This is a genomic window from Salinicola sp. 4072 (genome assembly GCF_036663415.1).
GTDB classification, from domain to species: Bacteria; Pseudomonadota; Gammaproteobacteria; order Pseudomonadales; family Halomonadaceae; genus Salinicola; species Salinicola salarius_A.
Genome location: NZ_JAXOVV010000001.1, coordinates 451,262 through 535,040, shown reverse-complemented (window position 1 = coordinate 535,040; position 83,779 = coordinate 451,262). Strand labels below are relative to the sequence as shown.

Genomic DNA, 83,779 nt, shown 5'->3' with positions numbered 1-83,779 from the left:
AGGTGGATAGGCTTTCACCCATAGCGGATGGCTCTCTTGGTTCAGATTCTTGGCGGAACACACTGAATTTTCAAGAGAATACCATCCGCTATCTTCGTTTTCGGGCCGGCCTCATGAATAAGCCGGGATTATGCAAGCCGCGAAGCGCTGCTGTCGCATCCCGATATTCGCGCCTTTGCCGAGTGGCTGGCAACCAAGCCGGACGGCTTCGTTCCCAAGCGCCAGGCCAGGCGTCGTCGTTCCTGAAGCCTGCCTCAAACTTGTGCAATCGGTCAGGTTTTGAGAGAGATCTGAGTTGAAACAGTGCGTTATGAAAACGCCTCGATATACCGGCGTCTATGTTTCGTCGCGCGTCCATTGTTTTGTACACAAAAATAGTCGACTGGCACGCCTTTTGCTCCTTCTGGTTCCGGGTCTTCAGGATCTCGAGTTCAAGCGCCAGAGAGCGACCCATGACATAGGAGCAGGGTGGGATGAAAGGTTTGAGACAGAGCACGGTCGCCATCGGCGTGATTGCAGGAGCGGCCCTCGGTGTGGCTGGCGAGGCAGCGGCCGCTAGTCCGATTCTGTGGCAGGGCAATAGCCTGACCTACTTGTACGGGCAGAATTTCGAAGTCGATCCGTCGACGCAGCAGACGGTAACTTTCGAGCATGCCAGTAGCTGGACGGTAGGGGATCTGTTCATTTTCGTCGACAAGATTTTCTACAACGGCGAAGAATCCGCCACCAATGGCAGCAATACTCTTTACGGCGAGTTCACGCCCCGGTTTTCGTTCAACAAGATCTTCGACCAGTCCTTCAAGCTGGGGCCGATCAGCGACGTGCTGCTGGCAGGCACCCGCGAGTTTGGCGAAGGAGATGTGGAAACGACGTTACTGGGCATGGGGGTCGACCTGGCGATCCCCGGTTTCGACTACGCTCAGATCAATGTCTATCACCGCGACCCGGATGGAGATCGTGATGGCGATACCTGGCAGATCACGCCGGTATGGTCGGTGACGATCCCGGCGGGAGAGTCGGACTTCCTGATCGATGGCTATATCGACTGGGTAGTAGATAACGACGATAGCTATCACGCCAACCTGCATGTCAATCCACAGATCAAGTACGATCTCGGCAAGGCCATGCAGTGGGGGGAGAAGAAACTCTACGTCGGCTTCGAGTACGACTACTGGAGCAACAAGTACGGCATCGAGAACAGCACGGCTTTCGATACCGATCAAAATACCGCGAGTCTTCTCGTCAAGTACAACCTCTGATCCTCCGCCTGCTCGTGTCAGCGTGCGCTGCGGCCTGACACAGGCTGGTACGCAAACGGCTCGGGCCTTGGCATGGCTCGCGCCGGACGGGTCAGACCAGGCGCAGCCCACGATAGTCGTGCCACGCTTCGGCCAGCGGTGCCGCGAGGCGCTCGCGCAAGTGATCGGGCAGCGCGTCGCGCGCCGTCTCGAAGGCGTCGAAGTCTCGATTGTGCAGCCAGCAGTAAGCCCAGGCGCACGCCTCGTCGTCATCGCGGGGCAGGGGCCTGGCCGGCATCTGCACCAGCAGGAACAGCGCCGTTCTGGCGGCCCAGCGCGGTGGCGTAGCGTCACCGCTCCAGTGGGTCAGCGTGGCGCCGTCCGGTGTCGACTCCGGCTCTCCCAGTTTGGCGATGCGCGCCGTATCGGCCAGAATCAGGGCCAGACGGTCGGGATCGGCCTGCCCCAGCATCAGCCAGTGGCCGACCAGTTTCGAATTGCCGGCCAGCACCCGAGCGTAGAACGGTCGGGGAGAAGCGTTGTCAGGCACGTCAGGTCGCTCGCACATATTTGTCCATCCATTTCGATGATGAGATCACTATCGTGAACTTCGATTTTGCCACGCGTATCGATCGCCGCCAGCACGCCACCAAGAAGTGGCTGCAGTACGACGAGGACGTCCTACCCCTCTGGGTCGCCGATATGGATTTTCGCTCGCCGCCGGCGGTCATATCGGCGCTCGAGTCACGCGTCGCGCACGGTGTCTTCGGCTACGGTGACGTGTCCGCGGCACTGAAGCAAACCCTTTGCGACTGGAGCCGTGACCACTACGACTGGCAGATCGAGAAAGCGTGGCAGCTATGGGTGCCCGGCGTAGTGCCGGCGCTCAATCTGGCGGCGATGGCACTCAGCGAACCGGGGCAGGGCGTGCTCACCGCGACCCCGATCTATCCGCCGTTTCTGAGTATCGCCAGGAATATCGGACGTGAAGCACAGACGTTCGCGCTGGCCGACCCCGTTGCGCCTGGCGAACCCTGGCGGCTCGATCTCGAGGCGCTGGAAGCGGCGATCCAGCCCAACACGCGCGTATTGCTGTGGTGCCACCCGCACAACCCCACCGGGCGCGTGTGGAACGCCGAGGAGATGAAGGGGCTGGCCGAGCTGGCGGTGCGTCACGATCTGATCGTGGTTTCCGACGAGCTGCATTGCGATCTGATTCTCGATCCTTCAGTCTCTCATCGGCCGCTGGGTCAGCTGTGTCCGGAACTGAAGGATCGTCTGATCACGCTGTGGGCGCCCTCCAAGACGTTCAACATCGCGGGGCTCTCCTCCGCCTGCGCCATCATCGCCGACGATGATCTGCGCCAGAGATTCCAGTCTGCGGCTGCCGGCTTGCTGCCGAGCGTCAACGTGCTCGGCCTGAGCGCGTCGCAAGCCGCCTACGCCGAGTGCGAGGAGTGGCGCCAGGCGCTGCTGAGTGAGCTGCGGGACAATCTGGCCCTGGTGGAAGCGCATGTCTCGCGCTGGCCGAACGTGGCCATGACAGCACCGGAAGCGACCTACCTGGCCTGGCTGGATCTACGCCATAGCGCGTTGGCCGAGTCGCCGCAGCAGCGCTTGTTGGAAGAAGCACGCGTGGCGCTCTCCGATGGCGCCGACTTCGGCTGGCCCGGTTTCGTCAGGCTCAACTTCGGCATGCCGCGAAGCTGGCTCGAAGAGGCGCTGATGCGTCTGGATCGTGTGCTGTCCGAATGATCCCCAGGAAAACGCCCGGCACGAGCTTTCGCTCGGGCCGGGCGTTCGTGGCATCACGCGGATCGACGTCGATCAGTAGAGCATGGCGAACAGGCGACGGCGGTAGGTGACGGTCAGCGGGTGTTCGGCGCCCAGCGCATCGAAAACGCGCAGCAGCGTCTTGCGTGCCGCGTCCTCGCCGTAGGCGCGATCCCGTTTCATGACAGCCAGTAGCGCTTCGAGTCCGGCTTCGTACTGGCCGTCGGCGATCTGGCGCATGGCACGCTGATACTGCGCCTCGCTGTCGTCACGCTCGCCCAGGGCGTCGATATCGGCCTGGCTCAAGGCTTCCTCGCCGAACTCGATGCGTGCCCGCACGCCGCGAGCCTTGGCCGCATCGCGGTGTTCCGGCGGCAGATTGTCGAGGATCTGCTTGGCGTCAGCGGTGCGACCGGCGGCGACCTGCACCCCGGCCAGCTCGATCTGGTAATCGTAGTGCTCCGGATACTGCTGGATCAGTTCCTGATAGATCGCTTCGGCCGTCTCGGTGTCTCCGGAGGCAAGTGCCGTCTCGGCCATCTCTTCCGGGCTCTGCGAGGCGTTCGCCGGTGCCTCGAGATACTTGCCCAGCCACTCGCGAACCTGCTTTTCCGGTAGCGCGCCCTGGAACTGGTCGTAGAGCTGGCCCTGGGAAATCAGCTTGACGTCCGGCACCGAGCGTACCCCGAGCTGGGAGGCGATCTGCGGGAAGGCTTCGATGTCGAGCCGCGCCAGCACGAAGGCGCCAGCGTATTCCTGCGCCAGCTTCTCCAGCACCGGTTTCAAGTTCTTGCACGGCTCGCACCAGGATGCCCAGCTCTGCAGCAGCACCGGATGCTGCATCGAGCCCTCGAGCACGACCTGCTGGAAGTTCTCCAGCGTGACGTCGACGATGACGTCCTCCGGAGCAACGTTGTTGCCGGCGCCATTCTGGCCGCTTTCTTCCGGGCCGGTCAGCGGTTGTCCGGTGCGAGGATCGACGATAGCCATGTAAAAACCCTTGATGTTCGATTCGAGATTGATGAGTGTTATGTGGGCCATCGTACGCCGATTCAACCCGTCCCCCGACCCGAACGCCGGAATTCTCTGCCGATGAACCTGTCCCGGATGCTGACTCGCACGTTCAAGTTCGTGCTGGCTGCCGTCACGCTGATTATCGTACTGCTGCTGGGGCCGGCTTATATGCTCGCTTCCCAGCAGGTGCCGATGTCCGCCAACTGGCAGGATGCGGATCGTTCTTCCAGTGGGCTGGCGCCGGATCCGGCGGAGGTGCGCGAGGCCGTCGTTCAGGTCTACGCGGCGCGAACCTTCGAGTGGCGCGGGGCGTTCGGCGTGCATACCTGGATCGCAACCAAGGCCGAAGATGCCAGCCGTTATCGCGTCTATCAGGTGATGAGCTGGCGTCGGCCCACGGTGGAGACCGGCTTTGCGCCGCCGGATCGCCAGTGGTATGGCAATTCGCCGACGCTACTGGCCGAACTCCGGGGCGACAAGGCGGCGCGGGCGATCGACGAGATCGAGCGCGTCGTGCCCGACTACCCGTTTCCCGACCAATACCGGATCTGGCCCGGTCCCAACAGCAATACGTTCATTGCCTGGGTGGTGCGACAGGTGCCGGAACTCTCGGTGGACTTCCCGCCCAATGCGATCGGCAAGAACTACCTGCCGGGAGAGTTCGTCGCCAGGACACCGACGCAGACCGGCTATCAACTGTCGCTGGGCGGCCTGTTCGGCGTCATGCTGGCCTGGGACGAAGGATTCGAACTCGACGTGCTGGGATTGACGGTCGGAGTCGACTGGCAGTCTCCCGCGCTCAAGCTGCCCGGCATCGGCCGAGTCGGCATGGCGCAACCGACCGGTAGCCACGGGGAAAGAGAGGTGGAGCAGGAAATTCCTTGAGGATCTGGCGATAAAACGAAACAGGACCCAGAGACCTGGGATAGCCCACATGCATAACGTGGCGGAACCGGTATCTGCCCGAGGGTAATGAATGGGGCAAAATGGATAACGCAAAAACGGGTCGTGAGAGAAGCGGATAGAGCAAAAGGGAAAGAGGAAAGGCGGATAGCGTTTGACGGAAAAATAGAGGCCAAAAAAAACCGGCGCCTGGGGAAGGCACCGGTCAAATAATTTGGTAGCGGGGACCGGATTTGAACCGATGACCTTCGGGTTATGAGCCCGACGAGCTACCAGACTGCTCCACCCCGCATCAACTTGTGGCGTATTATACGTACGGATTAGATGAAGTCAATGCCTTCATCGCTGTGATGATGTCCTGATCGGCTCAAATGCGCCATTACGCTATCGAAAGCGGGCTCGTAGCGCTCCCAGGTCTCGGCCGAAAGCGGGGCAATCGACAACAGCCTTAGCAGCGTCTGGTGCAGTTCCTCGGGCGGGGTGGGCGGCCGGCCCAGCCCGTCGTTGAGCCGCGCGACCTGAACCTCGAGGCGCAGCGGTTCCAGCGCTTCAGGGATGGCGTCGCCGGCCAGCAGCGCCAGTTGGACCAGGCAGCGTTGCAAATTCTCTTCGGCTTGCTGCGGCGACGACGTTTGGCGCTGAGTCTCGCGGGCTTCGAGCGCTCGTCGTACATCGCTGTCGAGCCGGGCCGTGTCGAGCGCTTCGCCGTCGGCCTGACGCATCCATGCCCGATAGTCGGGCCACTGCTTGGCTTCTTCCACCAGCGCAAGCCGATCCAGTGTGACTTCCCGCGCGTGAACGATGCCTTGCCAGCGCTTTTCCATACCGTCGCTGCGACGGCTGCGGGGCAGAGGCACCAGGCGTTGTGCTTCCGTCAGCGCCGAGTCGAGTACATGGCGCTCCCTGGCGGATGCAGGTTGCCAGGCGTCCAGGCGGTCGATCAGTGCCTGCATGTCATCGAAGCGCTGCTGCTGCCGTGCCTGCTGTTCGCCACGCACGGTGTCGCGGGCTGCGAAAATGGTGTCGCAGTGGTTGCGGAACTGGCGCCACAGCGTCTGTTCGATGCCTTTCGGCGCCCGGCCCAGCTCGCGCCAGCGCTGTTGCAGCGACTTGGCCTGCTCGGCACGCTGCGCGGCGGGCGCGGTATCTTCCGCCAGTTGTCGGGCCTGTTCGACCAGTTCGCGCTTGTGGTCCGCGACATCACCGGCGCGTTCGTCGATCAGCGATTGCAACTGACGACGCAGGCGGGCGTAATGCCGGCCGGTCGAGGCGGCCTGCCGCCGCGGAACCGGCCAGTGTCGATCCCACTGTTCCTGGGCGGCATCGCGAATCCGGCGCAGGCCGTCCGGGTCGGCATCCTCGGAAGGGTGGGCCAGCAGCGCTTCGAGCTGTTCGCAGAGTGCCTGCCGGGCTGCGAGGTTGTCCTGCTCCCGCGATTCGAGCTCGGTCTCCCACTCGGCCAGCTGCTCATGCAGAGCGTCGGAGGCGGCGCGGAAGCGCTGGGCCAGCTCGCGGGTCGCCGCGGCGTCGCCGAGCTGGCGCCAGTCGCGAATCAGCTGCTGATGCCGGCGATGACGCTCTGCATCCGGCTGCTCGCGGGCCTCGACCAGCGCTTCGATGTTCGCCAGCAGGGCTTCGCGCTTGGGCGCGGCGGCGAAACCGCGCCAGTCCTTCAATTCGGCCAGGCGGGCGGTCTGCTGCTTGTAGGCCTGCTCCTGGGCCGGCGACAACGACTGCCCGCTGGAATCCAGATGCTGGCGCAGACGGCGATGCAACTGCGAGGCGGGGCGGTAACGGCCCTGGTCGAGCTCCTCGGACAGAGCCTCGAGCTGTGCGCCGATCTCTTCGTCCGACCAATGGTTTTCGGTCTTGGCGGCGGCTGCCGTGTCTTGTTGGCGCCTGCTGGCTGCTGCCTGGCGCTGGGCATCGAGCACCAGCTCGGTCGGCGGCAGCGTGCGCGGCCATGCCAGGCGATCAAGGACCGGCGCCAGCGGCTCGTCCTTCTCGAGCGCTTCGCGCAGGGCGGGGGCTTCGGCCTGCAGTCGCTCCCAGGCCTGCCAGATGGTCTGGGCCTGCTGGTCGAGCGCCGCGTACCGCTGCTGGAAGGACTCGCTGACCCCGTAGCGATCCGAGACCTCCTGCCAGCGCTCTTCCTGCAGCCGCCACTTGCCTTGCAGCGCCTGCATGACCTCCGGGGTCAGTCGTTCGGTTTCAGCGACGATGTTCAGTGCCTGGTCCAGGGCATCGAGGATGCCTTCGCGCGTCGATTGCGCCTCGGACTTTTCGCGCTGGATGCGTTCGAGCTCGCGATGCTGATGCTCGTGTTCGGCGATGCGCTGGCGGCAGCGAGTCACTGCGGCATCGAAGCGGGCGTGCTGGGTTGGGTCTGCGTTGCTGGTCAACGCGTCCCATTGTTTGACCCAGTGCTTCAGGCGCGCCTCGAAGGTCGGCTCCCAGGGGCGGTTGGCCTGGGCTTCCAGGGTTGCCAGCAGCTGCTCGCGCTCCGCTGCTTCGCGGCTCTGCTGTTCGGCGTCGGCACGCAGGCGCGCCAGTCGTTCACGCGCCAGGCGGGCGACCTGCTTGTCTCGGCGCGCCTGCTTGGCCAGTTGCGCCAGGCCGTCGGGGGAGGTGACACGCTCCGCGGCGGCGTGGCGCACGGCAGTGATGCCGTTTTCGCTGGCGTGGTGAATCAGGCGCTCTTCGTCGTCGATGCGAGCTAGCGCGGCCAGACGCAGGGACTGGTTGTCACTCTGGCCGATCAGCGCGTCGACCAGTACCAGATCCTCGAGCTGCTCGATCTTTGCCAGCCGCGTATTGAGATCGGGGCTGGGCGAAACGCGCCCGCCGAGAAGGTCGACGAGACGCTGGAACGACTCTTCGCTCGGCGACTGGCGATGCCACTGGAGCAGCGAATCGAGATCCTGTACCCGCGCCAGTGCCGCCTGGCGGACCTGGGGGGAATCGTCCTGGGCGAGCTGACGAAGCGTGTCGAGCTCGTCCGAGCTCAGTTGAGAGGCGGCTTGGGCGCGGACAGCGGGATCCTTGTGCCGCCAGCGAGGGGAAAACAGACGTTGAAAGAGTCCTGGCATGGCCGGTGTGGCATCCTGAAAACGACGGGGCTGGCAGAGATCGACCCCGCAAATTCGCGGCGCCGACGGCAACTGTCTATCTAACCATTTGAAGGCCGGCGGTAAAAGCCCGATTCGCGGGTTGCGTCGGTTCGTGGCGACACCTGACAAAAGGTCTGAGGGGCCTTATGATCGGTTGCAGCGATGTCCGCCCTCGCCTAGCTTAACCCCATTCCCCCGCTGCGGAGTTCGGTCATGAGTCTCAACAGGGATCGGGCAGATACTGCCTTTACATTCAAAGGTGGCATGCTGCCGATGACAGTCATGGAGTTGGCCAGTGGCGACCCCGAGCGTATCCGTGCACAACTGGCCGGCAAGGTGAGCCAGGCCCCGGCATTCTTTCAGCATACGCCGGTGGTGCTGAGTGTCGAGCAGGTCGACGAGCCACACCTTGCCCTCGAGCGGATCTGTGCGGTGTGTCGGGCACACAAGCTGCTGCCGGTGGCCGTGCGCGGCGGTTCGGACCCGGTCAAGCAGTCAGCATGGGCGCTGGGGCTGGGGTGGTTCCCGCCGCAGGAGAACCGTCCGCGAGCGGTCGAGAGCCGGCCCGTCGAGACGCCGGTCGAAGCGGAGCTGCCGGTACCGCCACCGGAGGTGTCGATACAGGCCGGCGGACGTATTCATCGGGGGACGGTGCGTTCGGGCCAGCAGGTTTCCGCCTCGGAAGGCGACCTGGTGGTGATCGGCGCCGTCAATCCCGGCGCCGAGGTGCTGGCAGCGGGCAGCGTGCATGTCTACGGGCCACTACGCGGGCGGGCGCTGGCTGGTATCCACGGTGATCGCGAAGCCGGTATCTTCTGTCACGATCTGAAGGCCGAATTGCTTTCCGTGGCAGGGACCTACAAGCGTCTTGAGGATATCGACCCCAAGATGCTGGGATGTTCGGTGCAAGTGCAGCTCAAGGAAGACCAGTTAAGGATCTCGGCGCTGACCTGAATGGCGCGAGAGTGATCAACAGTTATCGGGTAACAGGAAGTTCATCTTGGCCAAGATCATCGTTGTAACATCCGGTAAAGGTGGCGTCGGCAAGACGACCAGCGCGGCAGCCATTGCCACGGGATTGGCCCTTCGCGGCAACAAGACCGTCGTCATCGACTTCGACGTGGGTCTGCGGAATCTGGACTTGATCATGGGGTGTGAACGCCGGGTCGTTTACGACCTGGTCAACGTCATCCAGGGCGAGGCCGGGCTCAAGCAGGCCATGATCCGCGACAAGCGCTCGGAGAACCTGCATATCCTTCCCGCGTCCCAGACGCGCGACAAGGATGCGCTGACGCTGGAAGGCGTCGAGAAGGTCCTGATGGATCTCTCCGAGGAGTTCGATTACATCATCTGCGACTCTCCCGCCGGTATCGAACGTGGCGCCCAGCTGGCTCTCTACTTCGCCGACGAGGCCATCGTCGTGACCAACCCCGAGGTCTCCTCGGTGCGGGATTCGGACCGTATCCTCGGGCTGTTGTCGTCCAAGTCGCGTCGCGCGGAACAGAACCGTGACCCGATCAAGGAACACCTGCTGGTGACCCGCTACAACCCGAGCCGGGTCGACGACGGCGATATGCTCAACCTGGAAGACATTCGGGAGATACTGGCGATCGATCTGGTCGGCCTGATCCCTGAATCGGAAGCCGTGCTGCGTGCCTCCAACCAGGGGGTGCCGGTCATCCATGACGACAAGAGCGACGCTGGACAAGCGTATGTCGACACCGTGTCGCGCCTGATGGGCGAAGACGTGCCGCTGCGTTTTCAATCGGTGCAGAAGCGCGGCTTGATCGCACGCATGTTCGGAGGAGGAGGTCGCCGGTGAGGCTACTCGATTTTCTCAAGGGTGAACGCAAGAAGTCCGCATCCGTCGCCAAGGAACGGTTGCAGATCATCGTTGCCCATCAACGCGGCTATCGGGGCCAGCCCGACTACATGCCGATGCTGGAGCAGGAGCTGCTCGAGGTCATTCGGCGGTACGTCAAGGTCGACCAGGATGCCATCAATATCAGCCTCGACAGCGACAACGACTGCTCGGTGCTCGAACTCAACGTGACGCTGCCCAACGAAGGCGAAGCGGCCAAGACCTGAGAAGCGGCCAAGACCTGAGAAGCGGCCAAGACCTGAGAAGCGCCAGGATCTGAGAAACACCGGGACCTGAGAAGCGCCAAGGCCTGAGATGCGGTCAAGACCTGAGCAGTGACCAGTGACACATGAGTCGTACTGCCGGCTATGCTAGGCTTGGCCTTTTGCGCAGGCGGAGAGCGGAATGGCCACGAGTGGAAGGGGCAATGGCAAGGCAGTCCATAGCAAGAAGGCCCGGTCCCAGGCAGAGCTCACATTTCTCTGGCACGACTATGAAACCTTCGGTGCCGATCCGCGTCGGCACCGGGCTTCCCAGTTCGCCGCGATTCGTACCGATGCCGAATTCAACGAAATCGGCGAGCCGCTGACCCTGTATGCCCGCCCGGCGGACGACGACCTGCCCAACCCCCACGCTTGTCTGATTACCGGCATCACGCCCCAGGCCGCGCTGCGTCGTGGCGTGCCGGAGGCGGAGTTCGCCGCGCGCATCCAGGCGGAGATGAGCGTACCGGGCACCTGTTCGCTGGGCTACAACAGCCTGCGCTTCGACGATGAAGTCAGCCGCCATCTGTTCTACCGCAACCTGTTCGACCCTTATGCCCGGGAATGGCAGAACGGCAATTCCCGCTGGGACCTGATCGATGCCGTACGCGCCTTCTACGCCGTGCGCCCCGAGGGTATCGAATGGCCGAAGCGAGAAGATGGCGCCCCGAGCTTCAAGCTCGAGCACCTGACGGCAGCCAATGGTATCCCGCATGAAGGAGCCCACGACGCACTGGCGGACGTGCGTGCCACGATCGGCATGGCTCGGCTGCTGCGCGCCCGGAATGCCAAGTTCTTCGATTACCTGCTGTCGTTGCGCCAGAAGCGGCGAGTGGCCGAGCTGCTCGATGTCGATGCCCGCAAGCCGATGCTGCATATCTCGCGGCGTTATCCCGCCAGTCGCGGCTGCAGCGCCCTGGTCGTACCGCTGGCCGCGCATCCTTCGAACCCCAACGGGATCATCGTCTACGACCTGGCCGTCGACCCGGCGCCATTGTTCTCGCTGACGCCCGAGGAGATCCGGGCGCGCATTTTCGTCAGCGAAAGCGAGCTGGCCGAGGGCGAAACGCGGATTCCGCTGAAAGTGGTCCATCTCAATCGAAGTCCGGTATTGCTGCCGATCGCCACGGCCGATGATGCCGTCGCCAAGCGCCTGGGGCTCGACCGTGCCTTGTGCGAGCGACACTGGCAGGCGCTGGTGCAGAACCCGGAGTCCGCCAGCAAGGCGGCACTGGCCTTTGCCGACTCACCGGCCGATCCGCCGCAGGATCCCGACCTGATGCTCTATTCCGGCGGCTTCTTCTCGCCGCACGACCGTCAGGCGATGGAACGCGTGCATGCGACACCGCCCGACGAGCTGGGCACGACAGGGTTTGCCTTCCAGGATCCGCGGCTCGAGGAAATGCTGTTCCGGATGCGCGCGCGCAGCTACCCCGATACGCTCGACAGCGAGGAAAAGGCGCAGTGGGACGCCTTCCGCTGGGCGCGCATGAACGACGCCAACAGTGGCAGCATGACGCTCAAGGATTTTGCCCGCGAAATCGAACGTCTCAACCAGACGCCGCTGGAGGATCGCGAGCGTCAGGTGCTCGAGGAGCTGGTGATGTATGTCGAATCGATCATGCCGGAGCAGGCGTTCGACGCTTATTGAGCCACGAGCCACGAGCCACGAGCCACGAGCCACGAGCCACGAGCCACGAGCCACGAGCCACGAGCCACGAGCCACGAGCTACGAGCTACGAGTCATGAGCTAAGAGCGACGGGCGGGTGACGAAGGGCAGGTGACGAAAACCGACTTCCCGAACCAGAATGCCAGAAAGCAGACAGCCGCCCCGGACGATGCGTCCGGGGCGGCTTGCGTTGGTGGGTAAGGTCTTCGGGTGCGCCGCTGTCGTTATTGCGCCAGCGTCGCGTAGTCGCGAGTCAAGGCGTCGACATCGCTGGGCTGGTCGCCGGCATCGGAGGTGACACTAAGCGTCGGGCTCTGGCGCAGCGTCTGCCAGGCGCTGCGGACATCCGCTGCGCTCAGTTCGTCGACCTGGGCTGCCAGTTGTTGGCGACGATCGAAGTCGGCCTGGGGATAGGCCAGCGTCTGCCACAGCCGATCGGCACGCGCCGAGAGTGACTGATCGCGCTGCAGCAGTTGCTGGCGCACGGCCTGACGATAGGGCGCCAGGTCGGCGTCGCTCAGGGCGCCTATGCGCTGATCGAACGTCTCCAGGAAGGCGTTCATGCGCTGCCCGATGGTCTCGCTGGAGACGCTTGGCGACTGTACCAACATCATCAAGCCCGGGGCGTTCATGAAGGGCGCGTAACCGGCGCTGACGATATAGCCTAGCTGCTCGTCGGTGCGCAGTTTGGCAAAGAACGGCGGGCCGATCAGTTGGCCGATCACGGCCAGGCTGGCCTGGTTCTGCAGCGCGCGATCGGGGCCCTGGAGATAGCGCAGGACCGCGGCGTCGTCGCGGGTCGTTGCCGGATGCAGGGCCGGCGCATCTGCCGGGACGTCGAGCACGCTCAACGGCGGAATGTCGCTGGCGTGAAGCCTGGGCGACAGGGCGTTGGCGACCAGCAGCCCCTCGCGCCTGGCCAGGTTGGCATCGAGATTGCCCACCGCCAGAGCCTGCACGTAGAGCTCGTCGAGGAATTGTCGGCGATAGTCGCGCACGTCCTGGGCATCGATGTCACCGATCGCCGCCAGCATGTTGGGGGTGCTGATCTGCGGCCGCATCAGAGCTTCGCCCAGGGTGCGCTGCATCTGCTGATAGAGCGCGTCCTGTGGCGCGTTCTCCCAACTGCGTTCCAGCCCCTGCTTGACTCGGGCGATGCTGGCATCGGTGATCTCGCCTTGCCGCAGTTGCTCGACGACCGTCTGCATCAGGCGATCCTGATGATCGCGCCAGCCGGAGAAGGCCAGCGTGATGCCGCGACCGTGGGCGTAGGCAGTGAAGCTCTGGCCGGCCAGCGAGGCGGGGTAGAAGCGCTCGTTGAGTCCATCGTTCAACCAGCCGGCCAGCAGCCGTGTCAGTACCGCATGGCGGGCATCCCGCGTGGCATCGGGGTTCTGCAGGCTGAAGCGCCATTCGACGCGCGGGGCGCCAAAGTCGCTGTCGGCCTGATGCCAGATCTCGACGCTGGGGGAGTCGACGAGGCGCGCCGGTTCGGCGCTATCGAACGGCTGTACGCTCAGGTCTTCGGCGATGTAGGGGTTGGCCTCGGGAAGCGCCAGACCGTCGAGGGGCGTCCCGCGAGGCCAGTCGTCGCGGCGCGTCAGGGTGTAGGGTGTCGAGAAGTACTCGGTCGTCTTTTCCCCCGCGACGTCCGGGCCGCTGTAGACCCGCAGCAGGTTGTCGGGGGTCAGCCGTTCGAGGATGTCATCGATCGCCGCCGCGTCGAACTGGTCCATGCGGTAGGGCGCGTACTGCACATCCTTGAGCGGATAATGGGCGAGACTCATCGCCATGCCGCTGACGGTATCGATCGGCTCGCTGCGCTGCTGAAAGCGGAAGCTCTGCTCGGCCAGTCTGGCTTGCTCCTCATAACGCCAGGCGTTGACGCCGTGATCGCGGATCCGCCGGATCTGCTCGAACAGGCTCGCCTGGATGTCGTCGAGGTGGTTTTCACCCTCGGGAGTCAGGCTGATGGAAATATCGAACAGCGCGTGGCGGCCGTCGCCATGGCTCGTGCCGGCGGACAGACCGTCGGCCCAGCCGGCCTGGCGCAGGGCGGCCAGCAGACTGCCTTCGCCTTCGTGGCCGAGCAGGTTGGCGAGATAATCGTCGGGCTTGTTGGCGTACTCGAGGATCGGGTCGTCGACGGGAAACAGGAACTCCAGCTGGCGCCGGGCTTCGTTGGTCTGGATGCGCAGCGAGGCCGGCAGGTCGCCGTCTCTCGCCAGCGGTTGCTCGACGATCGGCTTTTTCAGGTCGCGATCGGGCACGGCGTCGAAGCGCTGGCGTACCTGTTGCTCGATGGCGTCCAGGGGTTCCGGCGCGAGCACGGCAAGTTGCATCACGTTGGCGCCGTAATGGCGATGATAGAAATCGAGAAGCGCCTGGCGCAGCGGACGTTTGTCGCTGTTGAGCGTGTCCAGACTGCCGACGGAGAAGTGGTTGATCGGATGATCGGGATTGAGCGCCTTGCCCAGCGCTTCGTTGATACGACGGGCGTCGTCTTCGCGCCGTGCCTGATACTCGGAGTTCACCGCATGGCGTTCGCGGTCGACGTACTCCGGGTTGAACTGCGGGGAGACGAAGAACTGCGAGAAACGGTCCAGTGCTTCGGGAAAGGCCTCGGGATCGACATCGAAGAAGTAGTTGGTGTCCTGGTCCGCGGTGAAGGCGTTATGAGACCCGCCGTTGCGGTTGATGAAGCGCTGGTAGCCGTCGGGATCGGGATAGCCCTCGGTGCCCAGAAACAGCATGTGTTCGAGGAAATGCGCCAGCCCGGGCATGTCCGACGGGTCGTTGTCGCTGCCAACCGAGACATCCATGGCCGCTGCAGCCTTGTCGGCATCGGGGTCGCTGACCAGTAGCGCCTGCAGGCCGTTATCCAGCGTGATGGCACGATACTGGCGGTCGTCATTAGGGCTTTGTATCAGAGGGCTTTGGATCAGAGGGCTTTGGGCCGGAGAGCCCTGGATCGGCTGGACGGGATCCGGCGAGACAGGTTTGGCGGCGGCGATGGCTTCGCTGGGGAGCGAGCTGAATGCCAGTGCCAGACCGAGGGTCAGGTAGCCGGCGGCGAACCAGGCACGAAGCCCGAAACGCCTGGACATCGCGATGCCGGTGGGATGAGCGCGATGCGATGAAGCTCGTGAATGGGGTTCCTGCATACGGATTCTCTCGGTGATGATGAATCGGCTTGGTAATGAATCGACTTGGTAATGAATCGGCTCGAGGATGAACGGAGCTCGACGATGAACAGGGCTTGATCGTGAATGCCGGGACAGAACGTGGTTCGGCTCTCAGGCCGTCCATACCCGCATGGGCCCGACCGGATAGCCACAGGCCCACTCCTGGTGCGCGGGATCGTTCACCTGTCTTGATACCGGAAAAGCGCCCAACAGTTCCCTGTCGGCTGGTCCGATGAGGTCATGAGCGGCTGTCGGCGAGGTCTTCGAAGAGAGCCAATCCTCGATCCGGGAGGGCGCGATGACAGCGGGCAGGCGATCGCTCATGGGGGCGATGACTTCCGTGGTCGGCACCGTGATCAGCGCGAACGAGTCACGCGAGGTTCCGATATCCGGGGCGTAGCGGCTCCAGATGCCGGCCAGCATCAGCGGCGAGCGATCGGTATGCGTGACCAGAAATGGCTGCTTGCCGCGTAGCCCGGCCTGCCAGACGTAGATACCGGTCACGGGGACCAGGCAACGGCGCTCGGCCAGCGCTTCGCGAAACATCGGTCGCTCGTCGAGGGACTCGGCGCGGGCACAGTGAGGCGCCTGGTCGAGGACCTTCAGCCAGGTGGGCGTGAGCCCCCAGAAGGCGTCGCGCAGCACGATGTCGTTGGCTTCCTGGCGCAGGATCGACAGCCAGCGGCGAGGCGCCAGGTTGGGCCCGAACACTGGCGGGTCGATGCCACGAAAGGCAGGGCTTCGTGGATGGCGCGTCCAGTCGTCGACGTGCAGTCGACCAGCCATGGTCTCTCCTCGTGGGCATTCTGATGGCAGGGGCCACAGCCTATGCCACCGGAAAGGCAGGGCCAAGATGTTATTGTATCGAAAACGGACGCGACCGCTCCATCGACGATGGCAGCCGGTCGGCGTAAAACTCTCACGAAATCGTTACGTTAATGCCCCAGGTGCTTGCGTTTGCGCGGTATGGCGATATGCTGAGAAACGCTGTTCGATTTTAAGTCGACAACAAGATTTTCCGGCCCCCGGACCATCGACAGCGATTCGACACTATTCCGAGCGAGGAACTTCATGGCTCGACCGCGACAGCACGCTCCCGAGGCGCTCCATGCTCAGGTCATGGCGGCCTGTGATGCCTGGCTGCGAGACAATCCCGTGCACACGCTGTCGCTGCGCTCCCTGGCTCGCGATGTGGGCTGCGCACCGAGTACGCTGCTCAAGCTCTACGGCAGCTTCAGCAACCTGCTGCAGTACGTCAATATCGAGACGCTCGACCGCATGGGGGCCGCGGTCTCCTGGCTCGAGGATGCCGACCCGGAGCCGCAGCTCAAGGCGCTGGCGAACGCATACTGGCAGTTTGCCCAGCATGAACCCTACCGTTGGCAGATGCTGTTCGAATATCCGCTGGCGGACGAGGGGGAGCTGGACGAGCGCCAGAGCCATATCATCGAAGCGCTGTTCCTTCGTGTCGAAAGTGCGCTCAAGGCGCATCAGCCGGCGCTCGACGATGCCGGCGCCCGCCGCATGGCGAGAACCCTCTGGGGTAGCGTCCACGGTCTGGTCCAACTGGGGCTGAACGATCGTCTCGGCTATTGGCAGGAGCAGCCGATGGAAGTCGGCGACCTGCTCGATCAGTTGCTGACGATGACCCTGAATGGCCTGCGTTACCAGCCGGACGCCACGTGATCTCGGGATTGCTGACTCAACGCCGTTTTGCCCCGTTCTTCTGGACTCAGGCGTTGGGGGCGTTCAACGATAACCTGTTCAAGAACATTCTACTGCTGCTGCTGACCTTCGTCGCCGTGCCTCGCTACGGCTGGGATACGGGACTGCTCAACAATCTGGCAGCGGGACTGTTCATCCTGCCTTTCTTTCTGTTCTCCGCCTGGGGCGGCACGCTTGCCGACCACCTCGACAAGCAGCGGCTGGTGCGCCGCCTCAAGCTGCTGGAGCTGGTGACGATGATCGCGGCGGCGGTGGCGGTCTGGTTCGAGCTCTTTGGCCTGCTGCTGGCGCTGCTGTTCATGATGGGCACGCAGTCGGCGCTGTTCGGGCCGGTCAAGTACGCCATCCTGCCGCAACATCTCGCCGCCACCGAGCTGGTCAAGGGCAATGCCTGGGTCAATCTGGGCACCTTCGTGTCGATCCTGCTGGGAACGCTGCTGGCCGGCGTGCTGGCTTCGCTGGACGGCGCCCTGGAGCGGGCGGCGATCGCGGCCAGCCTGATCCTCATCGCGCTGATCGGCGTCGTTGCCAGCCTGGGTATTCCCGAGGCGCCGCCGAGCGTGGCTGGCCGTGTGCCGTGGCGTCCGTTTTCGGGCACATGGCGGGTGATGCGGGATGGCCTGAGTGAAAAGCGCGTGCGTCCCGCGCTGATCGGCATCAGCTTCTTCTGGTTTCTCGGGGCCTGTTATCTCACCCAGTTGCCCGCCTGGGTGCGTGACGTGGTCCACGGCAGCGAAGGAGCGGTCAGCTTTCTGCTGGGGGCTTTCGCGGTCGGCGTCGGGCTCGGCGCGCTGCTCTGCTCGCGGCTGTCGGCAGGCCGCCTGGAGCTGGGGCTGGTGCCGCTCGGGGCGCTGGTCATCGGGGTCTCGGGTATCGAACTGGCATCGCAATCGGGCTTTGCCGGTGAACAGCTGACGCTGGGTGAACTGCTGACGATGACCGGCTTCTGGCAGATGAGCACGCTGCTGGCGCTGGTGGGGCTGGGCGGCGGTCTCTATAGCGTGCCGCTTTATACCCTGATGCAGCTGGCCAGCCGCGAAGAGCGCAGGGCGCGCATGATCGCCGCCAACAATATCCTCAACGCGCTGTTCATGGTGCTGTCCGCCGTGGTCGGTATCCTGGTGCTCAGCGTGATGAAGCTGTCGCTTTTCGTGCTGTTCGCCTGTCTCGGATGGGCCGCTTTGCTGGTCGGCGTCGCGCTGCTGATACGCAACCCGAGACCGGCGCTGCGGCTGTTGATCTTCGCTCTGGTTCAGGTGCTCTATCGGCTTCGCTGTCGCGGTCGTCATCATGTGCCGGCCACTGGCCCGGCGCTGGTAGTCTGCAACCATGTCAGCTTCATGGATGCGCTGGTACTCGGCGGCGCCTGCCCTCGTCCGCTGCGTTTCATGATGGATCGGCCGATCTACGAAAATCCCTGGATCAACTGGTTCTTCCGGATTGCCGGGGCGATTCCGGTGGACTCCGATCGCCGCGATCCGGGCGGCGTGCGTCGTGCGCTGGAAGAGGTCAGCCGGGCACTGCGCAACGGCGAGGTAGTGATGATCTTTCCGGAAGGGCGGCTGACGCCGGATGGCGAGGTACAGGCCTTCCGGCGAGGGCTGGACCTGGTGCTGGCGCGAGATCCGGTGCCGGTGGTGCCGGCGGCGCTGTCGGGTCTGTGGGGATCCTGGACTTCCAACAAGGATGGCAAGGCACTGACCAAGTGGCCGCGCCGTTTGCGGGCGCGGGTTCTTCTGGTCTTCGGCGAGCCGATACCGGCGGGTTATTCGCCGCGCCGAACCCTGGAGCGGCGGGTTCGCGGGCTCAAGCGCGCTGCCGATCAGAGCCTGGCCAGGAGGCTGGGCGGCCCGATCTAGCGTAGCGAATCACTCCCTGGCGGGTCATCGGCCGCCAGCTCCACGAGGGAAGTCGGCGCGCCTTGAGCCCCGGTCTATTCGGGTCTATTCGGGGCTATTCGGTAGCACGGCGCCGGACGCCTTGCTGCCAGCAGCGTGCCGAGGTGATCAGGTTGTCGCCGATCTCCAGAATCTCCAGGCGGCTCGTGCCGATCTGCAGGCAGACCTGAGCGTCGGGAAAGGATTCCAGCTCCTCGAGGATCAGGCCGTTCAAGGTCTTGGGGCCATCCGTCGGCAGCTGCCAGCCCAGTGCCTTGTTGACTTCGCGGATATTGGCCGTACCTTCGATCACGTAGCTGCCGTCGGGCTGCGGGTGGATGTCCCGATAAGTGCCGGCGACATCGGTGGTGAACTCGCCCACGATCTCTTCCAGAATGTCCTCCAGCGTCGCCAATCCTTGCACGTCTCCGTACTCGTCAACCACCACCCCGATCCGACGCTTCTGCTGCTGGAAATTGAGCAGTTGCGTATGCAGCGGGGTCGACTCCGGAATGAAATAGGGTTCACGGGCTTCCTGTACGATCGCGGCTTTCTGAAGATCCGGTTTGGAGAGAAACCGCGAAGCGTTGCGCAGGTGCAGAATGCCGATGATGTTGTTGATGTCGCCCTTGAAGATCGGCAGGCGGGTGTGCTGACTCTGGCGAATCTGGGCCAGCAGCGTTTCCAGATCGTCGTCGAGATTGAGACCGACGATCTCGTGACGCGGGACCATGATGTCGTTGACGGTGACATTTTCCAGATCGAGGATCGACAGCAGCATCGCCTGGTGACGGCTGGGGATCATCGGCCCCGCCTCGTGAACCACGCTGCGAAGCTCGTCACGGGTGAGGCTGTCGGCACCGGCGTCCAGGTGACGAACGCCGATGAGGCGCAGAAGCCCGTTGGAGATGACGTTGACCAGCCAGACCACGGGATAGAAAAGTCTCAGCAATGGCGCAAGGATCAGCGAGGCGGGTAGGGCGATGCGGTCGGGCTTGATGGCGGCATAGGTCTTGGGGGTCACTTCGCCGAAAATCAGCACCACGATCGTCAATGCCAGCGTGGCGATGGCGGGCCCCGACACATCGCCGAAGAAATGGATGGCGACGATAGTGGCGATCGAGGCGGCGAGATTGTTGACCAGATTGTTGCCGATCAGTATCACGCCCAGCAGGCGATCGGGGCGCTTGAGCAGCTCGACGACACGCTTGGCCGAGCGGGATCCGGCATTGGCCTGATGATTCAACCGGTAGCGGTTGATCGACATCATGCCGGTTTCGGAACTGGAGAAGAAGGCTGACAGGCAAACCAGAATGAACAGCAGGCCCAGCATGAGGCCCAAGGGTATGTCATCGCTCAAGGCGGGGAATTCCTCAGGAGTTGTCAGGTTGTTGTAGGGCGTTAGCCGAACCCTGTCAACGCCGCCGACAGCCGCACCCGGCACGGCTGTCGACTCGGGGCACGTCTCAGGCGTTGTAGTGGAAGACGTATTCCAGCACGAACTTGGTGCCGAAGAAGGCCAGTATCAGCACGCCGACGCCGGTCAGCGTCCAGCGTACCGCCTTCTGGCCACGCCAGCCCAGATAGTGGTGCCCGGCCAGCAGGCCGGCGAAGATCAGCCATGCCAGCAGCGACAGGATGGTCTTGTGGGCCAGGTGCTGGGCGAACAGGTTGTCCACGAACAGGAAGCCGCTGATGATGGCGAGCGTCAGCAGCAGCATGCCGCACCAGATCAGTTCGAACAGCAGCTGTTCCATGCGGGTCAGCGGTGGCAGCACCTGAACGATGCCACCCGTCTGGCGGCGTTTGAGAGCGTGATGCTGGAAGCCCAGCAGCGCTGCTTGAACGGCGGCAATGGCCAGGAAGGAGAAGGCGGCGACCGAACTCAGAATGTGGAAGTAGAGCCCCGGCGATACTCCGGACTCGATCATCCGGCTGGGCATGCCAACGACACCAACAACGGTGATGGCGGCCAGCGGAAAGACGCAGACACCCGCGTTGAGCACGGGCTTGAACAGACTGGCGATCAGCAGTAGTGCCACGACCAGCCAGCCCACCAGCGCCGCGCTCTGGGTCAGTCCCAGGTGCAGTCCGTGGGGGCCGACGATCGCCAGCGCGACGATGAGGGTATGGCATACCAGGGCGATCAGCCCAGCGCCGCGAACCCAGTTTGGACGTTCGCCGACGCGTCGGGCGAGGCTCAGGCTTTGCCACAGCCCGGCGGCGAGATAGCAGACAATAGCGACAAGGGCGAAAGGAAGCGCCGGCATCGGTGTTTTGGCCTCGTGAGCGGTGACTGACGACCGCCATGACGATGAAAAGAGTACGGGATGCGGATGTGCTAGATGATAGGCAATCGCGTTTCGCGGTTACTATACCCAATCACTGCCAACTCGCCCAGCCATAGCCGCATGCAGCCGAACTGTGTGAATCAGGCCGCATGGAGCCAAGCCCTATCCATGCGTATAATGCTGGCCACATTCCTTCTAGCGGCGCCGCGAGCTTGAGTTCGAGCATCGGTGGCGCCAGGCATCGTTGCCCGGAGCGTTTCATGTTCGAAAGCCTCTCCAATCGCCTGTCGCAGACGCTCAAGTCGATTACCGGCCAGGCGCGTCTGACCGAAGACAACATCAAGGATACCCTGCGTGAAGTGCGCCGGGCCTTGCTCGAAGCCGACGTTGCCTTGCCCGTGGTCAAGGACTTCGTCGATCGCGTACGCGAGCGTGCCGTGGGCCAGGAGGTCTCCAAGAGCCTCTCGCCAGGGCAGCAGTTCGTCAAGATCGTCCAGCAGGAGCTGGAGGCGATCATGGGGCAGGCCAACGAAGCGCTGACGCTCAAGGGCTCGCCCGCGGTCGTGCTCATGGCCGGCCTGCAGGGCGCGGGCAAGACCACCTCCGTGGCCAAGCTGGCGAAGTTCCTGCGCGAACGCGAGAACAAGAAGGTGCTGGTGGTTTCCGCCGACATCTACCGCCCGGCGGCCATCGATCAGCTCGAGACCCTGGCCCGGGAAGTCGAGGTCGACTTCTTCCCGTCGACCAGCGCCCAGCAGCCGGTGGCGATCGCCGAAGCAGCGATCAAGCACGCCAAGATCCAGTTCCATGACGTGGTGATCGTCGATACCGCCGGCCGGCTGGCGGTGGACGAAGCGATGATGGCGGAGATCCAGGCGCTGAACCAGGCGATTCAGCCGCAGGAGACGCTGTTCGTCGTCGATGCCATGACCGGCCAGGATGCCGCCAACACCGCCAAGGCGTTCCATGACGCGCTGCCGCTGACCGGCGTCATCTTGACCAAGGCCGATGGTGACGCGCGCGGCGGTGCGGCGCTTTCTGTGCGTCACATCACCGGCAAGCCGATCAAGTTCATGGGGATGGGCGAAAAGGTCGATGCCCTGGAACCGTTCCACCCCGATCGCGTGGCGTCGCGCATTCTCGGCATGGGCGACGTGCTGTCGCTGATCGAGGAGGCGGAGCGCAATGTCGACAAGGGCAAGGCCGAGCGACTCGCCAAGAAGGTCAAGAAAGGGCAGGGCTTCGATCTCGAGGATTTTCGCGACCAGCTCCAGCAGCTCAAGAAGATGGGCGGTATGGGCGGGCTGATGTCCAAGCTGCCGGGCATGGGGCAGATGGCGGAAATGGCCCAGAACAAGGGAGCCGAGCAGGAATTCGGCAAGCTCGAGTCGCTGATCAACTCGATGACGCCCCAGGAGCGACGCAAGCCCGAAATCATCAACGGCTCGCGCAAGCGCCGCATTGCCGCCGGTGCCGGTCTGCAGGTGCCGGATCTCAATCGTCTGCTCAAGCAGCACAAGCAGATGCAGAAGATGATGAAAAAGGCCGGCCAGAAGGGCGGCATGCAGAAGATGATGCGCGGCATGTCCGGCATGATGGGCGGCGGAGGCCCTGGCGGCCCTGGTGGTCCCGGTGGCATGGGCGGTATGGGGGGAATGGGCGGCGGCTTTCCCCGGCGCTGATTCGCCCGTGCGTCGCAACAAAAGGTTCCCAAGACAGGGTGTTTTCCGTAGAATGCTGCATCTTCGTCTCGGGCGAGTGTCCGAGAAGACTCGAATCCGTGGCGTAACGATTAACTTAACCGAAGGATTATCAACGCAATGGTAACCATTCGTCTGGCACGTGGTGGCGCCAAGAAGCGTCCCTTCTATCACCTGACCGTTAGCGATTCTCGCGTTTCCCGCGATGGCCGCTTCATCGAGCGCGTCGGCTTCTTCAACCCGGTCGCTCGCGGCCAGGAAGAACGCCTGCGTGTCGATCTGGACCGCATCACCCACTGGCAGTCCCAGGGTGCGCAGGTTTCCGATCGCGTGGCCGAGCTGGTCAAAGAAGCTCGCAAAGCTCAGGCCTGAGTTCGATCATCATGCCGCAAGCGGCTCGCGAAACGCTGTCGGGTGACCCCTTGCCGAAAGCCGAGCAGGACAAGCCCATGCAGAATGACGAGACGCAGCACGTGGTGCTGGGGCGTCTGACCAGCCCGCACGGTGTGAAGGGTTGGCTCAAGGTCTATTCGTACACCAGTCCGGCCCAGGGCATCTTCGACTACCCGGTCTGGGTGTTGTCGATGCAGGGGCAGCGCCAGTCGCGACGTCTGCTCGACGCGCGGCCGCAAGGCAAGAGTCTGGTGGTACGACTGGAAGGTATCGACACGCGGGAGCTGGCAGAGCAGTGGGCCGGTGCCGAGGTGTCGATCGAGAAAACGGCGCTACCCGAACTGGATAGCGGCGAATATTACTGGCATCAGCTGGAAGGGCTCGAGGTCGAGACTCGCGATGGCGTCAAGCTGGGTCGAGTCGGCCATCTCTTCGAGACGGGTGCCAACGATGTGCTGGTGGTCAAGCCCTCCGAGGGTAGTCTCGACGATCGCGAGCGATTGCTGCCGTTTCTGCCTGACGACGTGATCGTTCAGGTCGATCTGGCCGGACGATTCATGATCGTCGACTGGGACCCCGCTTTCTGAAACGCTGCACGTCGACATGACGCGGCGATTTCGGGAAACGGCGAACGGCCGATAGTCGGCGGCGGGAAGGAGAAGCGTACCGTGTGGATTGGTGTCGTCTCCCTGTTCCCGGAGATGTTCGAGGCCATTACCCGGCATGGCGTTACCGGTCGCGCCGTCGAGCGTCGCTTGCTGGAAATGGCTTTCTGGAATCCCCGGGATTACGCCACGGACAGACATCGCACGGTCGACGATCGTCCTTACGGGGGCGGCCCCGGCATGCTGATGAAGGTCGATACCTTGCGCGGCGCATTGACGGATGCGCGTGCCGGGGCGGAAGCTGCAGGCCATCGTCCCAGCGTGATCTACCTGTCGCCTCAGGGGCGCAGGCTGGATCAGGCCGGAGCTCGCGAGTTGGCTTCGCGTGATGGCCTGATCGTCGTGGCGGGCCGCTATGAAGGCATCGACGAGCGCGTGGTCGAAGCCGACATCGATGAAGAGTGGTCGATCGGCGACTACGTCCTCAGCGGTGGCGAGCTGCCCGCGATGGTGATGATCGATGCGCTGGCGCGCGAAGTGCCCGGTGTGCTGGGGCACAGTGATTCGGCCAGCGAGGATTCGTTTGCCGATGGCCTGCTGGACTGCCCGCACTATACGCGGCCCGAAGTGATCGACGGCCACCGGGTACCGGACGTCCTGCTCAGCGGCAATCACGAATTGATCCGCCGCTGGCGACTGAAGCAATCCCTCGGGCGCACCTGGCTCAGGCGCCCGGATCTGCTGGAGAGCCGAACGTTGGATCGTGAACAGCGCAAGCTGCTCGACGAATTCATCGACGAACACGTCGCGGGAAGCACATCTTCCGGCGACGGCGGTGCATGAGGCGACAGACCTTCGAACAGACCTGCGAATAGCGTGATGTTCGAATGCAATAGTCGTCGACATGCGTCATCCACGAGTCCGATTCCGCCCCGACCGCTTGTCGGACGGGCGTCGGGATCACGAAACGTCTTTCGAAGACGTTTCTTCAACGAGGAGCAAGACATGAGCAGCAAGAGTAAAGTGATCCAGGCGCTCGAAGACGAGCAGATGAGCAAGGAAGTCCCGGCGTTCGCGCCCGGTGACACCATCGTCGTCCAGGTCAAGGTCGTGGAAGGCAGCCGCGAGCGTCTCCAGGCTTTCGAAGGCGTCGTCATCGGCAAGCGTAACCGCGGTCTGAACTCCGCTTTCACCGTGCGCAAGATCTCTCACGGTGTCGGCGTCGAGCGTACCTTCCAGACCTACAGCCCGCTGGTGGCCGGTATCGAAGTCAAGCGTCGCGGTGACGTGCGTCAGGCCAAGCTCTACTACCTCCGCGAGCGCAGCGGCAAGTCTGCCCGCATCAAGGAAAAGCTGGGCTGAGTCGGCGCAAGCCGCTGACTTACACGCCCCCGGTCATCCTCGGGAGCGTGCCCGGCAGGAGCAACGGAAACCCCGCGAGTCGTTCGGCTCGCGGGGTTTCCGCGTTATGATGGAACTCTTTCTTTCCACAGCCGTTTTCGTCTCGGAGCTGCATGAACGATCACGACCGACGCGATGCCTTTCTCGATGCGCTATGGCTGGAGCGGGGCGTCAGCGAGCATACGCTGAGCGCCTACCGCCGCGATCTGACGGCGTGGATCGTCTATCTCGAGGCACAGGACGAGCGGCTGCTGGCGCCCGGCGAGACTACCCTGGCCGATTTCGTCGAGTCCTGTCGTGAGCGCTATCACACCCGTTCCATCGCACGGCAGCTCTCCTGCCTGCGACGCTTCTACCGCTGGGCGCTGGCCGAAGGGCTGATGAGTCACGACCCGCTGGCGGAGGTTCACTCGCCGCGAGTGCGGCCCGGGTTGCCCTCGACCCTCGAGGAGCACGACGTGGATCGGCTGCTGATGGCGCCGGACGTGGAGACCGCGCTGGGCCTGCGCGATCGCGCCATGCTGGAAGTGCTCTACGCCTGCGGTCTGCGCGTCTCCGAGCTGGTGGGATTGACCGTATCGGCGGTCAATCTGCGCCAGGGCGTGGTGCTGATCCGCGGCAAGGGTGACAAGGAACGACTCGTGCCGCTGGGCGAAGAAGCCATGGCCTGGGTCGAGCGTTATCTGCGCCAGGGCCGCAACGAGCTGATGAACGACATCCGCCAGCCGCCGCTGTTTCCCGGGCGCCGTGATGGCTTCATGACTCGCCAGACCTTCTGGCACCGGCTCAAGCACTATGCGCAGCTCGCGGCCATCGACAAGCCGCTGTCGCCGCATACCCTTCGCCATGCCTTTGCGACCCATCTATTGAATCATGGGGCCAATTTGCGTGTCGTACAGATGCTGCTGGGTCACAGCGACCTGTCGACCACGCAGATCTACACCCACGTGGCCCAGGCGCGTCTGGAAGCGCTGCACGCTCAACACCACCCGAGAGGTTGAACATGAGAAGTCGTCTACTGTTGTCCACCGTCGCCTTGCTGGCTGCCGTTCTGGCACCGGCCGTATCGGCCGAGCCGCCGGCCGATCTTGCCGACAAGCTCAACGCGCACGGGGGGCAGCCTCTGCCGATCGAAGCCATCGACGACTCTCCGGTACCCGGGCTCTATGAAGTCCGCCTGCGTGGCGGCAACACGCTCTACTCGGATGCCGAAGGCCAGTATCTGATCGTCGGCGATCTTTACCAGAATGCCGAGGACGGCATGGTCAACCTGACCGAACAGGCGGCCAACCAGCGACGCAAGGCCCTGGTCGACGCCGTGCCCGAGGAGCAGCGAGTGATCTACAAGCCGGCCGGCGAGGTCAAGGCCAGGCTCACGGTGTTCACCGATCCCACCTGCCCGTACTGCCACAAGCTGCACGCCGAGATGTCCCAGCTCAACGACATGGGCATTCAGGTCGACTATCTGGCCTTCCCCCGGATGGGGCCTAGTTCGGATGCGGCGCGACAGCTCGCCGAGGTGTGGTGTGCCGACAATCGCTCGGAAGCGATGAGCGCGGCATTCCGCGGTGACAGCGTGGAAGCGTCGAAAAGTTGCCAGGCTCCCATCGCGTCGCAGTATCAACTGGGCGTCGAATCGGGAATTCAGGGCACGCCCGCGATCATTTTCCCCGATGGCAAGATGGTGCCGGGATACCTGCCGGCGAAGCGGTTGGCGGCCATGCTCGGCATCGATGCCAGCGGCGATAGCTGATACCCGGCAGGATACCCGCGAGTCCGCTTGACAAGGGGGGCTGGGCTTTCTACCGTGACCGCCCTTCAGGGCGCTTTGTGCCGGGAATCCGTACAGCAAAGAATGGAAAGCCGTGACAGCGGCTTCCGCTCCGGAGGGCGATGCGGCGAGTCAATATCAGCAGGGGAGAGCGACATCTTGGATCCGGTGAGAGTGGGTATCTGCGGGCTGGGCACCGTGGGCGGTGGCACCTTCGACGTTCTGACGCGCAACGCCGACGAGATCGCTCGTCGGGCGGGTCGCCCCATCGTCATCGAGCAGGTGGGTGCGCGGCGCGACAATCCTGACTGCGACACTTCCGGGGTCAAGGTGACACGCGACATTTTCGAAGTCGCGCGCAATCCCGACATCGACGTGCTGGTCGAGCTGATCGGCGGCTACGACGTCGCTCGCGAGCTGGTCATGACCGCGATCGAACATGGCAAGCACGTCGTGACCGCCAACAAGGCGCTGATCGCCGTTCACGGCAACGAAATCTTCCAGGCAGCCCACAAGAAGGGCGTCATCGTCGCCTTCGAGGCTGCCGTGGCCGGTGGCATCCCGGTGATCAAGTCGCTGCGCGAAGGCCTCGGCGCCAATCGCATCCAGTGGCTGGCCGGCATCATCAACGGCACCGGCAACTACATCCTGACCCACATGCGCGACGAGGGCCGGGCGTTCGAGGACGTCCTCGCCGAAGCCCAGGCGCTGGGCTATGCCGAGGCCGACCCGACCTTCGACGTCGAGGGCATCGATGCCGCCCACAAGCTGACGATTCTGGCCTCCATCGCCTATGGCGTCCCGCTGCAGTTCGATCGCGCCTATACCGAGGGTATCGCGCGGATCACTGCCGAGGACGTCGAGCAGGCCGATAACCTGGGCTACACCATCAAGCATCTGGGCATTACCCGGCGGGGCGACAACGGCGTCGAGCTGCGCGTCCACCCGACCCTGATTCCGAAGGAACGGCTGCTGGCCAACGTGCATGGCGTCAAGAATGCCATTGCCGTGATGGGCGACGCCGTCGGCCCGACGCTCTACTATGGTGCCGGTGCCGGCGCTGAACCCACGGCCTCGGCAGTGGTCGCCGACCTGCTGGACGTCGCGCGCAACATTGCCACCGCGCATCGTTACCGTGTGCCCTATCTTGCTTTCAGCGGCATCAACGACGAAGCCAACGCGCTGCCGATCCTGCCGATGGAAGAGATCGTCACGGCCTACTACCTGCGCCTGCTGGCGGTGGACCGCCCTGGCGTGCTGGCGCGAGTCGCGACGATCCTGTCCGAGCAGACCATCTCGATCGAGGCGATCATCCAGAAGGAAGCCACCGAAGGCGAGCTGGTGCCGATCATCCTGCTGACGCATCGCACCCGCGAGCAGCACATGAACGATGCGATTCGCCAGCTGGAATCGCTGGCCGATATCGCCGGGCCGGTCACGCGGATTCGTGTCGAGTCGCTGGACGAGCAGTAATAACTTCAGTTCCGAGCCGTAAGCCGCGAGCCGCGAGCGGGTTGTGCTCGAAGCCCGCAGCTCGAAGCTCGTCACTCACGGAGTGAAATATGCGTTATATCAGTACGCGCGGCCAGGCGCCGGCGCTGAATTTCGAGGAAGTGGTACTGACCGGCATGGCGGTCGACGGTGGCCTCTACGTGCCGGAGACGATGCCGCAGCTGTCGCGGGAGGAGCTCGCCTCGATGGCGGGGCTCTCCTACGCCGACATCGCTTTTCGGGTGATGAAGCCCTTCGTCGGCGGCGAGATCGACGACGAGACGTTCCGTGGGCTGGTGCATGATGCCTACGCGACCTTCAGCCACGATGCCGTCGTCCCGCTCAACCAGCTCGATGCCAACCACTTCCTGCTCGAGCTGTTCCACGGCCCGACGCTGGCATTCAAGGATGTCGCGCTACAGCTGCTGGGGCGCATTCTCGATCATTTCCTCGCCAAGCGCGGCGAGCGAGCGGTGATCATGGGCGCCACCTCCGGTGACACCGGCTCGGCGGCGATCGAAGGCTGCCGCCACTGCGATCATCTGGATATCTTCATCCTCCATCCGCACAACCGGGTTTCCGAAGTGCAGCGGCGCCAGATGACCACAGTGCTGGCGGACAATGTCTTCAACATCGCCATCGAGGGCAACTTCGACGATGCCCAGGCGATGGTCAAGGCGAGCTTCGCCGACCAGGCGTTCCTCGAGGGCGCACGGCTGGTGGCGGTCAACTCGATCAACTGGGCGCGCATCATGGCCCAGATCGTCTACTACGTCGCTGCCGGCGTGGCGCTGGGCGCGCCGCATCGCGAAGTCAGCTTCTGCGTGCCGTCGGCCAACTTCGGTAACCTCTTCGCGGGCTACATGGCCTACAAGATGGGCCTGCCGGTCAAGCAGTTCATCATCGCCACCAACGCCAACGACATCCTGCACCGCACGCTGGCCGACAACGACTTCTCCAAGCGCGACCTGGCGGCAACGCTGGCCCCCTCGATGGACATCGTCGTGTCGTCGAACTTCGAGCGGTTGCTGTTCGACGCCTACGACCGCGACGGCGATGCAGTTCGCGAGCTGCTCGAGCGCTTCCAGCAGGAGCCGGCCGTGCTGGCCGAGGCGCCGCTCGCCAGGCTGCGCGAGAAGTTCTCCAGTTTCAGCGTCGACGACGATGCCATCCTCGAGACCATTCGCGACGCGCATCATCGCACCAAGGAGCTGCTCGACCCGCATACCGCCACCGGTTACCGGGCGGCGGAGCAGGCGCGCGCCGATACGGTGACGCCGATGATCACGCTGGCGACGGCGCATCCGGCCAAGTTTGCCGAAGCCGTGGTCAGGGCCGGCTTCTCCGGCGTGCCGCTGCCGCCCCACATGGACGATCTGCTCGAGCGCGAAGAGCGCTACAGCGTGCTGCCCGCCGAGTTGAAAGCGGTCCAGGCATTCGTCGCCGATAACCGTCGCTGAGACGGGATCGCGCATTGCTGCGTTAACGGGAGAGACGCCATGTTGAAAGTACTGGGAAGAGACAACTCGAACAACGTCAAGAAAGTGCTTTGGTGCGCGGCCGAACTGGAGCTCGAGTTCGAACGTGTCGATTACGGCGGCGTGCATGGTGGTCTGGATAGCGACGAGTATCGCAAGCTCAATCCCAACGGCCTCATTCCGTGTCTGATCGACGGGGAAAGAAGCGTGTGGGAGTCCAACGCCATCGTTCGCTACCTGGTCGCTGCCTATGGCAATGGTGCGCTGCAGAGCGGCTCTCCCCTCCAGCGAGCCATATGCGATCAATGGATGGACTGGGTGCTGTCGATGCTGGCCGCGCCCTTCCGCGACTTGTTCTTCAACCGCGTGCGTGCCACCCCCGAGCAGTTCGACGCGGACGCGATGGCACGAGGCCAGTTGCTCGTGGCCGAACGGTTGGCAATCGTCGACAGGGCGCTTGCAAGCCAGGCATGGTTGTCGGGAGACGCCTTCGGCATGGGTGACATCCCCATGGGATGTTTCGTCCATACCTGGTTCGCGATGGACATCGAGCGCCCCACGCTGCCACACCTGGCCGACTGGCATGCACGGCTCGAGACGCGTCCGGCATTCCGCCAGCACGTCATGACCCCGCTCACTTGAGTTCTGGATGTCTACTGTTCCCGCTACGACCTTGGCCGACCAGACTTCCCACGATTACGCCCGCTGTCGCATCCAGCCACGCCCGCGCGACGAGAACGTCTATCGGCGCGGACTGGCCGCCGGGCTGAGCGAGCTGCAGGCACGGATTCTCGCCGGGCGGCTGCCGGGACACGACGGCCCGCTGGAAGCGTTGACCGCGCCGGCACTGCGCTATCTCAGCCACCCCGAGCAGCTGTGCGATGCCCGCCGTGGCGCCGAGCGCATCGCGCGGGCGGTGAGCGAGGGCGAGCATATCGGCATCCTGACCGACTACGATGTCGACGGCATCACCTCGCATGTGGTGATGCTGCGCTCGATGACCGAGCTGTTCGGCGTGCCGTCCGCGAAGCTGCACAGCCTGATCGGTCACCGTATCAACGACGGCTACGGCATCAGCCTGCCGCTGGTCGAGCGCACGCTGGCGCTGAAGCCGCGCCCCAGCCTGGTGATCACCGCCGATTGCGGCTCCTCCGACGAACCGCGGATCGCGCGCCTGCGCGAAGCGGGGATCGACGTCGTCGTCACCGATCACCATGCGTTGCCGATCGAAGGGCCGCCGGCTTCCGCCTACGCCACGATCAATCCCACGCGCTCGGACTGCGGGTATCCGGACAAGACCATCGCCGGTTGCATGGTGGCGTGGCTGATGATGTCGCTGACCCGCTCGGTCCTGATCGAGCAGGGCGTGCTGTCGTCGTCGACGCCCAAGCTTTCGCCCTGGCTCTCCTACGTGGCCTTGGGGACGGTGGCGGACTGCGTGTCGCTGGGGGCGAGCGCCGCCAATCGCGCGGTCGTGACCTACGGCCTGCGGCTGATCAATCGGATGGAGGCCGCCTGCTGGCGGGTCATGGCGGAGCGCCTGGGTGCCGACAGCATGCCGTTCGACGCCGAGACGCTGGCCTTCCAGATGGGGCCGCGAATCAATGCCCGCTCGCGGCTGGACGACCCCTACGCTGCGCTGCACTACATGCTGGCTGCGGAGGATGGTGTCGCCCGCCAGCATCTCCAGGTGCTGGATGATGACAATCAGGCCCGCAAGGCGCTCGAGGCCGACATGGTCGAAAGCGCCCGCGCGCTGGCCAAGCCGCAGCTGGCGGACGACCTGCCGGCGCTGGTGATCCATCTGCCCGAGGGGCACGCCGGGGTGCAGGGCATCGTCGCTTCCCGGCTGGTCCAGTCCTACGGGCGCCCGGCACTGGTGTTGACGCCCGCTACCGCGCCGGACATGTTGACCGGCTCCGGGCGCTCCATCGAGGCATTGCATCTGCGCGATGCGCTGCAGCGGGCCCACGAGCTGTCGCCGTCGAGCCTGCCGCGTTTCGGGGGGCACCGGGGGGCGGCCGGCGTCGGCGTGCCGCTCGCCGAGCTGGAGTCGTTCCGCCATGCTTTCCTGCAGGCCGTGCGGGAACAGCTCGGCGAACGGGAGCTGTTCCCGATCGTATGGACCGATGGCAGCCTGAGTGCATCGCAATTGACCCTGGCGACGCTGGACGAGCTCGAAGCGCTGGCGCCCTATGGCCGCGAATTCGACGCGCCGCTGTTCGAAGCCGAGTTCTTCGTCGAGCAACTGCGCCCGGTCGGTGCCGAGGGCAATCACCTGATGCTCGAGCTCTCCTGCGACGCGGTGGTCAGCCGGGCGATCTGGTTCCGCGCGCTCAATCCGGGCGAGGCCGCGCCGGTTTCACTTGGCGACCGGATACGATGCGCCTTCAAGCTTTCCCGCAATCGCTGGAAAGGGCGCGAGTCCCTGCAGTTGATGGTCGAGCACGCCGAGCGCCTGACGGCCTGACGTTTCCCGCCTCATTTCCCCATCCTTTCACACGCTTCATTGGCTGCCACGACACCTGCCGCCACGACGCCTGTCGTCCCGAACTGTCGGAATCGGGCGGGTTCGGGGTCGCCTCGAGCGGACGTCTTGACGATATAATCGCCGGATCGCCGGTGGCCCCGTTCTCGGGGCGTGACCGGACAGGCGCCAAAAGCGCCGACTCATTGACCCACTGCCTACCCGGCAGAGACAAGACAACAAGGATTGCTCGATGGAAACGACGTACCGTCACCGTTCCTATGAAGACGTGCTGGCCATTCTGCTGGGGTCTTCCTGCGCGGCGCTAGGGTTGGCGCTCTATCACCATGCCGAGATCCTGATCGGCAGCACAGCGGGCCTGGCGCTGTTGGTGACCTACGTGACCGGCTGGAGTTTCGGACTCGTCTTCTTCGTCATCAACCTGCCGTTCTACTGGCTGGCCTGGCGGCGGATCGGCCATCAGTTCACCTTCAAGACCTTCGGGGCGGTAGCGCTGCTGTCGTGGATCTCCTGGATGCTGCCGAGCTGGCTGGAGATCGGCGAGGTCGATCCGCTGTTCGCGGCGCTGGCGGGGGGAAGTCTGATCGGCCTGGGCGTGCTGTTTCTGCTACGCCACCGTGGCAGCCTCGGCGGGTTCAACATTCTCGCGGTCTATCTGCAGGACCGTTACGGTTGGCCGGCGGGCAAGGTGCAGATGGGACTGGATGGCCTGATCATGCTGGCTGCGTTCTTCGTGCTGCCGGTGACCAACGTGCTCTATTCAATCGTCGGCACCGTGGTACTGGGCGCGATTCTCACCATCAATCACCGCCCGGGGCTCTACGCCGGCATCAGCCAGAGTTGAAGAGCTGAGGCTGAGGCTAAGTCTGGATCGGCCCAGCGCTGCCGTTCAATAGTTGGGCCACAGCCCCGGCGTGACCAGCTCGAGCAGGTGGTCGTCCGGGTCGCGAAAATAGAGGCTCTCGCTCCCTTTCGGCCAGCGGGTCCGGCCTTCGATCTCGATGCCCTGATCGGCGAGATGCGCCTCCCAGTCGTCGAGACTTTCGGCCGGAATCGCCAGCGCCAGGTGCTGGCGACCCTCGCCGTCGTGGGGCGGGATGGTCCCCATGTCAGCCGGCAGGTGGACCGTCTCGTCGGTCTGGCCCTGCTGGAACACCAGCAGCATGGTGTTGCCGGTGGGGTAGGCGGTGAAGCGCTCGTCCTCGAGATGAGGTTCGAGCCCGAGCACGCGCGTGAAGAAGTCCCGAGCCTGCTGCATGTCGGCCGTGTAGAGAACGCTTTCGATGACGCCGCCCAGCGGTGGGGCGTGGTGTGGTGAAGTCATCGTTTTCTCCTTGCTGGCTTCGTCCCTTTGCTAGCTGCGTCCCTGGCTGGCTGCGATCAGCCTCGCAGCCAGAACCACCAGACGATGAACAGAATCACGGCGATGCCCAGGGTATTGAGCAGAAGTGTCATGCCGTCGCTTCCTTTGCGTTTGCGTTGGTCTGGGTTGTCGAACCTTGGCCGCCATCGGGCCGGAACAGCCGTAGCCGGTTGGCATTGCTGACTACCGTGACCGAGGAGAGCGACATCGCCAGGGCCGCGATCATCGGCGACAGCAGCATGCCGGTGAAAGGGTAGAGTATACCGGCGGCAATCGGGATGCCCAACGCGTTGTAGCCGAAGGCGCCCCACAGGTTCTGCTTGATGTTGGAGAGCGTGGCGCGGCTGATGGCGATGGCGTCACCGACGCCGTGCAGCGAGTTTCGCATCAGCGTCATGCCGGCGCTCTCGATGGCGATATCGGTGCCCTGGCCGATGGCGAAGCCGACCTCGGCCTGTGCCAGCGCCGGGGCATCGTTGATGCCGTCACCGACCATGCCGACGCGTTCACCGCGTTGCTGCAGCTCGACAATGGCCTGTTGCTTGTCGCCGGGCATCAGTTCGGCGCGAACCTCGTCGATGCCCGCTTCCCGGGCGATGGCCTCGGCCGTGGCGCGATTGTCTCCGCTCAGCATCACCACTGTCAGACCCTCGGCCTTCAGGCGCGAGATCGCGGCGCGGCTGTCCGCCCTCAGCGCATCGCGAATACCATAAAGGGCTGCCAGTTCGCCGCCGATGGCGAGGTAGATCACGCTGGTCGCCTGTGCCTGCCACTTCTCGGCATCGGAGGCGGCAGTGGCCACATCGATGCCGTGCTCCTTCATCAGCGCGGCGTTGCCCAGGAACACCTGACTGCCGTCATCCAGAGCCGCGCTGACGCCCCGGCCGGTCAGGCTCTGGAAATCACGGATCGCCACCTCGTCCGCCGTATCGCCGACGTGTCTCAGCAAGGCGTCGGCCAGCGGATGCTCCGAGCCACGCTCCAGGGCGGCCACTACGGCATCGACGCGCGCTTGCTCCAGCCAGTAGCGACTGTCGGTGACCCGCGGCTTGCCCTCGGTCAGGGTGCCGGTCTTGTCGACCACCAGGGTGGTCAACTGGCTCGCGGTCTGTAGCGCTTCGCCGTCGCGAATCAGGATGCCGTACTCGGCGGCCTTGCCGATGCCGATCATGGTCGAGATCGGTGTCGCGAGGCCCAGGGCGCAGGGGCAGGCGATGATCAGAACGGTTGTCGCTGCCACCAGCATGTGCACCAGCTGCGGCGCCGGACCGAAGTCGAACCAGAGCAGCGCGGTGACGACGGCGGCGATCATCACGCTGGGCACGAAGATCGCCGAGACCTTGTCCGCCAGCGCGCCGATCGGCGGCCGAGACTCCTGGGCGCGGGAGACCTGGTCGACGATACGTCCCAGCCGGGTGTCGTCGCCGACATGGCTCGTACGATAGACGAGGGTTCCCTTGCCGTTGACGGTACCGGCGCTGACCCGGTCTCCGGTCGCCTTGCGTACCGGTTCCGGTTCGCCGGTGAGCATCGACTCGTCGATGAAGCTCTCTCCCTCCTCGACGTCGCCATCGACCGGCAGGCGTTCGCCCGGGCGCACCCGGATTCGATCGTTCACCTGAACCTGCTCGATCTCGATATCGCGCTCTTGTCCGTCGCGAATCACCCGCGCCGTCTTGCTCTGCAGGTCGAGCAGGCGGGACAGCGCCTGGCTGGTGCGGCCCCGAGCCTTGAGTTCCAGCGTCTGGCCGATGCCGATCAGACCGATGATCATCAACGACGCCTCGAAATAGAGATGCCGGGATCCCTCGGGAATCACCGTCGGGAACAGCACCACGGCCATCGAATAGAGCCAGGCGGCGGCACTGCCCAGGGCGATCAGGGTATCCATGTTGGCCTGATGATGACGGAACGCTTTCCAGGCGCCGTCGAAGAAGCGACGACCCGCGGTGGCCAGCACGCCCAGCGTGGCCAGCCCCAGGAGCAGCCAGATCCAGCGCTCGCCGCCCTCGAGCTGCGGCATATGGAAGAACATCGCCAGCATCATCGGTACGCCCAGCGTCAGGCTGACCGCCGATTCGATCGCATGGCGACGGGCCTGCCGGGCGGCGTTCTGCTGGCGCTTGGCGGATGCCTCGCGCAGATCCTCGATCGGCGAGGCGCCATAGCCGACGTTCTCGACCGCCGCGATCAGATCGGCGATGCTGGCCTGGCCGCTGACCTGGGCCGTCTCGCTGGCGAAGTTGACCTGGGCATGCTGGACGCCGGGGGTTTTCGAGAGCGCTTTCTGCACCGCGTTGACGCAACCGGCGCAGGTCATGCCGCTGATTGATAGTCGTTGCAGCTCGCCGGCCTCCGTCGGCTCTTCCGCCCGGCTATCGGATGGAGCGGCGTCGTTGGATGGCCGGGTATCGTCGGCCCGGTCGGGCTCGCTCTCACGCGACTCGGTCTCACGCACCTCGGCCTCACGCGATTCGGCCTCGGCAGCCGCCTCGTCTTCGGGCGGATAGCCGGCCTCGGTCAGCAGTCGGGCGATCCGATCCCGTGGCAGCGTGCTGTCGACTTGAAGTCGATGATCGGCCGGTTCGCCGCTGACTTCGGCCTGGGCGTCCTCGGCCTGAACGGCTTCGCGCATGCGCTTGACGCAGCCCTGGCAGCTCATCGCCGGGATGGTGAAATCGCAGGACTCATGCTCGGCGGCCGGGGGATAGCCGGCCTCGGTCAGTAGCTGAGCGATCCGATCCCGTGGCAGCGCGCTATCGACCTGAAGTCGATGATCGGCTGGTTCGCCGCTGACTTCGGCCTGGGCGTCCTCGGCCTGAATGGCCTCGCGCATGCGCTTCACGCAGCCCTGGCAATGCATGGCATCGACGCGATATTGGTAGCGGTTCATGCGTTCCTCCTTGCCGGAGCGCAGCACTCATCGGGAGTATCGGGCGTCTGCTCGATCAATCGGCAGATGCTGTGGCCATCGGGCGTGCCATCCGGCAGTCGTGACCAGTCGTTCATCGCTCGCTCCATGCGATCCGCCAGCGCCTGGAGTTCGCGGATCCGGGCATGGATCTGCGGCAGGCGAGCGGCCAGCAGGTCGCGGACCAGCGGGCAGGGTGAGTCGCCCTGATCGGCCTGCTCGAGAATGTCGGCGATCTCCTTGAGGCTGAAGCCCAATGTTCTCGCTCGCTGGATAAAGCGTAGCCGGTCGAGATCCTGCTGATCGAACAACTGATAGCCGTTGTCGGGGTCACGGCGCGGCTTCAAAAGCGCCTGGCGCGTATAGTGGCGCACCGTCTCGGCCGTGACGCCGGCAGTTCGGGCCAGTTCGGTTACCTTCATCGGATGTCCTCGCTGAACCATGGATAACGTCAGTCTAAAACCTAGGTGTAGCCCAAGGGTCAAGCGCTGCCATCACGTAGCCCGACGCTGCAAATCGGTGCTTTAGCGGTTGGTCTTACGACTAAAGAAATCTCTAAAAAGCGATTAAAACGACCGTTTGCACATTGACGCTAAACTGCCATTCCGTCAAAACGGATATCGAAAAGTCGGGCCTTTTCAAATCGAAAATGGCTCAGAGAACAATGGAATCGCCGGCCGCACTTAAAAGGCTCGCAAGACGCCGCGGCGGCTTCCCGGGTTCAGGGGAACCAATCATGATCATTCGTTATCGCCGTCTGTCGTTGGCCTTTACCCTGGCGAGCGCCGCAGTATCAGGGCAAGCCTTGGCGGGCGCATTTCAGTTGCAGGAACAGAGCGTCAGCGGTCAGGGCACGTCCTGGGCGGGACGGGCATCCAATGTCCAGGATGCCACCATCGTTTTCGGCAACCCGGCGGGGATGTCCTTTCTGGACAGGGCACAGTTGACTGCGGGCACCCATTACATTGATGCCAGTTCCGATATCCATGACGAAAGTGGCAACCAGCCGATGGTGACCGGCGTCGATGGCAACGGTACGCCGATCATTGGATCGGTCGCTACTGGGGGCGGCTCTGACGGCGACATGATTCCCCAAAAGGCCATTCCTTTCGGCTATTACGTTCAGCCAATCAATGACCGTTGGAGCTTTGGTCTCGGTGTTTACGCCCCCTTCGGGTTGATTACCGACTATAACGACGACTTCAAGGGACGCTACTTCGGCAACTACAGCGATCTGGAAGTCATCACCGCCCAGCCCACGCTGTCGTACCGCTTCAACGACAAGTTCGCCATCGGCTTCGGCGTGACCTACAACCACATCAAGGGCGAGTTGGAGAGCAAGTCGCCCAACCCGCTCAACCCGACAGCTGCCGGTGACGGTACCGTCAACGTCAAGGGCGATGACGACGCCTGGGGCTACAACATCGGCTTGATCTACCGGCCGGTGGAGTCGACTACCTTGGGGCTGACCTACCGCTCCAAGGTCGATTACACCCTGGACGGTGATATCCACGCGGACAATGTCTTCGGCTACCCTGACCAGAATGCCAGAGGCGATGCCTCGCTCGATATCACGTTGCCGGAAACCATCGACTTCTCGGTCACGCATCAGCTCGACGATCGCTGGACCGTCATGGCGGGAGCGACGTACATTCGCTGGAGTCGCTTCGACGAGCTCGTGGTCGATAACAACCTGAACATCCCCGTCGAAGAGCAGCAGGATTACGAGGACGCCTGGCAGTACTCCGCCGGCCTTTCCTATCAACCCAATCCGCAATGGGTCTTTCGTGGCGGCATCGCGTATGACGAGTCGCCCATCAAGGACAGCGTGCGTACCGTGCGCGTGCCGTCTGCCGACCGCACGCTGGTTTCTATCGGCGCAGGCTGGACACCGATTCCCGACCTGACCATCGATGCCGCCTACAGCTACATCTGGGAAGATCGCGCCGACGTCGATCTGCAGGACGAAAACGGTAACTCCTATCAGGCCGAATACGACAACTCGCTCAATCTGTTCGGCGTGCAGGCAACCTATCGTTTTTAACACCACTTTCGCATCACTGGAGTTAAATCAACCCCGGCTCAGGCCGGGGTTTCATTTGGTGGAGGATGTATCGGGCATTATCCCACCAAGGACATCTCCGTTTGCGGCGGTGGCACCTTGAGCGTCAGGCCGCCTCGGATTCGATAAAGGCCGCCTTGAGCAGTGCCTGGGTATACGCCTCGCGCGGGTGGTTGAAGATGGCATCCACCGAGCCGTGTTCGATGACGCGGCCTTCCTTCATCACCATCACGTCGTCGGAGAGCGCGCGCACCACCGATAGATCGTGGCTGATGAAGAGATACGTCAGGCCGTGCTTCTTCTGCAGGTCGCGGAGCAGGTCGATGACACGAACCTGGACCGAGCGGTCGAGCGCCGAGGTCGGTTCGTCGAGCAGCAGCAGTTCCGGCTTGAGAATCAGCGCACGGGCGATGGCGATACGCTGGCGCTGGCCGCCGGAAAATTCATGCGGATAGCGGTTGCGCATGGCGGGATCGAGGGCGACCTCTTCCAGCGCGGCGATGACTTCCGCCTCGCGCTGGCGTCGGTTCATTTCCGGATGATGTACCTTGAGACCTTCGCTGATAATGTCGCCCACCGTCATGCGCGGGGAGAGCGAACCGAAAGGATCCTGGAACACGACCTGCAGACGCGAGCGCAGCGGACGCATTCCCGATTTGTCGAGCCCGGAAATGTCGGCGTCTTCGAAGCGGATGTCGCCTTCGGACTTCAGCAGCCGCAGCAGGGCGCGGCCGAGGGTCGACTTGCCGGAGCCGGATTCGCCGACGATGCCCAAGGTCTGCCCGCGGCGAATCGACAGGTCGATGCCACGCACGGCCTCGAAGTACTCGCTCTTGCCGAACAGGCGCTTCTTGAGCGGGAAGCGCACCTTGATATCGTGCCCGCTCAGCAGTACCGGCGAATCTGCCGGTGCGGGTTCCTTGCGGCCTCGCGGAATCGCGTCCAGCAGCATGCGGGTGTAGTCGTGGCGCGGGTTGTCGAACACCTCGAGCGTGCGGCCGCTCTCGACCACTTCGCCATAGCGCATTACCGCGACGTGATCGGCGAAATGGCGAACGATGCTCAGGTCATGGGTGATGAACAGAATCGCCATGCCGTACTCGGCCTGCAGCGACTCGAGCAGCTCGAGGATCTGCGCCTGGACCGTGACGTCGAGCGCCGTGGTCGGTTCGTCGGCGATCAGCAGCTTGGGTTCGCAGGCCAGCGCCATCGCGATCATCACGCGCTGGCGCTGACCGCCGGAGAGCTCGTACGGGTAGCTGTCGATGCGCCGTTCGGGTTCGGGGATGCCGACCTGATTGAGTAGCTCGAGCACCCGCTGGCGGTTGGCCTTGCCTTTGAGCTGCTTGTGCTTGACCAGCACCTCGCCGATCTGGCGGCCGATGCGATGCAGCGGATTGAGCGAGGTCATCGGCTCCTGGAAGATCATCGAGATGTCGTTGCCGCGTACCCGGCGCATGCGCTTGGGCGTCACTTCGAGCAGGTTTTCGCCATTGAAACGGATGGCGCCGGTGGTCTCGGCGAGCTCGGGCAGCAGGCGCATGGCGGCGGTGGAGGTCACCGATTTGCCGGAGCCGGATTCGCCCACCAGGGCCAGCGTCTCGCCCTCGGCGATGGTGAAGCTCACGTCCTTGACCGCGGTCACCGGGCCGGTAGGCAACTGGAAGGTCACGCTGAGCTTGTCGATTTCGAGCAAAGTACTCATGAAACGGCTCCTTAGCGCGTGCGCGGATCGAGGGCATCGCGTAGCCCATCGCCCAGGAAGTTGAGACAGAACAGCGTCGCTGCCAGGAAGAACGACGGCACCAGCAGCATCCATGGTGCGCTTTCCATCATGTCGACGCCTTCAGAGATCAGTACGCCCCAACTGGTCAGCGGTTCCTGCACGCCGAGGCCCAGGAACGACAGGAAGCTCTCGAGCAGGATCACCTTGGGCACGGTCAGGGTGACGTAGATGATCACCGGGCCGATGGCGTTGGGAATCAGATGGCGGGTGACGATCTTGGTATCGCGCACGCCCAGCGCATGGGCGGCCTCGATGAATTCCCGCCGCTTCAGTGCCAGCGTCTGGCCGCGCACGATACGTGCCATGTCGAGCCACTCCACCGCACCGATGGCGGCGTAGATCAGGAAGATGTTGCGCCCGAACACCACCATCAACAGGATCACCAGGAACATGAACGGCAGCGAATACATGATGTCGACGAAACGCATCATGTAGTTGTCGACGCGACCGCCCAGATACCCCGAGATGGCGCCGTAGAGCACGCCGATCACCAGACTGACGAAAGAAGCGACCAGCGCCACCGACAGTGACACGCGCCCGCCATAGAGCACGCGGGTGAGCAGGTCGCGGCCGTTGGCGTCGGTGCCGAGATAGTGCGCGCCTTCCAGCGTCGGACCGGTGCCGAAAGCGTTCCAGTCGACCTCGGCAAGCCCCCACGGCAGCAGCCACGGGCCGACGATGCACACCACGATGATCGCAAGCAGCAGGCCCAGGCTGGCCATGGCGGCGCGGTTCTGGCTGAGACGACGCCAGGCGTCGCGAGCCAGGCTTTCACCCACCGGCGCGCCCTCTTTCGTGCCCGGGGTTTCCGGGTCAGGAGAGCGGGGCGGATTGGGGCCACCAGCGGGTAGCGGGGTGCCATCCGGCTGTTTGCCGCTATAGGGCTTGGATTCGGATGTCATCAGCGGCCTCCCTGTTCTTTGTGATCGTCATTGTCATGATCGTCATTGCTGTCATGATCGGATCGTCGTCACGGTCGAGTCGTTGTCGGGGATTAGTCGTCATAGCGGATCTGGGGGTCGAGTGCCGAATAGAGCAAATCGACGATCAGGTTCATCAACACGATCAGCACGCCGTAGAAGACCACGGTGCCCATGACCAGGGTGTAGTCGCGGTTGAGCGCGCCCTGGACGAAGTAGCGGCCGATGCCGGGAATACCGAAGATCTGCTCGATGACCACGGAACCCGTGATGATCCCGGCGATGGCCGGGCCGAGATAGGACATCACCGGCAGCAGCGCGGGGCGAATGGCATGGCGCCAGATCACTTCGCCCTCGTTGAGCCCCTTGGCGCGGGCGGTACGGATGAAGTGGCTGCCCAGCACCTCGATCATGCTGGCGCGCATCATCCGCGCGATGTAGGCGATCTGCTGGATCGACAGCGCCACCACCGGCAGCACCAGATTGGGCAGTGCGCCGCCGTTCCAGCCGCCCGCCGGCAGCCAGCCCAGCAGCACGCCGAACACCAGCGCGAAGATCGGCGCGATCACGAAGTTGGGAACCGCGATGCCGGTCAGCGCCGTGCCCATGACCATATAGTCGACCGTCGAGTTGCGCTTCAGCGCCGCCGCGATGCCCAGCGGCAGCCCGACAATCAGTGCCAGCAGTATCGCCAGCCCCCCGATTTCCAGACTCACCGGGAAGCCCTGCATGATCAGCTCGGTGACCGAGAAATCCTTGTACTTGAATGACGGCCCGAAATCACCCTGGAGCAGGTTGCCCATGTAGCGCAGATACTGCATCGGCAGCGGCTCGTCGAGATGATAGGCCGCCATCAGGTTGGCTTCGATCTCCGGCGGCAGCTGGCGTTCGCCGTCGAACGGCCCGCCCGGCGCCACGCGCATCAAAAAGAACGAGATCGTGATCACGATCAATAGCGTGGGGATCGCCTGCAGCAGGCGCTTGAGGGTATAGATCAGCATGCCGGATCACCTGAGCCTGAACATAGCGGTGTCTTCGAGAGAATCATTGCTCGCTCTCCTGGAGATAGCGCAGCGGGTGGACGTCCATCGGATTGATTTCCCAGCCCTGAATGGCGGGCGAGACGAGATGGACGGAGACATAGTCGTAGAGTGGCAGCAGGGCGTAGTCGTCCAGCAGCCGTTGCTGGGCCTGCGTCATCAACTGGCGGCGTTTCTGCGGATCGAGCTCCCGCGTGCTCTTGACCACCAGCGCGTCGTATTCGGCATCGTGATAACCGCTACTCCGGCTGGCCGAGCCGCTGTCGGCGTAGGCATTGAGAAAGTCGAACGGATCGTTGATGGTCGCCACCATGCCGTAACGGGCCACTTCGAAATTGCCTTCGCGGATGGTGGCGTAGTGCACGGCCGCTTCGGAATTGATCAGTTCGACTTCCACGCCCAGCGGCTTCCACATCGCGGCCACGGCCACCGCAATCTTCTTGTGATCTTCCAGCGTGTTGTAGTTGAGCCGCAGGCGTAGCGGATGGTCGGGGCCATAGCCCGCTTCTTGCATCAGCGCTTTGGCGCGGGCCATGCGCTCGTCCATCGTCATGTCGGCGAAATCGAGATCGCCACGCGGGGCGTTAGGGGTATTGCGCGGCACGTACCAGAACGAGGGCGTCTGGCCCTGGCCCAGAATCTGGTCGGTAATGACATCGCGTCGGACGGCCAGGTTGAGGGCTTCGCGCACGCGGCGATCCGCCAGCGGCTGCCCGTCGTGAAGATTGAACATGTAGAAATATTCCGCCGTCAGCGGACCGACTCTCAGCGCGTCGCCGAGGTTCTCCCTGGCCCAGGCGAAGCGCGAGGAGGGAACGCTCGAGTAGGCGATGTCCATCTCGCCGGTGCGAAAGCGATTCAGCGCGGCGTTGGCATCGTCGATGGGGTAGAACACGGCCTCATCGACCGAGACCTGGTCGGCATCGTAGTAGTGCGGATTTCTGGTCACCACGATCCGGGACTGGGGCGGCCACTGGCTGAGCGTAAAGGCGCCGCTGGAGACGGTGTTGCCCGATTCGACCCAGCCATCGTCAGCGTTGGCCAGCACGTGTTCCGGCAGCGGCGAGGCTTCGGTCATCGCCAGCGCCTGCAGAAACCAGGCGGTGGGCTGCGTCAACCGGATGCGCAGCGTATGCGCGTCGACGGCCTCGACCCCGAGTGTGTCGGGGCTTTTCTCGCCAGCATTGATCGCCCGGGCGTTGACGATAGGGTAATAGAGATTGGCGTTCTGGTTGGCGATCGCTGGTTCCAGCACGCGGCGCAGGGCGAACACGGCGTCATCGGCGGTGATCGGCTCGCCGTCCGACCACTCGGCGTCACGCAGATGGAAGGTGTACTGCTTGCCGTCGTCGCTGATCTCCCAGTGCTCGGCGAGCCCGGGGACCAGGCTGCCGTCGGCGGCGTAGGTGACCAGCCGCTCGAACAGCGCCCGCGTGATCCGGGTTTCCCAGACGCCGCTGGTCTTCTGCGGATCGAGAGAGCCCGGCTCGGCGCCATTGGCGATATCGACGGTGAAAGCCTGTGCCGGGACGGCCATTGCGCCCAGCGCGATGCCGCCCAGCGCGGCAAGCAGGTAACGCGACATCATCTTGTGGTGCTTCGAAATCATCTTGTCCTGCGTCCCTCGGCCACCGGTCGCAGTGATCGCGCGACTCGGCGGCATTGGTGATCGAGTGTCTTGTCGTCAATCCGCGTCTAGCGAGAACCATCGCGACAGATGCCGGTTGAGCGCGTTGTCTGCCCAGCCCTCCAGTTTCGGGTTGACCAGGTTGCGCGAGACATCGACGTAGATCGGCGCCACGGCATAGTCGGAAAGCGCCTGCCGCTCGGCCTGCTGTAGCAGTTGCTGGCGGGCGGCCATGTCGGTTTCGCGGCTGGCCCTGGCCATCAGCTCGTCGAACGCCTGGCTGCGATAGCCGCCGTAATTCTTGGGCGAGTCGCTCTGCAGGATGCCGAGGAAGTTGCTGGCGTCGTCGAAGTCCGCGACCCAACTGCCGCGGCCGACGTCGAAGTTGCCGGCGGCGAGCTCGGCGTAGTGAACTGCGCCCTCGGCGTTGACCAGCTGCGTCTCGACGCCGAGCGGCTTCCACATGGCGGCCAGCGCCACGGCGATGCGCTTGTTGGCCTCGGTGGTGGAGTAGCGCAGCGTCAGCTCGAGCGGGTGATCGGGGCCGTAGCCGGCGTCTTTCAGCAGCGCCTGGGCCTCGGCGACTCGCTCGTCCCTTGCCTGATCGAGGCCGGGCATGGCTTGGGCGTCGTAGTGGCTGACCCCTTCCGGAACGAAGCCGCTGGCCGGGGAGACGACGCCGTCCATGATCTGATCGGCGATGACGTCGCGGCGGATCGCCAGGTTAAGTGCTTCCCGCACCCGCTTGTCGGCGGTCGGGTGGCCGTCGCGCTGGTTGAGCGCGAAGTAGTAGTTGGCCAGCTGCGGCGCGAGGTGGACGGCGTCGGGCAGGTTCTGCTGCAGCCACTGGTAACGATCCGGCGAGAAGTCGCGGACGATGTCCAGGCCGCCGGCGCGGAAGCGCTGCAGGCCGGCGCTGCGGTCCTCGACCGGATAGTAGTCGACGCCATCGAGCGCGACGTCTGCGGCTGCATGAAACTCGGCGTTCTTGCGCGCCGCGATATGATCGTGGGAGATCCAGCCGGTCGGCGTGAAGGCACCGTTGGTCGCGATGTGATCCATCTGCGTCCAGTCGTTGCCGAATTTCTCGACCAGATGCGATGCCACGGGAGACGCGGCGATATGAGCCAGCAGCGTCGGGAAGTAGGGCGTCGGCTGATCGAGCGTGATCTTCAAGGTCTTGGCGTCGACGGCTTCGACGCCGAGTTCGGGGGCGTCCTTCTCGCCCTTGGTATGCGCTTCGGCGCCGCGAATCGGATAGAACAGGCTGGCATAGACGGCGCCATTGGCCGGGTCGAACAGGCGCTGGAAGGCGAGCACGAAATCCTCGGCGACCACGGGTTCGCCATCCGACCAGTTGGCGTCGTCGCGCAGCTTGAAGGTATAGACCTTGCCGTCGTCGCTGAGTGACCAATCGCTGGCTGCGCCGGGGATGTATTTACCGGAAGGATCCAGCGTGACCAGGCCTTCGAACAGATCGCCCAGGACGTCGTTCTCCCAGGTACTGCCACCGATCCGAGCGGTATCCAGCGAGGCGGGCTCGCCTTGAATACCGATGCTCAGCGTGGCGGCCTGCACGCTGCTGGTCAGTAGACCCAGCCCCAGCAGCAGGCCAAAGCGGCCTGGCCGACGATGAAGTCGTTGTTTACGCGGTTGGTGCATGATCGAGTCCATCCGTTATTAGACAATTGTTGTTACTGGTCTAGTTGCCGGGCTTGTCGCCGGGCTTGTCGCCGGGCTGTGTGCCGGGGACGGGAACCCATCTCGATCGTATTCCATTCGGCGCCGGTAACGGCGCTTTTCTGCATCGCTGTCTTGCTATCGCCAGCGTCTCGACTCAGGACGCTTCCGGCGTGGATAGGTAGCGGCGCACCGCGCAGAGCTGTTCGGCATAGCGACTGCCACCGAGCCGGCGACATTCGATGCGCGCATTGTTCGTCGGCGAGTGCAGCATACGGTCCTCGCCGAGATAGAGCGCGACGTGATCGACCACTAACCGGCCTGTGTCGTCGGGCTTCTCGAAGAACAATAGGTCGCCGGGGCGGCGCTCGCCGAGTTCGACCGGCTGCCCCGTCTCGACCTGATCGGAGGCGTCGCGGGGCAGTGCGATGCCTATGGCGGCGAACAGACTGTGCACCAGCCCCGAGCAGTCGTAGCCGAAGCTTGAGTTGCCGGCCCACAGGTAGCGCAGGCCATCGAAACGTCTGCCGAGCCTTTCCAGCGTGGCGGCGGTTGCCGGGAAGCGTTCATCCGGCAGATGAACACTATTCCGTGATAGCCAGCCCCGGCCCAGCGGCGTGTCCACCCAGATGCGGCTGGCGTCTTTCTCGATCGGGTGAGCCAGCCTCAGTCGGGTCAGGAAGCTCAGTTTGAGCGAGCGACCCTGGGGCAGGCCCTGCATCCAGGCGACAGGCGTGACCACCGTTGCCGCTTCGGTGCCGACGGCGAGGCAGCCTTCCCCTTCGGCGAGCTGCGTGGCCGGAATCCAGCCGGGATAGCCGCGAGGATCGAGCGACGAGCGCTGGTTCGGGACCACCACGCGACACCAGTCGTTGCCCTGGCTGTCACGATGGCGTTCGAGTATCTCGACCGGCGTATCCAGCAGCGCCTGGGTGGCGAGCCGTTTCTCCTTGCATAGCGCGAGCCGGGTGTCGTCATCCAGGGCGGCCAGCCAGTGTTCCAGCTGGGCCGGGTTGCCCAGCGCCGAGGCATCGATGGCCCGGGGTGCGTCGGGGGAGGCCCACAATCCCGCCACGGCGACGGCGACGCAGCTCATGTCGATGTCCCCTGATGACTCATGCCAGTGCTTCCGGAAGACCGCTCAAGTCGTTACTCGGTGAAGTGAACCCAACGTGACGGATGGTCGTCCTCGACGTTGTCTGCCCAGCCTTCCAGCTTGGGATTCACCAGGTTGCGCGTGACGTAGGTCAGCATGGGAATGAACGCATAGTCGTCCAGCGCCACGTTCTCGGCTTTCTCGAGAATGTTTTCCCGGGCGTCGAGATCCTGGGTCTGCGCCGCCTGATCCATCAGCTTGTCGTACTCGGGATTGGAGTAGGCGCCGTAGTTGTTGCCGACGCCGGTATGCAGCAGGGTGAGGAAGTTTTCGGCGTCGTTGTAATCGGCGATCCAGCCGGCCCGGGCGACATCGAAATCGCCTTGCTGGATGGTCTGGTAATGGACGGTCGCTTCGGAATTGATCATCTGCACGTTGATGCCCAGCGGCTTCCACATCGCGGCCACGGCGATGGCGATCTTCTTGTGCTCGTCGCTGGTGTTGTAGCGCAGGCGCAGTTCGAGCGGATGATCCGGACCGTAGCCGGCTTCCTTCAGCAGCGCCTTGGCGCGGGCCATGCGATCGTTCATGTCGTCGCTGCCGAGGTCCATCTGCTGGGCGTCGTAGTGGCTGGTGCCGGGCGGAACCATGGCGGTGGAAGCCTTGAAGCTGCCGGCCATGATCTGCTCGGAGAGCACGTTGCGACGAATGGCCAGGTTGAGCGCTTCACGCACGCGCTTGTCGGCGGTGGGGTTGCCGTCGCGATTGTTGAGCACGTAGTAGTAGGAGCCGAGCATCGGGCTCATGTGGGTGGCATCAGGCAGATTGTCCTTCAGCCACTGATAGCGGCTGGAGGGATAGTCGGACAGCACATCGAGTTCGCCGGCGCGGAAACGGGAAATACCCGCGTTGCGGTCCTCGACGGTGTAGTAGTTGACGCCATCCAGCGAGACCTCGTCGGCATCGTAGTAGGCCGGGTTCTTCTCGACGCTGATGCGCGACTGCGAGACCCAGTCCACCGGCTTGAACGCTCCGTTGGAGGCGATATGGTCGAGCTTGACCCAATCCTTGCCGTACTCGTCGACCAGATGCTTGGGCACCGGATAAGAGGTGTAGTGGGTCAGCAACTGCAGGAAGTAGGGCGTCGGATGGTTGAGCGTGACCTTGAGCGTCTTGCCGCCGTCCAGCGATTCGGCGCCGAGGGTGTCGGCTTTCTTGTCGCCGGTATTGATCGCCTCGGCATTGACGATCGGATAGAGCATGTAGGCGTACTTGGAAGCGTTCTCCGGTGCCAGCAGATGCTGCCAGCCGAACACGAAATCTTCGGCGGTGACCGGCTCGCCGTCGGACCACTTTGCTCCCTCCCGCATGTGGAAGGTATAGGTCTTGCCGTCGTCGGAGACTTCCCACTCGGTGGCCATGCCCGGCAGCAGCTCGCCGTCCGGTGATTGCTTGACCAGACCCTCGTAGACGTCCATCAGCACCTGGGACTCCCATACCCCACCGGAAACCTGCGAGGTATCGAACGAGGCGAGCTCGCCCTGAACGCCGATGTTGAGCGTCTCTGCCAGTGCCGGGGAGGCTGCCAGGGAGGTGGCCAGCGCCAATGCGCTGAGCGGAAACAGTGCGCGGGGAAGATGCAGTTTGGACATCTGTTGAAACTCCGACTTGTTGTTGTGGCACATTCGCCAGGGGCTCGGGCCGAATGCGTTCCTGAACTATCGACTGGCGAGGACGCCCGCGAAACGGATGCGATACCTTCGCGTGAAGCTCATGCATCGTCTAATTCAAATGCTCGATAGTCCGTTTCATTTCATGCATATGGCCGAGCGAAGGCGGCAACGACGCCGCCCTCTTTGTGATTTTAGTCACAGATAGACGTTAGTCGAATCACTCTGGGCGTTCGTCCCGTGACTCTGGAAGCTGCACCCAGCGCGATGCGTGCATATCCAGCGCGTTGTCGTTCCACCCATCGACGGCAGGGTTGACCAGATTACGCGAGCTGTAGGTATAGATCGGTGTCAGGGGATAGTCGGCCAGCGCCAGGGCTTCGGCCTGCTGCATCAGCTGCGCGCGCTTGCCCGGGTCCTGCTCGGCATCCGACTGGCTGATCAGGCCGTTGTAGTCCTCGTCCTGGTAGCCGCCATAGTTGTTGGTTTCCGCCGACAACAGTTGCAGGAAATTCTGGGCGTCGTCGTAGCTCGAGATCCACGCGGCGCGGGCGACCTGGAAATCGCCTTCCATCAGGTCGGCGTAGTGCACGTTGGCTTCGGTATTTCTGAGTTCGATGTCGACCCCCAGCGGCTTCCACATGGCGGCGACCGCCACGGCAATCTGGCGGTGCTCGTCGCCGCTGTTGAAGCGCAGCGTCAGCTCGAGCGGCTTGTCCGGGCCGTAGCCGGCTTCCTGCATCAGCGACTTGGCACGAGCCAGACGGCTATCCATGTCGTCATCGAGCCCCGGCTGGGACTGGGCCTCGTAGTCGCTGGTGCCCGGGGGCACGAGAGAGGTGGCCGGCTCGACGCCGCCCTTCAGCAGCTGCTTGGCGATCACGTCGCGACGAATCGCCAGGCTCAGCGCTTCGCGCACGCGCTTGTCCGCTACCGGCGAGCCGTCACGCAGGTTGAACACGTAGTAGTAGGTGCCCAGCGACGGAAACAGGTGCGTGGCGTCCGGCAGGTTCTCCGACAGGCGCGGGTACTGTGCTGCCGGGTAGTCGCGCAGGATGTCGAGCTCGCCGGCGCGGAAGCGCTGGATGCCGGCGTTCTTGTCCTCCAGCGGATAGTAGTCGACGCCGTCCAGACTGACGTTGTCGGCATCATGGAAGTTCGCGTTCTTGACCGTTTCCAGCTCGGTATTGGAGACCCATTTCACCGGCTTGAACGCGCCATTCACCGCAATGTGGGACGGATCGCTCCAGTCGTCGCCGAATTCGTCCACGACATGCTTCGGAATCGGATAGGCAAACGGCAGTACCAGCGTCTTGAGGAAATAGACGGTGGGCGCGTTCAACGTGATCCTGAGCGTCTTGCCGTCGTCCAGGGATTCGACGCCCAGCGCATCGAGCGGCTTTTCGCCGGCATTTATCGCCTGGGCGTTGACCACCGGGTAGAGGCGGTGGGCGTAATTCGATGCGGTCTCGGGATCGACCTGGTGGCGATAGGCGTAGACGAAGTCGTCGGCGGTCAGCGGCTCGCCGTCGGACCACTCGAGCCCATCGCGAAGATGAAAGGTGTAGGTCTTGCCGTCATCGGAGATCTCCCAGATTTCGGCGGCGCCGGGGATGATCTGACCGTCGGCGTCGATGGCAATCGGGCCTTCGAAGATGTCCCTCAGGACGTCCTCTTCCCAAACGCCGCCGGTGATCCTGGCCGGACTGAGCGAGGCGGGATCGCCGGAAATGCCTACCTGCAGCGTCGCGGCCTGGAGCGGCAGGGCAGTGAGTGTGGCAGCGAAACCGATGGCGGCAGCAAGGCGAGTCGGTGACATGGAAAAGCTATCCCTGAAATGATGGTCGATGACCGAGTGATCGATGACCGAATGATTATTGGTAGATGGCTCATGGTTTTCCAACCTTAGCGCATCGAGCCCGGCCGTACAGCGCTTTGCGCTTGCCCGCGCCTGGCGGGATGACGCTATGCCGGCAGTTGGCTACAATGAGCGCCCTTTTGGGGCGTTCTCTCGATTCGTTTTTCCGGTTCAGCATTCGTCGAGCCGAGGGAGCGCCCGCGGCTACGTTGGCAGGAATCCCATGCAAGAGATCAACCCGATCAACAACCTCATCAAGGACCTGTCCGAACGGACAGACGTCCTGAGGGGGTATCTTTGACTATGCCGAGAAGAAAGACCGGCTAGAAGAAGTCTCCCGCGAGCTGGAAAACCCGGACGTCTGGAACGACCCTGACTACGCTCAGAAGCTGGGCAAGGAGCGGGCGTCGCTGGAAGCCGTGGTCGAGACCATCGATACCCTCGATGCGGGCCTCACCGACAACCGCGAGCTGCTCGAGCTGGCGGTGATGGAAGAGGACGACGCGACCATCGACGAGGTCCGCAAGGAGCTTGCGTATCTCGAGGGCCAGCTCGACAAGCTGGAATTCCGGCGCATGTTCTCCGGCGAGATGGACGAGAACAACGCCTATCTCGACATCCAGGCCGGTTCCGGCGGCACCGAAGCCCAGGACTGGGCTAACATGCTGCTGCGCATGTACCTGCGCTGGGCCGAGCATCACGGCTTCAAGGCCGAGCTGACCGAAGTCTCCGCAGGCGAAGTGGCCGGGATCAAGTCCGCCACCATTCACGTGCAGGGCGAATACGCCTTCGGCTGGCTGCGTACCGAGACCGGCGTTCACCGTCTGGTGCGCAAGAGTCCGTTCGATTCCGGCGGGCGACGCCACACCTCGTTCGCGTCCGTGTTCCTTTCCCCCGAGGTGGACGACAGCTTCGAGGTCGAGATCAACCCGGCCGATCTGCGAACCGACACCTACCGCTCGAGCGGCGCCGGCGGTCAGCACGTCAACACCACCGATTCGGCGGTGCGTATCACCCACGAGCCGACGGGGATCGTGGTGGCCTGCCAGAGCCAGCGCAGCCAGCACGCCAACCGCGACTTCGCCATGAAGCAGTTGAAGGCGAAGCTGTGGGAGCACGAGATGCAGAAGCGCAACGCTGCCAAGCAGCAGGCCGAAGAGAGCAAGGCCGACATCGGCTGGGGCAGCCAGATCCGCTCCTACGTGCTCGACGACCAGCGCATCAAGGATCTGCGAACCGGCGTGCAGAGCAGCAACTGCGACAAGGTGCTCGACGGCGATCTGGATCAGTTTATCGAGGCCAGCCTGAAGCAAGGTCTCTAGCTACGAGCTACGAGCTACGAGCTACGAGCTACGAGCTACGAGCAGCTCCAGCTCAGGGGAGCTATAGACAGCAGCTTCGAGAAAGGGGTTTGCGAGCAGCTTCCGGCAGAAGAGGATTACCCTCGCGGCTCGCGGCTTTACTTTATTTTTTGACAGGCGACGACATGGCGAACCAGGACAACCCGCAATCTCCTTCCGATGCGCACAATGATGCGCATGAAGAAAACCGGCTGATCGCGGAGCGCCGTGCCAAGCTGGCGGCGCGTCGCGAGCAGGCGGCGGAGCAGGGTGGCAGCGCATTTCCCAACGACTTCCGGCGCGACAGTCTGGCGGCGGACCTGCAGGCGGAGCTGGGCGACAAGGAGAAGCCCGAGCTCGAGTCGCTCGATCGTCAGGCGGCCGTCGCCGGGCGCGTCATGCGCAAGCGCGGCCCGTTCGTGGTGATCCAGGACGTTTCCGGCCAGATCCAGTTCTACGTCGACAAGAAAGGGTTGCCCGCCGAGCTGCTGGAAGATATCCAGAGCTGGGACATCGGTGACATCGTCGCTGGCCGCGGCCCGGTCCACAAGTCCGGCAAGGGCGATCTCTACGTCATGCTGGTCGAGGCCAAGCTCTTGACCAAGAGCCTGCGCCCGCTGCCGGACAAGTTCCACGGCCTGACCGACCTCGAGGCGCGCTATCGTCAGCGCTATGTCGATCTGATCATGAATCCGCAGTCTCGGCGCGTGTTCGAGGTGCGCTCCGGCGTCATCGCCGCGATCCGCCGGTTCATGGTCGAACGCGGCTTCATGGAAGTCGAGACGCCGATGCTGCAGCCGATCCCCGGCGGCGCCACCGCGCGGCCGTTCACCACGCACCACAACGCGCTGGATATCGACATGTATCTGCGCATCGCGCCGGAGCTCTATCTCAAGCGTCTGGTGGTGGGTGGATTCGAGCGGGTGTTCGAGATCAACCGCAACTTCCGTAACGAAGGTCTGTCGACGCGGCACAACCCGGAATTCACCATGCTCGAGTTCTACTGGGCCTATGCCGATTACCGGGATCTGCTCGACCTGACCGAAGCGATGGTCCGTGACGCCGCCGAGCAGGTACTGGGCACCACGACCGTCACCTATCAGGGCACCGACTACGACCTGGGCCAGCCGTTCCGTCGTCTGACCCTGCGCCAGTCGATCATCGAATACGGCGCCGAGATCGAGGGCGATGCCATCGGCGAAGCCGACATCGATACGTTCGAGGCGGCCAAGGCGACCTGCGAGCGCCTGAACATTCCGGTCAAGCCGACCTGGGGCCTGGGCAAGCTGCAGACCGAGATATTCGAAGCCGTCGCCGAGCATCGGCTCGATCAGCCGACCTTCATCACCGAATATCCGGCCGAAGTCAGCCCGCTGGCGCGACGCAACGATACCAACCCTCACGTCACCGACCGCTTCGAGTTCTTCGTCGGCGGGCGCGAGATCGCCAACGGCTTCTCCGAGCTCAACGACGCCGAGGACCAGGCCGAGCGCTTTGCCGCCCAAGTGGCGGAGAAGGACGCCGGCGATCTGGAGGCGATGTACTACGATGCCGACTACGTGCGCGCGCTGGAATACGGCATGCCGCCGACTGCTGGCGAAGGCATCGGGATCGACCGGCTGGTGATGCTGCTGACCGATAGTCCATCGATCAGGGATGTGCTGCTGTTCCCGGCGATGCGCCCGGAATAACCCCGAATACAATAGCTGCGCCGTCCAATCGCGGCGTTGCGCGGTACTCGGCGCGCCTCACCTATACCCCATAGGCTCGGGCGCCTGTGTTCCGTGCGCCTTGCGCTTGAACAGGCTCGCAGATTGTCTCGGTGCTATTCTCGCTCTGTGTTCATGAGTTTGTTGGTCAGGGGCGTGTCTAGCGCCCATAATGGCTGCGGTTCGAATTCCGCCGACCCCGTGCGGTTCCCAAGAAGAGGTGACACCGATGAAGCTGCTCAATCGTTCCGCGCTGAGCGTCAAGCCGACCCAGGCGTTCGTCGACTGGGTCAACTCGTTGGAGCCGACCGTCGGTGAAGACGACCTGACGCTCGACGATATCGCTGGCGAAAACACCGTTTACCTGATCCCCGAGATGGATACGCCGGAGGCGTTGCATGCCTATGTCGGGGAGCGCTATTACGACATTCTCGAAACCGAGCTGCGGGCGTGGGAAGAGGATGAGCGCCAGTGGCCGGAGAATCTCGACTGGTCGCTGTTCCAGGCGTTCCTCACCCTCGAACACAGCTATCTGGCGGTGGATCTCGATGACGAGGCCGCGCTGGAAACGTCCGAGGTCGACGACGAACTGCTGATGGAGACCGACGAGGAGTGATGGGTCGGATGTTGCCTGACGGCGGTGCCTGCCGCTACCCGAAGACATGCTGAAGCGCCTGTTCGAGGAGCGCCCGGGGGACGACGGCCTACCCGGGCGCGAACGCAAGCTGGCGCTACTGGCGATGATTACCGGTACCCAGATGGCGGTGCTGGACAACGGCATCGTCAATATCGCCCTTCCCACCCTGGCCCAGGAACTGTCGATCAGCGGTTCCGAGTCGATCTGGATCGCCAACGTCTACCAACTGGTGACCGCCGCCTTGCTGCTGACCTTTGCCGCGGTGAGCCGTCGGGTGGGGCGCCACCGGCTCTATATCGGTGGCCTGCTGGTCTTCACCGTGGCGTCGCTGGGCTGTGCGCTGGCGCGCTCGTTCGAGTTCCTGCTCGCGATGCGAGGCCTGCAGGCGGTCGGTGCCGCCGCGATGCTGAGCATCGGGCCGTCGCTCTATCGCATCATCTTTCCCACCCGGCTGTTGGGGTCGGCAATAGGCCTGAGCGCGCTGACGGTGGCGTTCGGCATCGCCGCGGGGCCGTCGCTGGGTGGTGTGATCCTGCACGTGGCGAGCTGGCCGTGGCTGTTCGCCATCAACGTGCCGATCGGGCTGCTGGCGCTGACGCTGGGTGTGCGCGCGCTGCCGAGGGAAGCGCCCATCCCCGGACGGATCGATATCTGGGGCGCGTTGATGTCGATCGTCATGCTCAGTGGCAGCGTTTTTGCTCTGGATCAGTTCGGCCATGGCAATGGCGGCGTGCTGGCGCTATCGACGCTGGCGCTCAGCGTGGCCTGTCTGCTGGGGTTCGTCTACCGCCAACGTCACGCCGTCAGGCCGCTGGTGCCGTTGGCACTGTTCGCCGAACCGCGCTTCTCGTTTGCCGCGGTCGTGTCGATGTTTGCGTTTCTGGCCCAAGGCGTGGCTTTCGTGGGGCTGCCGTTCCTCTACCAGACCGTCATGGGCGTGTCGCCGATCATGTCGGCGGTACTGTTCACGCCCTGGCCGCTGGTGATCATGGTCATCGGGCCGCTGGCGGGGCGTCTGGCGGACAAGGGTAACCCGGCACTGATCAGTTCGACCGGGCTGGGCCTTTTCCTGCTGGGCATGCTGGCACTGACCGGGCTGGACGCCGACTCGAGCTACCTCGACGTGATCTGGCGAACCGCGCTGTGCGGCGTGGGGTACGGGCTGTTCCAGGCGCCGAACAATCGCGAGATGATCGGCAGCGTATCGGTGGAGCTGAGCGCCAACGCCTCCGGCGTGCTGGCCTCGGTGCGTACCTTCGGGCAGTCGCTGGGAACGGCGCTGGTCGGGCTGATTCTCGGCCTTTCGTTCGGATCGTTGACGCTATCGCTGTGGGTGGGGAGCGTATCTGTCATGATTGCGCTGGCACTGAGCCTCTATCGCACGCCGATGGCCGCCAAGGGACGACGGCGCTGAGCTTCGCCTCTGGTGGCCGAGCCCATTTCCCGGTCGTCGCTCGATGGGCCGGTGAGACGTTACAATGATTCGGTTGGCACAGGAGGAACTGTCATGAGTGTTCAGGCACGTATCGAAGAGAAACTCGCGACGCTCGAGCCGGTCCAGATGGCGGTCGAGAACGAGAGCCACATGCACCATGTGCCACCGGATTCGGAAACTCACTTCAAGGTGACGCTGGTCTCCGATCGGTTCGCGGGGCTGATGCCCGTCAAGCGGCATCAGCTGATCTACAGCTTGCTGGCGGACGAGCTCGCGGGGCCCGTGCACGCGCTGGCGCTGCATCTCTACACGCCGCAGCAGTGGTCGGCGCGCGGTGAAGCGAGTCCTGACTCGCCCAACTGTCGTGGTGGTGGCGGGCGGTGATCGGCGATCCTCAACGCCTTCAGTACCTCGAAGCCATGGGTATCACCACCTGGACCTCGCGGTACCGCTTCGTCAATGCCAGGCCGACCGAGCAGGTCGAGTGGGAAACTGCTCCCTCACCGGAGAAGCCCGCGCCGGGGCAACGGCTGCAGGCACTGCTGGAAACGCCGGCTCGGCCGGTCGAGGTCGAGCGTGATCGCCCCGCGGCAGAATCGGCGCCTGCACAGCCGACCGTCGCGCCGCTGTCGCGAGCCCGAGCCCTGCTCGACGGCGCCACGGGCGAAGGCGTCAAGGAGTCCCGCTCGCCAGCGTCGAACTCCGAGTCCACATCTCGCCAGGCGCCTGCCTCCCGGCCGGCGGAAGAGGCCCGGACGGACGATGCTGTCCAGTCCGCCGATCAGGTGCCGACCGAACCGCTGCGTTTCACGCTGTCGTTGTCCGTCATTGACGAACGCTGGTGGCTGTTGCTGCCCGGCGAACGGCCACTTTCTGCCGCCGGGCAGACGCTGCTCGGGCAGATGTTGAAAAGCGTCGGCATTCCCGCCAACGGCGCGCCATTATCGAACCTGACCTGGCCGCTGATGGATGCGCCGGCCAGTGACCCGGTCGACGAGGCCCGCGAGGGCATTCAGGTATTCTGCGCCGGGCAGGCGCGGCGCCATGGTATGCACATCGATGGCGCCATCGTCGTCGGCGACGAGGTCTGGTCGCCGCTGCTGAGCGATCCGGCGAACGAGGTCGGCTGGGTCTGCCACGCGCTGCCTCACCCCGACGATTTGCTGACCTCCGCCAAGGCCAAGCGAGAATGCTGGCCGCTGTTGCAGTCGATGGGGCAAGCCTGGCGGCAAGGCCCTGCCGCGCCGAAGTGATCGGCGTCTACCGATGGCCGACGCGTCGACGTCAAATGCTTTCCTCGAGTAGCGCTTTCCATGTCGATCAACGTTTGCAAAACCAGGAGTTCACCGGTCGGCACGGCCCCGGTTCGGCTCGGGATCGAGAACCTGCCGGCATTGATGGCATTCGAGCGTCAGGCCAACGATGATGCCTGGTCGGAAGCGCTGCTGAGCGCGGCGCTGGTCGACGACGACTTCGACGTCTGGGGAATCTGGGCAGTGGAAGGTGTCGAACTGCGAGCGGCTGCCGTCCTGGCTTATCTGCCTTTCGATGCCGAGCTGCAGTCGATCTGTGTTCGGCCGAGTGACAGACGCCACGGGCTGGCGCGTGAACTGCTGGGGTGGATCACGCAGTGTGCCATCGAACGGGGAGTCGAACGCCTGCTGCTGGAGCTTCGCGCGTCCAATGTCGCGGCCCGGCGGCTCTACGAGAGTGCCGGATTCGCGGTCGACGGCCAGCGGCGTGGCTACTATCGTCGCGATGACGGCGGCAGTGAGGATGCAGTGCTGATGTCACGGGAGCTCGTGTGAAGTCTCGCCGGTAGCGCGTTACCGTTGTGGCAGCTTCAGAGGCGAGAGCAGGATCGGAGGCTGGATAGGCGGGAAACTCAGGCTGTGCGGCGGGGCAGGTGGCTCGACGGGGCAGGCGGTGATGCCCCGCCCCATCGATTCGCTTCAGCCGTTCTGGTTGGCGCTGTCGCTGGCGCCAGCGCTATCCAGTGGCTGCAGCTTGTCCAGCAGGCCGCCGAGACGCTGTTCCCACTCTTCGCGCTCCTGCTGGAAGCGAGCATTCTCTGCCTTGAGCTCTTCGTTCTCCATTTTCAGCATTTCGATGCTGTCGACGGCATCCTGGATCTTCTGTTCCAGCTTGGCGAAGATTTCCCCGTTCATCTGCACTCTCTCCTTGAAAGTTTTGGGCCTTGAAAGTTCGTGGCTGTGGTCTCGAACGTCGATGACCGTAAAAACACTGGTGACCTGATGGGCGCCAGCGTACGTGGCGTCAGGGCCGACGACAAGCGTCTCGAAGCGGCGACGTTATTTGGCCGTTGGCTGACGTCTGAACAGCCGGCCATGGCTGTCTCCGGCGACGATGTCGCGGTGCAGTTGCCAGTGCCCCGGTGCTTGCCAGTCAAGCTCGTGCTCCGTCTCGACGTAGATTGTGGCCCCGGGCGCGAGCCAGCCCCCCGAATCGAGCGCTTGGCACGTAGGCTGCGCGAGCCCTTGGCGAAACGGCGGGTCGAGAAAGACGATATCGAACGCGGCAGGCGTGCCCGCCAGAAACCGTTCCACATCAGTTCGATGCACCTGGCCCGCGGCTCCCAGCATGGCGATGTTTGCCTCCAGCGCAGCGGCCACGTGAGCGGTCGACTCGACGAACATGGCCTGCGCCGCGCCGCGCGACAGCGCTTCCAGCCCCAGCGCACCGGTGCCGGCATAGAGATCCAGCACGCGCCGGCCGGCGATGTCGAAGGCCAGCCAGTTGAACAGGGTTTCGCGAACCCGGTCCGGTGTCGGGCGCAGGCCCGGACTCTCGGGGATCGGCAACTTGCGGCGGCGGAAATCGCCTCCGATTAGGCGAAGTTGGCCGCTGCCATGATGCGCGGACTGCCGGGCGCCCTGAGGAGCGCGGGCGTCATTGGCGTGGCCTCGAGGGCTGTGAGCGTGATTGCGAGCGCCGTTGGCGGCCCGACGGGAACGACGTCGATTCATGGCGGGCAATTGTACCCCCGCAACCCTCGCGGTGATAGGATGAGGCGCAGGGTCTGTCGCCGTTTCATGCACGGCCGCGCCGGAGCCAGTTTTTGTGCGGGGCAAGGCGTGAGGAGCGTAGTTTGGTCATTCCAAATGAATGACGAATAACGCAGCACCGTGCAAAACTGGCCCGGCCCTTCGGGTTGCGCGGCAAATGGCGTCATGCGGCGTTGCGGGACTGGACAAGGGAACCATCCTTCTCTGCATCCCGCGCCTGGCCTGACACCATTTGGCGCAGCAACGCGGTTCGCGCTGAAGCGGCGACAGACCCTGGTTATCGATATTCTCCGAAGCCGTGATGATCGGCGCTGATTCAGCGACGCAAGCACGGCTTTTTCATCAGTGAAGCCATCCATGTTCGGACTATTCAAGAGTCGTAAAAAGCAGCAGCAGGAAGAGGAAGCCCGCCGGCGTGAGGCCGAGGAAGCCGAGGCCAGGGCGGCAGCGGAGCGCGGCGAGGACGAGCCGGGCGACGACACGCCTCGGGAGGAGCCGAACCCGGCGACCACGCAGGGTGACGAGGCCTCTGGCGAGGTAAGTGCCGACCGGGATGAAACGGCTGTCGACGAGGATGGCGAGCGTGCCTCGGTGTCGGGCACCGTCACGCCCGATGAGCCTTCCGTCCAGGCCGAGGATCCCGAGCGTCCGGCCACCGTGGATTACGAGCCCTCTTCGCTCGAGGAAACGGCCGCCAGGGAAGCGCTCAGCGAGCCGCTGTCGCAGGAGTCGCCGCAGTCGGCCTTGCAGGAAGACCAGGCCGAGGGAACGCGCGCGACCGATCTGGCGAGGGACGTGACGCCGGCGCCGGAGCCCGCTTCGATGCCCGAGCCCGAGCCCGAGCCCGAACCCGAACCCGAGCCGCCTGCAGCCGTATCATCGGCATCCGCACCGGCCCCCAAAGAGAAGCCCAAGGGCGGCTGGCTGGCGCGCGTTCGTGCCGGCCTGGGGCGCACTCGCGCGAACCTGACCGACGGCATCGCCGATCTGTTGCTGGGCAAGAAGCAGATCGACGACGAGCTGATGGAGGACCTCGAGACCCAACTGCTGCTGGCCGACGTGGGGATCGAGGCGACCACCGAGATCATCGAGCGGCTGACGGGGCGAGTCTCGCGCAAGGAGCTGGCCGACGCCGATGCGCTCTATCGTGCGCTTCAGGAAGAGCTGGCAGCGCTGCTCGAACCGGTCTCCCAGCAGTTGCAATTGCCGCCGAAGGGCGAGGGCCCGTTCGTGATCCTGATGGTGGGCGTCAACGGAGTCGGCAAGACCACGACCATCGGCAAGCTCACCCAGCGTTTCCAGAACGAAGGCCGTAGCGTGATGCTGGCAGCCGGCGACACCTTCCGTGCCGCCGCGGTCGAGCAGCTCAAGGTCTGGGGCGATCGCAACCGAGTTCCGGTGATCGCCCAGCACACCGGTGCCGACAGCGCCTCGGTCATCTACGATGCCGTCGCTGCGGCCCGGGCGCGCAAGGTCGACGTGCTGATCGCCGACACTGCTGGCCGGCTGCACAACAAGAGCCATCTGATGGAAGAGCTCAAGAAGGTGCAGCGTGTCATGGCCAAGCTCGACGCCAGCGCGCCGCATGAGGTGATGCTGGTGCTCGATGCGGGGACGGGGCAGAACGCGATCTCCCAGGCGACCACCTTCGATGAAGCCATTCCGATCACCGGGATCACCTTGACCAAGCTCGATGGCACCGCCAAGGGGGGCATCATCTTTGCTCTGGCCAAGAAGATGGGGACACCGATCCGCTTTATCGGGGTCGGGGAGTCGCTTGAGGACTTGCGCCCGTTCGATGCGCAGACCTTCGTCAAGGCGCTGTTCGGTCGGGACGGCGATGCCGATTCATGATTGCCTTCGAGCACGTTGGTAAGCGCTACGGCGGACGCTTCGAGGCACTCGCCGATATCAACTTTCGCGTCGAGCGGGGCGAGATGCTGTTCCTGACCGGCCACTCCGGTGCCGGCAAGAGCTCGCTGCTGCGCTTGATCATGCGTCTCGAACGCCCTTCACGTGGCCGGGTGCTGGTCGCCGGTCACGACCTCGATCAACTGCATATCAGTCAGGTTCCCTACTATCGCCGCCAGATCGGCGTGGTCTTCCAGGATCACCAACTGCTGTTCGATCGGGACATCTTCGCCAACGTGGCATTACCGTTGACGATACAGGGCGTCGAGCCAGGCGATGCCGCGCGACGCGTGCGCGCCGCGCTCGACAAGGTCGGGCTTCTGCATCGTGAGCGGGCCCTGCCGATCGAGCTTTCCACCGGCGAGCAGCAGCGCGTGGGCATTGCTCGAGCCGTGGTCAACAAGCCGGCGCTGCTGCTGGCCGACGAGCCGACCGGTAATCTCGACCCCCAGCTCTCCGCCGACATCATGCGGCTGTTCGAAGACTTCAACCGTATCGGCACCACGGTCCTGGTGGCGAGCCACGATCTGGCCTTGATCGCTCGCCTGCGCCATCGGGTGCTGAAGCTGCGGGATGGCAGGCTCATCGGCGACGAGGAGGCGGCATGAGCGAGCGTCGACCCTCCGCCGAGCGTCGTGTCGAAGGGCGGCGCGGAGCGCAGAAGCCGCAACGCCGAGCTGGGGGCGGCGGTCGCGCCTGGATGCGCCATCACCGCGCGATGATGGGCGACAGCGCGTTACGGTTGATCAGGCGCCCGATCTCGACGCTGTTGACCATGCTGGCGATCGCCATTGCACTGATTCTGCCGGCCGGTCTGTGGCTGGTGCTGGACAGCGCCCGGCTGCTCGATGCCGAGCTCGACGAAAGCGCCACGCTGACGGTCTACTTCCAGGCGGATATCGATGAGTCCGAGGCGATGGATCTGGCCGCCGAGGTCGGCGGGCAGCCCGGCGTGGCCGGCGCGCGCTTGGTGACGGCGGCCGAGGGGCTGGCGGCGTTCCAGCAGACACTGGGCGTCGACGATGCGCTCTCCCAGCTCGACGCCAACCCGCTGCCGGCCAGCGTCGTGGTCACACCGGACGATACCGCGCCCGCTGCCGTACAGTCGCTGAGCCAGCGTCTGCAGACGATCGAGGGAGTCGATGAAGTCCGGCTGGATCTGGCCTGGCTGGACCGGCTGCAACAGCTGGCGGACTTGGGGCAGCGCGTCGCGCTGGCGCTGGCGCTGCTGTTTGGCCTGGGCGTGCTGCTGGTGGTCGGCAACACGATACGGCTGGCCGTGGAGAGTCGGCGTCAGGAAATCGAGGTCGTGACGCTGATCGGTGCGACGCATGCTTTCGTGAGGCGCCCGTTTCTCTACAGTGGCGCCTGGTATGGGCTGGGCGGAGGTGTTCTGGCGCTGGTGATTCTCATGCTTGGCGGGAACTGGCTGGCGTCGCCGGTCGCGGCGCTGGCGGAAAGCTACGGCGCCCACTTCGCGCTGCCGTCGCTGGGTGGCAGGAATTCGGTTTTTCTGCTGCTTTTTAGTACACTGTTGGGCTGGTTGGGAGCATGGCTTGCCGTGGGGCGTCATCTATCGGACATCAAGCCACGCTAGGCTAACCAGCGGTTTCGAAAAGTCGTCAACGGTGTCGAGATGCGGCCATGATGCCATTCGCCGCCATTCATCGTATTATCGGTCAGCCCAGCGAATGGCCGATTTCAGGCCCGTTGAAGTTGGCGTGGTTATTGAACTTTTGTCTACACTGAGAGTCTCATCAGGCACTCTCGTAGACAGGCAGAACAACCTGTCGCGACGTGTTCCAGGCGGATCGAGCCAATACCGGCTCTTCGCTCCGACACGCCGCCTAGCATGGAGACAACGCACATGAGCACCAGTCTTCAATCCATTGGGAACCTTTCCCCGGGTCACGATCTCAACGGTTACATTCAGGCCGTCAACGGCATCCCCGTTCTGACGGCGGAAGAAGAGCATGACCTGGGCGTGCGTCTTTACGAAGAGGACGACCTCGAATCGGCCCGCCGGCTGATCATGTCGCACCTGCGTTTCGTCGTGCATATCGCGCGAAGCTACTCCGGTTATGGATTGCCCCAGGCCGACCTGATCCAGGAAGGCAACGTCGGGCTGATGAAGGCGGTCAAGCGTTTCGACCCGTACCAGGGCGTTCGTCTGGTCTCTTTCGCAGTTCACTGGATCAAGGCCGAGATCCACGAATACGTGTTGCGCAACTGGCGCATCGTCAAGATCGCCACGACCAAGGCGCAGCGTAAGCTGTTCTTCAACCTGCGTAGTGCCAAGAAGCGGCTGGCGTGGTTGAGCAACGACGAGGTCGATGCGATCGCCAAGGATCTCGACGTCAAGCCGAAGGTCGTGCGCGAGATGGAAGGTCGTCTGTCTTCCTATGACGCGGGCTACGATGCCAGCCCCGGTGAAGAGGAAGAGCAGGGCTATCAGGCGCCGGCGCAGTACCTGGAGGATCACAGCTTCGATCCTGCCGCGCAGCTCGAAGCGGATGACTGGGAAGCCGACTATACACGGCGTCTGCGAGAGGCGCTTGGCGAGCTGGACGAGCGTTCTCGCGACATTCTGCAGCGTCGCTGGCTTTCCGAGCACAAGTCCACGCTCCATGAGCTGGCCGATGTCTACGGCGTGTCGGCCGAGCGCATTCGCCAGCTCGAGAAGAACGCGATGAAGAAGATCAAGCAGCAGCTGGGTGACGCGATCGCCGCGTGATGGCTGGCTGAAGATACTCGCTCATGGCGCGAGGCGGTCGGCGATGACCGATGACCGATGAACGATACGAAAGGACGATACGAAAAGCCCGGCATCAGCCGGGCTTTTTGCGTTGGGGCGAAATGGCTTGCCGCAGGGGTTAGATCGAGGCGGCCTGTGGCGATACGGTCAGCAATCCGTCGCCCAGCAGTCGCCACTGATCGTTCCAGTGTGACGTGGGGCGGTGGCGGAAGTCGCTGCGCACGTACTGACTGATCCGGCCCTCCACGAAGGCCGACAACAGGTTGGCCGCCGCCGGCACCGGCAACTGGGGACGCAAGCCCTCGCGCAGCTCCGCCTCGCGCAGAACCTGCTTGAACTGGGTCTCCAGACGCTCGAACAGCTGGGACATGCGAGTGCGCAGACGCGCTGTCTCGCCCGTGAGCACATCGCCGTCCATCAGCCGGCTGAGGCCGGGGTTCTTCTCGGCGAAGGCCAGCACGAGCTGGACGATCGTCTCGCAGCGAGCGAGCGCCGAGGGCTCGTCGTCCAGGATGCGCCGGATGCGTTCGAACAGGCTGGCTTCGATGAATTCGATCAGCCCTTCGAACATGCGCGCCTTGCTGGGAAAATGGCGATAGAGCGCCGCTTCGCTGACGCCGACCTGGCGGGCCAGCGCGGCGGTGGTGATGCGTTTGCCGCTGTCCTCCTCGAGCATCAACGCGAGTGCCTGAAGGATCTGTTCACGGCGGGAAAGCTGTGGGGTTGCCTGCGTCATGACGGTTCTTATCGGTCGTGTTGTCGAAGCTCCCTCCTGGAGCGGCCCGGACGGCCTGTCTTCCGTTCGGCGGTCGGGGCGGGCCTTCCAGGCCCGCAGTGATTGAAATCAGAGTAGCGCGAATCAGTCACGATGGTCGGTGATCTGGGTGCCGACCCCGGCATCGGTAAAGATCTCCAGCAGCGTGGAGTGCACCACGCGGCCATCGACGATGACGGCGCTGCCGACACCGCCCTTGACGGCGTCCAGCGCGCAGCGAATCTTCGGCAGCATGCCGCCGTAGATCGTGCCGTCGGCGATCAGGGCATCGACCTGTTCGGTGGAGAGTCCGGTCATCACCTTGCCTTCGGCATCCTGCAGGCCGGCGACGTTGGTCAACAGCATCAGCTTCTCGGCCTTCAGCGCTTCGGCGACCTTGCCTGCCACCAGGTCGGCATTGATGTTGTAGCTGTTTCCTTCACGATCGACGCCGATCGGCGCGATGACGGGGATGAAGTCGCGTTCGGCCAGCATCTCGATCAGGTCGGTGGAGATGTGCTCCACTTCGCCGACGTGACCGATATCGATGATCTCGGACGCCGTCATCTCCGGCGTGCGATGCTCCACCTTGAGCTGACGAGCCAGAATCTGCGCGTTGTCCTTGCCGGTCAGGCCGATCGCCTTGCCGCCGCACTGGTTGATCTGGGTCACGATGTTCTTGTTGACCAGCCCGCCCAGCACCATTTCCACCACGTCCATGGTTTCCGCATCGGTGACGCGCATGCCGTTGACGAAGCGAGACTCGATGTTTAGCCGCGCCAGTAGCTGACCGATTTGCGGGCCGCCGCCGTGGACCACGACCGGATTGATGCCGACTTCCTTCATCAGCACCATGTCGCGAGCGAAGGAGTCGATCAGCTTGTCTTCGGTCATGGCGTTGCCGCCATACTTGACCACGACGGTCTTGCCGGAATAGCGCTGGATGTAAGGCAGCGCCTCGGACAGGATCTCGACCACCTGGCGTGGGTCGCGTGGGCTTTCATTCATGAGGCGTCATGTCTCCACTATCTGCGCGCCGCTGATGGCGCTTTCCCGCCGAGGCGATGGCCCGTACACGGGACGGTCTTGTCTGCTGCGTTATCGATGACACGTGCCGCCAGCGACACGAGGGTGTCGTGACGCAGGGTTAAAACGGCAGTTCCACTTCCGGCGCCACCGCGTGCAGCGCGGCACCGAACCGTTGCTGGATGCGTGTCAACGCCGCCTGGTTCTTGCCCTCGAAGCGCAGCACCAGCATCGGCGTGGTGTTGGAGGCGCGGCACAGGCCCCAGCCATCGGGATAATCGACCCGGATGCCGTCCAGCATCGTCTTGATGCCATCCTGACCGAAGTCGCCGCTCTCGGCCAGCCGCTCGACGATCGCGAACTTCTCCTCGTCGGTGACTGCCGCGTTCAGTTCCGGCGTGCTGACATCCTGCGGGAACGTGCTGAAATAGCGATCGGCGTCGACCGACTGGCGCGACAGGATCTCCAGCAGCCGGGCGGCCGAGTAGAGCCCGTCGTCGAAGCCATACCAGCGCTCGGCGAAGAAGATATGGCCACTCATCTCACCACCCAGCTGTGCGCCGGTTTCCTTCATCCGCGCCTTGATCAGCGAGTGACCGGTGCGCCACATCTCGGGCTCGCCGCCGGCCCGTTCGATGATCTGGGCCAGATTGCCGGTGCACTTGATGTCGAAGACGATACGGGCGCCAGGATCGCGCTCGAGCAGGTCGGTGGCGAACGCCATCAGCAACCGGTCCGGGTAGATCATCTCCCCCGAGGGCGTGACCACGCCCAGGCGATCGCCGTCGCCGTCGAAGGCCAGCCCGATATCGGCGCCGGTCTCCTTGACCTTGGCGATCAGGTCGACCAGGTTCTCCGGCTTGCCGGGATCGGGATGATGGTTGGGGAAGTCTCCGTCGATCTCGGCAAACAGAGGAATGGTTTCCGCTCCCAGCGCTTCGATCAGCCTGGGTCCCAGTTCGCCGGCGACGCCGTTGCCGCAATCCACCACTACCTTGAGCGGGCGCCCGCGCTGGCTCTGGTCGAGCGACACGTCACCCAGAATGCGCTGGAGATAAGCTTCGCCGACATCGATCTGAGTCAGCGTACCGTCGCCTTCGCTGAGGTCGCCGCTGCGGATGCGCTCGAGCAGCCCGGTAATCGCCTCGCCGGAGATCGCGACGCCGTCCAGCACGATCTTGAAGCCGTTGTAGTCCGGCGGATTGTGGCTGCCGGTCACCATCACGCCGCTGCGGCTTTCATCGAGCGTGGCGGTGGCGAAGTAGAGCACCGGCGTCGGCACGCGGCCGATATCGATCACATCGCGACCGGACGCGCGCAGGCCGCGGATCAGCGCCGCTTGCAGGCGGGGGCCGGAATGGCGGCCGTCACGGGCAACGATCACGCACTGCTGGCCGCGGGCAGCGGCTTCGCTGCCTACCGCACGGCCGATCCACTCGACCGTTTCCTCGGTCAGCGTGTCGTCGACGACGCCGCGAATATCGTAGGCCCGAAAGATCGAGGCGGGTACGTTGGCACCGGATTGGTCGTTCATCGGCATGTCCTTGTCATTGCTCACATCCGGTCGGCGTCACGCCCACCGTTCGAATTCGAGTTCCACCGACGCCTGTCCGTCGGTGATCAGCCACTGGCCTTCCATCAGCGTGGCGCCCAGGCTCAGGTTGCGGTCGACGAGGGCGGTCAGCGCCGCCAGCGGCTCTGCCGGCAGATTCCAGACCTCGACCCGCGGCTGTGCCCGGATATCGCTCTCCAGCTTTTTCCACCACTGTGTCGCGCTGCGTGGGGCGTAGGGATAGACCAGCACGCGTTCGGCTCGGGAGAGCCCCTGCTTGATGCGCTTCAGCGACGGTTCACCCAATTCTATCCACGAAAGGATGCGGCCGTCCGGCGCCTTGAGCCACAGATCCGGCTCGTCGTCGGTACTCAGTCCGCGAGTCATGGCGAGATCGTTGTCGGCGCTGGTGGCATGTGCATTGGCGATGAACGCCAGCAGCCGCACCATCAGTCGCGTCGCCGTCTCGGAAGGGTGGCAGGCCACGGTCAACGCGTGATCGCCATAGTAATGGCGATCCAGATCGCTGACGTTGAGTTTCGCTTTATAGATGGTTGCGCTTAGCGCCACGCGACATTTCCTTGAAGAGAGCTCGATTGACCGAGACCAGTGGGCGTTCGGCGATCATTGCCGGCGCGTTGTTGTCGACTCTTTATTCTCGATCCTGCATTTCGGCCCTTCATTTTCGACCAGAGTGGCCGAATCCGCCGCCCGCCCGTTCGGTAGCGACGAAATCTTCGACGATCTCGAGCTCGGCCTGGACCACCGGCACCAGCACGTACTGCGCCAGTCGTTCGCCCGGCTCGAGCACGAAGGTATCCTGGCCACGATTCCACACCGAGATCATCAACTCGCCCTGATAGTCGGAATCGATCAGTCCGACCAGGTTACCCAGCACGATGCCGTGCTTGTGACCGAGCCCGGAGCGAGGCAGCACTACGCCGGCCAGCCCCGGATCGCCGATGTGGATGGCCAGGCCGGTGCGTACCAGCGCGCTGTCTCCGGGCGCGAGGGTCAGCGCTTCGTCGAGCAGCGCGCGCAGATCCATGCCGGCACTGCCGGTGGTGGCGTAGTGCGGCAGCGGATAGTCGTGCACGCGTTCATCGAGAACCTTGACCGAAAGCTTCGGCCTGATTGTCGTTGTCGATGAGGGCGCCGTGGACGGAGTGCTGGATGACATGAAAGTGACTTCCTGAAAGAGCATGAAATGAAAGGCCAGAGAGCGGCCTAGCTTACCATTGCTCGAACGCGAACCGGATGCCGACGCCCGTTAGGGCAGTCGGGAGACGATATGGTCGATGATCGCGCCTGCCAGCGCGGCCTTGGGCTGAACCGGCAGCGAATGACGCTGCGTCTGGTCCTGCGCCTTCCAGAGCAGTGTGACGGCGTTGTCGTCGCTGCCGAAGCCGATGCCCTCTCGGGAGACATCGTTAGCGACGATCAGATCCAGCCGCTTGCGCTCGAGCTTGCTGCCGGCGTGGGTCTCCAGCGTCTGCGTCTCGGCGGCGAAACCGACCGTGAACGGGCGGTCGTCACGGCCGGCGATCGTGGCGACGATGTCCGGGTTGCGCACCAGTTCGAGGGTCAGGCCACTGTCGTCGTTCGCTTTCTTCAACTTGTGTTCGCTGATGGACGCAGCGCGATAGTCCGCCACGGCAGCACAGCCGATGAACAGGTCGCAAGGCAGCCGGGACTCGACGGCGGCGAGCATCTCCGTGGCCGAGGTCACATCGATCCGCTCGACACCGGGAGGCGTCGTGAGCGTCACCGGGCCGCTGACCAGGCTGACGCTGGCGCCGCGCTCGGCGCAGGCCGCGGCCAGCGCGTAGCCCATCTTGCCGGAGCTGTGGTTGGAGAGATAACGCACTGGGTCCAGCGCCTCGCGAGTGGGGCCGGCGGTGATCACAACGCGCTTGCCGGCCAGATCCCGATGCAGGGGCATCGCCTCGGGCGACTCGTCGCGGGCCGTTTCGAGCTCGCTCAGCAGCTGGGCGAGAATGGTTTCCGGCTCCAGCATGCGACCCAGGCCGACATCGCCGCAGGCCTGATCGCCGGCATCCGGCCCCAGCAGGGCCCAGCCCAGCGCCCGGAGCCGGTCGGCGTTGGCCAGCGTCGCCGGGTGGCGCCACATCGCCTGGTTCATGGCGGGCGCCATCAGGCAGCGGGCTTCGGTGGCGAGGCACAGTGTCGTCAGCAGGTCGTCGGCATGACCGTGGGCCAGGCGCGCCATCAGGTCGGCGGTGGCCGGCGCGATCAGGATGATGTCCGCCCATTTCGCCAGCTCGATGTGGCCCATGCCGGCCTCCGCTTCCGGATCCAGCAGCGAGGTCCGCACCGGCTCACCGGTGAGCGCCTGCAGGGTCAACGGCGTGATGAAGGCCTGGGCGCCTTCGGTCATCACCACGCGCACCTCCGCGCCCGTCTTCTTCAACAGACGGGCGAGATGTGCGCTCTTGTAGGCGGCGATACCGGCGCTGATGCCGAGCAGAATGCGGGTTCCGGCCAGTCCCGGCCCGAGTGGTGAAACCATGGTCGACGTCCTGAAAAAGCAGGCATCCACCTTACCACCGGCGCCGGGGATTGCGTAGCTTACGACTCCTCGGTGTGGACGGTGCTCAGCGGCAACAGACGCTGGACGGCGAACTCCACCCCGCGCAGCTCGGCCAGCCCCTTGAGCCGACCGATCAGCGGATAGCCCGGGTTCTGCGTCAAACGTTCTACTCATGTGGGCAGCAAGTTGCCGAAATTGACGATTCGACTTTGGGAGTAGAGTTTCATCGCTGGTTAAAATCGGTCAGGTTTTGGCGGAGCTGGCCGATGTCCTGATTCAGAGGTTCTGATAATTCACGGCGAATGGACGGGAAGGGGCATGGCAATACGCGACTGGCCGGAAGGGGAGCGGCCACGGGAGAAACTTCTAACGCTAGGGTCCGCAGCACTTTCCGATGCCGAGCTGCTGGCAATCTTCCTGCGGGTCGGGGTCAAGGGGCGCTCGGCGGTGGATCTGGCGCGTGACCTGTTGAGCAGCTTCGGCGGGCTGCGTCAGCTGCTGGAAGCGGATCGCCAGCGATTCTGTGCCGAGCATGGCCTGGGCGAGGCTACGTTCGTGCAGCTTCAGGCGACGCTGGAGCTGTCGCGTCGTCATCTCGGCAGCCTGCTCGAGCGCGATGCGGCGTTGACTTCCCCGACACTGGTGCGTCGATTCCTGAGCGCACAGCTGCGCCATCTCGATCATGAAGCGTTCGCGGCCCTGTTTCTGGACACGCAGCATCGCGTGATCCGCTTCGAGATTCTGTCCGAAGGCACGCTGGATAGCGCCTCCGTCTACCCGCGTGAAGTCGCGCGGCGCGCGCTGGCGCACAATGCCGGTGCCGTCATCTTTGCGCACAATCACCCTTCCGGCGTGGCCGAGCCGAGCGATGCCGATCGTCGGATCACCGAACGCCTGCGCGAGGCGCTGGGGCTGTTCGATATTCGGGTGCTGGATCATTTCGTGATCGGCGACGGCGAGGTAATCTCGTTCGCCGAGCGCGGCTGGTTATGAGCAGGCGACGCGGCGCCAGATTGGCGGAATGGGCAGTGAATGGACAGTGTTTCGAGATTCGGATGGGAACGCGTGTCGGATTCGGGTAACATACCGCGCCATGTTCTGGGGTGACGCCCTTCGATGGCCTGTCGGAAACGATCGGCCAACGCTTCGCTGGAACGGCGGCAGTTGTCGTCGATTGTTGCGAAGAACGGAGGCGTCTGGTATAAAGTACGCCCTTTGAATCGGGGCACCTTTGAGTCGGCGCATTGATCCAGTGAATCAAGGCGTTGGACCATGGCAGTCGAGCGAATGAATACCCGCCATTTCCATGAGGGAATCGAAATGGACGGGCTCTTCCCGAACTGCGTGTCCGAGATAAACCGAACAACCCAACCCGCCAGTGGTCGGAGGCTTCCATGTCCCAAGTTTGTCAGGTTACCGGTAAGCGTCCGGTGACTGGTAATAACGTCTCGCACTCACAGCGCAAGACACGTCGTCGTTTCGTCCCGAACCTGCATACGCATCGTTTCTGGGTCGAATCCGAGAAGCGTTTCGTCAAGCTGCGTCTGTCCTCCAAGGGCATGCGTATCATCGACAAGAAGGGCATCGAAGCGGTGCTCAGCGACATTCGCAAGCGCGGCGTTAGCCTTTAAGGAGTCGAGAGATGCGTGACAAGATCAAGTTGGTGTCCAGCGCCGGTACCGGCCACTTCTACACCACGGCAAAGAACAAGCGTAACACTCCGGACAAGCTCGAATTCAAGAAGTACGATCCGGTCGTTCGCAAGCACGTCATCTACAAGGAAGCCAAGATCAAGTGATCTAGCTTTCTGATAGTGCTGAAATGCCAGCACTGAAATGACAGTACGGAAAACCCGGTCCTCGACCGGGTTTTCTCGTTTGTGATGGAAGAATCGCGAGAGTCCGACGTATGCCCGAGCTTCCCGAAGTCGAAACGACCCGCCGCGGTATCGCGCCTCACGTCGAAGGCCAAGAGATCGTCGAGGTCATCGTGCGCCAGCGCCGCATGCGCGTGCCGGTGCCTGACGACCTGGAATCCACGTTGATCGGTTCCAGGTTCGGTGAGCTCTCCCGTCGCGCCAAGTATCTGCTGCTGCCATTGGGCGGGCGTACCCTGCTGTGGCATCTGGGGATGTCCGGCAGTCTGCGCATCGCGCGTATCGGCGATCCGCCCAAGAAGCACGATCATGTCGATCTCGTCTTCGAGGGTGGCCATATCCTGCGCTATCACGACCCGCGCCGCTTCGGGTTCGTCGATTGGCTGAAAGGGGATGCCGCGACGGATACCCGGCTTTCCCGCCTGGGACCGGAGCCGCTGTCGCCGGATTTCGATGGTCAACGGCTCTATCGGCTGTCTCGCGGCCGCCGTGCGGCGATGAAGACCTTCATCATGGACAATGCCGTGGTCGTGGGGGTGGGCAATATCTACGCCACGGAGGCGCTGTTCATGGCCGGCATCGATCCGCGCCGCGCGGCGGGTCGTGTCTCGCTCGAGCGTTTCGAGCGTCTCGCCGAAGCGATCAAGACGGTGCTGGCGGCGGCGATTACCCAAGGTGGTACCACGCTGCGGGACTTCGTCAGCGGGACCGGCGAGCCGGGGTACTTTGCCCAGCGGCTCAACGTCTATGGTCGAGCCGGCGAGCCCTGTCGTCACTGCGGCATGGCGTTGCGCCATATCGTGCTCGGCCAGCGCGCCACGGTTTACTGCACCCTTTGCCAGACCTGAACGGTCGTTGCCCGATCGGACGCGAGATCCGGCCGGGGCGAGGCACGATTTCGCCCCGACGGGTCAATGAATGGCTGCATGCGGGTTAGAATGCGCCGAGATTGCTGTTCGGCGACGCTCGTTCGAAACGTTGCTTCAATACGCTTTTCCTGATTTCCCTTGCCGATGGAGCCTTGCACATGGAGTCAACCGTGACCCAGACCCTGCGCCTCAAGAAGAACGCTGATCGACGTCTGAAGGCGGGCCATCTGTGGCTCTACTCCAACGAGATCGATATCCAGGCGACGCCGCTCAAGGGGCTCGAGCCAGGCGCGCAGGTGACCATCGAGGCCGCCAATGGCAAGGCGCTGGGTGTCGCCTACGTCAATCCGCATTCGCTGATCTGTGCCCGCGTCGTCTCCCGCGATGCCGATGTCCGGCTGGACCGTTCGCTGCTGGTGCACCGCTTCAATCAGGCGCTGGCGCTGCGCGATCGCCTGTTCGCCAAGCCGTTCTACCGGCTGATCCATGGCGAGGGCGATCTGCTGCCGGGGCTGATCGTCGATCGGTTCGATGACGTGCTCGTGGTTCAGCTCAATACGCTCGGCATGGAAATGGTACGCGACGAGGTGATCGCGGCGCTGGACAAGGTGCTGTCGCCCCGCGCCATCGTGTTCAAGAACGATTCCAGCGGGCGGCGGCTGGAGCAGCTCGAGTCCGAAGTCGCGGTGGTTCACGGCGAACTGCCCGACGAGGTGCTGCTGGAAGAGAATGGCGTGCGCTTCGTCGCCCCGGTGCTGGATGGCCAGAAGACCGGCTGGTTCTACGATCACCGCGCCAATCGCGCCTGGCTCAATGGCCTGGTCGCCGGGAAGCGAGTGCTGGATCTGTTCAGCTATATCGGCGGCTGGGGCGTGCAGGCCGCGGCGCATGGCGCCAGCGAGGTGCTGTGCGTGGACGCTTCCGAGGTCGCGCTGGATCGGGTTGCCGAGAACGCCGCGCTCAACGGACTTCACGAGCAGGTAGCGGTCGGCCACGGCGACGTGTTCGAAGCCATGACCGCGCTGCGCGCCGAGGGAGAGAAGTTCGATGTGATCGTGCTCGATCCGCCGGCCTTCATCAAGAAGCGCAAGGATCTGGCCAATGGCGAACGCGCCTACGCACGCCTCAATCGCGAGGCTATGCGCCTGCTGGGGCGTGACGGACTGTTGATGTCGGCGTCCTGCTCCATGCATCTGTACGAGGAGCGCCTGGTGGAGTGCGTGCGTGGCGCGGTGCGTCATCAGGATCGTCACGGCCAGATCATCTACCGTGGCGGTCAGGCGGGCGATCACCCGATCCACCCGTCCATTCCCGAGACGGCTTACCTGAAAGCGCTAGGCGTGCGGGTCTTCCGCAATTGAGGATCGCAATGGAGCGATACCGCTGACATGTCTGCCGACTGGATCCGTATATTCCGTCATCCCAATGTCTTGTTGGTCAGTCATGTTCGTAACGTGATCGAGAGCGCCGGTATCTCTGCCACGTTGCGCAACATGACCCTGGCTGGCGGGGCGGGAGAGTTGCCGCCCGATCAGTGCGAGGCGGAGGTCTGGGTGGCCGCCGAGGCCGAAGCGCAGGCGAGCCGACTGGTCAGGGAAGCACTCGACGGACCGGCCGTGGTCGCGCCACCGTGGCATTGCCTCGGCTGCGGTGAGCGGCTGGAAGGAGTCTTCGATCGTTGCTGGCAATGTGGCCGAGCTCGCCCGGCCGACGATCCGGCATGACGTTCAAGGAGCGAGACGTTTATTCGGGGAAGCGAGACGTTCCGGGATCGCTTCCGGTCGGCCACGAGTCTCGCCAAACATTGTCGAAATTACCGCTGACAGTTCGGAGGTCCATATGACATGGGATCTGCCCGGCCCGTTCGTGATCGACATCCAGGTCGAGGCATCGAGCATCGATCATTACGGTCACGTCAACAACGCCGAATATCTGCGCTGGATCGAGCGCGCCAGCTGGACCCACTCCCGCCAGCTCGGGCTGAGTCTCGACGACTATCGAGCGCTCGATCGCGGCATGGTCGTCCATCGTCACGAACTGGATTATCTGGCGCCTGCCTTCGAAGGCGACCCGCTCCAGCTCGCCACCTGGCTCGTCGCTTGCGACGGCCGCTTGACGCTGACGCGACGGTTTCAGCTATGTCATGTCGCCAGCGCACGGACGCTGCTTCGCGCACAGACGCGTTTCGCCTGCATTCAACTCTCCAGCGGGCGGCCCAAGCGGATGCCGCCGCGATTCGTCGAGGTCTATGGCGGGGCTGTGGCGCCGGAGTAGAAAATATTCCTGCCTATCGGTGTGAATCCAGATTTTCTTTCAAAACGAGTTCGTCATTCAGGTCTTGTTCGTCTTTTTTCTGCCCCTATCCCGCCTTTATTGCTGTTGTGCTGTAATTCGCTCGATCCCTTCAATGACAACCAGCGATCGAGGAGATGACCATGCACATCGGCGTTCCCAAGGAAATCAAGAACCATGAATATCGCGTCGCCCTGACTCCGGGCGGCGTACGCGAACTGGTGGCACGAGGGCACCGTGTCTCGGTTCAGAAGGAGGCGGGCATCGGGGCCGGTTATCCGGACTCGGCCTATCAGGAAGCGGGCGCCGAAATGTTGGGTGACGTCGAGGCGCTGTGGGCTTCCACCGATCTGATCCTCAAGGTCAAGGAGCCCCAGGCGGAAGAGGTCGCTCGGCTGCGCCCGGAGCAGACGCTGTTCACCTATCTTCATCTGGCTGCCGAGGAGCGGCTGACTCGCGGTCTGATCGACAGCGGTGCGACCTGCATTGCCTACGAGACCATCACCGACGGCCTGGGTGGCTTGCCGTTGCTGGCCCCGATGAGTCGCGTGGCCGGCCGTATGGCCGTACAGGCGGGTGCGCACAGCCTGGAGAAAGCGCAGGGCGGTGCCGGTATTCTGCTGCCGGGCGTACCGGGCGTGGCGCCGGCCAAGGTGACCGTGATCGGCGGCGGCGTGGTCGGCGAAAACGCTGCACGGATGGCGCTGGGGCTGGGTGCCGAGGTGACGATTCTCGACAAGTCCCTGCCGCGGCTGGAAGTGCTCGATCATCGCTATCAGGGACAGATCCGCACGGTCTATTCGACCACCGAGACGCTGGAAACGGCCGTGCGCGAGTCGGACATGATCATCGGCGCAGTGCTGGTGCCCGGTGCCGCCGCGCCCAAGCTGATCACCCGCGCGATGCTCGCCGACATGAAGCCGGGAAGCGTACTGGTGGACGTGGCGATCGACCAGGGCGGCTGCTTCGAGACCAGCAAGCCGACCACCCATGCCGAGCCCAGCTACGTGGTCGATGGTATCGTCCACTACTGTGTCGCCAACATGCCCGGTGCGGTCGCACGAACGTCGACCCAGGCGCTGACCAATGCGACGCTGCCGTTCGTGATCGCACTGGCCGACAAGGGCTGGAAGCAGGCGCTCGCCGACGACGCCCATTTCCGGGGTGGACTCAATGTCCATGCCGGCCAGGTGACCTACGCCGCCGTGGGCGAGGCTTTCGGACTCGAGGTGGTGTCGCCGGAGCAGATCCTGAAAGGCTGAGAACGGGCTCACCGTCGGATCGGGGTGTTCGCTATGGGGAGGGTGGCAAGGTAAACTGCCCGCACTGCCACTTTCCCCTAGCGATTCGAAGAGTTCATGAGCAAGCGACGCGTTCTTACCGGTATCACCACCACGGGTACGCCGCATCTGGGCAACTATGTCGGCGCGATCAAGCCGGCCATCGCCGAGAGCCAGAATCCCGACGTCCAGTCCTACTACTTTCTTGCCGACCTGCATGCGCTGATCAAGGCGCAGGATCCGCAGCGGGTGCAGCAGTCGCGTCTAGAGATCGCCGCCACCTGGCTGGCTCTGGGCCTGGATACCGACAACGCGATCTTCTATCGCCAGTCCGATATCCACGAGATCCCCGAGCTGACCTGGCTGCTCTCCTGCGTCTGCGCCAAGGGCTTGATGAACCGGGCACACGCCTACAAGGCAGCGGTGGCCGACAACGAGGCCGATGGTCAGAGCGATGCCGATCGCGGCATCACCATGGGACTGTTCGGCTATCCGGTGCTGATGGCCGCCGATATTCTGATGTTCAACGCCCACAAGGTGCCGGTGGGGCGTGACCAGACTCAGCATATCGAGATGGCCCGCGACATGGCGGGGCGCTTCAATCATATCTACAAGGGCGATTACTTCACCCTGCCCGAGGCGATCGTCGACGAGAAGGTCGAAGTGCTGCGTGGTCTCGACGGCCGCAAGATGTCGAAGAGTTACGACAACACCATCCCGCTGTTCGCCAGCGAGAAGAAGCTGCTCAAGCTGGTGCGCAAGATCAAGACCAACTCGCTGGAGCCGGGCGAACCCAAGGATCCGGATACCTGCACGCTGTTCCAGATCTACTCTGCCTTCGCTACGGAAGAAGAGAGCCTGGACATGCGGCGGCGCTATGGGGAAGGCATCGGTTGGGGCGACGCCAAGAACGAGGTTTTCGAGTACTTGAATGCTCATCTGCGCGAACCGCGGGAGCGCTACGAGGCCTTGATGAACGATCCAGGCTATATCGAGCAAGTGCTGGTGAACGGCGCCGAGCGTGCCAGAGCCGAAGCCAATGCGTTAATGGAAAAGCTGCGGATCGCGGTAGGACTGGGACGTTTCCAGTAAGCAGACGTCCATTGGTCAAGGCCGGCCCATTCTTCAGTGGCCGGCTTTTTTTGACTATGGATTGCCTTCATTCATATAACCAGCATGTCTAGATAAAGCTTTTTTTGTCGTTTTCGTATTCCCGACTAAAAGACTAAAGTATTGCCCATTCGATTTTAGTCTAAAAAGGGGCTTCGCTTATGACGACTCTAATGCGTACGTCGCCTCCGGGGATTGGACGGCTATCGCCCAAGGCGTGGATCGCGGCGGTATTGCTCGTGGCGGGTTCACTGGTCGTTGGCCTGGCATACGGTGGTAATCAGGGCTGGCTGATGCTGGTTGGCGGCGCGTTGGGTATCGTGCTCTACCATGCATCCTTCGGCTTCACTTCCGCCTGGCGGGTCTTCATTACCGAGCGTCGTGGCCGTGGGTTGAGAGCACAGATGGTGATGCTGGCGCTGGCCGTGGTGCTGTTCTTTCCAGCGCTGGGAGCCGGTACGTTGTTTGGCCATCCAGTCGAAGGGTTCATCTCGCCGATCGGTATTTCGGTGATCGTCGGCGCCTTTCTGTTTGGTGTGGGTATGCAACTGGGCGGTGGCTGTGCCTCGGGAACGCTGTTCACCGTGGGTGGCGGCAACGCTCGGATGATCATCACGCTGCTATTCTTCATCGTCGGTTCTGTCATCGGCACGGCGCATTTTGCCTGGTGGCAGAGTCTGCCGGCCTTCCAGCCGACCTCGATGATCGATCTCTTCGGTACGGGGGGCGGTATCACTGCAAGCCTGGTGCTGTTTGCCGCCATTGCCGCGCTGACCATCACCATGGAGAAGCGGCGTCACGGCCAACTGGAGCAGGCGCCGTCGGTATCCGCGGGGCCCGGACGCTGGCTGACCGGGCCGTGGCCGATCCTGGCCGGGGCAATCGGCCTGGCGTTGCTCAACTTCCTGACGCTGTCGCTGGCCGGGCGCCCGTGGGGAATCACGTCGGCGTTCGCCCTGTGGGGCGCCAAGGTGTTTCAGGCTGTCGGCGGCGACGTCACTGGCTGGGGATACTGGCAGAATCCGGGGCGTGCGGCGTCTCTCGATAGCAGTATCTTCAGCGACGTGACTACCGTCATGAATGTCGGCGTCATTCTGGGCGCCGGGTTGGCGGCGACACTGGCGGGCCGCTTTGCTCCCAATTTCCGCATTCCGCTGCGTTCCGTGGCGGCGGCGGTGATCGGCGGTCTATTCCTCGGTTACGGTGCTCGCCTGGCCTTCGGCTGCAATATCGGCGCCTACTTCAGCGGCATTGCGTCCGGCAGCCTGCATGGCTGGTTGTGGCTGGTGGCAGCTTTCGCCGGCAACATGTTCGGCGTCAAGCTGCGCCCGCTGTTCTTTCCCGGCCCGGCCAGGCCCGTCGCGGCCAGTTGCTGACGGTCCACGGATGCCGTGACGAAAGCCCCGCCAGCGCGGGGCTTTTTCATTGGCGGGTAGTCTTTTGGTCAGGGGTTCCCTGGCGGACATGCCATCGGCGGCGGCAGATGGCATACTGGTCGACCCTTGACCAGCCGCGAGCTGGCTCGGCGTTCATACGGTTGCGTGGCAGCCGTATGGGCGATAACGACAATGCGCCATCGGGCCTGCACCAACGACCGGTGAGCTCGCCCGTCCGACAGGCGCGTTTCATTCGTTGGTTACCGCGAGAGTCGATTCATGTCCGATCACGCCAAGCGCCCGCTTTACATCCCTTACGCTGGACCTTCGCTGCTGGAAACGCCGCTGCTCAACAAGGGCAGTGCCTTCACCAACGAAGAACGTATCGAGTTCAACCTGGTGGGGCTGTTGCCGCAGAACGTCGAGAGCATCGAAGAGCAGCTCGAGCGCGCCTACCATCAGTACACGCTATGTCAGAACAACCTCGACAAGCACATCTATCTGCGGGCGATTCAGGACGACAACGAGACGCTGTTCTTCCGCCTGCTGGAAGAACATCTCGAAGAGATGCTGCCGATCATCTACACCCCGACGGTGGGGGAGGCGTGCGAGGAGTTTTCCAACATCTATCGCAACCACCGTGGCCTGTTCATCTCCTATCCCGATCGTCATCGCATGGACGACATCCTGCGTAGCGCGACAAAGGACAAGGTGCGGGTGATCGTCGTGACCGATGGCGAGCGCATCCTCGGCCTGGGCGACCAGGGCATCGGCGGCATGGGCATTCCGATCGGCAAGCTGTCGCTCTACACCGCCTGTGGCGGTATCAGCCCGGCCTATACGCTGCCGATTACGCTGGATGTGGGGACCAACAATCAGAAGCTGCTCGATGACCCGATGTACATGGGCTGGCGCCACAAGCGTGTATCGCCGGACGAATATGCGGAGTTCATCACGCTGTTCATGGAGGCGCTCAAGCGCCGCTGGCCGAACGTGCTGCTGCAGTTCGAGGACTTCGCGCTGACCAATGCCATGCCGTTGCTGGAGCGTTATCGCGACGAGCTGTGCTGCTTCAACGATGATATCCAGGGCACCGCCTCGGTCTGCGTGGCGACGCTGCTGGCGTCGTGCAAGGCCAGGAACGCCAAGCTCAGCGAGCAGACGATCACCTTTGCCGGCGCGGGCTCCGCCGGCTGCGGGATCGCCGAGCAGATCGTGGTCGCGATGACCCGCGAAGGGCTCTCGGAAGCCGAAGCGCGCAAGCGGATCTTCATGGTCGACAAGGACGGCCTGCTGACCACCGACATGGCAGGGCTGCACAGTTTCCAGCAGCGTCTGGCACATGATCCTGCCGAGCTGGGCTTCGATGGCGTTGCGCGTCAGTTGATCGACGTGATTCGCAACGTCAAGCCGACGATCCTGATCGGCGTCTCCGGCCAGCGCGGGCTGTTCACCGAAGAGGTGATCAAGACCCTCAACACCAACTGCGAGAATCCTCTGGTCATGCCGCTCTCCAACCCCACCTCCAAGGTCGAGGCGGTCCCGCAGGACGTGCTGGAATGGACCGACGGCCAGGCGATGGTAGCGACGGGCAGTCCGTTCCCGCCGGTGGAGATCAACGGTCGCACGATCCCCATCGCCCAGTGCAACAACTCCTATATCTTCCCGGGCATCGGCCTCGGCGTGATTGCTGCCAATGCGACACGCGTCACCGACAATATGCTGATGGCGGCATCCAATGCGCTCGCCGATAGCGCGCCGATCGTCAAGACCGGCGAAGGCGCACTGCTGCCGGCGCTGGGCGATATCCGCGAGATCAGCCAGGCGATCGCCTTCGCCGTCGGCAAGCAGGCCCAGGCGGATGGTGTCGCGCTCTCCTCCAGCGACGAAGTCCTGTGGGATGCGATCCACGGGCACTTCTGGTATCCACGTTACCGCCAGTATCGTCGTCGCTCGATCTGATAACGTAGAACCCCTCAAGAAGTTAGGCCACTGGGGGTTTGCACCCCGAAAGTCGGACATTCAGTCCGGCCTTCGGGGTGTTTTTGTAAGGAGCGGACATGACGAGCAGCGCAATGCAGGTGGTAGGCAGTGTGAGCGCAGTCAGCGCCTGCCTATCCGAGGCATGCTGAATTATTTTGAGGTGGGGCTTATTTTTCTAGTACTGATGCCGATAGGAATAACTCAAGCATGCGATTGGCGCTTGCGTGCATGCATGGTGAGACGAGGCGAAAATGAAGAACCTATCAGTCAGAAGAAGCTTGACGCTGGCTCTAGCCGTGCTGGTGGCAATGATTGGAGCAATCAGTGGAGTAGGGTTCTACTCCAACAGCATCAGCTCGGGCGTGATAGATGAGCTATCAGAAATCAATATTGAGCAGACCAATACGCTGAACCGCGCGCAGGTCAACCTGCTCAGCGTACGGATCATGCTAGAGAAAGCCGCTGCTCTCAGCCGGCAGGCAGAAGACGAAGATGCCCTGTCCATGCAGCAGCGGGCCCAGGATGGGCTGGATAGAGCGATGCAGCGTTACGCCGAGTTCCAGCGGGTCCCTACGAGCGAAGACAGCCGCCGCGACCCCTATGTCGATGCGATCAATGCCGCGTATACCGAGCTGGTTCCGCAGACGTTGCAACCACTACTGGCTAACAGCGATCCGGACGAGATCAGACGTGAAGAGCAACGCCTCGACGATAAGTTCGCGGCTTTTGACGAGGCGTCCCGTGCGTTCGTTGGCTATGTCGAGGAACGTGGCGATGAGCTGATCGCAAATGATGCCCAGTCGTCCCTGATCGTGGAAATCGTGGCTATCGCGCTGCTCATCCTGGCGCTGGTCGCCGCACTGCTAGTGCGTATCGCGATGATTCGAACCGTCGTGAACCCTCTGCAGGAAGCCGTCGATCACTTTGACCGTATAGCCAAGGGTGACTTGACAGCCGAGATCGAGAATCGTGGAACCAACGAGATCGGCAAGCTGTTCGGTGCGCTGAAAAACATGCAGGTCAAGCTGCGCGAATTAGTGCTGTCCCTGCGTAGCAGTAGCGATAGCGTCTTTACCGGTGCCGGCGAGATTGCCAGCGGCAGTCAGAACCTATCGACGCGCACCGAGGAGCAGGCCTCCGCGCTTCAGGAAACGGCCTCGAGCATGGAGCAAATGGCGTCCACTGTGCGCCAGAATACCGATTCGGCCATTGAAGCCGATCGCCTCTCCTCCAGCGCCTCGCAGGCCGCCGAAACAGGGGGGCAGGAAGTCCAGCGCACCGCGGAGCTCATGCGTGAAATCGCGGCGAGTTCCCGTAAGATTCAGGAAATCATCGGCGTCATCGATTCCATCACGTTCCAGACCAACATTCTGGCGCTGAATGCTTCCGTAGAGGCGGCCCGTGCCGGCGAGCAGGGGCGGGGCTTCGCGGTGGTCGCCAGCGAAGTGCGGTTGCTGGCCAGCCGGAGCGCTGATTCCGCCAAGGAGATCCGCACCATGATCGAGGACACCACGTCCAAGATCGAAGTCGGCGCTGAGCAGGCAGAGCGCAGCGGGCAGACCATCAACGAGACCGTGGATTCGATTCGCCAAGTGTCTGCACTGATGAATGAAATCGCTACCGCGACGCGTGAGCAAAATGGTGGTATCGACCAGATCAATGTGGCACTGACGCAAATGGACTCAGTGACCCAGCAGAACGCATCTCTCGTCGAGCAGACGAGTGCCGCGGCTGCCTCGCTCGAGAGCCAGGCCAGGCACTTGGCGGAGCTGATAGCCACGTTCCGGGTCAACGGTTCTGCCACCCCGGCCACGACGGCTAGCCTGGTTAATGACACCCAGCAGTCTTCTTTGCCACCGGCCCCGTCGCGCAAGCCAAAGACGAGCTCTCGCCCTGTTGCGACGGCGGATGAATGGAGCGAGTTCTAACTCGGCCGCTTTGAAAGTCGCCATCGAGCCCGTTTCGATGAACTGCACCCCGAAAGCTGGATGCCAATTCAGCCTTCGGGGTGTTTTTTATTGGAAGCGGACTTGCTCACGCGCTCTGTTATCGATGCGCCGAGCCGCAAGATCGTGGCGTTCCATCGAGGCCTTACTCCCTGGCTGGCACGTTCTTTTGGACCCTGCTGCAAGTTCGGCTCGGCGTGGCCGTTCAGTGTCGTCTCGAGACACGCACCGCAGCGCCAAAAAACAAAATAACTTACCTGGCCTGAGCACGAAAAAGCCCCACCGATCGGTGGGGCTTCGTTCGCTACTTTCTTGACCGCGTGAGGCGGGTTTACAGCATGCTGCGCAGCACGTAGTGGAGAATGCCGCCGTGGCGGTAGTACTCCAGCTCGTTGGCGGTATCGATGCGGCACAGGGCGTCGATTTTCTTCTCGCCCTTATCGGACGCGATGGTCACCTTGACCGTGCTGCCCGGCGCGAGATCCTTCAGGCCCTCGATGGAGATGGTTTCGTCGCCGGTCAGGCCCAGCGTCTCGCGGCTCTCGCCTTCAGGGAACTGCAGCGGTAGCACGCCCATGCCGATCAGGTTGGAGCGGTGGATACGTTCGTAGGACTCGGTAATGACGGCGCGCACGCCAAGCAGACGCGTACCCTTGGCCGCCCAGTCACGTGAGGAGCCGGTGCCGTACTCCTTGCCGGCGATCACCACCAGCGGCGTATCGTCCTCGGCGTACTTCATCGCCGCGTCGTAGATCGACATCTGCTCGCCGCTGGGCACGTGGCGCGTGTAGCCGCCCTCGACGTTTTCCAGCATCTCGTTGCGGATCCGCACGTTGGCGAAGGTGCCACGCATCATCACTTCGTGGTTGCCGCGACGCGAGCCATAGGAGTTGAAATCCTTCACCGCCACGCCGTGCTCCTGCAGATACTTGCCTGCGGGACTGTCCGGCTTGATCGAACCCGCCGGCGAGATATGGTCGGTGGTGACGGAATCGCCGAGCTTGGCCAGAACGCGGGCGTTCTTGACGTCTTCGACCGGCTTCGGCTCCTTCTCCATGCCCTCGAAGAACGGCGGGTGCTGGATATAGGTGGAGTCCTTGGACCAGGCGTAGACTTCGCTCTCGGGGAACTCGATCGACTGCCAGATCTCGTCGCCGTCGAAGACTTCGGCGTACTCCTTGCGATACATCTCGGTCTTGACCTTCTCGACCGCCTCGGCGATCTCGGCCTGGGAGGGCCAGACATCCTTCAGATAGACATCGTTACCCTGCGGGTCCTTGCCCAGCGGTTCCTTGGTGAGATCCTTGCGCACGTTGCCGGCCAGCGCATAGGCGACCACCAGGGGTGGCGATGCGAGCCAGTTGGTCTTCACCAGCGGATGGACGCGGCCTTCAAAGTTGCGGTTGCCGGAGAGCACCGAGGCAACGGTGAGATCGCCAGAGTTGACGGCTTTCTCGATGGGTTCCGGCAGCGGGCCGGAGTTGCCGATACAGGTCGTGCAGCCGTAGCCGACCAGGTTGAAGCCCAGCGCGTCGAGATCATCCTGGACGCCACCGGCGGCCAGGTAGTCGGTCACCACCTTGGAGCCGGGGGCGAGCGAAGTCTTGACCCAGGGTTTGGTGGTCAGGCCCTTTTCATGGGCTTTGCGCGCCAGCAGGCCGGCCGCCATCATCACGCTGGGGTTGGAGGTGTTGGTGCAGGAGGTAATCGCGGCGATCACCACGGCGCCATGGTTGAGAGAGAACGTCTCGCCCTCGTACTCGACTTCCTGGCTGTCGCCGGTGCGATAGTCGTGGCCGGTCCGGTAGGCTTCGCCGTCGGCAGGCGGGGCGCCCACCGCGGTATCGCCGCCTTCGGACATCCACTTGCCTTGCTCTTCCTTGGAAGCATCCGGATTGTCGCCGTTCATCAAGCTTTCGAACGTGGCTTTCAGGTCGGTGAGGGCGACGCGATCCTGCGGGCGCTTGGGACCGGCCAGAGAGGCTTCGACCTCGCCCATGTCGAGATGGAGCGCATCGGTGAAAGTCGGCTCGGCACCCGGCTGGCGCCACAGGCCCTGAGCCTGGGTGTAAGCCTTGACCAGTTCGATCTGGTCTTCGTC

73 protein-coding genes and 1 tRNA gene (1 of these 74 only partly in view) are annotated in these 83,779 nt (G+C 63.6%); 45 read left to right on the top strand and 29 right to left on the bottom strand.

Translation table 11 applies throughout. The features are described from left to right. Positions 1-473: 473 nt before the first annotated feature. Positions 474-1,259, top strand: coding sequence for an outer membrane protein OmpK (locus R3F72_RS02295; protein WP_087717573.1), 786 nt, complete (start codon positions 474-476; stop codon positions 1,257-1,259). Positions 1,260-1,350: 91 nt separating this feature from the next. Here the strand turns inward: R3F72_RS02295 and R3F72_RS02290 are convergent, their stop codons facing one another. Beyond that, positions 1,351-1,710, bottom strand: coding sequence for a hypothetical protein (locus R3F72_RS02290; protein ID WP_256961030.1), 360 nt, complete (start codon positions 1,708-1,710; stop codon positions 1,351-1,353). A 131-nt stretch (positions 1,711-1,841) separates the two neighbouring features. Here R3F72_RS02290 and R3F72_RS02285 point away from each other — a divergent pair, with 131 nt between their 5' ends. Next, positions 1,842-2,993, top strand: a complete 1,152-nt coding sequence (locus R3F72_RS02285; RefSeq protein WP_332778820.1) for a MalY/PatB family protein — start codon at positions 1,842-1,844, stop codon at positions 2,991-2,993. Positions 2,994-3,065: 72 nt separating this feature from the next. Here the strand turns inward: R3F72_RS02285 and R3F72_RS02280 are convergent, their stop codons facing one another. Then, positions 3,066-4,001, bottom strand: a complete 936-nt coding sequence (locus tag R3F72_RS02280; RefSeq protein WP_087717817.1) for a tetratricopeptide repeat protein — start codon at positions 3,999-4,001, stop codon at positions 3,066-3,068. Positions 4,002-4,103: 102 nt separating this feature from the next. Here R3F72_RS02280 and R3F72_RS02275 point away from each other — a divergent pair, with 102 nt between their 5' ends. Next, positions 4,104-4,910, top strand: a complete 807-nt coding sequence (locus R3F72_RS02275; RefSeq protein WP_256960982.1) for a DUF3750 domain-containing protein — start codon at positions 4,104-4,106, stop codon at positions 4,908-4,910. 233 nt (positions 4,911-5,143) lie between these two features. Here R3F72_RS02275 and R3F72_RS02270 read toward each other — a convergent pair. Both R3F72_RS02270 and R3F72_RS02265 read right to left on the bottom strand, forming a co-directional pair. Beyond that, positions 5,144-5,220: transfer RNA gene (locus R3F72_RS02270), tRNA-Met, on the bottom strand. A 28-nt stretch (positions 5,221-5,248) separates the two neighbouring features. Then, a complete protein-coding gene (locus R3F72_RS02265; RefSeq protein WP_332778819.1) occupies positions 5,249-8,017 on the bottom strand; it encodes a DUF349 domain-containing protein in 2,769 nt (922 codons plus the stop codon). Between the two features lie 234 nt (positions 8,018-8,251). On the opposite strand from R3F72_RS02265, the gene minC reads away from it, so the two are divergent. The 4 genes from minC (at position 8,252) to sbcB (ending at position 11,813) form a co-directional block, all read left to right on the top strand. Beyond that, complete coding sequence (gene minC / locus R3F72_RS02260; RefSeq protein ID WP_087717576.1) at positions 8,252-8,992, top strand: septum site-determining protein MinC; 741 nt, start codon at positions 8,252-8,254, stop codon at positions 8,990-8,992. 46 nt (positions 8,993-9,038) lie between these two features. Continuing rightward, complete coding sequence (minD, locus tag R3F72_RS02255; protein WP_087717577.1) at positions 9,039-9,860, top strand: septum site-determining protein MinD; 822 nt, start codon at positions 9,039-9,041, stop codon at positions 9,858-9,860. Beyond that, positions 9,857-10,126: a cell division topological specificity factor MinE gene (gene minE / locus R3F72_RS02250; RefSeq protein WP_332778818.1), complete on the top strand. Its 270-nt coding sequence runs from the start codon at positions 9,857-9,859 to the stop codon at positions 10,124-10,126. The genes minD and minE overlap by 4 nt, the downstream gene beginning before the upstream one ends. Before the next feature lie 178 nt (positions 10,127-10,304). Further along, a complete protein-coding gene (sbcB, locus tag R3F72_RS02245; RefSeq protein ID WP_332778817.1) occupies positions 10,305-11,813 on the top strand; it encodes an exodeoxyribonuclease I in 1,509 nt (502 codons plus the stop codon). Between the two features lie 243 nt (positions 11,814-12,056). Here the strand turns inward: sbcB and R3F72_RS02240 are convergent, their stop codons facing one another. Both R3F72_RS02240 and R3F72_RS02235 read right to left on the bottom strand, forming a co-directional pair. After that, positions 12,057-14,996 (bottom strand): insulinase family protein, encoded by a 2,940-nt coding sequence (locus R3F72_RS02240; RefSeq protein ID WP_332778816.1) that lies wholly within the window; start codon positions 14,994-14,996, stop codon positions 12,057-12,059. A gap of 132 nt (positions 14,997-15,128) precedes the next feature. Continuing rightward, positions 15,129-15,803, bottom strand: coding sequence for an SOS response-associated peptidase (locus R3F72_RS02235; RefSeq protein WP_303854642.1), 675 nt, complete (start codon positions 15,801-15,803; stop codon positions 15,129-15,131). A gap of 285 nt (positions 15,804-16,088) precedes the next feature. Here R3F72_RS02235 and R3F72_RS02230 point away from each other — a divergent pair, with 285 nt between their 5' ends. Continuing rightward, complete coding sequence (locus tag R3F72_RS02230; RefSeq protein ID WP_087717580.1) at positions 16,089-16,703, top strand: TetR/AcrR family transcriptional regulator; 615 nt, start codon at positions 16,089-16,091, stop codon at positions 16,701-16,703. Beyond that, on the top strand, positions 16,700-18,601 hold the full coding sequence (locus R3F72_RS02225) for an MFS transporter (RefSeq protein WP_303854641.1): 1,902 nt from the start codon (positions 16,700-16,702) through the stop codon (positions 18,599-18,601). The genes R3F72_RS02230 and R3F72_RS02225 overlap by 4 nt, the downstream gene beginning before the upstream one ends. Positions 18,602-18,695: 94 nt before the next feature. Here the strand turns inward: R3F72_RS02225 and R3F72_RS02220 are convergent, their stop codons facing one another. Both R3F72_RS02220 and R3F72_RS02215 read right to left on the bottom strand, forming a co-directional pair. After that, positions 18,696-19,979, bottom strand: a complete 1,284-nt coding sequence (locus R3F72_RS02220) for an HlyC/CorC family transporter (protein ID WP_087717582.1) — start codon at positions 19,977-19,979, stop codon at positions 18,696-18,698. Positions 19,980-20,085: 106 nt separating this feature from the next. Continuing rightward, complete coding sequence (locus R3F72_RS02215; RefSeq protein WP_332778815.1) at positions 20,086-20,889, bottom strand: cytochrome C assembly family protein; 804 nt, start codon at positions 20,887-20,889, stop codon at positions 20,086-20,088. 281 nt (positions 20,890-21,170) lie between these two features. Here R3F72_RS02215 and ffh point away from each other — a divergent pair, with 281 nt between their 5' ends. The 12 genes from ffh to R3F72_RS02155 all read left to right on the top strand — a co-directional run bounded on the left by ffh (position 21,171) and on the right by R3F72_RS02155 (position 33,081). Beyond that, entirely contained in the window at positions 21,171-22,592 is a 1,422-nt protein-coding gene (gene ffh, locus R3F72_RS02210; protein ID WP_087717584.1) for a signal recognition particle protein, read from the top strand. Between the two features lie 138 nt (positions 22,593-22,730). Then, complete coding sequence (rpsP, locus tag R3F72_RS02205) at positions 22,731-22,982, top strand: 30S ribosomal protein S16 (protein WP_071231752.1); 252 nt, start codon at positions 22,731-22,733, stop codon at positions 22,980-22,982. Between the two features lie 77 nt (positions 22,983-23,059). After that, positions 23,060-23,590, top strand: coding sequence for a ribosome maturation factor RimM (gene rimM / locus R3F72_RS02200; RefSeq protein WP_087717820.1), 531 nt, complete (start codon positions 23,060-23,062; stop codon positions 23,588-23,590). A gap of 81 nt (positions 23,591-23,671) precedes the next feature. Next, positions 23,672-24,451: a tRNA (guanosine(37)-N1)-methyltransferase TrmD gene (gene trmD / locus R3F72_RS02195; RefSeq protein WP_087717585.1), complete on the top strand. Its 780-nt coding sequence runs from the start codon at positions 23,672-23,674 to the stop codon at positions 24,449-24,451. Between the two features lie 162 nt (positions 24,452-24,613). Then, positions 24,614-24,970, top strand: a complete 357-nt coding sequence (gene rplS / locus R3F72_RS02190; protein ID WP_071231754.1) for a 50S ribosomal protein L19 — start codon at positions 24,614-24,616, stop codon at positions 24,968-24,970. Positions 24,971-25,122: 152 nt separating this feature from the next. Beyond that, positions 25,123-26,010, top strand: a complete 888-nt coding sequence (gene xerD, locus R3F72_RS02185) for a site-specific tyrosine recombinase XerD (protein ID WP_087717586.1) — start codon at positions 25,123-25,125, stop codon at positions 26,008-26,010. A 2-nt stretch (positions 26,011-26,012) separates the two neighbouring features. After that, the gene (locus R3F72_RS02180; protein WP_332778814.1) at positions 26,013-26,762 is read left to right on the top strand and encodes a DsbC family protein; all 750 of its coding nucleotides are present in this window, start codon (positions 26,013-26,015) and stop codon (positions 26,760-26,762) included. Positions 26,763-26,939: 177 nt separating this feature from the next. Next, positions 26,940-28,253: a homoserine dehydrogenase gene (locus tag R3F72_RS02175; RefSeq protein WP_071231757.1), complete on the top strand. Its 1,314-nt coding sequence runs from the start codon at positions 26,940-26,942 to the stop codon at positions 28,251-28,253. Between the two features lie 89 nt (positions 28,254-28,342). Then, the gene (gene thrC / locus R3F72_RS02170; RefSeq protein ID WP_087717587.1) at positions 28,343-29,731 is read left to right on the top strand and encodes a threonine synthase; all 1,389 of its coding nucleotides are present in this window, start codon (positions 28,343-28,345) and stop codon (positions 29,729-29,731) included. A 39-nt stretch (positions 29,732-29,770) separates the two neighbouring features. After that, positions 29,771-30,391: a glutathione S-transferase family protein gene (locus R3F72_RS02165; RefSeq protein WP_087717588.1), complete on the top strand. Its 621-nt coding sequence runs from the start codon at positions 29,771-29,773 to the stop codon at positions 30,389-30,391. A gap of 7 nt (positions 30,392-30,398) precedes the next feature. Continuing rightward, on the top strand, positions 30,399-32,219 hold the full coding sequence (locus R3F72_RS02160) for a single-stranded-DNA-specific exonuclease RecJ (RefSeq protein WP_087717589.1): 1,821 nt from the start codon (positions 30,399-30,401) through the stop codon (positions 32,217-32,219). Between the two features lie 250 nt (positions 32,220-32,469). Further along, entirely contained in the window at positions 32,470-33,081 is a 612-nt protein-coding gene (locus R3F72_RS02155; RefSeq protein ID WP_087717590.1) for a YitT family protein, read from the top strand. Positions 33,082-33,126: 45 nt separating this feature from the next. On the opposite strand, the gene R3F72_RS02150 is transcribed toward R3F72_RS02155, so the two are convergent. The 3 genes from R3F72_RS02150 to R3F72_RS02140 form a co-directional block, all read right to left on the bottom strand. Continuing rightward, the gene (locus R3F72_RS02150) at positions 33,127-33,561 is read right to left on the bottom strand and encodes a VOC family protein (protein ID WP_087717591.1); all 435 of its coding nucleotides are present in this window, start codon (positions 33,559-33,561) and stop codon (positions 33,127-33,129) included. Positions 33,562-33,688: 127 nt separating this feature from the next. Further along, a complete protein-coding gene (locus tag R3F72_RS02145; RefSeq protein ID WP_332778813.1) occupies positions 33,689-36,493 on the bottom strand; it encodes a heavy metal translocating P-type ATPase in 2,805 nt (934 codons plus the stop codon). Beyond that, positions 36,490-36,933, bottom strand: a complete 444-nt coding sequence (locus R3F72_RS02140) for a MerR family transcriptional regulator (protein WP_303854634.1) — start codon at positions 36,931-36,933, stop codon at positions 36,490-36,492. Before R3F72_RS02140 ends, R3F72_RS02145 begins: the two co-directional genes overlap by 4 nt. Before the next feature lie 314 nt (positions 36,934-37,247). On the opposite strand from R3F72_RS02140, the gene R3F72_RS02135 reads away from it, so the two are divergent. Beyond that, on the top strand, positions 37,248-38,555 hold the full coding sequence (locus R3F72_RS02135) for an OmpP1/FadL family transporter (protein WP_332778812.1): 1,308 nt from the start codon (positions 37,248-37,250) through the stop codon (positions 38,553-38,555). A 124-nt stretch (positions 38,556-38,679) separates the two neighbouring features. Here the strand turns inward: R3F72_RS02135 and R3F72_RS02130 are convergent, their stop codons facing one another. From R3F72_RS02130 to R3F72_RS02095, 8 genes are all read right to left on the bottom strand, one after another. Then, positions 38,680-40,278, bottom strand: coding sequence for an ABC transporter ATP-binding protein (locus tag R3F72_RS02130; RefSeq protein ID WP_332778811.1), 1,599 nt, complete (start codon positions 40,276-40,278; stop codon positions 38,680-38,682). 11 nt (positions 40,279-40,289) lie between these two features. Beyond that, positions 40,290-41,261 carry an ABC transporter permease gene (locus R3F72_RS02125; protein ID WP_087717595.1) on the bottom strand — a complete coding sequence of 324 codons (972 nt, stop codon included), beginning with the start codon at positions 41,259-41,261 and terminating at the stop codon, positions 40,290-40,292. A gap of 92 nt (positions 41,262-41,353) precedes the next feature. Continuing rightward, positions 41,354-42,280, bottom strand: coding sequence for an oligopeptide ABC transporter permease OppB (gene oppB, locus R3F72_RS02120; RefSeq protein WP_087717596.1), 927 nt, complete (start codon positions 42,278-42,280; stop codon positions 41,354-41,356). A 43-nt stretch (positions 42,281-42,323) separates the two neighbouring features. Beyond that, on the bottom strand, positions 42,324-43,928 hold the full coding sequence (locus tag R3F72_RS02115; protein WP_332778810.1) for a peptide ABC transporter substrate-binding protein: 1,605 nt from the start codon (positions 43,926-43,928) through the stop codon (positions 42,324-42,326). Between the two features lie 75 nt (positions 43,929-44,003). Next, the gene (locus R3F72_RS02110) at positions 44,004-45,608 is read right to left on the bottom strand and encodes a peptide ABC transporter substrate-binding protein (RefSeq protein WP_332778809.1); all 1,605 of its coding nucleotides are present in this window, start codon (positions 45,606-45,608) and stop codon (positions 44,004-44,006) included. 175 nt (positions 45,609-45,783) lie between these two features. Continuing rightward, positions 45,784-46,722 carry a C40 family peptidase gene (locus tag R3F72_RS02105; protein ID WP_332778808.1) on the bottom strand — a complete coding sequence of 313 codons (939 nt, stop codon included), beginning with the start codon at positions 46,720-46,722 and terminating at the stop codon, positions 45,784-45,786. A 53-nt stretch (positions 46,723-46,775) separates the two neighbouring features. Then, entirely contained in the window at positions 46,776-48,374 is a 1,599-nt protein-coding gene (locus tag R3F72_RS02100; RefSeq protein ID WP_322528863.1) for a peptide ABC transporter substrate-binding protein, read from the bottom strand. Between the two features lie 238 nt (positions 48,375-48,612). Then, the gene (locus R3F72_RS02095; RefSeq protein ID WP_332778807.1) at positions 48,613-50,211 is read right to left on the bottom strand and encodes a peptide ABC transporter substrate-binding protein; all 1,599 of its coding nucleotides are present in this window, start codon (positions 50,209-50,211) and stop codon (positions 48,613-48,615) included. A gap of 262 nt (positions 50,212-50,473) precedes the next feature. Between R3F72_RS02095 and prfB the strand changes: the two genes are divergently transcribed. From prfB to R3F72_RS02060, 7 genes are all read left to right on the top strand, one after another. Further along, a protein-coding gene (gene prfB, locus R3F72_RS02090; RefSeq protein WP_139284292.1) for a peptide chain release factor 2 occupies positions 50,474-51,572 on the top strand; the annotation gives its coding sequence in 2 pieces (ribosomal slippage) (positions 50,474-50,548 and positions 50,550-51,572; 1,098 coding nt in all). A gap of 164 nt (positions 51,573-51,736) precedes the next feature. Next, positions 51,737-53,281, top strand: a complete 1,545-nt coding sequence (gene lysS, locus R3F72_RS02085) for a lysine--tRNA ligase (RefSeq protein ID WP_332778806.1) — start codon at positions 51,737-51,739, stop codon at positions 53,279-53,281. 247 nt (positions 53,282-53,528) lie between these two features. Beyond that, positions 53,529-53,915, top strand: coding sequence for a hypothetical protein (locus tag R3F72_RS02080; RefSeq protein ID WP_087717602.1), 387 nt, complete (start codon positions 53,529-53,531; stop codon positions 53,913-53,915). 46 nt (positions 53,916-53,961) lie between these two features. Further along, positions 53,962-55,350 carry an MFS transporter gene (locus tag R3F72_RS02075; protein ID WP_087717603.1) on the top strand — a complete coding sequence of 463 codons (1,389 nt, stop codon included), beginning with the start codon at positions 53,962-53,964 and terminating at the stop codon, positions 55,348-55,350. 93 nt (positions 55,351-55,443) lie between these two features. Then, a complete protein-coding gene (locus R3F72_RS02070) occupies positions 55,444-55,755 on the top strand; it encodes a BolA family protein (RefSeq protein WP_087717604.1) in 312 nt (103 codons plus the stop codon). After that, positions 55,752-56,624: a hypothetical protein gene (locus R3F72_RS02065; protein WP_087717605.1), complete on the top strand. Its 873-nt coding sequence runs from the start codon at positions 55,752-55,754 to the stop codon at positions 56,622-56,624. Before R3F72_RS02070 ends, R3F72_RS02065 begins: the two co-directional genes overlap by 4 nt. Positions 56,625-56,684: 60 nt before the next feature. Next, on the top strand, positions 56,685-57,179 hold the full coding sequence (locus R3F72_RS02060) for a GNAT family N-acetyltransferase (protein ID WP_087717606.1): 495 nt from the start codon (positions 56,685-56,687) through the stop codon (positions 57,177-57,179). A 144-nt stretch (positions 57,180-57,323) separates the two neighbouring features. Here R3F72_RS02060 and R3F72_RS02055 read toward each other — a convergent pair whose 3' ends face one another. Together R3F72_RS02055 and rsmD are read right to left on the bottom strand one after the other, a co-directional pair. Beyond that, the gene (locus R3F72_RS02055; RefSeq protein ID WP_087717607.1) at positions 57,324-57,539 is read right to left on the bottom strand and encodes a cell division protein ZapB; all 216 of its coding nucleotides are present in this window, start codon (positions 57,537-57,539) and stop codon (positions 57,324-57,326) included. Between the two features lie 144 nt (positions 57,540-57,683). Beyond that, the gene (gene rsmD, locus R3F72_RS02050) at positions 57,684-58,358 is read right to left on the bottom strand and encodes a 16S rRNA (guanine(966)-N(2))-methyltransferase RsmD (RefSeq protein ID WP_303856700.1); all 675 of its coding nucleotides are present in this window, start codon (positions 58,356-58,358) and stop codon (positions 57,684-57,686) included. A gap of 396 nt (positions 58,359-58,754) precedes the next feature. On the opposite strand from rsmD, the gene ftsY reads away from it, so the two are divergent. The 4 genes from ftsY (at position 58,755) to rpoH (ending at position 63,042) form a co-directional block, all read left to right on the top strand. After that, positions 58,755-60,251 carry a signal recognition particle-docking protein FtsY gene (gene ftsY, locus R3F72_RS02045; protein WP_332778805.1) on the top strand — a complete coding sequence of 499 codons (1,497 nt, stop codon included), beginning with the start codon at positions 58,755-58,757 and terminating at the stop codon, positions 60,249-60,251. Continuing rightward, on the top strand, positions 60,248-60,916 hold the full coding sequence (ftsE, locus tag R3F72_RS02040) for a cell division ATP-binding protein FtsE (RefSeq protein WP_071231779.1): 669 nt from the start codon (positions 60,248-60,250) through the stop codon (positions 60,914-60,916). Before ftsY ends, ftsE begins: the two co-directional genes overlap by 4 nt. Then, complete coding sequence (ftsX, locus tag R3F72_RS02035) at positions 60,913-61,905, top strand: permease-like cell division protein FtsX (RefSeq protein ID WP_071231780.1); 993 nt, start codon at positions 60,913-60,915, stop codon at positions 61,903-61,905. The genes ftsE and ftsX overlap by 4 nt, the downstream gene beginning before the upstream one ends. Positions 61,906-62,175: 270 nt before the next feature. After that, complete coding sequence (gene rpoH, locus R3F72_RS02030; RefSeq protein WP_087717610.1) at positions 62,176-63,042, top strand: RNA polymerase sigma factor RpoH; 867 nt, start codon at positions 62,176-62,178, stop codon at positions 63,040-63,042. 139 nt (positions 63,043-63,181) lie between these two features. Here the strand turns inward: rpoH and slmA are convergent, their stop codons facing one another. The 7 genes from slmA to R3F72_RS01995 form a co-directional block, all read right to left on the bottom strand. Continuing rightward, positions 63,182-63,799, bottom strand: coding sequence for a nucleoid occlusion factor SlmA (gene slmA, locus R3F72_RS02025; RefSeq protein WP_071231782.1), 618 nt, complete (start codon positions 63,797-63,799; stop codon positions 63,182-63,184). A 123-nt stretch (positions 63,800-63,922) separates the two neighbouring features. Next, positions 63,923-64,825 carry an acetylglutamate kinase gene (argB, locus tag R3F72_RS02020; protein WP_087717611.1) on the bottom strand — a complete coding sequence of 301 codons (903 nt, stop codon included), beginning with the start codon at positions 64,823-64,825 and terminating at the stop codon, positions 63,923-63,925. Positions 64,826-64,964: 139 nt separating this feature from the next. Beyond that, positions 64,965-66,377 carry a phosphomannomutase/phosphoglucomutase gene (locus R3F72_RS02015; RefSeq protein ID WP_332778804.1) on the bottom strand — a complete coding sequence of 471 codons (1,413 nt, stop codon included), beginning with the start codon at positions 66,375-66,377 and terminating at the stop codon, positions 64,965-64,967. A gap of 36 nt (positions 66,378-66,413) precedes the next feature. Continuing rightward, entirely contained in the window at positions 66,414-66,965 is a 552-nt protein-coding gene (locus R3F72_RS02010; RefSeq protein ID WP_087717613.1) for a YaeQ family protein, read from the bottom strand. Positions 66,966-67,074: 109 nt separating this feature from the next. Further along, positions 67,075-67,575: a dUTP diphosphatase gene (gene dut / locus R3F72_RS02005; protein WP_332778803.1), complete on the bottom strand. Its 501-nt coding sequence runs from the start codon at positions 67,573-67,575 to the stop codon at positions 67,075-67,077. Between the two features lie 90 nt (positions 67,576-67,665). After that, the gene (coaBC, locus tag R3F72_RS02000; RefSeq protein ID WP_332778802.1) at positions 67,666-68,925 is read right to left on the bottom strand and encodes a bifunctional phosphopantothenoylcysteine decarboxylase/phosphopantothenate--cysteine ligase CoaBC; all 1,260 of its coding nucleotides are present in this window, start codon (positions 68,923-68,925) and stop codon (positions 67,666-67,668) included. Positions 68,926-68,984: 59 nt separating this feature from the next. Continuing rightward, complete coding sequence (locus R3F72_RS01995; protein WP_332778829.1) at positions 68,985-69,107, bottom strand: hypothetical protein; 123 nt, start codon at positions 69,105-69,107, stop codon at positions 68,985-68,987. A 157-nt stretch (positions 69,108-69,264) separates the two neighbouring features. On the opposite strand from R3F72_RS01995, the gene radC reads away from it, so the two are divergent. From radC to R3F72_RS01935, 12 genes are all read left to right on the top strand, one after another. Next, positions 69,265-69,939: a RadC family protein gene (gene radC, locus R3F72_RS01990; RefSeq protein ID WP_071231788.1), complete on the top strand. Its 675-nt coding sequence runs from the start codon at positions 69,265-69,267 to the stop codon at positions 69,937-69,939. A gap of 401 nt (positions 69,940-70,340) precedes the next feature. After that, positions 70,341-70,577, top strand: a complete 237-nt coding sequence (gene rpmB, locus R3F72_RS01985) for a 50S ribosomal protein L28 (protein WP_071231789.1) — start codon at positions 70,341-70,343, stop codon at positions 70,575-70,577. Positions 70,578-70,588: 11 nt separating this feature from the next. Continuing rightward, positions 70,589-70,744, top strand: coding sequence for a 50S ribosomal protein L33 (gene rpmG, locus R3F72_RS01980; protein ID WP_035472447.1), 156 nt, complete (start codon positions 70,589-70,591; stop codon positions 70,742-70,744). A gap of 110 nt (positions 70,745-70,854) precedes the next feature. After that, a complete protein-coding gene (gene mutM, locus R3F72_RS01975; RefSeq protein ID WP_332778801.1) occupies positions 70,855-71,670 on the top strand; it encodes a bifunctional DNA-formamidopyrimidine glycosylase/DNA-(apurinic or apyrimidinic site) lyase in 816 nt (271 codons plus the stop codon). Positions 71,671-71,861: 191 nt separating this feature from the next. Next, complete coding sequence (locus tag R3F72_RS01970; protein ID WP_442978319.1) at positions 71,862-73,052, top strand: class I SAM-dependent rRNA methyltransferase; 1,191 nt, start codon at positions 71,862-71,864, stop codon at positions 73,050-73,052. Positions 73,053-73,079: 27 nt separating this feature from the next. Next, entirely contained in the window at positions 73,080-73,415 is a 336-nt protein-coding gene (locus R3F72_RS01965) for a putative signal transducing protein (RefSeq protein ID WP_332778799.1), read from the top strand. 115 nt (positions 73,416-73,530) lie between these two features. Continuing rightward, positions 73,531-73,965, top strand: coding sequence for an acyl-CoA thioesterase (locus R3F72_RS01960; RefSeq protein WP_087717618.1), 435 nt, complete (start codon positions 73,531-73,533; stop codon positions 73,963-73,965). A gap of 161 nt (positions 73,966-74,126) precedes the next feature. Then, positions 74,127-75,245 carry an alanine dehydrogenase gene (gene ald / locus R3F72_RS01955; RefSeq protein ID WP_087717824.1) on the top strand — a complete coding sequence of 373 codons (1,119 nt, stop codon included), beginning with the start codon at positions 74,127-74,129 and terminating at the stop codon, positions 75,243-75,245. Positions 75,246-75,341: 96 nt separating this feature from the next. Then, positions 75,342-76,355 carry a tryptophan--tRNA ligase gene (locus R3F72_RS01950; RefSeq protein WP_303853192.1) on the top strand — a complete coding sequence of 338 codons (1,014 nt, stop codon included), beginning with the start codon at positions 75,342-75,344 and terminating at the stop codon, positions 76,353-76,355. A gap of 191 nt (positions 76,356-76,546) precedes the next feature. After that, positions 76,547-77,749 (top strand): YeeE/YedE family protein, encoded by a 1,203-nt coding sequence (locus R3F72_RS01945; RefSeq protein ID WP_087717620.1) that lies wholly within the window; start codon positions 76,547-76,549, stop codon positions 77,747-77,749. A 279-nt stretch (positions 77,750-78,028) separates the two neighbouring features. After that, complete coding sequence (locus tag R3F72_RS01940; RefSeq protein ID WP_087717621.1) at positions 78,029-79,711, top strand: NAD-dependent malic enzyme; 1,683 nt, start codon at positions 78,029-78,031, stop codon at positions 79,709-79,711. 272 nt (positions 79,712-79,983) lie between these two features. Beyond that, complete coding sequence (locus tag R3F72_RS01935) at positions 79,984-81,660, top strand: methyl-accepting chemotaxis protein (protein WP_332778798.1); 1,677 nt, start codon at positions 79,984-79,986, stop codon at positions 81,658-81,660. Positions 81,661-82,009: 349 nt separating this feature from the next. Here the strand turns inward: R3F72_RS01935 and acnA are convergent, their stop codons facing one another. Continuing rightward, positions 82,010-83,779 carry the 3' portion of an aconitate hydratase AcnA gene (gene acnA, locus R3F72_RS01930; protein ID WP_332778797.1) on the bottom strand. The gene runs 993 nt beyond the window's last position, so the window shows 1,770 of its 2,763 coding nt (coding positions 994-2,763); its start codon lies beyond the right edge, outside the window — the gene reads right to left on this strand; it ends in the stop codon at positions 82,010-82,012.

What these genes read in the sequence shown, in the direction of transcription:
- R3F72_RS02295 (WP_087717573.1), top strand. Translation starts at nt 474, where the DNA reads ATGAAAGGTTTGAGACAGAGCACGGTCGCCATCGGCGTGATTGCAGGA.
- R3F72_RS02290 (WP_256961030.1), bottom strand. Translation starts at nt 1,710, where the DNA reads ATGCTGGGGCAGGCCGATCCCGACCGTCTGGCCCTGATTCTGGCCGAT.
- R3F72_RS02280 (WP_087717817.1), bottom strand. Translation starts at nt 4,001, where the DNA reads ATGGCTATCGTCGATCCTCGCACCGGACAACCGCTGACCGGCCCGGAA.
- R3F72_RS02275 (WP_256960982.1), top strand. Translation starts at nt 4,104, where the DNA reads ATGAACCTGTCCCGGATGCTGACTCGCACGTTCAAGTTCGTGCTGGCT.
- R3F72_RS02265 (WP_332778819.1), bottom strand. Translation starts at nt 8,017, where the DNA reads ATGCCAGGACTCTTTCAACGTCTGTTTTCCCCTCGCTGGCGGCACAAG.
- minC (WP_087717576.1), top strand. Translation starts at nt 8,252, where the DNA reads ATGAGTCTCAACAGGGATCGGGCAGATACTGCCTTTACATTCAAAGGT.
- sbcB (WP_332778817.1), top strand. Translation starts at nt 10,305, where the DNA reads ATGGCCACGAGTGGAAGGGGCAATGGCAAGGCAGTCCATAGCAAGAAG.
- R3F72_RS02240 (WP_332778816.1), bottom strand. Translation starts at nt 14,996, where the DNA reads ATGCAGGAACCCCATTCACGAGCTTCATCGCATCGCGCTCATCCCACC.
- R3F72_RS02235 (WP_303854642.1), bottom strand. Translation starts at nt 15,803, where the DNA reads ATGGCTGGTCGACTGCACGTCGACGACTGGACGCGCCATCCACGAAGC.
- R3F72_RS02230 (WP_087717580.1), top strand. Translation starts at nt 16,089, where the DNA reads ATGGCTCGACCGCGACAGCACGCTCCCGAGGCGCTCCATGCTCAGGTC.
- R3F72_RS02215 (WP_332778815.1), bottom strand. Translation starts at nt 20,889, where the DNA reads ATGCCGGCGCTTCCTTTCGCCCTTGTCGCTATTGTCTGCTATCTCGCC.
- ffh (WP_087717584.1), top strand. Translation starts at nt 21,171, where the DNA reads ATGTTCGAAAGCCTCTCCAATCGCCTGTCGCAGACGCTCAAGTCGATT.
- rpsP (WP_071231752.1), top strand. Translation starts at nt 22,731, where the DNA reads ATGGTAACCATTCGTCTGGCACGTGGTGGCGCCAAGAAGCGTCCCTTC.
- rimM (WP_087717820.1), top strand. Translation starts at nt 23,060, where the DNA reads ATGCAGAATGACGAGACGCAGCACGTGGTGCTGGGGCGTCTGACCAGC.
- rplS (WP_071231754.1), top strand. Translation starts at nt 24,614, where the DNA reads ATGAGCAGCAAGAGTAAAGTGATCCAGGCGCTCGAAGACGAGCAGATG.
- xerD (WP_087717586.1), top strand. Translation starts at nt 25,123, where the DNA reads ATGAACGATCACGACCGACGCGATGCCTTTCTCGATGCGCTATGGCTG.
- R3F72_RS02180 (WP_332778814.1), top strand. Translation starts at nt 26,013, where the DNA reads ATGAGAAGTCGTCTACTGTTGTCCACCGTCGCCTTGCTGGCTGCCGTT.
- thrC (WP_087717587.1), top strand. Translation starts at nt 28,343, where the DNA reads ATGCGTTATATCAGTACGCGCGGCCAGGCGCCGGCGCTGAATTTCGAG.
- R3F72_RS02165 (WP_087717588.1), top strand. Translation starts at nt 29,771, where the DNA reads ATGTTGAAAGTACTGGGAAGAGACAACTCGAACAACGTCAAGAAAGTG.
- R3F72_RS02160 (WP_087717589.1), top strand. Translation starts at nt 30,399, where the DNA reads ATGTCTACTGTTCCCGCTACGACCTTGGCCGACCAGACTTCCCACGAT.
- R3F72_RS02155 (WP_087717590.1), top strand. Translation starts at nt 32,470, where the DNA reads ATGGAAACGACGTACCGTCACCGTTCCTATGAAGACGTGCTGGCCATT.
- R3F72_RS02150 (WP_087717591.1), bottom strand. Translation starts at nt 33,561, where the DNA reads ATGACTTCACCACACCACGCCCCACCGCTGGGCGGCGTCATCGAAAGC.
- R3F72_RS02145 (WP_332778813.1), bottom strand. Translation starts at nt 36,493, where the DNA reads ATGAACCGCTACCAATATCGCGTCGATGCCATGCATTGCCAGGGCTGC.
- R3F72_RS02140 (WP_303854634.1), bottom strand. Translation starts at nt 36,933, where the DNA reads ATGAAGGTAACCGAACTGGCCCGAACTGCCGGCGTCACGGCCGAGACG.
- R3F72_RS02135 (WP_332778812.1), top strand. Translation starts at nt 37,248, where the DNA reads ATGATCATTCGTTATCGCCGTCTGTCGTTGGCCTTTACCCTGGCGAGC.
- R3F72_RS02130 (WP_332778811.1), bottom strand. Translation starts at nt 40,278, where the DNA reads ATGAGTACTTTGCTCGAAATCGACAAGCTCAGCGTGACCTTCCAGTTG.
- R3F72_RS02125 (WP_087717595.1), bottom strand. Translation starts at nt 41,261, where the DNA reads ATGACATCCGAATCCAAGCCCTATAGCGGCAAACAGCCGGATGGCACC.
- oppB (WP_087717596.1), bottom strand. Translation starts at nt 42,280, where the DNA reads ATGCTGATCTATACCCTCAAGCGCCTGCTGCAGGCGATCCCCACGCTA.
- R3F72_RS02115 (WP_332778810.1), bottom strand. Translation starts at nt 43,928, where the DNA reads ATGATTTCGAAGCACCACAAGATGATGTCGCGTTACCTGCTTGCCGCG.
- R3F72_RS02110 (WP_332778809.1), bottom strand. Translation starts at nt 45,608, where the DNA reads ATGCACCAACCGCGTAAACAACGACTTCATCGTCGGCCAGGCCGCTTT.
- R3F72_RS02105 (WP_332778808.1), bottom strand. Translation starts at nt 46,722, where the DNA reads ATGAGCTGCGTCGCCGTCGCCGTGGCGGGATTGTGGGCCTCCCCCGAC.
- R3F72_RS02100 (WP_322528863.1), bottom strand. Translation starts at nt 48,374, where the DNA reads ATGTCCAAACTGCATCTTCCCCGCGCACTGTTTCCGCTCAGCGCATTG.
- R3F72_RS02095 (WP_332778807.1), bottom strand. Translation starts at nt 50,211, where the DNA reads ATGTCACCGACTCGCCTTGCTGCCGCCATCGGTTTCGCTGCCACACTC.
- lysS (WP_332778806.1), top strand. Translation starts at nt 51,737, where the DNA reads ATGGCGAACCAGGACAACCCGCAATCTCCTTCCGATGCGCACAATGAT.
- R3F72_RS02080 (WP_087717602.1), top strand. Translation starts at nt 53,529, where the DNA reads ATGAAGCTGCTCAATCGTTCCGCGCTGAGCGTCAAGCCGACCCAGGCG.
- R3F72_RS02075 (WP_087717603.1), top strand. Translation starts at nt 53,962, where the DNA reads ATGCTGAAGCGCCTGTTCGAGGAGCGCCCGGGGGACGACGGCCTACCC.
- R3F72_RS02070 (WP_087717604.1), top strand. Translation starts at nt 55,444, where the DNA reads ATGAGTGTTCAGGCACGTATCGAAGAGAAACTCGCGACGCTCGAGCCG.
- R3F72_RS02060 (WP_087717606.1), top strand. Translation starts at nt 56,685, where the DNA reads ATGTCGATCAACGTTTGCAAAACCAGGAGTTCACCGGTCGGCACGGCC.
- R3F72_RS02055 (WP_087717607.1), bottom strand. Translation starts at nt 57,539, where the DNA reads ATGAACGGGGAAATCTTCGCCAAGCTGGAACAGAAGATCCAGGATGCC.
- rsmD (WP_303856700.1), bottom strand. Translation starts at nt 58,358, where the DNA reads ATGAATCGACGTCGTTCCCGTCGGGCCGCCAACGGCGCTCGCAATCAC.
- ftsY (WP_332778805.1), top strand. Translation starts at nt 58,755, where the DNA reads ATGTTCGGACTATTCAAGAGTCGTAAAAAGCAGCAGCAGGAAGAGGAA.
- ftsE (WP_071231779.1), top strand. Translation starts at nt 60,248, where the DNA reads ATGATTGCCTTCGAGCACGTTGGTAAGCGCTACGGCGGACGCTTCGAG.
- ftsX (WP_071231780.1), top strand. Translation starts at nt 60,913, where the DNA reads ATGAGCGAGCGTCGACCCTCCGCCGAGCGTCGTGTCGAAGGGCGGCGC.
- rpoH (WP_087717610.1), top strand. Translation starts at nt 62,176, where the DNA reads ATGAGCACCAGTCTTCAATCCATTGGGAACCTTTCCCCGGGTCACGAT.
- slmA (WP_071231782.1), bottom strand. Translation starts at nt 63,799, where the DNA reads ATGACGCAGGCAACCCCACAGCTTTCCCGCCGTGAACAGATCCTTCAG.
- argB (WP_087717611.1), bottom strand. Translation starts at nt 64,825, where the DNA reads ATGAATGAAAGCCCACGCGACCCACGCCAGGTGGTCGAGATCCTGTCC.
- R3F72_RS02015 (WP_332778804.1), bottom strand. Translation starts at nt 66,377, where the DNA reads ATGAACGACCAATCCGGTGCCAACGTACCCGCCTCGATCTTTCGGGCC.
- dut (WP_332778803.1), bottom strand. Translation starts at nt 67,575, where the DNA reads ATGTCATCCAGCACTCCGTCCACGGCGCCCTCATCGACAACGACAATC.
- coaBC (WP_332778802.1), bottom strand. Translation starts at nt 68,925, where the DNA reads ATGGTTTCACCACTCGGGCCGGGACTGGCCGGAACCCGCATTCTGCTC.
- radC (WP_071231788.1), top strand. Translation starts at nt 69,265, where the DNA reads ATGGCAATACGCGACTGGCCGGAAGGGGAGCGGCCACGGGAGAAACTT.
- rpmB (WP_071231789.1), top strand. Translation starts at nt 70,341, where the DNA reads ATGTCCCAAGTTTGTCAGGTTACCGGTAAGCGTCCGGTGACTGGTAAT.
- rpmG (WP_035472447.1), top strand. Translation starts at nt 70,589, where the DNA reads ATGCGTGACAAGATCAAGTTGGTGTCCAGCGCCGGTACCGGCCACTTC.
- mutM (WP_332778801.1), top strand. Translation starts at nt 70,855, where the DNA reads ATGCCCGAGCTTCCCGAAGTCGAAACGACCCGCCGCGGTATCGCGCCT.
- R3F72_RS01965 (WP_332778799.1), top strand. Translation starts at nt 73,080, where the DNA reads ATGTCTGCCGACTGGATCCGTATATTCCGTCATCCCAATGTCTTGTTG.
- R3F72_RS01960 (WP_087717618.1), top strand. Translation starts at nt 73,531, where the DNA reads ATGACATGGGATCTGCCCGGCCCGTTCGTGATCGACATCCAGGTCGAG.
- ald (WP_087717824.1), top strand. Translation starts at nt 74,127, where the DNA reads ATGCACATCGGCGTTCCCAAGGAAATCAAGAACCATGAATATCGCGTC.
- R3F72_RS01950 (WP_303853192.1), top strand. Translation starts at nt 75,342, where the DNA reads ATGAGCAAGCGACGCGTTCTTACCGGTATCACCACCACGGGTACGCCG.
- R3F72_RS01945 (WP_087717620.1), top strand. Translation starts at nt 76,547, where the DNA reads ATGCGTACGTCGCCTCCGGGGATTGGACGGCTATCGCCCAAGGCGTGG.
- R3F72_RS01940 (WP_087717621.1), top strand. Translation starts at nt 78,029, where the DNA reads ATGTCCGATCACGCCAAGCGCCCGCTTTACATCCCTTACGCTGGACCT.
- R3F72_RS01935 (WP_332778798.1), top strand. Translation starts at nt 79,984, where the DNA reads ATGAAGAACCTATCAGTCAGAAGAAGCTTGACGCTGGCTCTAGCCGTG.